The following is a 98,558-nucleotide window of genomic DNA, read 5'->3' on the forward strand; positions in this document are numbered from 1 at the left end:
GATGCCGTTGAGTGGCGATCTGCTGCATAGCTCAGTGTAGTTACGCTGAATAAAAAATTTTCTGTCAATAAGAGGAAATCAGTATGCTTTTCATTGTAAAATCAACCCATGACTACTCAACGTGTCAGGCGCATCATCCTACGAAAGCTGATCTGTATAAAGATACACTGGCAAATTTGGGTGACCACGGTGTCAAAGTTCACGGTCACTATTCAAATCGTCTTGAACACACCAACTTTATAGTATGTGAGGCTGATGCTTTCGAGCAATTGGACGCGGCCTTCGATGCAATCCTTGAGATGGGTAACTTCGAAGTCACTCCTGTTATGAAGCGTGGGTGATCAAACACTCAACTATCCCAAAGCACCAACTCACGGTGTTGTTCTAGATGATAACAGTGTAGTCATATTTCATGAAGGACAAACTAGGCGATGCGACTTTTACGAGACTACAGACTTTGTGGGATGCACTAACTGTCCGTCGTCAGGGTTTTTGGGACCAATGGCTGCCTAAACTAAGAGGGAGTTTGGCTCATCTGGTTGGTTTGATTATGCGGCGTGCGTCGGGATTTGATGGGCCACAGCCTGAACCGTGAGCGGTACGGCAAAGGTGGCGGGCTCGAGTTCAAGGCGGAGATGCTTCAGAGGATCGCATTTTGATGGGGCGCGTGCAGCAGGGAGTGGGCCCGCTCGATGGCGTCACTCTGTGACTGGATCTCCGCCAACTCCCGCTCTAGCCGCTCGAAGACTGGAATGAAGGTAGGGTCCTCGACGACCAGTTGCGCCACCCTACCCAAAGCCGTGACGATCCGCGCCTCCATGGCCACAGCCGCACAGATCGCTGGCGCGCGTCTGACGGGCTGTGGGCTATGAAGCGAGAGGTGTTGCAAGCAAAGGATCTCCGATCGCGCAAACGCGGTGTAAAAGGCGAAGTTGGGTGAAGCCGAAACGGCCTGTTGGGATGCATATTCATAGCACAGACACCCTGTCCCGATCTTGGAGAAACTCAGGCACGCATGTCGATAATTGTGGAAAACTTGTGGGGTCAGATCAGCTGAAAGCGGTTCCAAGGTGCCCTTGGTTTTGGGTTTCCAAAGGGAGCAACGCGTCCCTTGGTGGGGTTTTGAAAGGGGCGACGCCTCTTCACCGGAGCGGGATAACGTAAGTTATGCCGAGTAAGTTGTGTGATCAGGTTGTCCTCATGAAAGCAAAGCTCAGCTGTGTTATCCCCGCTAAGCAGTCGATCTAGCACGACCGTGATCTTCTTTTTGGTTGAATAATGCTTGCGGGTTGCATGCTTGATGTCTTTCTCACCATCCATTTTTCGGTGGTTGCGATGAGCCAGAAACACTCTCTTGGCAAATAAGGCTATTTGTATGCATCGGCCCTGACGTCAGACGCCCTAAATCGCATATTATTCTAGGTTTAAGCGCGGCTATCAAAGACTAATTCTGGTAACTGCGGTTGAGGCGCGGCTACATCCATACCGTGAACGTCTGCTGCAAACTCAGCAAAATCTGCAGGCATTGATGACATAATTTGCTTCCAACTTGCAGCCGGGTCATCCCCCTCAAGTGTAATGATCAGAAAATCACCTGCGGGCGACTGCTGTACAAAAGTTCTTTCATGCACACCTGCCGCTTCTCTGGAATTTGCGAACTCCTTTGTAAATTTCACCTGATCCATCATCGCTTGCCATTTTTCCATTTTGCCCGGCAAAATCGGCAAGCACATTGCTATTATTGGCATGAAATTATGTCTCCATTTTTATCAGCGTTCGACCGTTCAAGCAACCAAGCCTAAATAGAGCAGTGTGGTGCTTAAAAAACCGACTAACCAAGCTGCTGTTCTGAACCAAGAAATGTCCAAGGCATACAGCGCAACATATGCAATGCGGGCCAAAACGAATATCAGCATCAGGCTGTCGGTCGCAATGAGAGCACTTTCCGCAAGCTCAGTGAGCAAGACGGCTGGTGCTACTAAGGTGAGAGCAAGCAGAGAATTGTTAGTGGCTCGCTCCATTCGGCCGGCAAAACCAGTCAAAGTGAGACCTTCTCTGTTTCCCACAAGCGTCGATAGGCCAACTTGCTGCGCTGCCGCCAGCACTTGAATTAATATAACTGCAATCACAGTTAACCCATAAAATGCTAAGTATGACATACAACTGCCTTCCCTTGGCGAGATTAAACTGTGATTACACGATGCCCGAAATTTTCGTGATCGAGCGCATGTCAATTTCAAGGCCGTTTATCAGCTGTTGAAATTCAGGATTTTTTGCTAACGCGTCGTATGTCTTCTCGATCGCTGACATGTCAGGATAAGTTACGCCAAGCATGTAGGTTCCCAGGTCTGAGCCGGTCAGTGTTTGTCCTAGGCGCATGGTTTGTGCGCCTGATGACTTGAATACAGAGGCCGACCTGTTCATCAAATCTAACATGGTAGCCTCATCCATGGATCGGCGCTTTGCTCTCGTTAACATCAAGTATTGCGGTGTTGGCTCAAGTTTTGGATCAAAGTTAATTGACTTCCCCTGAAACACATTGCGAGCAAACGGTGCTACCGCATGTTTGTCGATCAAACGCGAGTATGCTGCAGATTTCGGAATCATGTTCATGACCTCCTCAAATCCACTCATTTCTTCGAAGAGCTGAACAAATAACAACGCTCCAGGATAACGACCTGACATGATGCTGCCATAGGTAACACGAGCCGCACCATTTTGCCGGCAGTCTTGGGCAAAGTGAGCCATATCTTCCAAAGCAGCGGATTTATTTGCTGCAGGACAAGTCGCTGCAGTGATCGCAATAAATGTAGGGTCTGACATAAGCCGGTCTCCGTTCCTGATAACGTTTGCTAAGGAGTAATATCGTTAGAGATTTTGACTTAGAGCCGACTGCGAAACTACTCTTTTAATGAAAGTAGTTTGAGGTTTAGTATGCTTGACGCAAGCGTGTTAGAACACGAGATGTGCCCCATAGGCCTGGCTGGATATTTACTTGGCGACAAGTGGGTTCCTGTAATTTTACGTGATATTGCATTATTTGATCGGCGTAGTTTTAATGAGATTTTAAAAAATAATCGTGAAGGTATTTCTTCAGCCACGCTAGCATCGCGCATTCAACACATGTTGGACCTGAACTTGTTGAAGTGCCAGAAATCAGAAAATCATTCACAGAAAAAACTTTATTTTCTTAGTGAAGCGGGCATCGCTTTTGTACCAATTCTGTTTCATCTTGCGAGCTGGACTGCAGAATATAGAAGCCCAAATCCTGAGATTGTTGAACTTACCAGGCCATTTTATTCAGGTCATGGAGGCTCACAAGCGAAGCTAATTGATCAACTTCGCAAGATACACGTGACACAAACAATTGAACCTACGCCTTGGTGGTGGCTTGATTGCGCTTGATGAATGTATGTGTGATTTAAGAATTATTCGGTTAGCTTAGATTCTGCATGCAAACAATGGAACAGTTTGCACGCAGTTTCCAAAAAGAATATTAAAATTACCGATCTAATAACATGGCCGAGGCGCCTTAGAGACGCCTCGCCTCTGATTTTATAGTAGTACTCAAGTGGAGTTTAAGGAAGCGGGGTCGCACCGGTTTCCATTCGGATAATTTTTCCGTCCTTGAGCATGCAAACCAGCATCACAGCTTCTTTAGTGTCGTCTGGATAAGACATGAAGTCATGCGAAACCAAAATTTCGTTATTCTCATATACACAACGAGACCCGTTCATCACAAATTTTGGGTTGTCCATCATACCGGCGGCCAACGGCACCCATTCAGTCTTTTTGAATTTATTACCAGACTTGTGGAAAATAATCTCTACGTCTTCGTGAAGAAGTTGAGAGTAGCCGTCCACATTCCGATCAACCATAGCTTTTGTAAGTTTTTGGTATAAGGACATACCTATTCTCCCCACATCCCAGCGAATTCGTACACAACTGCACGCTTACCCCCGACACACCAAGCATCGTGGTTGGGTGAAATGGCATAAGCGTCACCTGCAGAATATGTAGCTTCTGATCCATCGTCACAGACACAATGGATTGCGCCTTCAACGATTATTCCAGTATGTGTGGCTTGGCAGCTGGACGTTCCAACGATCGGCTTGATGTCTGTGGACCATTTCCAGTCTGGTGAGAGTGTCAGCTTCATAACACGTTGACCTAGCACGTTTACGGCCTCCATACGTGCATTCGGCATGTCTTTGGCTTCGTCTGCTTGTGATGCAAAGCTTTTTACTTCGATGGGCATAGCGATTTTCCTCTTTGGGTGTTAGTTTGATGTTGTGGCAATCCGAACCAGTACAAAACGCCTTAAAATCAGCGGATTGCCGGTTCGAAAATTCAGATGTTGCGTATGATGGCGTCAAACATCCTCAAAGTTTGAATATGTAAGATCGAGAGGCTCAGCCAGAATTGGGGCGAGAGCCTCTAACAAACCAGTTTCACCACGATACTTAAGATACGCTTGATGATCTTCTTTAGTATTCCACCGTTCATAAAGGTAAAGTGTACCTGCATCCTCGGATATTGAGGCCTCAATTAATTGGCACCCTTTGAAAGCGCGGGTCACTGCGAGGCCATCTGGTGAGCGAAGTATGCTCATCAAATTGCTGAGCTGCCCCTCATTACACGTGAATTTGGCTACTACACAAATCACTGTTTTTTCCATTTCATGTTGTTCCATTCATTTAGATTCCAAGCAAATTTACGTTGCGTTTGCCTTTCCAACTCAGTGGCTCGTTATCGCGTGAAAGACTGGTCACTCATCGGTGTAAGGACCGTTGTTTCCAAGATTGCGCCTGCCGCTGCTCGTTTGGATTTAAGCTCTTCGTGGCCTCCAAAAGCCTTCATCGCTTCAGGCGAGTCAAAATCGATAATTATGGTGAGCTTATTGTCATTGTCTTTCTCTGTTCCCGCAAAAACCAGTTTTGCGCCAAGAGCGTTCAGAGTTGTTTCATTTTCGTGAAACATCTCTTTCCATGGCTGGAAGCCACGTTCGAGATCTTGGGTAAGTTTTACCATCATGATGGGTGTTCCTTCGTTTCAAGGTACTGGAAATGCCATGTCCATTTTTGGACATGGCTAGTACTTAATGAGAGGTATGATCTCAGTCGGCTGCGACCACGTGGTACATTTGCTGACCTGTGGCCAGCATGCCTGTTACAGTCCCAATAAATCTCTGCCCGACATATGGTTCATATTTCCCTGTGCCAGCAGTGAGCGATCCCACGTACTCAAGTTGTGGTGTTATTTCGCCAAAATAAATGGCCAAGTCACCGTCTGGGTCCATCATGCTACAAACACCAACACCGCCAAACGGAGCGCCCTCAGTGGTCAGTGCGACTGATTGAGTACATTCAGCTGTAACGAGCGTTGGGAAGCCCTCTGGCGCTTCGGACCAATCCCACAAGTCAGTTGAGCTGTTGAGCATGATCGAGCCAGTTGTGCCTTGCATCATTCTAGAAGATGACGGTGCGTTCCCCAAACCTGCCATGTTCCAGATTTGAGAGTGACCATCAGCAAGAGCGATTGATGGGATTAAGACAATTGCTGCAGTTGCGATAAAATTTTTCACGAGCGTTTTTCCTGTGTGAGTGTTGAGTTGACGGATTGAGTACGCACATCAATCATCACTCAGAGGACTTAGAAAACTAGCAAACCTTTAAGACCAGTCTTACATTTGACTTGGTTTTTTTAGTTATGATCAAATATCAGTACGGTGCAGTTACATGGTATAATCTCATGACCACAATTATCCGTAAGAGTGTGCAATCAAGAGGGACCAACTATTGTCCAATATCAGCTTGCGCTGAAGTTTTGTCAGACCATTGGTCAGTGATTATTCTAAGAGACATTGCACTATGTGATCAGAGGACTTTTCGATCAATTAAAGCAAATAACAATGAAAATATTTCTAGTAGTATATTGGCAGCTCGTCTAAAGAGACTTTGCGATATCGAAATGTTGCACTTCAAAGACGATCCTGAGCACTTACAGCGAAAAATTTACTGTCTTACTTCCAAATCATTAGACCTAATTCCTATCTTGATAGATATGGCGGTCTGGGGTCTCACACATGCCTCGCCTTATGATGAGCAAAGTGCAATTCCATCACCTATGTACCGTCCTCAGTCTCCATACTCAAAAGACCTAGTGCACCGCTTGCGGTCTTCGCATTTAGACCCAGACGATTAGGGTTAATCATCTCGTAGGTTAGAGTATTAGTTAAGTTCGAACTGACTGCCTGCTCGGAAAGCACACTCTAACAGCTCAGTATCACACACCGTTAAATTACCACTATCCAGGGGCTCTTCCAATCAGCCTATTGCTGTATAATTGATGGTTTGATAGCTTCGTAACGTGGATGGTTGCTACACATTCTGCCACACCTGAGAACATTTTTGGTCGCGCTATCTCATTGATAAATAACAAATTTAGATGGTGGGCGGCTCTCTAACAAAGGACTGTCTCTCCGCCACTTACCCTTTTGAATTCTCTGACATGAGTATGAGCGATCTGCAGAAGTGGTCTGCTTCAATGGCTGAGTGTTCACGAGACACGTGGGCGCAGGGCTTGGCCTATACTGTTTCCGGGGCTTGGGGGGCTTTGGTGTCCTTCGGGGCAAGATGCTCTTCCAGCATGGACAGCCCTTTGGGCTTTTTCTCGCGATAGCGGATTATTTTCTTCAATTCAGGGTAGTAGCGCCAATCCCATGACGAATAGCTGCCGCCTTCGACGCGGGAGACAAGGCGCATCGCATAGCCGAAACGATCCTCGAACACGACCTGTACGATTGTCCCGCGGGGCAGTGGGCAACCCTTGCCATCATGCAAGATCCAAGGACCCCATTCTTCGCCACCTTCGCGTTGCCAAGACCGTCCCATAGGATTTCGCCCCCTTGCTTTCCATTCGACATACCCAAACCGATCATCACGATAGGTAAGCTACGCCATGTCGCAAGCCATCATGAAAGGACAATCGGGCGGGAGAATGGAAACAATCCCGAAGCACAGGTGGTAGATGCAGGGCTTAAGCAGGGGCGGTGATGCCCTTGCTCAAGCGTGCAAGGCAGGTTTGGGCCAAGCCCTGATTCATCAAGCCGGCATCCGCGACGATATAGAGGACCCCGCGCTCGGGCAGTGCAGAAAACAGAACCCGACGGCTCTGCAATGCGAGGTGGAAGCTCTCCACCGCGGTGCCATCATTGTCGGAAAAATGGCTATCATAGGTCTTGATCACTGCTTGAGCTAGGGCCGAGGCCGCCTTGGCTTCTTGTGTGCTGCCTTCCACAATCACGGGTTTTTCCGCATCCTGCGGGATAAGCCCCGCGGCAAGAACGCCGGTCATATCCTTGATCTGATTTGTGAGCGCGGTCACCGTCTGTGCCACAAGATCGGAGCAGGGTGCATCAGGCATGGCCTGCTTTTCGGTTGGTTCCGGTGTGCCGGGGGCAGGGTGGTTATCGGGCCTTTTTGACCTATGAAAAACCGCACCCCTTGAGGCCATCTCTGTTTTGGGTTCTGGCACGGCCTTCACAGATTTTAGCGCACGGATACTGTCCGAGATCTGTGATATCGATGATATCATCTCGGCCCCGCCGGTTTCGCTCCAGAGTGCTTCGCTCTTGGCAGATTGCAGCAGTTTTGAGGGCGCGCCATGGATTAAGACGTGATCATTGAAGAGATGTGACGTCTCATGAAACAGGCGCTCCCGCAGGCGGATCTGGTCGCTCTTGTTCCGCAGCTTATCGGCACGCGTCACGGCAAGGATCGCATTTTGGGGGCGCACCTCCTGCAAGTGTTCGAGAATGGTTTTCTCGGTCAGCCGCCATGCCTGAGATGCAATCGTGACCCAAACCAGAAGATCGCAGGATGCCACCAGCGCAATCTGCTCTGACGTCAATTCCTCGGCCTTTGTCATCGGAATTTCGACGAATTCAAAGCCAGATAAATGCTTATGATCAGACCACAAATACAGTTGCGTGGTCTCGTCAAATTGCACGCTATTTGCGCGACCGGAAAATTCGGTGCTGCTGCCATCGCTATAGTGGAATTGCCCACCAGATTCTGGGCGGTGACCCAAAACCACAATTGGACGGTTTGTTCTGCCGATATTGTCGGGCAGGATACGATCGCGCATCATCGCGTTGAGCACCGTGGACTTGCCCGAACTGACCTCGCCGCAAACCGCGATGCGGATCACGGGCTCTCCCGTTGGGTCCCTTGCCTCAGCTGGTTCGATATTTTGCATCAACACCGGATCGTTCCTTATGCGGCTTTGGCAGGGTAGGGGTGCTCGGCCCTTATGAGGCGGCTTTCCAATGCGGATAGGTTAAGAAGGCGGCGTTCGAGAACTTCCATCTTGCTTTGCAAACGGTGGCCAAGACTTGCGCAGCGGTCTGGATCACGCGCCAGGCTTTCCAGTTCCATCTGGTCTTGTTTGAGCACATGGGTCTGCTCAGCGATAAGATCATCAATCATGCGCTGCATGATCTGAATTCGTGACATGCCCGCGCCCGCGCGCTCGACCTGTGCCTCGTTGAAGGCTGCAAGTATCTTCTCGACCGAGGGGCGCAATTCGGCTGCTGCAATCGCGCGCAGCGCATTGATGGATTTTTCGCAATTCACACTTGGGTTCTTCCAGAACGCCCACCCCCGATCCGCAATCAATTCCACCTTTAAGGTGGATTTTGCCAAAGTCAGGGTCGAGGAAAAATCATCATAGGGAAGGTTATCCAACCCGATGTTTTCGGTGGGGTCCTCAAAGTGATCCTTGATGGCCTGACGGCATGCACTGATGCAATTTGACAGCGCGACATCGGTGCCCGCGCGTGATTTGCGGAAGAATTCCGTGATCTGCGCATCCATATTGGCCTGAAGCGGGCTTGTGTCGATTTCCAAGGCTTTGGGCGCCTTTCCCGAGACCTTGCTTCGGAAAAGTTGATCTACGAAGACAGGTTTTTGGTCCTGAACGAAGCCGTCGATCGTACTGATCAAGCTCTTTTCTAGGCTGGTCCAATAGCGTGCCACGATCTTTTCGATCTGGGTGTCTGCCAATTCGATCTGGTCTTCCAACTGTTTCTGGATGTCTCGGTATTGCGATATCTGCGCACCCAAATCCTTGACGGCTGCCTCTGCGACATCTGTGCGCAGACACTCCATCTGGGTTTGCAAACCGTCGCGCTCGCGGCGGCTGACAAAGAGCATGGCGGCAATTTCGGCGCGAATATCGCTCATCAATTGGGCCAGATGGCGCGATCCTACGCCATTATCGATCACGCCTGACAGGGTCGCTTTGACCTCATCAAGCCCCGAAGCCAGCATCAGGCGATCGAATTGATCTTCAGGAACATGCCCGTATTTGCCCTGAATATAGGCGGCCAATTCCTCGGTGTCGATTTCATCGCGTTCCTGCGCAGCTTCGTCATCATTGCGCATGACAAGATCGGCCATATAGGCGCTGCCTGATACGATCGAAAAATCGATTTCGGGAATGGCGGCCCGCAATCTGTGCTCGACATCTTCGATCACACGGGGGAGTTGGGTGGCATAATCATCCAACTCGTCAATTCGGTTGATGAAAATCATCACATCCTTGTCGTCCTGCTTGGCAAGAATACGGATCAAGGCGATGTCGACATCGGTCAAAGGTTGATGCGCTGACAGAACCACCACGAAGGAGTCCGACTTGTCGAGGCTACGACAGGTGAATTCATCGCGCACAAGGAACGGGTCATTCACGCCAGGTGTATCGGTGATGATCGTGGGCACCTGAAACTGGGGCATCTGCATATAGACATTGGCAACCTTGGTCAGTGCCGCATAGCGCCCGAGGCTTTCCCGCTCGAGGCCCTCATCCGAGCCGGGGCCTGCGCAGACATAGCGCTTGAGCAGGTCAGCCGAGAGAAAATCATAATCATGGGAACCGCCCAGAAGCGTGCGGTAGTATTTCCCGAGCCGCTTTTCGGCACGCGCGCGCATTTGTTCGGATTGCTCGCGTAGCAATTCGCTATCGAAACCCGGCAGGAGTTGTTCGGCCAATTGGCGGATCTTGGTCCCGCCATTGATAATTTCGTCCCAATCGCCTTCATCGAAGAATTCAAAACGCGCGCCCGAGGCAGGGTCTCCGGGCATATTTACGCGAATATTGGTCACCACCGATGTCCATGGATTTACATCGTTTGGCAGGAAATCATGCTGGTTCAAAAAGGCATTAAGAAAGGTCGATTTCCCCGCTTTGACCTGCCCGATAACAGCAATTTTCGCGGCCCATCCATCGAGCCTGTCACGCAGGCCCCGCACCGTCTCGCGCTGTTTGCGATCAACGATCTTGTCGAGCTGGTCCAGCGTCTGGCGCAGGTAGTCAAGTTCCTGCTTCTGATTGGGTGCAATCTTCATGACATGTTCCTATCCATCTTCATGGCCATCCGCGCACGCGCATTGCCAATCTTGGTCACGACATCACGCGGGACAGGCCGTGCCGTCGTGGTGTGATCCTGAGGTGTGGAGGTGGTGTTTTCCCGACGGAGATCGGGGTTAACAGGGTTTAAACACGCAGGCGTGGAGGCGGCCCCGGTCTTGGATTGTGCGGCGGCGAAATCAGATGCGATTGCGCTCTCGGCGCCTGTCAGGGGCAGGCCTTTGCTCAGGCGGGCGATATGATGCGAGATATCTGCGATATCCTCGTCATTGATCAAAGACGCCATCACGATATGGTCAAAGAACCTGCTTGCCTCACGGGTCACGCGCCGCTTCACGCGGTCCGCCGAATGCGCATCTGTCATGCGATCGGCATGGGTGATGATCATTGTTGCGCTCAACAGTCGTTCCGGCATGTCGGTCCAGACCGATTTCTCGCTCTGGCGCCAAGCTTGTGTGGCATTGGAACACCAAACAACTGTATCCGCGAAATCCAGCATCCGTTCCCAGCTTTCCGAGGGGATATTCGGGTCGGAATTGCCTGGCGTATCAATGATGTCGAAGTGGCGCAGGCAGGGAGCGGGGTGGGACAGCACGCAATAGCTGGTATCCTCCACGCGGACCTCCTGCAGATTGGCGGCAGGGCGTTCATTGCCCTCAAGATCAACCGCCACCAAACCCAACGCGCCCGATACCAGCCAGATCGGCGGCAGAGCGGTTGCAGTGACATTGGAGGGAAGAACCTCTTGGGCCAACAGACCGTTGATCAGCTTGGTCTTGCCCGAGCTGAATTCCCCCGCCACCATCACGCGTGGCTTGCGAGGGCGAACGGGCTGATGTTCCGTGATCGGGCTTTCTAGGTTGAACGGTTTCATGCGGACAACCTCTTGAGAGAATTCACCTGCGGCTCATCCGTGTCGTTGCCTGCACCTTTACTGCATAGCTGTTCCACAATCGCCTTGCAGAAGTCACCCTGTTGCTTTGTGAAGCCCTGCACCGCATCCCGTGTTCTGAGAACTGCGGGATCGAAAAAGCCGGTTATCAGGTCATCAATCAAAGGGGCCGTCTCGGCTATGATGATGCTTTTATAGCGTTTTTCAGCAGCGCGGCTTGTACCGAAACGCCAGAATTTGCGCCACCATGATCCTTGCAAGTCAAATGAGAGGGTGCGTGCAAGAACAGTGGGTGTGGTATGTTTCGGCTGTTCGGGAAACTCGACCGAACTGCTCTCATGGAAGACGCCGATGTCGTATTCCAGAATTTCCTGAATGCCGTCGAGCACCTGATCAAATCCGATCTCTCCCTCGCGGCGCAGTTTTGTGCAGGTCGACAAGAAGGCCGATTTCATCGCCATGCGCAGCCCCATTGGGTCATGTGTCCATGATCCGATCTCGCCAAAGGCGTCGATATGGGCCTGAAGCGCTTCCAGTGCTGATTGGGTAAAGCTGTGTTGTGCGCGCTCAAGCCGCGTTCTCATATCGGCGCGCAGCTGTTCTGCTTTCTGGTCGAACTCGGCCAGCACCCGCGCATTCAGATCGTCCAGCTTTGCCTGCAACGCGTCGATGCTTATTGCTGCCGAATTCAAGCTGCCCGCACGGTTCCCCGCGACCTTTTCGACGGTCTCGCTCATTTCGATCAGCATGCGTAGATCATTGTCGACATCATTGAACATTGCGCGCGCGGGTCCCTCGACCACGCGTTTTGCGATGGCGGCCAGCAAAGGATACACGCCCGAGGACGCCATTGCCGCACGTCCAAGCGTTTCGGCATCGTCCAAATTCGCGCCCTCATAGAGGCTGGCCAGCGATTTGCGGCTGGCGGGGGCCATAACCCCATCCCCGCGCAAGGCGCAATTTGCCCAATAGCCCGACCCGAAAATGATCTCGATCTCGTTGCTCAGGCCAATGCGGGACAGGGTTCGGTTAATGGATTTTCGGATGTTTTCTTGCTCGCCGGCGGGATCGGCCAATTCGTCGATGCGGTTCACGAAGATCACCACCTCACGCGCTTCCACTGCGCAGATGATCCGCAGCAGGGCGAGGTCCATTGTCGACAGCGCTTGATGCGCCGAGAGCACGACAACGCAGACGCGGCTGTCGCTGATCGCATTCAGGGTGATCTGTTCGCGCATCATGAAAGTGTCGTTAACACCTGGCGTGTCACGTAGGCACAGGCCTTTGGGCAGATGTGGGCGGTCAATATAGAGATCGGCCGATTTGGTCAGGTCGGCATAGACACCCTGTTGCGCTCCATCCTCTAGATCATCGGGATCACCATAGCAGATATAGCGATCAATGATGTCTTTCTCGATCGTCTCATAGCCATGGCTTGAGCCGATCAGCGTCTCGAATTCCGCACCAAGACGGGCCTCGGTTGTTTGGCGCATCTGGGTGACTTGCGACTTGACCTCTTCAACCTCATTCTCGAATCCTGCCCGCTGTGCCATTTCTCCCAAACGACCGCCTGTGGCGACCAAACGGTCCCATTCATGCTGGTCAAAGAAACGGAAAAGGGCGCGCGTATCTTGGGGGCGGTTGCGGCTATTTAGATGGAGCGCGGTGATCACCGAGGTCCATGGGTTCACATCGGATGGCAGCAGATCGGTTTCGCCGATCAGCGCGTTCAACAATGTGCTTTTGCCTGCCTTGATCTGGCCGATAACGCTGACCGAAGGCTCGAAGGACCGAATTTTGTCCAATACTTGTTCGATCGGCTCGTCGGCAAATTTCAGCGATGTTTCAGAAAAATCCTCGACCACAGCTTCAAGCTTGGTCAGGTGGTCCCATAACTCATTGAGCTTGTTGAAAACCTGGCGATGCTTCTCGTGGATGAGGTCGATCTGGGACATTGTCTAGCCTTGTATCTGGAAGGAGAGAGGGCTCCAGAAATGTGCAAATAAAAGGGGTGCGTGCGTCGTCATTGGTGGTCTGGGGCAGCGCGGCGCTGCGGGGGTGTCCCGTTGCGCCGCGCTGGTTTTCAAAGATCGGATTAGACCTTCAAAGTGCCTTCAATCTGCTTGGCTGCCAAACGCGCCATGCCGAGATTGGCTGTCTTACGATCAACTGCGAGGTACAGGAATACCGCGCTGTTGGCTTCCAATGGGCGGATCAGGTGATACTGGGTGCCAAGGGTGATCAGCATGTCTTCGATTTTATCATCGAGACCAAGTGCCTTCATTGCTGCGTTCTTTGCGCGGACAACTTCGGTGTTTGCAGCGCCGGCAGCTTCGGGGTCGAATTTTGCACCGGATTTTTCGCTGGCCAGCATAAGGCCCGAGTCGGAGTCGACCAAGCACGCGCCGATGAAGCCTGCTACGTTCTTGAGTTCAGAGATATCTGTGGACATGTTCTTGTTCCTATTTTCTGCGCTATCAGTGGTTTGATTTTGATTAGCTATGGGGTTGTTTCTGTGATGCTGTTTTGCTCAGACGATTTGTCTAAAATCGGACGCAAAAGCGAAAACTTCGCGATTATTTCGGAATAGTTTGAGGCGGAAATCGGATGGCTTTGCCATGTTTCGCGGCTGCGATGGCGCAAACCGCCTGTTTTTATTGGCTTGCAGGTCCTGCGACCTAAATGAGCGGATCATTGGCCAAGCTCTATTTCTCAGCGCGGCAGTTGGGATCCTGCGCTATGAAGATAATTTACGGGGACTCAGCAAAGAGCGCTTCTTAACGCGCCTGCAAGGCGCTGTTGTTCAACTTTGCGCGTCTCAAGCCGCAGTTAGCTGCAAGATTGGGCCAGATGCGGCTTTTGCATCGGCATGGTCATGGGTGACCAGCAAAGCAGGGATGTCGCGGTGGCGGATATGCTCGAAGGTGAAGGCGCGCAGGTCGTCGCGCAGAGCGGTATCAAGCTTTGAAAACGGCTCGTCCAGCAAGATGGCGCGTGGCTCCGAGAGCAGCATGCGCATCAAGGCGGCGCGCGCGAGTTGGCCGCCTGACAGCGTGGCGGGGTCGCGGTCATGCATGCCGGAAAGGCCCGCGCGCTCTAGGGCTGTCTCGACCTTTTCGCGCCGTGCTGCGCGCCCGCGCAAATTCGCCGTCAAACCAAAGGCAAGGTTATCGCCAACCGAGAGATGCGGGAACAAGCCTGCATCTTGGAACATCACCCCGATCCGCCGTGCTTCAGGCGGCAGGGGGGCAAGGTCGCGCCCGTACAGCCAAATCCCGCCTGCTTGGGTAAACCCGTTTGAGAGATGCCCGCCAATCGCATCCAGCAAGCTGGATTTGCCAATGCCTGATGGCCCCATGACACTCACTACCTCACCGCGTTGAACGGTCAGGCTCAGCGGTTCGAACAGGGGCTCTGCGCCCTTGGGGGTGAGGGTCAGCGCGCGAAGCTCCAAACTCATGGCCTGTCTCCTGATTGCAGCGCCCGCCTGTTGCGATACAGGATCGCGGGCAGCAGAAAGGCCGCAGCATAAGCGGCGAAGGGCAGCCCTGCTTGCAAGCTGGCATAGACCCCCGTCACCCGTCTATCCGAGGCGGAGGAGAGGGTCACGGCCTCTGTGGTTAATGTTGCGATCCGTCCCGCGCCCATGAAAAGCGTGGGCAGATATTGCGCCACCGAGACAGCCACGCCGATGGCGGCCGCCGTGAGGATCGGGGTGAGCAATACGGGCAGTTTCACAAAGACCAACCGCCGCCATGGCCCCGCACCCAAAGCTGCCGCCGAGCGCAGCAATTTTGGGTCCAGCGCGCGCCAAGGGTCGGAGAGCGCAATCATCACATAGGGAAAGACGAAAAGGGTCTGCGCCCAGATCACCGCTGCATAGCCGCCCGTCAGGCCCATTTGCAGGAACAAGATGTTGAGCCCGAACAAAAAGCCGATCTGTGGCACCAGTAGGGGAAGATAGATCAAGACCTCACGCGCAAGCGCCCGCCCGCGCCCCCGCCTGTCCTCGGCCTCCAGCCACGCCACCGCCAAAAGCAGCGATAGGCTTGTTGTTCCAAAGGCCAAGATCAGGGTGTTCCAAAGCGCATCTGCCCATCCCGAGGCAGGGCTTGCCCATGCCGTCAGCGACCAGCTTTGCGGCAAAAGCATCGGCCAGCTCCAGCGCCATGCCAGCGACCAGATCAGCAGCGCCAACATCGCCAAACCGCCCAAGACGAATAAAAGGCCCGAGAAGAGACCTGCCATCCAGAATAGCGGCTGCAGTGATAGCCCGCGCGCGCCACGGCGCAGCCACCAGCGCCCGATGAGGCGTGCAGCACGCTCGCATCCCCAAAGCAGGGCAAAGGCCCCCGCGACGAGGGCCGCCTGCACCAAAGCACCGGCCGATGCGGGCAGGAGCATGGTGATATCGGGCGAGGAAAACAGCCGCAGCAACAAGACCGCGAGGGTCGGCGGATGCGATGGCCCCAGAATAAGCGCCATATCCACAACCGAAAGCGAATAGGCCAGCACCACCATCACAGGCAGGCGGATCAGCGGCCAGATTTGCGGGGTGATCACCTTGAGCCAGACCATGCCGCGCCCATAGCCAAGCGATTGGCCAAGGGCCAGATGCTGGCGTACCGGCAATTGGCTGGGTGCTGCATAGATCACCAGAAGCAAGAAGGGCAGTTCCTTGACCATCAAGCCAAGGATCAGCGCGATCCCTGCGGGATCATTCACTGTGGCGATCATGGGCGGGCGGTCCCAGCCCGTCACAATGGAGAGCGCCCGCGCGATCCAGCCTGAGGGGGCCAGCAGAAAGGCCAAACCAATCGCCATGGCAGCATGGGGGGCAGCCAGAAAGGGCGTGAGCAAACGCCCTCGGGCGCGGGCCGAAAGGCGCCCATACATCGCAGCCGTCAACCCGATCGCCAGAATGAAGGAAAGAAGCGTTGCAACCAATCCTGTGAACAGGCTCAGCCGCAGCGCAGTACCAAAGCCGGGCGTGGCCGCCAATTGCGCGAAAGGCGCGAGCGAGAAGCTCTCAGACCCGATAGAGGGCAGGATCGACACACCCGCGCGGGCCGTTTGCCACAGCCCCGCCGCAATGGGGAGCAATAGCCCCCCGATCACCGTGATCAGCACAATCGCGCTGAGGGGGGCTGCCTTTGCGCGGCCTGCGCTCACGGGGTGTAGCGCCTTGCCCATTCTTCGGTCAGGCGGGTCATCCAGCTGGCATGCGGCTCAGGCAGGGTGGGGCCAAGATCGTCCAGCCGTGGCAGGGCAGGCGCGCTTGGCAAAGCCTCAAAAGCGGCTTGGGCCTGCGCATCAAGGCGGGCAGGGTCCAGCACCGAGAAGGAGCCGAGCACCTCGATATTTTGCATGCGGGCCTGCACTTCGGGCTCGAGCAGGAAGTTTGCCACAACCTGCGCACCCGCCGCATTTGCCGCGTTATAGGGAATGGCAACAAAGCTGATATTCCCGATCGTGCCGCCTTCGGGAACAAAAACGCGGGCGCTCTCTGGCAAAAGCCCTTGCGCAATCGAGGCCGCGGTTGAGGCAGGATCAAAGGACATGGCGATATCGATCTCGCCATCATTGAGCATTTGCTGCTGCACGCTTTCATTTTCGGGGAAGGCCGTGCCCTCGCGCCACATATTGGGGCGAAGCGCGTCATACCATGCCCAAAGCGGCGCGGTTTGCGCCTCAAACGCGGCATCGGTCACGGGGCTCAAAAGGGCTGTGGGATCGGGTGCCAGTTCCACCAAGGCCTGTTTCAGGAAGGTGGCCCCCATGAAATTTGTGACCTGCGGATGGGTGAAACGGCCGGGATTGGCCTCGGCCCATGTGACGAAATCGGCCATGCTGCGCGGCGGGGTGTCGATGCGCGCACTGTCATAGGAGAAGACGAATTTGGCCAGACGCCACGGGCTTTCCATTCCCTCGACAGGCACGGTGAAATCCAGCGTTGCAGGCGCGCCTTGTGAAAAATCCACGAATTGAGCATTCGGCAAGGTCTCGGCAAAGGGACCAAAAAGGAGGTCTTGCTCCTTCATCGCAAGGAAATTCGGCCCGTTGATCCAGATCATATCGACCGATCCGCCCTCATCGCGCCCTGCAGCGCGCTCGGAGATCACCCGCGTCACGGCCTCGGCCGTGTCGCTGAGGCGGACATGCTCGATGGCAACGCCATAACGCTCCTCGGTCTGGCTGCCGACCCATGTGATAAAGGCATTGGTCCGCTCATCCCCGCCCCATGCATTCCAATAGACGGTTTGCCCACGCGCGCTGTCGAGCACGTCTTGCCAATCGGCCAATGCGGGGGTGCAAATCAGGCTGCCAAGCAGCGTTGCTATCAGTCTCAGGCGCATTTGAAGTCCTTGATAATCAAAGGGATCACTTATCGGGTTTGGGTCAATAGATCGCTTTATAGGCTGTGATAATTTTTGTGACGAGACGAAACATGGCCTGTCGGTATACATTTGCGTGATCCGTCGCGGCAGCACCCCGTGCATGGGCGTTGAAAAACGGTGCTGCATTGCGAGGCGATCTGTGCTTTGTCACAGGCCAACCCTGCCAAAAGCGGCCCAAATATCAGCGAAAAAGCGAAGACAAATGCCCCAAAACCCTGATCAAAACGCCAAGCTTTCGGAATTCGGGCAAACCCCTGATGGCGCGCCCGTGCAGCGCGTGACGCTGTCCAATGGTCAATTGCAGCTCAAACTGATCACATGGGGTGCCTCCATTCAGGACCTGCGGCTTGACGGGGTGGATCATCCCTTGGTGCTGGGAAGCGATAGTTTCGCGCCTTATCTGGGATCAATGCGTTATTTCGGGGCGATTGTGGGGCGGGTTGCCAACCGCATTGGCGGGGCTTCAACCACGCTTGAGGGGCGCAAGCTGTCACTTGATGCCAATGAAAAGGGTATCACGACCTTGCATGGCGGTACGGAAGGGGCAGGGTGCCAGAACTGGGTGCTGGCGGGGTATGATGATACATCTGCGCGGTTCACGCTATTGATGCCTGATGGGCATATGGGCTTTCCGGGCAATCTGCAGGTCATGGCGGAATACCGTTTGAACGGCATGGCGATTGAGGTGGAGATCACGGCCAGCAGTGACGCCACCACTTTGTGCAATTTCGCGCAACATACCTATTGGATGCTGGATGGCCAGCCCGATATGTCGGCGCATAAATTGCAGATTAACGCCGATAGCTATCTACCTGTTGATGAATCACAAATCCCGCTTGGCGCGCCTGTTGCGGTTGAGGGCACAGGCTTTGATTTCCGTGAGGCGCATCCCGTGATGGGACGCGCGCAGATCGATCATAATTTCTGCCTGAATACGGGCGATGCCCCGATGCATGAGGCGTGCAGGCTTTCGGTCGACGGGCTGGAACTGGTGGTGGAAACCAATGAGCCGGGCCTACAAATTTACGACGCCGCAGGGCATGACACAGGGCCTGATATCGGGCTGGCAGGCGCGCCTTACGGGGCCTTTTCGGGCCTTGCGATCGAGCCGCAACGCTGGCCTGATGCGCCCAATCAGCCTGATTACCCGTCGGTGGTTTTGCGCGCGGGCGAGACTTATCGCCAAATCTCGCGCTTCGGGTTCAACCGTATCTAAGGGTCGAGAGTAGCAAAATGAGCGGTCAAAACCCCCATAGCCTGCGCGAGCGGCGCGAGAATAACCTTGAACTGGCAATCGGCCGCGAGGTTCATATCCAGCGCAAACGCCAGCGCCTGACCGTTCACGAATTATCCGAGAAAACGGGTATTTCCGCAGGTATGCTCTCAAAAATCGAGAATGGCGCGACCTCGCCGTCGCTGACCACATTACAAAGCCTTGCCAATGCTTTGGGGGTGCCGTTGGTGTCATTGCTCAGCGCCTATGACGAGCCGCGCGGAGTAACCCATGTGAAGGCGGGTGAAGGTGTGGAGGTTCAGCGTTCAGGCACACGGGCGGGGCATAATTACAGGCTTTTGGGGCATATCGGCTCCAACAATAGCGGTGTGGTGGTGGAGCCTTACCTGATCACCTTGACCGAGGATTCAGATGTTTTCCCCGCCTTCCAGCATGAGGGGATCGAGACGATCTATATGCTGGAAGGGGTGGTGGACTATCGCCATGGCGACCAATTATTCACGCTGGAGGCGGGCGATTGCCTCTATTTTGATGCAGATGCGATCCATGGGCCAGAGGGGCTGACCAAGCTGCCGATCCGCTATCTCGCAGTGATCAGCTATCCGCAAACCTCCTGATTTCCGCCCGCGATTGCCGCTTTTTTGTGCATCTGCCTTGTGGTTGCGCGGTGGAATATGATTATTCCTGTAAAGAACTAATCTTTCCCTGTAGGAATTTCTTCAAGGGCCGGGTCACATGTGACTTTGGCGATTTACCATGGAGAAGAGAATGTGCGGAATTGTCGGTTTATTCCTGAAAACGGATAGGCTTCGCCCGCAGCTTGGCGATCTGATGACGGATATGCTGATCACGATGACAGATCGCGGCCCCGATAGTGCGGGGCTGGCGATTTATAGTGATAGTGCGGCCTATAAACTAACGGTTCAAAGCGATGCGCCCGATCTAGTTTTCCCGCAACTGGCCGATTGGCTTGGCAAAAATGCCAAAGGGGCCAGCCTGCGCGCGCTCAGCACCCATGCCGTAATCTCCACCCCTATGGAACTTGCCGAAAGCTTGCCGCAAGAGATGCAGGCCGCCTTTCCTGTCCTGCGGATCATGAGCGGCGGGGCCTCGATGGAGGTCTATAAAGAGGTGGGACTGCCACGCGATGTAGCCAGCCGTTTCGGGCTGCGCGAGATGGCGGGCACCCATGGCATCGGCCATACCCGCATGGCGACTGAGAGCGCGGTGACTACCGATGGCGCGCATCCGTTTTCAACGGGGGATGATCAATGCCTTGTCCATAATGGCTCGCTCTCGAACCATAATGCGTTGCGCCGCAAACTGGCGCGCGAAGACGTGACCGTATCCAGCCAGAATGACAGCGAAGTGGCTGCCGCCTATCTGACATGGAAAATGCGCGAAGGGGCCAATCTGGGCGAGGCGCTGGAGATGGGGCTGAAGGACCTTGACGGGTTCTACACCTTTGTTGTGGGCACCAAGACGGGGTTCGGCGTTTTGCGTGACCCGATTGCCTGCAAACCCGCCGTTCTGGCCGAGACCGAGGATTACGTGGCCTTTGGCAGCGAATACCGCGCCCTTGTCGGCCTGCCCGAGATCGATACCGCCCGCGTCTGGGAGCCTGAACCCGCCACCGTCTATTTCTGGGAGCGTTGATCCATGCAAAGCTTTGATCTCGAAACCACCGAATTGCGCGCGCTTAATGCCGCTTTGCAAAGCCAGCGCGAGCAGACCAATGAAACCGTTTGGGAAGTCCTCAACCCCAAGGGCGCGCATGCGATTGCCGTGGGGCTGGATGCCCCGATTGAGGTCACCGTCAAAGGCCCCACGGGGTATTATTGCGCGGGCATGAACAAGCAGGCGCAGATCCATGTCAAAGGCTCGGTCGGGCCGGGTGTAGCGGAAAACATGATGTCAGGCACCGTGATCGTCGAGGGGGATGCCAGCCAATATGCAGGCGCCACCGCGCATGGCGGTTTGCTGGTGATCAAGGGCAATGCCTCCTCGCGCTGCGGGATTTCGATGAAGGGCATTGATATCGTCGTGCATGGCAATATCGGCCATATGTCGGCCTTCATGGCGCAAAAGGGCAATTTGGTTGTCTTGGGCGATGCGGGCGATGCCTTGGGCGACTCGATCTATGAAGCGCGGCTTTTTGTGCGCGGCTCGGTCAAATCACTGGGCGCGGATTGTATCGAAAAAGAGATGCGCCCCGAACATATCGCCTTGCTTGAGGATTTGCTGGAGCGCGCAGGCGCGGATGCCAAACCCGAAGAGTTCAAGCGCTACGGCTCGGCCCGCCAGCTTTACCATTTCAACATCGACAATGCGTCGGCTTATTGAGGGCTTTGACATGAGCGATAAACCCAATTCCCAATCCGTGCCCCAAACCCTGCCGCGTCAATCCTCGACCTTCAGCAATGACATCAATTCCGAGATCCGTCGTGCGGCGGCCACGGGCATTTATGACATCAGGGGTGGCGGCGCGAAGCGCAAGGTGCCCCATTTCGATGATCTGCTATTCTTGGGCGCGTCCATGTCGCGCTATCCGTTGGAGGGGTATCGCGAGAAATGCGAGACCAAGGTCACGCTTGGAACCCGTTTTGCCAAAAAGCCGATTGAGCTGGATATTCCGATCACCATTGCGGGGATGAGCTTTGGCTCACTCTCGGGACCTGCCAAGGAAGCTCTGGGGCGCGGGGCCTCTGAGGCCGGCACCTCGACCACCACAGGCGATGGCGGCATGACCGAGGAAGAACGCAGCCATTCCTCCAAGCTGGTCTATCAATATCTGCCCTCGCGTTACGGGATGAACCCCGATGACCTGCGCCGCGCCGATGCGATCGAGATCGTTGTGGGCCAAGGCGCAAAACCGGGCGGTGGCGGGATGCTTTTGGGCCAGAAGATCACTGAAAGGGTTGCGGGCATGCGCGATTTGCCTGTGGGCATTGATCAACGCTCGGCCTGTCGCCACCCTGACTGGACGGGGCCTGATGATCTTGAGATCAAAATTCTGGAACTGCGCGAGATCACGGGTTGGGAAAAGCCGATCTATATCAAGATCGGTGGCGCGCGTCCCTATTATGACACGGCCTTGGCGGTCAAAGCGGGCGCGGATGTTGTGGTTTTGGATGGCATGCAGGGCGGAACGGCAGCCACGCAGGATGTCTTTATTGAGCATGTGGGCCAGCCGACCTTGGCCTGTATCCGCCCCGCCGTGCAGGCTTTGCAGGATCTTGGCATGCACCGCGAGGTGCAATTGGTCGTCTCGGGCGGGGTCCGCTCGGGCGCGGATGTGGCCAAGGCCTTGGCGCTTGGGGCGGATGCGGTCTCGATCGGGACAGCGGCCTTGATCGCCCTTGGCGATAATGACCCGAAATGGGAGGCCGACTATAATGCGCTCGGCACCACCGCAGGGGCCTATGATGATTGGCATGAGGGGCGCGACCCCGCCGGCATCACCACGCAAGACCCTGACTTGATGAAGCGCCTAGATCCCATCGCGGCGGGGCGTCGTTTGCGAAATTACCTCTCGGTGCTAACCTTGGAGGCGCAAACCATCGCGCGCGCGTGCGGGCATAACCATGTGCTCAATCTCGAACCCGAAGATCTCTGCGCGCTGACCATTGAAGCCGCCGCCATGGCGGGCGTGCCGCTGGCAGGCACCAATTGGATACCGGGGCAGGGCGGGATCTAGCGCCAAGCCCCTGATAAAGTTTGAAGAAAATACTTGGATGAAAGGGAATATGATGACAACAGACCTAGCAGCCTTCGCCGCCGAGAAGGGCGTCAAATATTTCATGATCTCTTTCACCGATCTTTTTGGCGGGCAAAGGGCCAAGCTGGTGCCTGCACAAGCGATTGCGGATATGCAGGAAGAAGGCGCGGGCTTTGCGGGCTTTGCCACATGGCTCGATATGACGCCTGCCCATCCCGATATGCTGGCCGTGCCTGACCCCGCCACCGTGATCCAACTGCCTTGGAAGCCCGAGGTTGCATGGGTTGCCGCCAATTGTGTGATGGAGGGCGAGGATGTTGAGCAAGCCCCGCGCAATGTCTTGCGCACACTGGTGGCCGAGGCCGCCAAGGAAGGGTTGCGCGTCAAAACAGGGATCGAGGCCGAGTTCTTCTTGCTGACACCTGAGGGGGATCAAATCTCGGACCCGTTCGATACGGCGGAAAAGCCCTGCTATGACCAACAGGCTGTGATGCGCCGTTATGACGTGATTGCAGAGGTTTGCGACTATATGCTCGAGCTGGGTTGGGGGCCTTATCAAAACGATCATGAGGACGCCAATGGCCAATTCGAGATGAATTGGGATTTTGCCGATGCGCTTGTGACCGCTGATCGGCATTCCTTCTTCAAATTCATGGTCAAATCCGTGGCCGAGAAACACGGGCTGCGCGCCACCTTCATGCCCAAACCCATCGAAGGGCTGACGGGCAATGGCTGCCATGCGCATGTCTCGGTCTGGGATATGGCGGGCGAGAGCAACGCCTTTGCCGATGACAGCAAGGAACTTGGCCTCTCGGATCAGGGCAAAAGCTTTCTGGGCGGGATCATGAAACACGCCTCGGCGCTGGCCGCGATCACCAATCCGACGGTGAACAGCTATAAACGCATTAATGCACCGCGCACCGTGTCAGGCGCGACTTGGGCCCCCAATACAGTGACGTGGACGGGCAACAATCGCACCCATATGGTTCGCGTACCGGGCCCTGGACGGTTTGAGCTGCGTCTGCCTGATGGTGCGACCAACCCCTATCTGCTGCAAGCGGTGATTATCGCCGCGGGTCTGTCTGGTATCCGCTCCAAGGCCGATCCTGGTCCGCGCCATGACATCGATATGTATGCCGAGGGCCATCTGGTCAAAGACGCCCCCCGTCTGCCGCTCAATCTGCTGGATGCGATCCGCGAGTTTGATGCCGATGAAGGCCTGAAGGCGATGTTGGGCGAGAGCTTCTGTGTTTCCTATATGAAAATGAAAATGCAGGAATGGCACTCATATGCCTCGCATTTCTCCAAATGGGAGCGTGACAACACGCTGGATATCTAGGACAAAACACAGTCCTTTGAGTAGTCGAGACCAAATTCCATGACCAATTTCGCCCTGACCGTGACCTGTGCCTCCAAGCGCGGGATCGTTGCCTCCATTGCCAATTATCTGGCCGATCACGGCTGCAATATCGCCGATAGCTCGCAATTTGATGATCAGGAGACGGGCAATTTCTTCATGCGCGTCAGCTTTGCCAGTGAAAAGGGTCTGGGGCTTGATGCGTTGCAAGAAGGCTTTGCCAAAACGGCCGATGAATTCGGGATGGAATATGCCTTCCATGACGAGGCCGAGAAGATGAAGGTCGTGATCATGGTCTCGCGCTTTGGCCATTGCCTTAATGATCTGCTTTATCGCTGGCGCATCGGGGCTTTGCCGATTGATATCGTTGCCGTGATCTCGAACCATCTGGATTACCAAAAGGTCGTGGTGAACCATGATATCCCCTTCCATTGCATCAAGGTGACGAAGGAAAACAAGCCTGTCGCCGAGGCGCAGATCATGCAGGTGGTCGAGGATACGGGGGCGGAGTTGATCGTTCTGGCGCGCTATATGCAGATCCTGTCCGATGAGATGTGCCAGAAAATGTCAGGCCGTATCATCAATATCCACCATTCCTTTCTGCCCAGTTTCAAAGGCGCAAACCCTTATAAGCAAGCCTATGAGCGCGGGGTGAAACTGATCGGGGCGACCTCGCATTATGTGACGGCTGATCTGGATGAAGGCCCGATCATCGAGCAAGACACCGTGCGCGTGACGCATGCGCAATCCTCCTCGGATTATGTCAGCCTTGGCCGCGATGTCGAAGCACAGGTGCTGGCCCGCGCGATCCATGCCCATATCCATCGCCGCGTCTTTATCAATGGCAATAAAACGGTGGTTTTCCCTGCCTCGCCAGGCTCTTACGCCTCGGAGCGGATGGGGTAGGCCGCGCCCTCGCGGCAGGCTTCACATTTTCGGTTGGGATAGGAAACGTTATGCAGTATAACGGTTCTCAACGTGAACAAAATGTCGAGGCATGTCCTTATGGTTGATTTCGCATCCGTCAAAGCCATTGATTTTCATACACATGCGGAAGAGCCCTGCAATCAGTGCCGCGATGACGGTTATAATGAATTTCAGGAAGGCATGGCGGCCTATTTCAAGAACCCCGCAGGGGCCGAGGGCATGCTGCCCACGGTGGAACAGACCGCCGCCTATTACCGTGAGCGCAATATCGCAGCCGTGATCTTCCCCGTTGATGCCGAGCGTGAGACAGGGTTCAAACGCTATTCCAACGAAGAGGTCGCGGGAATTTGCGCCGATAACGATGATATCCTGATCCCCTTTGCCTCGATCGACCCCCATAAGGGCAAGGCGGGTGCGCGTGAGGTGCGCCGTTTGGTGCGTGAGTTCGGCGTGCGTGGCTTCAAATTTCACCCGACCATGCAGGGCTTTTTCCCCAATGATCGCGAGGCGGCCTATACCGTCTATGAAGCCATCGCCGAGGAAGGCGCGATTGCGCTGTTCCATACGGGGCAGACAGGCGTGGGCTCGGGCATGCGCGGGGGTATGGGGATGCGGTTGAAATATTCCAACCCGATGCATCTTGATGATGTTGCGGTGGATTTCCCCGATATGCCGATTGTTCTGGCGCATCCCTCCTTCCCATGGACGGAAGAGGGGCTGGCGGTGGCGCAGCATAAGCCCAATGTCTATTTCGACATGTCGGGCTGGTCGCCGAAATACTTCCCCGAGATTTTCATCAAATATGCCAATTCGATCCTGAAGAAAAAGATGCTTTTTGGGTCGGATTGGCCTGCGATCACGCCTGATCGCTGGCTGGCCGATTTCGCCGATGCGCCGTTCAAGGATGAGGTGCGACCGCTGATCTTGAAGGAAAACGCGCTGCGGATCTTGGGCGAGGCGGGCTGAGAGACCTTTTGTAAGCGCGCTGACGCGGCCCTGATTAGGGGCGCGTCAGCCTTGTTCTAAACGAGCTATTCCGCCGCGTTGCGCTTGGGCAGAACCCAATCGGGGCGGATGAAATGGCAGGTATAGCCATTCGGGATGCGCTCCAAATAATCCTGATGCTCAGGCTCGGCCTCCCAAAAATCGCCAACGGGGTCCAATTCAGTCACCACTTTACCAGGCCACAGGCCTGAGGCATCGACATCGGCGATCGTGTCGAGCGCAACCTCCCGCTGCTCAGGCGTCACATAATAGATCGCCGAGCGATAGGAGGGGCCACGATCATTGCCTTGGCGGTTCGGGGTGCTTGGGTCATGGATCTGGAAGAAAAACTCCAGCAATTGGCGATAGCTGATCACCTCGGGGTCGAAATTGATCTCGATCCCTTCGGCATGGCTGCCATGGTTGCGATAGGTGGCATTTGGCACATCGCCGCCCGTATAGCCGACACGGGTGCTGGCCACTCCGGGCATGCGGCGGATCAATTGCTGCATCCCCCAGAAACATCCCCCCGCCAAAACAGCGCGTTGCAAGCTCATGTTACATCCTCCACTTGTCCAAGATAGGCCCCATAGCCCTCGGCCTCCATATCATCTCGATGAATGAAGCGCAGCGAGGCCGAATTGATGCAATAGCGCAAACCGCCCTTATCGCGCGGGCCATCGGTAAAGACATGGCCCAAATGGCTGTCACCGTGATGCGAGCGTACTTCCACGCGCACCATGCCATGGGTCAGGTCCCGATGCTCGGTCACATGGGCAGGCTCAATCGGTTTGGTGAAACTGGGCCAGCCGCAGCCGGATTCGAATTTATCCGCCGAGGCAAAAAGCGGCTCGCCCGAGACGACATCCACGTAAATGCCAGGCTCCTTATGGGCGTTATATTCGCCCGTGAAGGGACGCTCGGTGCCGCTTTCCTGTGTGACATAGAACTGCTCGGGCGTCAGGGCCGCGACAATATCGGGTGATTTCTCATATCTGGGCATTTTGGCTCCTTCCTCGGTCATGAGGGTAAGATGGAGCTGCACTAGGGTGTTTTCCAGAGCTTTCGGAGGCGCGCGCCCCAAGATGCAAAAAAGCCCTGCAAAACAAGGCTTTTCATCAATCACAAAAAAGGGAGAGCTGTTTCAGCCGCCCCAAGTGCGCACAGGGCCACAATCCATATGGACGAAATTGGAGCCCGAATAGCGCCCGACACCGCCTGCTTCGCAAGCAGCTGCCGCACGTGCGACTTGGCTGACCGAGCGCGAGCTCAGTCGCAGATCAGCCGCTTCGCCCTGCATATGCCGCGAATTGCGCGCAACGCCACGGGAATTGGCGCGCAGCATCGCATTGGTCGCGGGCGAACGATAGCCCGAGAGCAATGTATAGGGCTCATTCGTTTCCAGAAGGTTATGCGCTGCTGCCATCACGTCGATGGTGCGGGTATCGATCTGATGCACTTCGTCACGGCGCCAGTCGCGCATGAAGAAATTGATCTCTTCAAGGGCAGGGCGGATGTAATCGCCATCGATCCAATAGATCATGTCGATGTTTTCGCCTGTGCGGCCGTTATACATCGCGAGTTTGCGGATATCGCCTGCGCCACGCAACAAGCCGAATGCATTGGCAGCCACGGGGGCGGCTGCAACGGTTGACGCTGCAAAAGCGCCAAGTAAAGCGCGGCGGGAAATTACTGGTTTGGTCATTTAGTCTACTGCCCCGTCATCTGACACGTGCTGTGTTTCTCGTTTTTACTCATAAAGGCGCTGCATAGACGCCGGCACAACCTAAACCCCAGATGTGGAGTTAATGACACATTATGAAATAATTCGAAAGTGTTACTTCCACTTTGAGCAATTTGCAGCCCCAATTTAGGCAGGATTTTGCCGATTGAAGATCGATTCGATATCATCGCGTTTCGGGTCCTCGATTTGGTTCACTTAAAAAATTCGTGTATCTGCGGTAAAAAACTCGTAGAGCCACAAGATATAGGGCAAGGATCGGGCCAACTCGGAGGCTGATGATATCTCGCTGATTTGGTTGGAAGAAAATGAATCGTCAGGGGTGATGAGCAGAAAATGAACAGATTACAGGTATATTCCGCTCTTTTTGGTGCTGGTTTGACACTTGGTTTGGGCGGCGGCCTCGCCACACCCGCTCTGGCTGAGGCTGATTTCGCGGCGGCCTTCTCGGCCGAGCGGCAGGCCATCGCCGAGATGTCGGCCCAGAATGACGCGCTGGCAAGCTTTTACCGAGATCGTGATTTCGCGCCCCTCTGGACAGGTGAGGGCGAGGCCTTTACCGCGCGCCGCTTTGCGCTGATGGAGGCGCTTGAGCAGGCGGGCAATCACGGCCTTCCCACTGGCGAATATGATGCCAATGAATTGCGCGCAGCCTTTGGCAATGCCGCCAGCGCCTATCAGCGCGGTCAGGCCGAGGCTTTGGCCACGCGGATGTTCCTTGATTATGCCGAAGACATCAATTCGGGCATTCTTGAGCCAAGCGAATTGGCCGCCGATATCCATAAGGAACTGCCCCGCCGCCCGCATGCGGACGTGCTGGCCGCGTTCCTTGAGGCAGATAATCCGCGCGAATTCATGCGCTCTTTGCCGCCCACCCATCCCGATTATGGCCGCCTCCAGCGCGAGATGTTCAGCCTTGAAGAAGTGATCCTTGGAGACGGCTGGGGGCCAAGCATTTCGGCCTCACGTCTTGAACCGGGCGATACGGGGGATGCTTTAATTGCACTTCGTAACCGTTTGATTTCAATGGGGTATCTTGAGAGATCTGCAGCCGCATCTTATGACGCCAGCATTCAGGAAGCTGTGCAGTCTTTCCAGACGGATCATGGCCTGACACCTGATGGTATCGCGGGCGAGGCCACCATCGCCGAGATCAACATCGCACCCGAGGAACGGCTTGAGCAGGTCATCTTGTCGATGGAACGCCAGCGCTGGATGAATCTGGATCGTGGCGAACGCCATATTCTGGTGAATATCCCCGATTTCCACGCTTGGGTGGTGGATAACGAAGTGCCCACATTCGAGACCCGCGTCGTGGTGGGCCATCGTGACAGCGACCGCCACACGCCTGAGTTCTCGGATGTGATGGAGCATATGGTCATCAACCCAAGCTGGTATGTGCCCCGCTCGATCACGGTTGGGGAATATCTGCCGCAAATGCAGGCCAATCCCGCAGCGGTCGGGCATCTTCAATTGTTGCGTGGGGGCCGTGTTGTCAGCCGCGATGGCATTGATTTCAGCCAATATACCACCCGCAACTTCCCCTTTGATCTGCGCCAGCCCCCCTCGCAGCGCAATGCGCTTGGTCTGGTGAAATTCATGTTCCCGAACCAGTGGAATATCTATCTGCATGATACACCTGCCCGCGATCTTTTCTCGCGTGAGGTGCGGGCCTATTCGCATGGCTGTGTGCGTGTTCATCGCCCCGAGGAGCTGGCCTATCACCTTCTGGCGCCCCAGCAGGACGACCCCGAGGGGTTTTACCAGCGCATCTTGCGCTCGGGTAATGAGACGACCGTTCAGCTTGAAACGGACATTCCCGTGCATCTGGTCTATTGGACAGCCTTCGTTACACCAGACGGGCGGGCCAATTTCCGCCGCGACGTCTATGGCCGAAATGCGCTTTTATGGCGGGCCATGGAAGATGCAGGGGTTTCCGTCCGCGCGGTCTCAAGCTAAACCCTTAGCCGCAACCATAGCAGCGGCAAAGGCTTGAACATGGGCCATAGAATTAGCGATATCGCATCGGCACTCGATGCCGAAGCCGTCGGTGATATTTCCATCGAAGTGGACGGCGCGGCCGAGCCTGCATCCGCAGGGCCAGAACATCTAGCCTTGGCGATGTCTCCGAAATTCGCAGAAGGGCTGGCGGCGGGCAATGCGCGCGCCGCGATGATTGCCGACGGGATGGATTGGCAGGCGCTCGGGCTTAAGGGCGCGATTGTCGTCAAACGCCCGCGCTTTGCGATGTCGGGCCTGACGCAGGCCTTGGATGCAGGGCCCATCATCCATGACGGTATTCACCCAACAGCCGTGATCGAGGCAGGGGCCCAGATCGGCGAAGGGGCCGCGATTGGGCCGTTTGTCGTCATCGGGCAGGGCGTGCGCATTGGGGAAAATGCGCGCATCGCCTCGCATAGCAGCATCGCGGAAGGGGCCGAGATTGGCGAAGATGCCCTGATCCTGTCAGGTGTGCGCATCGGCGCGAGGGTGCGGATCGGGGATCGGGTGATCATCCAGCCTGGTGCGGTGATCGGCGGCGACGGATTTTCCTTTGTCACGCCCGAGAAAAGTCAGGTCGAGGCCGCGCGTGAAAGCCTTGGCAAGGAAGATGCCGCTGTTGCCCCGCAAAGCTGGACGCGTATCCATTCGCTCGGCACTGTGGTGATCGGGGATGATGTGGAGATCGGTGCCAATGCCGCGATTGATCGTGGCACCGTGGCGAATACCGAAATCGGCTCGGGCACCAAAATCGATAATCTTGTGCATATCGGCCATAATTGCCGCATCGGGCGGGATTGTCTGCTTTGTGGGCAGGTCGGATTTGCGGGCTCGGCCGTGCTGGGGGATCGTGTGGTTCTGGGCGGGCAATGCGGTGTTTCGGATAATATCGAGATCGGATCGGATGTTGTGGCAGCAGGGGCCACCAAGATATATTCCAATCTTGGACCTGGCCGTATGGTCATGGGCAGCCCCGCTGTCAAAATAGAGACACATATCGAGATGTATAAGGCGCTCAGACGGCTTCCGCGTTTGGCCAAAACAGTAGCAGCCTTGCAAAAAGCCGTTTCGAAATCAGATGAGTGATCTTATCTGAGCAATAAGGGAAATGACCGGAGAAGAGCGTCATGACGAAGAGCGTCGCAGACAGGATTATCGCCATTATCGCCGAGCAGGCAGTGCTTGACCCAGAACATGTGAAAATGGAGTCGAGCTTGGAAGATCTGGGGATCGACTCGCTCGGCCTCGTGGAATCGATCTTCGCCATCGAGGAAGCCTTTGATATCTCGGTGCCTTTCAACGCCAATGAGCCTGAGGCCAGCGAATTCGATATCTCCTCGGTGGCCTCGATCGTGGCGGCCGTGCAAGGGCTGGTGGCCGAGCAAACCGCATGAAACGCGTCGTTATTACGGGTCAGGGCACAATCAATGCGCTTGGCCATGATGTGCCCTCCACCCTGCGCGCGATGCGCGAAGGGGCCTGCGGGATCACCCAATTGGAGCTGCGCGATGTCGAGCGGCTGACCGTTCGGATCGGCGCGCAGGTCAAGGGTTATGACCCTGACGCCCTGTTCAACCGCCAGCAAATCGCCCTCTATGACCGCTTCACCCAATTCACCCTGATCGCCGCCCGCCAAGCCATGCAGAGCGCAGGGCTCGGTGCAGTCAGCGAAGGCTCGGCCCGTGCGGGTGTGGTGCTTGGCACTGCGGGCGGCGGCGTGAATACGTGGGATGAGAATTACCGCTCGGTCTATGAAGAGGGGAAGAACCGCGTCCATCCTTTCGTGGTGCCCAAGCTGATGAACAATGCCGCCGCAAGCCATGTGGCGATTGAATATAACCTACAGGGCCCAGGATTTTCCGTGGCAACGGCCTGTGCCTCGTCAAACCATGCGATGGGATTGGCGTTCCAGCTGATCCGAGGCGGGGGCTGTGATGTGATGGTCACGGGCGGCTCGGAGGCGATGCTGTCTTTTGGCGGGGTGAAGGCGTGGGAAGGCCTGCGGGTCATGTCTAAGGATGCCTGCCGTCCCTTCAGCGCCAATCGCAATGGCATGGTGCAGGGCGAGGGGGCTGCGGTTTTCGTCTTCGAGGAATATGAGCATGCCCGTGCGCGCGGGGCCGATATTCTGGCCGAAGTCGTGGGCTTTGCGATGACCTCTGATGCCAGTGATATCGTGATGCCCTCGAAACAGGGGGCGGGGCGTGCTATTTCAGGTGCACTTGAGGATGCGGGGCTAAACCCATCAGATATTGGATATATCAACGCACATGGCACGGGCACTGTGGCCAATGACAAAGTTGAAAGCGGCGCTGTGGCGGATGTATTTGGCCATCATGCCAATGATCTGATGATGTCCTCGACCAAATCCATGCATGGCCATCTGATCGGCGGCACAGGCGCGGTGGAGCTTCTGGCCTGTATCATGGCGCTCAAGGACGGGGTGATTGCCCCCACCATCGGCTATCAGGAACCTGATCCGGAATGTGCTTTGGATGTGGTGCCCAATGAAGCGCGCGAGGCCAAGGTCACGGCCTGTCTGACCAATGCATTTGCCTTTGGCGGCTTCAACGCGGTTTTGGCCCTGCGCAAAGCGCCTTGAACCCGCCCCTGTAACACGCGGCCCCTATATTAAAAGGGCCGCCGTTGATTTCGCTTATTGTGCGGCTGCAGGGCTTCGCGCCTCAAGCGCTGCGAAACCCGCTGTGAAGCCCGACAAGGAGGCCTCAAGCACAACCTCTTGGTCGGGGGCTGGCAAAGGCACGATGGTTACATTCGCGACACCGCCATTGCGGAAGGCGGATAGATCATCCTCGGTCAGGCCAAGGCGCACGAAACACCCGATCTGCTGGCAAAAGCCGAAAGGAAAGCGGGTTTGATTGCTCTCATCAATCGCCAATCGCAAGCCCGGAGTCAGCAGAGTGTCGAGCGGGGTGATGATCGTGGCGCCTGCCACAACGGGATCATCATCTGCCACATCAAAGACGTTGAATTCGGCCACGGCATTGCCTTCGGCATCGGTGAGAAGCTGATAGAGTTGGCACGGCTCGAACTCGCCTTCTTCCACTGTGATGCAGCGGATTTCCCAATCCCCATGGGTTTCGGCCACATAGGTCGAGCCAAGGGCAGGCTCCACGGGTTCGCCCAAGGGCAGTGTCTCGGACGCAGTCGGGGTGTCCTCGGACGCCTCTTGTGCGAGTGCAGGAAGCGCGAGGCATCCAAGAAGAAGTGCTGGAAATAGGCGCAATGCAAAATTCATCTGTCGCGGTCCTTGCCTTTGATCAAATTATCTTTGCCCGTGGCTAGCATGGTGCAGGCGCCATGTCAGGGCAAAAAGCACTGCCATGAATAACAGCTCTGTGTGAATGGGCCAAGTTTCGCCGATCTATTCAAGGCTTGGGGAAGGGCGCGGCAGCGGTGCTCCAGAAACAGAAAAGGGCCCGAAATTCGAGACCCTTTCCGCAGTTTTTTTAACTCCCCGTCGGACTGGCCGACTTTATGGACCGAACGCTATGATAGGTTAACGTATTGGTCAACAGGGGAATTCATCTCTCTGATCACATTTTTTGATGTCAAAAAAAACCGCGCCCTTTTGAAGGGGCGCGGCCAGTCAACAGGGAGGAAGTCCATGCCACCCCGAGGGAAACAGGGGGCATGTGCAAACCACGCTAGCGTAAAGTGGTTAAGAATGTATGTTGGCACGAAGTCAGGATTGTTGCGGGGGCATAACACCTATGAGTGAGAGCATTTTTATTGGCGGCGGCGGCACGGATTACGCCGAGCCACAATCGCTTTTGATGAAATACGCAAACCGTCACGGGTTGATTGCGGGGGCAACGGGCACGGGTAAAACGGTTACCCTGCAAATCCTCGCTGAAAGTTTCTCGGCAGCGGGCGTTCCTGTGTTTCTCTCGGATGTGAAGGGTGATTTGTCGGGGCTGGCGGCCTCGGGCACGGCCGATTTCAAACTGCATGAGGCCTTTACCAGCCGCGCGCAGACAATCGCTTTTGATGAATATGCCTATCGCGCCTTTCCCGTCACGTTCTGGGATCTTTACGGCCAGCAGGGCCATCCCGTGCGCACCACCGTTTCCGAGATGGGGCCTTTGCTGATCTCGCGGATGCTGGAGCTGTCCGAGGCGCAAGAGGGAATTCTGAACATCGCCTTCCGCGTCTCGGATGAGGAAGGTTTGGCGCTTCTGGATTTGAAGGATTTGCAATCGCTTCTGGTTTGGGTGGGCGAGAATCGCGACACGCTTGGCCTGCGCTATGGCAATATCGCGACCTCTTCGATTGGTGCGATCCAGCGGCGTTTGCTGGTTCTGGAAGAGCAGGGCGGCGAGAACCTCTTTGGTGAGCCTGCCCTTGATCTGGCCGATATCATGCTGGCCGATCCTGAAGGTTTCGGGCGGATCAATATTCTGGCGGCTGATAAATTAATGAATTCGCCACGTCTTTACGCGACCTTCCTGCTTTGGCTGCTTTCCGAGCTGTTCGAGACCCTGCCCGAGGTCGGCGACCCCGATAAGCCCAAGCTGGTTTTCTTCTTTGATGAGGCGCATCTGTTGTTTGATGACGCGCCCAAAGCGCTGGTCAATAAGGTCGAGCAGGTGGCACGCCTGATCCGCTCCAAAGGGGTTGGGGTCTATTTCATCACCCAAAACCCCGCCGATGTGCCCGAGGATATTCTGGGCCAGCTTGGTAATCGTGTGCAGCATGCGCTGCGCGCCTTTACGGCCAAGGATCAGCGCGAATTGCGCCAAGCGGCGGAAAATTACCGCGCCAACCCTGATTTCGACACCGAAGATGCGATCCGCGAAGTGGGTGTTGGTGAAGCCGTGACATCCATGCTGGAGAGAAAAGGTATTCCAGGCGTGGTACAGCGCACATTGATCCGCCCGCCATCCTCGCAATTGGGCCCGCTGGCTCCTGCGACCCGTGCCGCCCTGATGGGGATGTCGCCCTTGGCGGGGAAATATTAGGCCGAGATCGACCGTGAAAGCGCGTTTGAGATTTTGACCAGCCGCGCACAGGAGGCCGCGCGCGAGGCCGAGGAAGTCGAGCGTCTGGAAGAACAGGCCAAAGCCGATGCGGCGCGCGCCAAGCAAGAGGAGCGCGAGTTCAATTCTGGCCGGCGGTATAGTGGCGGTTCATCCAGTGGATCATCGAGATCCAGCCGGTCGCGCTCCTCGCGATCGGATTCGGTTGGAACGGCTTTTGCCAAGAGTTTTGCGCGCCAATTGGGCACCCGCTCGGGGCAGGCCTTGGTGCGAGGCGTTTTGGGCAGTTTGTTCCGCGGCAGATAAAGCGTGGGGAGCAGCGGGGCTTTGCCCCCGCCGCCCAAGGGCGGCTCCCCCAAAGTATTTGCCAAGCAAAGAGGCGCGCATAACAGGCTTGTGAGCGGGCCTGCGGCCTTGCGTCCCTGTTTCCTCTATTGGAAACTTTCTCAAGCAGGCCTAAGGTTTACCCCATGATAGTAGAACTCGGACATTTCGCCCTGATCTTGGCCTTTGCTGTGGCCGTTTTTCAGATGATCGTGCCCCTGATTGGGGCGCATAAAGGCTGGGGAGGGTGGATGGCTGTGGCCTCGCCCGCGGCCAGCGTGCAATTCGCCCTGACCGCGGCAAGTTTTGCAGCGCTCACCTATGCGTTTGTGACCTCGGATTTCTCGTTGAATCTGGTGGTTGCGAATTCGCACACCGATAAGCCGCTGATCTACAAGATCACGGGCGTTTGGGGCAATCATGAGGGATCGCTACTGCTTTGGGTGTTGATCCTGACGCTATTTGGGGCCTGTGCCGCTTGGTTCGGGGGCAATCTGCCGCCAAGCTTGCGCGCGCGGGTGCTGGCGGTGCAATCCTCAGTGGCGGTGGCGTTTTTTGCCTTTATCCTGTGGACCTCCAACCCGTTCACGCGCTTGGCGGTGCCGCCCTTCAACGGGCAGGATCTGAACCCACTCTTGCAGGACCCGGGCCTCGCCTTTCATCCGCCGTTTTTGTATTTGGGCTATGTCGGGCTTTCGATGGCGTTTTCCTTTGCGGTCGCGGCCCTGATCGAGGGGCATGTTGATGCCGCTTGGGGGCGTTGGGTGCGGCCTTGGACCTTGGCGGCTTGGGTGTTTTTGACCATCGGGATCGGGCTTGGCTCATGGTGGGCCTATTACGAGCTTGGCTGGGGCGGTTTCTGGTTCTGGGATCCTGTCGAGAACGCCTCCTTCATGCCTTGGCTTTTGGGCGCGGCCTTGTTGCATTCGGCCATTGTGGTCGAGAAGCGGGAAGCGTTGAAAAGCTGGACGATCCTTTTGGCGATCCTTGCCTTTGGCTTTTCCCTGATCGGTACATTCATCGTGCGTTCGGGCGTTTTGACCAGCGTGCATGCTTTTGCCAATGACCCCGAACGCGGGGTGTTCATTTTGATGATCCTATGTGTGTTCATGGGCGGTGCATTGGCGTTGTTTGCCGCGCGCGCCACGGCGATGGAGGCCAAAGGCGTCTTTTCGATGGTCAGCCGTGAAAGCGGGCTGGTGCTCAATAACCTGTTGTTGGCGGTCTCGACCTTTGTGGTCTTTATTGGGACGATCTGGCCCTTGGTGGCCGAGATGTTCTTTGACCGCACGCTGTCTGTAGGCCCACCTTTCTTCAATGCGGCTTTCACGCCCTTTGTTCTGGCGCTGGCGATTGCCATGCCGATTGGGGCGATGCTGTCATGGAAGCGGGCCAAGATCGGCCGCACCATGAATGGTTTGATCGGGGCAGGTGCCTTGGCGGTGGCGTCAGGGCTGTTGGCCTATGCCGTTTTCACGGGCGATAGTGCCATCGGGCCGATTGGCATTGCGCTGTCGGTTTGGCTGGTGGCAGGCGCCATGGTTGATCTGTGGTCGCGCACGGGGCGCGGGGCTGTGAGCAACCGTTTGGCACGCCTGACACGGTTGCCGCGCGCCGATTGGGGCAAGAGCGTGGCCCATGCAGGTGTGGGCGTAACCATGTTCGGTGTGGTTTGTCTGGTGACCTACCAGCAGGAAGATATCCGCGTGGCGCAGATTGGCGAGGCCTATGAGGTGGGCGCCTATACAATCGTGCTGGAGGATGTCGAGCGGGTGCAAGGCCCGAATTACATCTCGACCATGGGCCATGTGCGGGTGATGCAAGAGGGGGAAACGGTTGCCATGCTTGACCCCGAAAAGCGCATCTATCCCGTGGCGGGCATGCCCACGACCGAGGCCGGCATTGATGGCGGCTTTACCCGCGATGTCTATGTCACGCTTGGCGATCCTCAGGATAATGGGGGATGGGCCGTTCGGGTTTGGATCAAGCCCTTTGCCAATTGGATTTGGGGCGGCACGATCATCATGGCGCTTGGTGGATTGTTGAGCCTGACCGACCGCCGTTACCGCGTGGCGGCAGGGGCTGCGAAAGAACGGGGTGGCGCAACGCCCCCGCCATCTGGTGGGCAAGCGGGAGTGCCTGCGGAATGATGCGTGCTTTGGCCCTTATGCTCGCGCTTGCTTTGGGCGCGGGCTTGCCCGCACCGGTTTGGGCGGTTCAGCCTGATGAGGTGATGGAGGACCCCGAGCTTGAGGCGCGGGCACGCGATATCTCGACCTTGCTGCGCTGTGTGGTCTGCCGCAATGAATCGATTGACGAATCCAATGCCGAAGTGGCCCGTGATTTGCGCCTTTACGTGCGCGAATTGATCCTTGGGGGGAATTCCAACGAGGAAGTGCTTGGCGAAGTTGTGGACCGTTATGGCGAATATGTGCTGATGCGCCCGCCCATGACGGGCAGCACCATCGCGCTTTGGGCAGCGGGGCCGATATTGCTTTTGGTGGGGCTTGGACTGGCCTTTGGCTATGTCAGGCGCCGCTCGACCGCGCAGGCCATTGGCGAGCAGGCTTTGAGCGCCGAGGAAGAGGCGCGATTGCGTGATCTTCTGGGAGATGAGGGCTCCGCGCCGAAATCCTGAGATGTGACGCGGCGTTTCCGCTTTTCTGAACCGATCAGTTTGGTATGCTCCTTTCCAAGCCCTTTGGAAGGAGCATCTGATGCAATATGAAACGATCACGCTTGAAGAGGCGGAGGGCCTTGCAGTCCTCACCTTGAACCGCCCCGATGTGATGAATGCGCTGAACACGCAGATGCGTGCCGAGATCACCCATGCGGTTGGCAATGCGGGGAAAACGGCGCGGGCTGTGGTGATCACGGGTGCAGGCAGGGCGTTTTGTTCGGGCCAAGATTTGGGGGATCGCGCGAGTGTGGCGAACCTCAATCTCGAGCGGACCTTGCGGGATGAATATATTCCGATGCTGATGGCGGTTGTGGAATGCCCTGTGCCTGTGATTGCGGCTGTGAATGGCACAGCGGCAGGGGCGGGGGCCAATCTGGCTTTGATCTGTGATGTGGTGATTGCCTCGCAATCTGCGAGTTTCATTCAGGCCTTTACGCGGATCGGGCTTATTCCCGATGCAGGCGGCAGCTATGTGCTGCCCCGCAAGATCGGGATGGCCAAGGCGATGGGGGCAGCTCTCTTTGCGGATAAGATCAGCGCCGATCAGGCCAGCGAATTGGGAATGATCTTTGAAGCTGTGCCCGATGACGGGTTCGAGGCGCATTGGCGCGGACGGGCCGAGTATCTGGCCAATGGTCCGACCGAGGCTTTCAAGCGCGTGAAGCAGGTGATGCAGGCTTCATGGGGGAACAGCTTGGAAGAGCAATTGATGCTTGAGGGACAATTGCAGGGGCAATGCGGGAATACGCGGGATTTCAAGGAAGGGGTTTTGGCCTTTTTGGAGAAACGTCCCGCCACCTTCGAAGGGCGCTAGAGCGCGCGCTGTTCAGGCCGCCTCCGGCGGAAGTATTTTTAAAGCAAAGATGTGAAAAAGGGGCGGTGATGATCCGCCCCTTTTGCTGTGTTGTGATGATGTGGTGGAGGCCTAGCGCTCGGGGATCAGGCCGCGCGGGCTGAAGCGCAGCACCAGCAGCAGGATCAGGCCCATGGTCATCAGGCGCATATAGGCGGCCGAGTCGATCAGATGCTCGCGCAGGGCATTGCCTTCGCTCATGCCAGCCGTGATGCCTTGCATCAGCATCAGGCCAAGTGGTTCGACCTGAATCCAGAGCCAGTAGATCAGGAAGCCGCCCAAAACAGCGCCCCAATTATTGCCCGAGCCACCCACAATCACCATCACCCAGATCAGGAAGGTGAAGCGCAGGGGCTGATAGGTGCCAGGCACCAATTGGCCATCAAGCGTGGTCATCATCGCGCCCGCAAGGCCGCAGACGGCGGAGCCGAGGACGAAGATTTGCAGATGGCGGGCTTTGACATTCTTGCCCATGGCGGAGGCCGAAACCTCATTATCACGGATCGCGCGCATCATGCGGCCCCATGGTGAGTTCAGCGCCTTCTCGGTGAGCCAGATCAGCGTCAGCAGAACCACAATGAACAGCGAGGCATAGCAGAGTTTGACGAAGATGGAGGAGAAGGTCACGGGATCGGCCCCGATGCGGGTGGCAAGGCTGAGGAACCATTCGGCTTGCTGCAGGTCTACTTCATAGGGGACGGGGCGGGGCACGCCTGTGACGTTTTTCACGCCGCGCGCCAGCCAATCCTCGTTTTTCATCACGGAAATGATGATCTCGGCGATGCCCAATGTGGCGATGGCCAGATAATCGGAGCGCAGGCCAAGCGCTGTTTTGCCGATGATCCAAGCCGCCCCCGCCGCGAAAAGACCGCCCACGGGCCATGCAAGGATGACAGGCAGGCCAAGCCCGCCGATATTGCCTGTCAGGGCGGGGTCAATCGCCTCAACCACGGCGACACCGCCATCAAACACCGCGCGGAAGATGAAAAAGCCCGCGACAAGGATCGTGGTGACGGCCAGACCCCTGAGTTTCCCTTTGGGCAGTTTCGACCAGACAAGGATCGCCCCCAGAATGGTGGCCGCGCCAAGGATCAGGGCGAGAAGAATGCGCAAAGCACCATCCGTGCCCCATGCGCCTTCAACAGGGTCCATCGCGACCAGCACCCCTGCCAGACCGCCCAAGGCCACAAAGCCCATGACGCCGACATTGAACAGGCCCGCATAGCCCCATTGCATATTCACGCCCAAGGCCATGATGCAGGAGATCAGACCCATATTGAAAATGCTCAACATCGTGTTCCAGGATTGCAGGAAGCCTGTGCCGAGATAAAGCGCGATCACCAAGCCGAATAATGCGAGGTGTTTCGGTTCCATGGATTTCATCATACCGATTTCCCTTTCATGATCCCCGTTGGCTTGAACAGGAGCACGATCAATAGAATGCCGAAGCTGACGGCGAATTTGTAATCTGTAGAGAGCAATTGCAGCAGTCCGTCCGGCGACCAATCCTCAGGCCCGAGATAGCCCACAACCTTGCGGAAGGCATAGGTGATGCTGATCTCGGAGAAAGCGATCAGGAAGCCGCCCAAAATCGCGCCGAGCGGGTTGCCGAGGCCGCCCACAATGGCCGCTGCAAAGATTGGCAGCAGCAATTGGAAATAGGTGAAAGGCTTGAAGCTTTTATCGAGGCCATAGAGCACGCCCGCCGTTGTCGCCAAAGCCGCCACGATCAGCCAAGTCACCAGAACCACACGTTCGGGGTTGATGCCTGACAAAAGGGCAAGATCTTCATTGTCGGAAAAGGCGCGCATGGATTTGCCCGTGCGGGTCTTGTTGAGAAACCAGAACAACAGCGCCACGGCGATCACCGCGATCACGATGGTCAGGCCTTGGCTGGTGCGAAAGGCGAGACCCTCATCAAGGCCTGTCATCTCGCGGAAATTGCGGGCTGAGATGATGAAGCGTTCGCCATCGGCAAAGCGTTGGTCATCTACGCCAATGATAAAGCGCACAATGCCGTTCATTACGAACATTACACCAAGCGATGCGATCACGAAAATCACAGGTTTGGCCTTTTGCTGGCGGTAGAATTTATAGACCAGTTTATCTGTGCCGATCACCAAAAGCCCCGTGGCCAGAATGCCGATTGGCAAGGCCAGAAGCGCCGTGGGAAGCGGCCCGAGCGAGACCCCCATGCCCTGCAACCACCATGTCACAAGGATGGTGGCCATCGCACCAAAGGCCATCGTATCGCCATGGGCGAAATTGGAGAAACGCAGGATGCCATAGATCAGCGTGACCCCGAGCGCGCCAAGCGCAAGCTGCGCGCCATAGGCGGTGGCGGGGATGATTACAAAGTTCAGGAGCGCCACAACGGCGTTGAGAATATCCATCGGTCAGCTTTCTCGACAATCGGACGGGCGAAAGGATGTAAGGGGAAGGCAGAGGCTGTTTTGCATCACAGGGCCTCACATGTGCCAAAATAGGTGACGGCCATGGTGCCCTCATCGAAGATATGCGCGCTCATCAGCGCCGATCCGTCAGAATGGATCGTGATCATCGCGGAGGGGCCATGCGCGCCGGAACTGGCATAGGCGGCGGGAATGGCTTCGGGTTGTGACAGGCGGATGATCGGCGTGTCGCCCACCATGGAGGAGAGAAACAATTGCCCCTCATGGTCGGCGGCCAGAATTTCCACCTCATAACCGCTCTGCGAACAGGTTTCCGAGACCACGCATTCCACGGTAAATTCGCAGGCCCAAGGCTCGGCCAGTGCGGGGCTGGCCAGAAGCAGGGCAAGGGGGAGGGTGCGGATCATGACGCGCCTAGCCCCCGAGAAAGCTTTTGCGAACTTCCGGGTCGGCCAGAAGCTCTTTGCCAGTGCCCGTAAAGGCATTACGGCCTTGCACCAAAACATAGCCTTTATCTGCAATTTCAAGCGCTTGGCGGGCATTTTGTTCCACCATCAGGATCGGAATACCCGTGCGGCTGACCTCAATGATACGGTCAAACAGCTCATCCATCACAATCGGCGAGACGCCCGCTGTCGGTTCATCCAGCATCAAGACCTTGGGTTTGGTCATCAGTGCACGCCCCACGGCCACTTGCTGGCGCTGACCGCCCGAAAGCTCGCCTGCGGCTTGGCGGCGTTTTTCCTTCAGGATCGGGAAGAGCGTGTAAATCTGATCCATTGTATCGCGGAAATCATCGCGGCGGATGAATGCGCCCATCTCAAGGTTTTCCTCGACGGTCATGGAACCGAAGATATTGTTGGTCTGGGGCACAAAGCCCATGCCCTTGGCCACACGGTCCTGCGGGGAGAGATGGGTGATGTCTTCGCCATCCAGCATCACATGACCCTTGCGCAGGTTCAGCATGCCGAAAACGGCCTTCATGCCAGTGGATTTGCCCGCGCCATTGGGGCCCACGATCACAGCGATCTGGCCGGGATCAACGGCAATGGTGCAGTCATGCAGGATATCGGCGCCCTTGCCATAGCCGCCTGTCATCTCACTGCCGATAAGGAAAGGTTGTTCGCCGCTCATGCCTCGATTTTATCCTTGTTTTTCAGACCTGTGCCCAGATAGGCCTCGATCACGTCCTCATTGGCCTTGATCTGGTCAAGCGTGCCTTCGGCCAGCACCTTACCTTCCGCCATCACGATGACGGGGTCGCAGAGGCGGCCGATGAAATCCATATCATGCTCGATCACGCAGAAGGTATAGCCGCGCTCTTTGTTGAGGCGGATGATGGCATCGGCGATCGTGTTGAGAAGGGTGCGGTTCACGCCAGCGCCCACCTCATCAAGAAAGACGATCTTGGCATCCACCATCATGGTGCGGCCCAGTTCCAGCAGCTTTTTCTGACCGCCCGATATGGCCCCTGCAGGGTGGTCGGCCAGATGCTCGACGGTCAGGAATTCCAGCACCTCATCGGCCTTGGCGCGCAGGGCGCGTTCCTGATCGGCGATGCGTTTGCGCCCGAACCATGTGTTCCAGAGCGTTTCACCGATCTGGTCGGCGGGCACCATCATCAGGTTCTCGCGGCAGGACATGGAGGAAAATTCATGCGCGATCTGGAAGGTGCGCAGCAGGCCCTTGCCGAATAATTCATGCGGTTTGAGGCCCGTGATATTCTCGCCATCCATCCAGACCTCGCCGAATGTGGGTTCAAGAACACCAGCTATCACATTGAAAAGCGTTGTTTTTCCAGCACCATTGGGGCCGACAAGCCCTGTGATAGAGCCAGTTTCAATCCTCAGGCTTGCGCCATCAACGGCATGAAAGCCGCCGAAATGTTTGTGAAGGTCTTTGACCTCGATCATGGGGAGCGTTCCATCTTTGAAAAGCGGCTTTCCAAATGCCTGTCACAGGTTTTGAGAAAACCGATTTGGATGTGTCGAATGAAAACTGCGGTCAGAGGCGCGCGGGGCCTTTATAAAGAGCAGCCCGACCATGGGCCGGACTGCTCGGAACTTATCTCAGGTCGGATTAACGGAACTGAGCGGTCGCGATTTCGCCATCGACGATTTCAATCTCGCGATATGCGCCCGCCGATTCACCTGGTCCGATCAGCTCAACAGCCGAGGCACCGATGTAATCTACATCTTCGCCAGCCGCGATAAGCTCAAGCGCCATGCCCAACTGACCAGGCAGGATCGGTGTGCCAGGTGCGTTTGCGACATCCATGATGTGACCCGCATAATCGCCAGGAGCAGTAGAGCCCGCCGCCTGCATGGCCAGCATGATCAGGGCTGCTGCGTCATAGGCTTCCTTGGAGAAAGGCGATGTGCCGTCGATGCCAGCAGCTTCGGCCATACCTTCATAGACAGACGCGCCTTCGCTATCGGTGCCGGGGTGCTGGCCGAAGGATCCGTTGATATCGGAGCCGAAATTATCGGTCAGGGCTTGGCTGATCATGCCGTCAGGGAAGACGAATGTATCGAAAGCACCTGTGTCGAGCGCGGCCTGGATGATACCCGCACCGCCTTGATCAACATAGCCCGCAACAACGAGAGCTTCACCACCGGCGGATGCCAGCGAGCCAACTTCTGCGGAGTAGTCAGCGCGGCCATCTTCATGCGCTGCAACGAGGGTGACAGTGCCGCCTGCCGCTTCGAATGCTGCTGCGAAGGCGTCAGCAAGGCCAAGGCCATAGTCGTTATTGGTGTAGGTCACGGCAACTTCGTTGATGCCACGATCCATGATCACTTCGGTCATCACAACACCCTGACGTGCGTCAGAAGGGGCTGTGCGGAAGAACAGGCCGTTGTCTTCAACAGTCGACAGAGCAGGCGACGTCGCGGAAGGCGATACCATGACCATGCCGTTTGGAACGGCAACATTGGACAGGATCGCTGTTGTCACGCCCGAACAATCGGCGCCAACGATGCCGCTTACGCCATCAGCGGTGATCAGACGCTCGGCAGCAGCCGTCGCGGCAGCTGCGTCGATACAGGTGGAGTCCGCACGAACGGAGGTCACGGCAGTTCCATCAAGCAGGTTGCCGCTTTCGGTGACTTCGGCCATCGCCAATTCAGCGCCACCCGCCATTGCGGGGGCCAGCGATTCAATCGGGCCAGTGAAGCCGACGATAACGCCGAGCGAAACAGAGTTGCTATGACCATCGGCAAGCGCGCCGCCTGTCATTGCAAGGGATGCGGCCGAAGCCAGCAGAATCTTTTTCATGGTAAACCTCGTGTTGGACAAGTGTTGTTTTATGGGGGGAGACGTTAATCTCAGCGTCATTGCTTGGAAAGAGGAAAGAGCGCCGCAAGGTCGTTTCGACGGGTTCCGCTTAAAATGCGGCCCTCTTGCGGGATAATTTCCTGCCAGCAGCGGCCATACCTGCCCATATTTCCGCCTCAAGCAGATCACGCCTCAGATCACAGTCACATTTGACCACTTCACAAGGCGATCGGGGCTGTGCGTTCGGCCTGCCTTCGGCTTGGCCTGCAAAGCCCCGAAAAAGCGCCCCTTACGTTAGGCCAAGGCGGCTTCCAGCCTGAGCCTGCCGATCCGCTCGACCTGACGACAGGCCGTGTCGAATTCGAGGCCGGTCTCGTTCTCCAGACGGGTCTGGAAGGCCGCCAAGATCGACGCTTTATCATGGTCGCGCACGGCGATGATAAAGGGAAAGCCATGTTTGGCGACATAGGCGCTGTTCAGGCTTGTGAAGGCCTCGCGCTCGGCATCTGTCAGGGCATCAAGCCCTGCACTGGCCTGCTCGGCGCTGCTCTCCTCGGTCAGGCGCTTGGCTGCGGCCAGTTTGCCTGCCAGATCGGGATGGGCGCGCAAGACGCCAAGCCTCTCATCATGGCTGGCGGTGCGAAACGCACGGGCCAAGGCGTTGGACAGGCCCGCCGCGCGGTCATGGGCGGGGCCAAGCTCAAGATCGAAGGCGCGTTCGGCGATCCATGGGGAATGCTCATAGATGCCGCCAAAAGCTGCAACGAACTCATTCCGCGACATTTGCGAGGGGCGGGTGACAGCCTTAGGGGCAGGGTGGGTGGCAGCCCAATGCGTGGCAATATCAATGCGCCGCGCAAACCAGACATCCGCATGGCCGCACGCATAATCAAGGAAACGCTTGAGCGCCGCGGCCCGCCCCGGGCGTCCGATCAAACGGCAATGCAGCCCGATGGACATCATCTTGGGCCGCCCCTCCTGACCCTCGGCATAAAGGGTATCAAAGGCATCTTTGAGATAGCTTTCAAACTGATCGCCCGCATTAAACCCCTGCGGCGTGGCAAAGCGCATATCATTGGCATCCAATGTATACGGGATCATCAATTGATCGCGCCCGTTGATCTGGCGCCAATAGGGCAGATCATCGGCGTAATCATCGCTGATATAGTCGAACTGCCCTGTCTCCGCGGCCAGATCGACCGTATTCATTGAACAGCGTCCCGTGTACCAGCCCCGCGGCGGCTGGCCCACAACCTCGTTATGCAGGCGGATGGCTTCTGCGATTTGGGCGCGCTCTTCCTCGGGGGGCATATCTTTATGCTCCACCCATTTCAGACCATGCGAGGCGATTTCCCAATCGGCGGCCAGTATCGCTTCGACCTGTTCGGGGTTGCGCGCCAAGGCGCTGGCCACGCCATAAACGGTGACGGGAATATCCATTTGCGTGAACATGCGGTGCAACCGCCAAAACCCCGCCCGCGCCCCGTATTCATAGATCGATTCCATATTCCAATGGCGCTGATCGGGCCAAGCCGCAGCCCCCACGATCTCGGACAGGAAGGCCTCAGAGGCGGCATCGCCATGCAGAATGTTGTTTTCGCCGCCTTCTTCGTAATTCAATACGATCTGCACGGCGATCTTGGCACCTTTGGGCCAAGCCGCATCAGGCACATCCGCACCATAGCCACTCATATCGCGGGGATATCTCTGCACTGTCCGCCCTCCGTTTTATTCGTTAGATACAGGATAAAGCGCGCTTCGCTTTCAAAAAAGATCAGAAACTGCCTCAAAGCTCTTGGGGTTTGTGCTTGGCCAGTTTTCGCCCGAAAAACGGGCATTGCCTAGAGAGAGAGGTCCTTGATGCCCGGATTTTTGACAACGCATGTGTTGGACACGGCACGCGGCTGCCCCGCCGAGGGGTTGCGTATTGAACTCTACCGCATTGACGGCGAGGCTCGGGTGATGATGGCGCGTAAAACGACCAATGCAGATGGCCGCACCGATGGTGCGATCCTGCCCGAGGGCGAGTTTGCCACGGGCGAATATGAATTGGTGTTTCATGCGGGCGATTATCTGCGCGCCACAGGGCAGGACGGGGCGGCACCCTTGTTCCTCGATACCGTTCCGATCCGCTTCGGGATGTCGGCGCAGGATCACTACCATGTGCCGCTTCTTCTTTCACCTTATGGCTATTCCACCTATCGGGGCAGTTAATGGATACCACGATTCTTCTTCATTGGGCCGAGTTTGCGGTGCGCTGGCTGCATGTGATCACCGCCATCGCGTGGATCGGCTCCAGCTTCTATTTCATTGCGCTTGATCTTGGCCTCAAACGCGATGCGGCTCTGGCCTCGGGCGCGGATGGTGAGGAATGGCAGGTTCATGGCGGCGGGTTCTACCATGTGCAGAAATACATGGTCGCCCCCGCAGCAATGCCCGAGCATCTGACTTGGTTCAAATGGGAAAGCTATGCCACATGGCTGTCGGGCGTGGCGCTGCTGGCGCTGGTCTATTGGGTCGGGGCCGAGCTGTTCCTGATCGATTATAATGTCATGGAATTAGAGGTTTGGCAGGCGATCTTGATCTCAGCCCTTTCACTAGTGATTGGCTGGGTGATCTATGATCTGTTGTGCAAATCCCCCCTTGGCGAGAACCCGACCGTCTTGATGCTGCTGTTGTTCGTGCTGCTGGTGGTGATGGCATGGGGCTATACCCAAATCTTCACGGGCCGCGCGGCGCTGCTGCATCTGGGCGCGTTTACCGCTACGATCATGACCGCCAATGTCGCCATGATCATTATGCCCAATCAGCGCATTGTGGTGGCGGACCTGAAGGCAGGGCGCATCCCCGATGCCAAATACGGCAAGATCGCCAAGCTGCGCTCCACCCATAACAATTACCTGACCTTGCCTGTCATCTTCCTGATGCTGTCGAACCATTACCCGCTGGCCTTCGCGAGCGCCTATAACTGGCTAATCGCAAGCCTTGTCTTCCTGATGGGGGTCACGATCCGGCATTTCTTCAACACGATGCATGCGCGCAAAGGCATGTTGTGGTGGACATGGGGCGTCACCGCGTTGATTTTCGCGGTGATTGTCTGGCTCTCCAGCCTGCCGCTAATGCGCGATGACGGGATGGAGCAAGCCGCCCTCAGCCCTGCGGCCACCCGCTTTGCCGCCCATGACAGCTTTCCCAATGTGGCCAATGTCGTGCTTGGCAATTGCTCCATGTGTCATGCGCAGGAGGTGTTCTGGCCCGGACTGGCGGCGGCCCCACGCGGCGTGATGCTCGACACGGATGGACGGATTGCGCAGCAGGCCCGCGCCATCTACCTTCAAGCAGGCGTCACCCATGCCATGCCACCGGGCAGCAGCAGTTTCATCGCGGAGGAGGACCGCGCATTGATCCGGCGCTGGTACCGTGAGGTCACAGGCGGCGCGCTTTAACACCTAAGGGAGAGACACCAGATGCCAGCACCGAAAAACCACCTCAAGGCCGCGCTTGGCGCAGGGCAGATGCAGCGGGGGCTGTGGATGAATATGTGCTCCGAGGTGAGTGCCGAGATCGCAGGCAAAGCAGGGTTTGACTGGTGCCTTCTGGATCATGAACATGGCCCCTATGACCCGCAATTGATGCGCCGCCAATTGATCGCGCTGGAAGGCACGCCCGCTCAAGCCGTGGCGCGGGTCCCTTCCAATGAGGCATGGATCCTCAAACAGGTGCTTGATCTGGGGGTGCAATCGGTCTTGGTGCCCATGGTCGACACCGCCGAAGAGGCCGAGGCCGTGGTGCGCGCCTGCCTCTATCCGCCTGCAGGCATTCGCGGCATGGGGGTGACCAGCACACGCGCCGCTGATTTCGGCGGCTATTCCGATTACCCCGCCACTGCCAATGCGCAGATTTGCGTGATGGTGCAGGCAGAATCGGCCCGCGCGCTTGAAAACCTCGAGGCGATCTGCGCCACCGATGGGGTGGATTGCGTCTTTATCGGCCCCGCCGATCTGGCCGCCGATATGGGCTATACCCATGACTTGGGCAATAAGGTGGTGATGGATGCGATTGATGATGCGATCACGCGCATCGTGGCCTCGGGCAAAGCAGCAGGGATCATCACGCTCGATCCTGAAAAGCAAAGCCATTACGCCAAGCTCGGCGTGACCTTTCTGGGCATGAATGTCGAAACCAGCGTCTATGCCGATGGCGTGCGCGCGATTGCCAAGCGGAGCTTGTGAGCGCCCCGATGATCCTAGTTGATGCCGATGCCTGTCCCGTCAAGGATGAGATCTATGCCGCCGCTTACCGCCATAAAATGCCCGTGCGCTTGGTGGCCAATCAATATCTGCGCCATCCCGAGCATCCGCTGATCACAATGCAAATGGTGGATGACGGCTTTGATGCTGCCGATGATGCGATTGCCGAGATGGCGGGGCAGGGCGTGCTGGTCGTGACCGCCGATATCCTGCTGGCCGAGCGTTGTGTGAAAGCGGGCGCCTTGGTGCTCAGCCATAAGGGCGTGCCCTTCACGGCCAATTCCATCGGCGGCGCGGTCGCCACCCGCGCGATCATGGCTGATTTGCGCGCAGGCCTCGATATGCAGGGCATTGGCGGCTCCAAACCCTTTTCCAAATCCGATCGCTCGGCTTTCTCCAATGCGCTCGAGACGACATTGCGCAAACTTTGAGATTGGGACTGCTATTTGAGGGCTGCGTGGCATCGGTGCTTCCCTTTGCGCCAAGGGTGCGTTATGCGCCATCTCTTGGAAACAGGATCGTGTCATGAGCTTCACTCTCGCCATTATCGGGCGCCCCAATGTCGGCAAATCCACGCTGTTCAATCGGCTTGTGGGCAAGCGCCTTGCGCTGGTGGATGACCAGCCGGGCGTCACGCGGGATTTGCGCGAAGGGGCGGCACGGCTGGGGCATCTGAAATTCACCGTTGTGGATACTGCCGGCCTCGAAGAGGCAACCGATGACAGCCTTCAAGGCCGCATGCGCCGTCTGACCGAGCGCGCGGTGGATATGGCCGATGCCTGTCTGTTCGTGATTGATGCGCGAATGGGCGTCACCCCCACCGATCAACTCTTTGCCGATCTGCTGCGCAAACGCGGCACCAATGTCATTCTGGCCGCCAATAAGGCCGAAGGCCGCGCGGGCGAGGCGGGTCTTTATGAGGCCTTCAGCCTCGGCCTTGGCGAGCCGCTCGCGCTGTCTGCCGAGCATGGCGAAGGGATGAGCGAATTGCTCACCCTCCTCGAACCCATGGTCGATGCGGCGGCTGAAACAGTTGAAGAGGCCGAAACCGAGATTGATGTCGATGAAGAGGGGACGGGTGAGGATCGTCTCATAACCATCAAGAAACCCTTGCAAATTGCCATTGTAGGCCGCCCCAATGCAGGCAAATCCACCCTGATCAACCAGATCATCGGTGAGGATCGTTTGCTCACAGGCCCCGAGGCAGGCATCACACGGGATTCGATCTCGGTGCCCTTTGTCTGGGATGAGGTGCCAATGCGCATCTTTGACACGGCTGGCATGCGCAAACGCGCCAAAGTGCAGGAAAAGCTGGAAAAGCTTTCGGTCTCGGACGGGCTGCGCGCGGTGAAATTCGCCGAAGTCGTTGTGGTCTTGCTCGATGCCGCGATCCCCTTTGAATCGCAGGATTTGCGCATCGCCGATCTGGCCGAACGTGAGGGCCGCGCGGTGGTGATCGCGGTCAATAAATGGGATATCGAGGAAGATAAGCAGGAGAAGCTGAAAAAGCTGCGCCATAGCTTTGAAAAACTCCTGCCCCAGCTCAAAGGCGCGCCGATGATCACGGTCTCGGCCAAAACCGGCAAAGGTCTTGATCGCCTTCATGCCGCGATCATGCGCGCGCAATCTGTCTGGAACCGCCGCGTGCCGACCGCCACGCTGAACCGCTGGCTTGGTGCCATGCTCGAGGCGCATCCGCCCCCCGCACCAGGCGGTATCCGGATCAAGCTGCGCTATATGACCCAAGTCAAATCCCGCCCGCCGGGATTTGTGGTGATGTGTTCGCATCCCGAAAAACTGCCCGAGAGCTATTCGCGCTATCTGGTCAATGGGTTGCGCCTTGATTTCGATATGCCGGGCACACCGATCCGCCTCTATATGCGCAGTCAGGCGGATAAGAACCCCTATAAGGACCGCAAGAAATCGGTCCCCTCGCGCCTGTCAAAACATGTGCGCAAAGGCGAGACGAAAAAGGGAGGCTAAACGCTCCCCTGCTTCATCTTTGCTTTGTAAAATACTTCGGGGTCAGGGCCGCATAAGCGGCCCGCAGGGGCAGAGCCCCTGTCCCGCTCAGGCTTTAGGCATTGGCTTCGCGAATTTTCTCGGCCGCGTCTTTGTCATAGGCCACACCGTTTTCCTCAAACAGCGTGTCCAGCTCGCCCGAAAGCGTCATCTCGGTGATGATATCACAACCGCCCACAAATTCGCCCTTCACATAAAGCTGCGGGATGGTCGGCCAATCCGAGAAATCCTTGATGCCTTGGCGAATATCTTCATCGGCCAGCACATTCACATCGGCAAATTCGATGCCCATGTAATTCAACACCCCTGCAACACGGCTGGAAAAGCCACATTGCGGCATGGATTTGGTGCCTTTCATGAATAGCACCACATCATTCTCGGTGATCGTCTGCTTGATCCTAGTCTCAGCGCTCATCTTGGACGTTCCTTATTCTGGTGCCTTGGTGGTCAGGGCAAGCGCATGCAATTCGCCCGCACTCCCATCCATTTTGCCTTTAAGCGCGGCATAGACCGCGCGTTGTTGCTGGACGCGGTTCATACCACGAAAGCTTTCATCAATGACTTGGGCCGCAAAATGCGCACCGTCATCGCCTTGCACGGTGATGGCGGCCTCGGGAAAGCTCTCCCTGATCAAATCCTCGATGATTTCTGCCGTTATGGCCATGGCGTCGGTATCCCTGATTATCTGTCCCACAGAATGTAGAGCGGGCATGCCCCTCCCGCAAGGGAAGGGCGCGAATTGCTATGCATCAAAATTGGCAGCGAAACTGGAGGTATAAAGCGCCACTAGCGCGTCAAGTTCCGCCTCCGAGCTGCCGATCTTGACGCTGCTGCCGGTGAATTTACCCACGCTTGCCAAGGTCACACCCGCTTTGCCCGCCTCAACCATCAAGGCTTCGGCCTTGTCAAAGGAACAGGCGATCAGATAGCGCGCCTGATCTTCGCCAAACAGGGTCGCGGCATCGGCAGGCTCCAGCACCACGCCTACACCTGCGGCCTCGGCCATCTCGAAGGCCGCCAAAGCCAGACCGCCATCAGACAGATCGGTACAGGCCGAGATCAGCGCACGATTGTCGCGGATAAATTCGCCATTGCGCCGCTCGGCCTCAAGATCGACATGGGGCGCATCTCCGTCTTCACGGTTGAACACTTCGGCCAGCAAGGCCGATTGCCCCAGATGGCCTGTCGTTTCACCCACCAAAATAGCGAAATGGCCGTCCCGAGCGGTGCCGCCGATCAGATCATCGACATGGGCCAGCAGCCCGACCGCGCCGATGGTCGGTGTGGGCAGGATGCCCGTGCCATCGGTCTCGTTATAAAGCGAGACATTGCCCGATACGATCGGCATATCCAGCGCCTCGCAGGCCGCGCCGATCCCTTTGATCGCGCCCACAAACTGGCCCATGATCTCGGGCTTTTCGGGATTGCCGAAATTCAGGTTATCGGTGCTGGCCAAAGGCGTGGCCCCAAGCGCGCAAAGGTTGCGGTAGGCCTCGGCCACGGCTTGCTTGCCGCCTTCAAAGGGGTTGGCCTTCACATATCGCGGCGTCACATCCGAGGTGAAAGCCAGCGCTTTATCGGTGCCATGCACACGGATCACGCCCGCACCCAAACCAGGAGTGCGGAGCGAATCCGCCATCACTTGCGTGTCATATTGTTCCCAAACCCACGCCCGCGAGCAGTAATTGGGCGAGGCCACCAAGGATTTCAGCGCATCAATCGGGTCAATCTCGGGCACGAAATCCAGCGGGTCTGCGGCGGGTGTTTCCACCCATGGGCGGTCATATTCAGGGGCCGAGGAGGCCAGTTTCGACAAAGGCAGATCAGCCATCACGTCATTGCCATGCAGGATCAGGAAGCGGTCTTCGGCAATCGTCTCGCCGACAATCGCGAAATCAAGGTCCCATTTCTCGAAGACTGCGCGCGCCTCGGCCTCAAGCTCGGGGTTGAGCACCATCAACATGCGCTCTTGGCTCTCCGAGAGCATCATTTCATAGGCACTCATCTCGGTTTCGCGTTGTGGCACGTAATCCAAGGTCAACTTGATACCCAAACCGCCCTTATCGCCCATCTCCACCGCCGAACAGGTCAGGCCAGCGGCCCCCATATCCTGAATGGAAATCACAGCGCCCGTGGCCATCAATTCCAGACAGGCCTCCATCAGGCGTTTTTCGGTGAAAGGGTCGCCAACCTGCACGGTGGGGCGTTTATCTTCAATCGTGTCGTCAAATTCAGCCGAGGCCATGGTCGCCCCGCCCACACCGTCACGCCCTGTTTTGGCACCCAGATAAACGACAGGCATCCCCACGCCCGAGGCGGCGGAGTAAAAAATCTTATCCGTATCGGCCAGACCCGCAGCAAAGGCGTTTACGAGGCAATTGCCATTATAGGCGGGGTGGAAACGCACCTCGCCGCCCACGGTCGGCACGCCGAAGCAATTGCCATAGCCGCCAACGCCTGCAACCACGCCGTGCACCAACTGGCGGGTCTTGGGGTGGTCGGGTTCCCCGAAGGACAGCGCATTCATCGCAGCCACTGGGCGCGCGCCCATGGTAAAGACATCGCGCAAAATGCCGCCCACACCAGTCGCGGCCCCCTGATAAGGCTCGATATAGGAGGGGTGATTGTGGCTTTCCATTTTGAAAACAACGGCTTGGCCATCGCCAATATCCACGATCCCCGCATTCTCACCTGGTCCGCAGATCACTTGCGGGCCTGTGGTCGGCAGCGTACGCAGCCATTTCTTCGAGGATTTATAGGAGCAATGCTCATTCCACATGGCCGAAAAAATTCCAAGCTCGGTAAAGCTCGGCTCACGTCCGATGATCTCAAGAACGCGCTCGTATTCGTCGGGGCTTAGCCCGTGGGCGGCGATCAATTCGGGTGTAATTGCGGGCTCATGCATCAGGCGGCTTTCCCATTTGGTCTGTTTGAGCCTGTCTTTAAAACAGTGCGGCCCGAGGGGGAAGGGCTAGAGCATGCGTTGAAAGCAGATACTGGTGGGGTGGTCATAGCCAGCATGGGCCACTCTCGCGGTCTCGGTAAAGCCAAGGCGGGTGAAACAGGCGTGGTTCTCGGTCAACTCGATGCGGGTTTGCAGCGCAAGCGCGCTCAGGCCCAAATCACGCGCCAGCTTTTCCGCCGCTTCGATCAAAGCGCGCGCGGTACCTTGGCCGCGCAACTCCTGCGCCACAGCCAGCTTGCCCAGATAGAGCGTTTGGTTTTGCTGCACTGCAAAAAGACAGGCCTTTGGCGCGCCTGTTTTGTCTCTGAAAAGAATGAGGTTTTCGGCCTGAGCTTTGGCGCGCAGATCGGCTTGGGTCATCTTGTCAAGCGAGGAGGGCGGATCAATGCGGCCCTCCATAAAAGCAAAGCAGGAGTGCAAGAGCGCCAGCAGCGCTGCGAAATCATCAAAATCTTGTGGGTTGGTCTCTATCATCTTGAACATCTTGTAGAGGCCAAGCGGATAAAAATCCAAAAAAAAAGGCCGAGACGAATCTCGGCCGAAGTCCAACAGGGAGGTAGTAATCAAAGCAACTGCATGCTCATGATCACTGGAGATTAAATAATCAGCAGTTTGCGAACGATCAAGACAAAACCCGTTTCAATGCCGCAATGCGGCTATGCGTGTGGCGCATAGCCCACAGGCTAGGACGGCGTATTTATTTCCAAATCGCGCATTTTTCTGCGGTGGCTCATAATTTCCTCGCTCACGAAATCACGGAACGCCTCGACCCGTTTTGATTGGCGCAGCTCCTCAGGATAGGCAAGGAAAACGGGCACATCGCTCGATTCCACTTGTGGCAGGACGCGGACCAGATCGGGGAAATCCTCGACCAGATATTCAGGCAAAACCCCGATACCAAGATCATGGATCACAGCTTGGAGCACGCCAAAGTAATTATTCACCGTCAACACGCTGCCCACATCATGCGACATCAACTCCCGCACCAAAAGCGCGCCCGAACTGACTTGGGCGGATGTCGCATTCTGGCTGACAATCCTATGATTTCCCAATTCATCCAGTGACATAGGCGTGCCTGTCTTCTCCAGATAGGCGGGGGATGCGTAGAGGCGCATATGGATATTCATCAGGCGTTTGCGGATCAGATCGGCCTGACTGGGTTCTTTCATGCGGATGGCAACATCAGCCTCGCGCATTGGCAAATCCAATACCCGCTCTTCCAGCATCAGATCGATTTTCAGATTGGGATATTTCTCATAGAGCTTGGCCAGACGCGGCGCCAACCAGATCGAGCCGAAGCCGATTGTGGTGGTTACCCTGAGATCGCCAAAGACTTCCTCTTCGCTGTCGCGAATGCGCGCCGAGGCGGCATCAAGGCGTTTGGACATGTGGCGGGTCGCTTCAAAAAGCAATTCGCCCTGTTCGGTCAGAATCAGGCCGCGCGCATGGCGATGAAAGAGATTTGTGTTGAAATCTTCCTCCAGCGCGCGGATTTGGCGGCTGACAGCGGATTGGCTGAGATGGAGCACCTCACCCGCATGGGTCAGGCTGCCCGCATCCGCGACCGCATGAAATACTCGCAATCTGTCCCAGTCCATAACGCCCTCCGTTGGGTCGTCGTTACCTCCTTATCAACGGCGGTTCAAAGCCATTGATAAACAGAAACCGAAAATTGTGTATTATGACGCCGCGTTGCCGCGTCTTTAGGCGCTTTTAAGGTCAGCATTTTTGACCTATGCTTTCGATAACGAATCCCGTTCCGGTATGGAGGTGCCTCATGGGTGTTCAACAGGTCTCGCTAGATGACCGTTTCGATCTCGAGAAATCCCCCGTGCTTTTGAATGGCACTCAGGCGCTGGTGCGTTTGATGTTGCAGCAGAAATGGCGTGATGCACAGGCAGGGTTGAACACAGCAGGCTATGTTACGGGCTATCGCGGATCGCCGCTTGGCGCGGTTGATATGCAGATGGCACGGGCAAAACGACAGCTGGAGGCGTCAGACATATTGTTCCAGCCTGGCCTGAACGAAGATCTGGCCGCAACAGCGCTTTGGGGAAGCCAGCAGGCGGAATTGCGCGGTGAGGGCAAATTCGACGGTGTTTTCGGGCTTTGGTATGGCAAAGGGCCGGGGGTGGACCGCTCGGGCGATGCGATGCGGCATGTCAATATGGCGGGCACCTCGCGCAATGGCGGTGTGCTGATGGCCATGGGCGATGATCATACTGGCGAAAGCTCGACAACCTGCCACCAATCCGATTGGGCGCTTGTCGATGCCCATATGCCCGTTCTCAGCCCTGCAGGCGTTCAGGAAATCCTTGACTACGGGCATTACGGCTTTGCTTTGAGCCGTTATGCAGGTGTCTGGGTGGGCCTCAAGACAATGAAAGACACGGTCGAGGCGACCAGTGTGGTGGATGGAAGACCTGATCGGTTGTCGTTCAGGGTCCCGCAGGATTTCGAGATGCCTGAGGGTGGGCTGAATATCCGCCTTGGCGATCATTGGGTGCCACAGGAAGAACGTCTCTTGGCGTATAAGCGCTTCGCTGCCGAGGCGTTTTCCCATGCCAATGGCATTGATAAGCGCGTTTTGGGCAAAGCAGGCGCAAAGATCGGCTTTGTTGCGGCGGGCAAGAACTGGCTTGATCTGGTACATGCGTTGGAATTGCTGGGGATCACAGGCGATGAGGCCGCGCGGCTTGGCATCACCACTTATAAGGTCGGCCAGACATGGCCCATGGATATGCGCGGGCTGCATGATTGGGCCGAGGGGCTGGATCTGATCGTCTGCGTTGAAGAAAAGCGCAAATTGATCGAGGTGCAGGTCAAGGAAGCTATTTTTGATGATCGTCGCGGGCGGCGGGTTTATGGCGCGCGCAAAGGCACCAATGGGGCCGAGCTTTTCCCCAGCCATTACGCGCTGGACCCGAATGATATTGCGTTGAAACTGGGCGAAATCCTCAAGGAAGAGGGGCGCTGCACGGACCGCATTCAAGCAGGCATGGACAGCGTGACAGAGGCCATGCGCGCCGATAACGCCCCTGATCTGGCGCAGCGCACGGCGTGGTTCTGCTCGGGCTGCCCGCATAACAGCTCCACCAAAGTGCCGGACGGCTCGCGGGCGGGCGCAGGGATCGGCTGCCATGTGATGGCGCTCTGGATGGATCGCAACACTGAAGGCTATACCCATATGGGCGCGGAAGGCACCAATTGGGTGGGTGAGGCACCATTCTCGACCCGCGATCACGTGTTCCAGAATTTGGGTGAGGGCACCTATAACCATTCAGGCATTCTGGCGATCCGAGCGGCTTTGGCCGCAGGCACCAATATCACCTATAAAATTCTTTATAATGATGCGGTTGCCATGACAGGTGGCCAGAATAACGAGGGCGATCTAAAGCCAAGCCAGATCGCGCATGAACTCAAGGCGATGGGGGTGGCCCATATCGCTATCGTCTATGATCCCAAGGAAGATATCGACTGGAGCGCCTTTCCAAGGGGCATCCCGCGCTATGAGCGCGATGATCTGGCTAAGGTGCAAGATCAGATGAAGGTGAAAAAGGGGGTCTCGGCGATCCTCTATATCCAGACCTGCGCCGCCGAGAAGCGCCGCCGCCGCAAACGGGGCAGCTTTCCCGATATCGATAAGCGGGTCTTTATCAATACCGATATTTGCGAGGGCTGCGGCGATTGCGGGGTGCAATCCAATTGCGTCTCGATTGTTCCGGTGCAAACGGAACTGGGCCGCAAACGCGCGATTGATCAATCCAGTTGCAACAAGGATTTCTCCTGCGTGAAAGGGTTTTGCCCCAGCTTTGTGACGGTGCAGGGCGCGAAAATTCGCAAAAATGCCACCGCCGAGGTCGATATTGGCGATTTGCCCGATCCCGTCCTGCCCGAAATCACCCATACCCATAACGTGGTGATCACTGGGGTGGGCGGCACAGGCGTGGTCACAATCGGCGCCGTGATGGCGCAGGCCGCCCAGATTGATGGCATGGGGGCGGGCATGATCGAGATGGCGGGGCTGGCCCAAAAGGGCGGCGCTGTCGCGATCCATCTGCGGCTGGCCAAACACCCCTCGGATATCAGCGCGATCCGCGTGGCCACAGGCGAGGCGGATACGATCATCGGCGGCGATCTGGTGGTTACAGGCGGGGCAAAAACGCTCGGGCTGATGCGGACAGGCAAAACGGCCGCGGCTGTGAATACGCATGAGATCATCACGGGCCAGTTCACCCTTGATATCGAATTCCGCATCCCCGCTGAGGACCTGAAACTGGCCCTTCAGGCACGTTTACGAGATCGTTTGGCCATGTTTGATGCTACGGAACTGGCGGCCAAATTATTGGGGGATTCGATCTATTCCAATATGATGGTCTTTGGCGCGGCGTGGCAGATGGGGCAGGTGCCTTTGAGCCATGAAGCGATCCATCAGGCTATTGCGCTAAATGGCGCGGCTGTGGACCGCAACAAGGCGGCCTTTGAATATGGCAGATGGGCCGTGTTAAACGCCACAGCAGCCGAGGCGATCTGCGCGCCGCAAACACCCCAAGCGCCCGCCAGCCTTGACGACAAGATCGCGTTTCGCGCCGCGCATTTGGTGAAATACCAAAACGAGAAACTGGCCGCGCGCTACCGCGATCTGGTGGAGAGCGTGCCCGAGCCGCGATTGAAAGAGGCTATCGCCAAAGGCTACCATAAGCTCTTGGCATATAAGGATGAATTTGAGGTCGCGCGCTTGCATCTGGAGACGGAAGCCAAAGCGCGCAAGGTATTTGAAGGGGATTTGCGCCTGAGCTATCACCTCGCACCGCCGATGCTGAGCGGGACAGATAGCCAAGGCCGCCCGAAAAAGCGTGAATTCGGCGCTTGGATTGCCAAAGCCTATCCATTGCTTGCGAAGATGAAGCCTTTGCGGGGCAGCGTTTTGAACCCCTTTGGTCATACGCATGAGCGCCGGATGGAACGCGCGCTGATCGCGCAATATGAAGCGGATATGGAACAGGTGCTGGCACAGGTCACGCCCGAGACGCTGGAGATCGCGGTGGAGCTGGCGGAACTGCCTTTGAGCATTCGGGGATTTGGCCCTGTGAAACAGGCCAATGCCGAGAAAGCCGCGATCAGACGGGCCGAGCTATGGGAGGCCTTTCAGGCAGGTGGCGCGCCGCTTCGTCATGCCGCTGAATGATGGCTGATTTCGGAATAAGTATTTTTAAAGCAAAGATATAGAGCGCGGTCTTAATCTGGTTGGATCAGCCCCAAGCCGCGCAGATAGATGCCGATGCCCGCCTCGAGCAGGTCTTCGGGTGGGAAAGGCGAATTGCCGCCTTCGCGTCCGCGGGCGAAAAGCTCGACCACGCCATGGCTCATGGCCCAGATATGGGCCGAGAACATGGAAGCGGGCGGGCGGCGCCCCTCGGGCAGTTGTTGCGAGAGCGCTTCGGCGGCTTCTTCCAGCACTGCGCGGGAGCGTTTGGAGGCCGCGGCCAGATCAGGCGTGCGGTTTTGCGATAGCCCGCTTTCAAACATCGCCATGTAATGGCCAGGATATTTGCGGGCAAAGGCGAGATAGGCGCGGCCTGTGGCCTCAAACGCCTCCAGAGCCGATGGCTGGCCCTTATTGAAGGCATGGGTCATGAGATCGGCGAAAATCTCATGGCCTTGAATGGCGGCCTCGGCGATCAGATCTTCGCGGCCCTCAAAATGGCGATAGACGGCGGCGGGGGTGACCCCTGCATTTTTGGCAGCCTCCGACAGGGTAAAGCCTGCAGGGCCTTTTTGGGTGATCAGCACAAGGGCTGCATCGACCAAGGCCTGCTTGAGATTGCCGTGATGATAGCCGCGCTTAGGCATCTTGGCCCGCTGTCCACATTGCAGGATCGCCGCAAATGCTTGGATCGGCTTGGCCCACCACCTTGTCATCGCGCCCGTCATAGGCGTGGCGGGACAGGATGGTGCGGATCACGGCCAGCCTTGCGCGGCGCTTGTCATCGGCGCGGATCACCGTCCATGGGGCCGCCTCGCTATGGGAGCGGGTCAGCGTGTCTTGGATCGCATCGGAATAGGCATCCCATCTCTTGAGGCCTTCCACATCGATCCAGCTGAGTTTCCATTGTTTGAGCGGGTCTTGTTCGCGGTCAAGGAAGCGGCGCAATTGCTCGGCGCGGCCGACATTGAGCCAGATTTTCGTCAGACTGATCCCGTCACCGGTGATGGTTTTCTCAAAGCTGGGAAGTTGGTCGAAAAAGCTGTTGCGCTGGTCTGGGGTGCAAAAATCGAACACATGCTCGACCACGCCGCGATTATACCACGAGCGGTCAAAGAGGCGGATTTCACCCCCCGCAGGCAAATGCTGGATATAGCGCTGGAAATACCATTGTGTGGCCTCGCGCTCTGAGGGTTTGGACAGCGCCACAACCCCTGCCACGCGCGGGTTGAGGTTTTGGCGCACCCGCGAGATCGCGCCGCCTTTGCCAGCCGCATCGCGCCCCTCAAAGACCACAGCCACCCTTTGACCCGTGTCGCGCACCCATGCATGGAATTTGACCAATTCGATCTGCAGGGCTGCCAGATCATCCTCGTAGTCATCGCGGTCCATGCGGCTGTCATAGGGATAGGAGGGGTCGAGAACGCTGTCTTTCTTGGCGGTCTCGATGGCTTTTCGCACAGATTTCGGGGCGTCTTGATCGAAGAATTTACTGATCGCGCCGTCAAATGGGAGGCTCATGATCTCGCCTTGCTGTCGTTTAAATGTTTCGCCTTTTAACACTAAGCATCCCAAGGGCCTAGTTCAATCCAGCGCGCGCGGCGGTGCGGTCGATGGCGTCGATCACTGCAGGCATGGCAGTGTGATGGGGCATATGGCCAGCGCCGTCCAATATGGTCAAATTCGCGTCTTGGATCTGGCGCGAGAGCGGTTCGGAATGGATAGAGAGCGGTACGGTGGTATCGGCACTGCCATGGATGATTTCAACGGGTTGGGTGATATCCCCATAGCGGGGCTGTTGCGCAAGGATGCCGTCCAGAAGGGCTGCGCGTTGCAGAGCATTGGCGCGCATCGCGGGGCGGCGCAGGGTGAGGCCCGCGCCGATATAGTCGTGATAGCCCTCAGGCGGGGTTTCGGGCAGGAAGACCTCGTCAATCGTGTTATCCACCACGCGGGGCGGCACGAAAGCGGTCAGAAGGGGGATGACAAAGCGTTGCCCCCACCAGCTCGATAGCACCGTGTAATAGGTGCCAAGCCCCGTGCTCCAAGGATTGGAGGCGGCCGAGACCAGCGTGAGGCCTGCCAAATGCTCAGGTGCATGTACGGCCCAAGCCAGCGCGACCGAGCCGCCATAGGATTGGCCCAGAACCAGCGGGCGATCCGCGCCCAATCGGGCGGCGGCGCGTTGTAAAAGCAGCGCTTGGTCGCGCAATGCGGCATCCGAGCCATCCAGCGGGTCGGAATAGCCAAGGCCTGGGCGGTCAAAAATGATCACGCGGTAGCGATCCGAGAGGGCATCGCGCATGCGGAAGGTAAACTCGCGGGTATTGCCCGATGCGCCATGGATCAACACCAGATCAGGGCCGCTGCCCGCCATCACATAATGGATGCGCTGGCCGTCAATCTCGAGGAATTCGCCCTCAGGCGGGTAGGCGGCCTCGGCGCGGGCCTCATTTCGGGCGGCGCGCCACTGGGTCAGCGCCGTCAGCAGGAGCAAGAGCGCGAGAGACGTATAGATCACTGTCCTCACCCGTCCTTGCGCCAATCGGTGCTGGATTGACCGATCTGCGAGATGTCATAGGGCGTGGTTTGATAAATCTCGGAGAGCCAATTGCCATAAAGCAGATGCGCATGGCCGCGCCAGCGGTTCAGCGGCTTTTGCTGCGGATCATCCTCGGGGAAGTAATTGAGAGGCATTTGAATATCCTTGCCCTCAACTTGGGTATTGGCCAGATCGCGCTGGAACTCCTCATTCAAGGTGCCGCTGTCATATTCGAAATGGTTGAACACATAGAGCGCGCGATGCGCGGGGTCTTCGACCAAAGCAGGGCCGACCTCATTGGAATGCAGCAGGATGGGCAGGCCCGCGGCCTCAATCTCATCTTTGCGCATCTCGGTCCAGCGGCTGACAGGCATGATCATATCGTCAGAAAAACCTCTGAGATAAGGGCTTTCCGGCAGGAAGTTCATGTGGCGGTAGCAGCCGAACAGCTTGTGATCCAACACATGTTTTTTGACCTTGTGGAAATGATGGATCATCGCCATCCCGCCCCAGCAAACGCCAAAGGTGGAATGCACATTGGTCTGGGTCCAGTCGAATACCTCGCTGAGTTCCTGCCAATAGGTGACATCCTCAAAGGGCAGATGCTCGATCGGAGCGCCTGTGATGATCAATCCGTCAAATTTCTCGTCCTTTACCTCGCTGAAGGGGCGGTAAAACTCCTCCATATGCTCGGCGGCGGTGTTCTTTGTCTCATGCTCGGACATGCGGATGAGGGAAAATTCCACCTGCAAAGGCGTGGCCCCGATCAGACGCGCGAATTGCGTCTCGGTCTGGATTTTCTTGGGCATCAGGTTCAATAACCCGATCCTGAGCGGCCTGATATCCTGCTTGTCAGCCGCGCTGCGGCCCATAACCATCACGCCTTCGCGCTGTAGCACGGAAAAGGCGGGCAGGGTGGAGGGCAGGCGAATAGGCATGGGCTCAAAGGTCCGGAAATAATGGGAACTGGTATTTAGGGCTGATGCGGGGCTGTCTCAAGGGCGTGGCCGATCAATGCGATGACATCTTTGGCATCGCTCACACGGGCCACATCATCAGCAGACACCGTGATACCCCAATGCTTGGCCATAGCGGCATAAAGCGGCGTACGCGCCTTCAGCGCGGCCGCATAGGTGTAGCGCACAAAAGCATCGGGATCGACGCTGTCAGGGGCGGCGCCCGTCTCCGCAAGATAGGCATGCCATTGCGTCAGCAGGAAATCAGGTCGGTAATACATAGGCTTAGGCGCTTTATCAAAACGGCGGACCAGCTCTTCGGTATGGTCTTCGCTGCCCTTGATCCAGATCATCAGCGTATTGGCCGAGAGGATTTTAAGAACCTCATCCTCGCTATTCTCAGGCTCAACCATTTCACAGATTGACCCGCCCGTGTCGCAGACAAAATTCGGATAACCATAGAGATCACGGGCGCGCCCGATGAAGGACGGCGTGTCCAGAAGGGCATTCATCTCGGCGCGGCGATGCAGCCCTTGGCGGCGGGTATATTCCTCAAAAGGCAGGCCACCCTTGGCGGGATCGCCAGGCTTGCCCAGAAAACTGGAGAGGGGGGCGAGATTGTCAAAGGTGATATTGGAGCCGATATAGATCGAGTCTGAGCGCAGCAGCTCTCGCAAAAACGGCACCTGCATCGCCTGTAGCTTGAGGTTGTCGGCAATATGCTCGTCCATATAGGCGGTGCCGATGCGGTAATCGATGGAGTAATGGAACCAATCCCCTTTGGCGCGCAGCAGGCTTGCCAAATGGGTTTTTCCAAGGCCCGACATGCCGAAGAAAAGCACATGCTTTTCGGGCGCGCTTTGCCAGTCATTTGCGTTTTGGTAGATTAGGGTCATGCATTGGGTCCACAAGCTTTGTGGCGCAGGATTACCCCGCTGAGCCACCGAGTTCACGTAGAAACTTGGGGCAGATGCGAAAAACCCCCGCGCTTGTGGCGCGAGGGTCTAAATTTTCAGCCCAGATGACAGCTTAGAACTGATACCCGAAGCGGATGCCGACGGCTGTCGCGCTATTGCCGGTAAAGGAGCTGGTCATTGGCCCTGTGGTGCTCAGGATGGTTTGCGCATCGCCAATTTCGATCCGGCGGATACCTGCGGATACAGAATAATTGTCGCGCGAATATTCCGCGCCAAGCGCGAAAGAGCGGCGACCATCTGTTGGCCCGAGATTGCCCTTGAAGCCACCTGTCGCCGCTTCATAATCAACCGAGGCCGAAAGCGACCAATTCTCGTTCAAACGATGCCCGACACCAAGTGTGTAGGTGTAAACATCATCGGTGTAATTGACCAAGGCCCCCGCAGGATAGCGATTTGGCCTGATCTGGAACCCGTCCCAACCCGTCCAACGCACCGAACCGAATACAAGCGTGTTTTCGGAAACACCGCTTTGCATCTCCAGCAAAAGCGATTCAGGCATTGTCACGTTGAACGCGCTCGAACTTGTGGCGACCGCCCCAGAGGCCGTGCCAGCCGCTCCCACACCTTCTGCGCCAGACATTCCAACTTCGATCTCGCTGAAATAGGTCAGGGCAACACGCAGAGCGATATCAGGTCGTTCATAAGCGACACCAACCATATGGCCCAATTCATAGTCGCTATCTCCTGTCAGGCGATAGGCGAAAGTGGGCGTGCTGACATATACCCCAGTATCCACGGCCAATGCGTTCAAACCCGCATAGGCCGAGAAGCCATTGTCGAATTCATAGCGCAGCGCGGCTGTCAGCAGTTTGGTGCTGAGGGCTGCCGTGGAATTCGCAAAGGGGTAGGTTGATGGGCCGTAATTTACATTCGAGCCGTAAGGTTCGCTCGAGATCAGGGCAAAGGACAGCGCCTCCGTGATATCCTGCCGAAAGCTCAGCCGTGCAACGCTGTAGCTGTCGGACATATTGCCCGAGTTCCGTCCTGCGAAAAGACCATTGACCCCAACGCCCGAAACCTCAGGGCTGACATTTGAATAAGACAGCTCAACATAAGTGCCTTCTTCAAACAGCATGGATGTTGTAAGTGGATCTCGGTCAAGCCCGCCCGCCTGAGCCGCAACACTCGTCGCAAAAACTGCCGCTGTCGCGGCTGCGAAATTTTTCATGGAAGTCCTCCCCAGACTGTTCCAAGGCCCCAATTATGTATAAAAACGCGCCTTTTTAAAAGCGCTGTGATGGCCGTTTTGGCACCAAAGACAAACTAAGGTAAGTTTTCAATTCTTCCGTGGCGTCAAGCTGCCCTAAGGTAAGTTTTCCCAATTTCGTGAGGGATGGAGCCATTTTAAGCGCACCTGCGTGGCCCGAAAGCGACAATCGTTCCCAGTCACGCCGCTTTCACGCTCACGTTTGGCTTTTTGTTGCTGGCAAGGATATTGATGTAATTTGCCCCGAAAATCAGCACGGCACCGAACAAAACGGGCCATTCCAACGCCTCGCCATAAAGGATCACGCCGATCAGGGCGATCACGGGCAAGCGCACGAAATCAATCGGCATCACGATGCTGGCAGGCGCCAGCGACAAGGCCTTGGTCAGACAAAAATGCGCCGTCAGCCCTGCAAAACCGATCAGAACCAGCCAAGGCAGTGTCACCAGCGAAGGGGCCGCCATCTCGCCATCATATAGGCTGCATATCAGGCCAAAGCCCAATTGCATTGTGGTCAGATAGAACAGGATACAGGTGATCGTCTCGCTTCGGGTCAGGCGCTTGGTGAAAATGGCTGTCGCGGCAAAGCAAAGCGCTGCCAAAGCGGCGGTGATCATGCCGGGCGATAACTCCACCCCCCATGGCCGCACGACAATCAAAATCCCTACAAAGCCCAAAAGACCCGCAAGGATTTTCACGGCTGTCAAACGCTCCCCCAAAAACAGCGCCGCCAAGACCACCACCCAAAGCGGCGAGGTGAATTCCAGCGCAAATACTTGCGCCAATGGAATAACGGTGATGGCGAAAAACCACAGGTTCTGGCCGCCGAAATGGAAGATATTGCGGAAGAAATGCAAATGCAGATTGCGGCGCTTCACCTGTCCAAGCGTGCCCGCGACGCGCCCGATGATCAGCACGGCCAGCACACCCACAACCGAGCGATAGGTCATGATCTCGAAGGTATCGAGTTCAAAAGACACGGCCCGCCCCGCAACCGCCATGGTCGAGAAGGACACGATCGCGCCGATCATCCAAATTGCCGCTCGTCCTGGCCTGATTTCCGTCTCGTCCAAAATCAATCCCGTCCATTATGCCACTGGCCGAGCATGAACCGCCCCCCAAGCCACGGCAAGAGGCACGCTTTTTAACGCCGCGTCCATCTTTGCTTCAAAAATACTTATGCAACGCTAGAGGCCCTGCAGCTTCGCCTTGTTCCAAAGCGCATCCATCTCGGCCAGATCGCTTTGATCAGGGCGCTTGCCTGCCTTGTCCAATTCCGTCTCGATAAAGGCGAAACGGCGGACAAATTTGGCATTGGCCGCCCGCAAAGCGGTTTCGGGATCCACCTTCAAATGGCGCGCCAGATTGGCCATCACGAACAGCAAATCCCCCATTTCCTCGGCAATCTTGTCTTGCGGCAACTCATCACGGGCCTGCGCCAATTCACCCGCTTCCTCGGCGATCTTGTCGATCACCATTCCGATATCGGGCCAATCAAACCCGACCCGCGCCGCGCGTTTCTGGAGTTTTTCGGCCCGCATCAAGGCAGGCAGGCCAAGCGCCACATCATCCAGCACGCCCGAGCGCGCCTTGGCCGCGCGTTCCTTGGCCTTCATCACTTCCCAATCGCGGGTCTGGTCTTCGGCAGATTTATCGCGGGTCTCATCGCCGAACACATGCGGATGCCGCGAGACCATTTTGTCAGAGATATCGCGCAACACATCGTCAAAGCTGAACAATCCAGCCTCGCTGGCCATTTGACCGTGATAGACAGATTGCAGCAATAAATCTCCCAACTCGCCGCGCAACTCATCCCATGCCTTGCGCTCGATCGCATCGGCCACCTCATAGGCTTCCTCGACCGTATAGGGCGCGATGGTCTCGAAATTCTGCTCGATATCCCAAGGACAGCCCGTTTCAGGATCACGCAAGCGCCGCATGATCTCCAAAAGCCGTGGCATGCCACCTTTGGGGTCATGGATCAGGGCATCATCTGGCATGGTATCGGGCATGGCGCGGGACTCCTTCTCGTTAAAACGGCTCGGCGCGTTGATAGCTGCGCATCCCGTACAGCAGCGGGCGGCCTTCGCCGCTTTGCGCGGCCTCTACAGCGCCAAGGCACATGTAATGCGTGCCGATCCGCTCGGCCGAGATCAAGCGGCAATCAAACCCTGCCAAGGCTTCCGCAAAAACGGGCGCGCCTGTGACCAGTTTTTGCGGCGTGACCGCATTGAATTTATCGCCACCGGGGGCAGGGGCGCGGCTTGAGAAAATATCGGAAATCTCGCTTTGCTCTTGCGCCAGAATATTAATGCAAAATGCCTTGTTTTCCAACAATAACGGGGCCGCACTGGCGCTTGCATTGACGCAGACCAGCATCGTGGGCGCACTCCCATCTGCCGAGACCGAGGTCATCGCCGAAACCGTCACACCACCGCGCCCTGCAGGGCCATCGGTGGTGACCACACAGACTGATGAAACCGCACGGCTCATCGCATCCAGAAACTCTTCGCGCAAAACCTTTTGCGTATCCTGCTCAGCCATCTGTCCCGCCTTTTGCCTCTGAGGATCGACATAGACCGATTTCATAATAGTCTCCAGTTCCGCTTGTCTTTTTTCGCAAGTCTTGATCTGCTTATCGCGGGTTCACGCAGGAGGGTGCTATGGCGCTGGAAGATGCAAAATCGCAGGTAGATCAGGCTTTTACGCGCGATCAGCTTAAAGGCCTGTCCTTTGAGAATGCATTTGGCGGGGCCACAAGTTTTTTGCGCCGTCTCTATACCAAGGATTTATCGGGCGTGGATGTGGCGATCACGGGCATCCCCTTTGATCAAGCGGTGACCAACCGTGCCGGCACTCGGGCGGGGCCACGCGCGATCCGTGCAGCCTCCAGCTTGCAACCTTTCGACCCGCCCTATGGCTGGGATGGCTATTCCCCGCTTGAGGCGCTGGCCATTGCCGATTACGGGGATATGGCCTTTGATTATGCGCATGTGCCCGATGTGCCTGCGCGGATCGAGGCTCATATCTCAACTATACTTGAGGCGGGTGCGGCTGCAATCACGCTTGGCGGCGATCATTCGATCACGCTGCCGATTTTGCGCGCCCATGCCAAGGCCTATGGGCCTGTCGCGCTGATCCAATTTGACGCCCATACCGATACTTGGCCCGATGATGATGCCAGCCGCGTAGATCACGGCACATTTTGCTACACAGCCGTGAAAGAAGGGCTGATTGATGTCGCGCGTTCGGTCCATATCGGCATTCGCACCGTGGTCGAGGATAATCTGGGCATCGAAGTGATTGATGCACGCACTGTTCATGAGGAGGGCCCCTCTTTCGTCGCTTCCCGTATCCGCGAGATTGTGGGCGAACATCCCGCCTATCTCAGCTTTGATATCGACTGTCTCGACCCCGCCTTTGCGCCTGGCACGGGCACGCCCGTTTGGGGCGGCCTCAGCTCGGCACAATCGGCCATGATCCTGCGCGATCTTGCAGGGATCAATCTGGTGGGCGGCGATATCGTCGAGGTCTCGCCCCCTTATGATCATAGCGATATCACGGCAGTGGCTGCCGCCCATGTCGGCATGGAATTGCTGTGTCTTTGGGGTTGGCCCCGCCGCTAGCCACGAGGCGATATGGCACTGGCAAGAATCGTGCAGGCCACGTATTTAAAACGCCACGCGAACAACCAAGAGCCCAAAGCAGAATGGCCCGAAAGCTGAAAACCCTAGAGCGGCAGATTGCGCGCGATATTTCCTATGCCTCATCGGCGGCCAGCAAGGGCGGGCGCGCGGTGATCCGTGCGCTGGAAAACAGCACGGGCCGCTATGGTCTGATCCGCATGGCGCGCGGCTATGATGCCGAGGTGCGGCAGGGCCGTGATTTTTGGGATGTGATGGCCGAGCGCTATGGTTTGACCCTCGATGTCATTGGTGGCAGCCTCGACAATATTCCGAAAACGGGCCCTGTGATCACCATCGCAAACCATCCCTACGGCATTCTGGATGGGTTGATGATGGGGCATATCCTGTCGCGCACCCGCGGCGATTTCCGCATTCTGGCCAATCACGTCTTCCGCAAAGCTGAAGATCTTGATCGCGTGGTTTTGCCGATCTCTTTCGATGAAACCCGTGAGGCGGTGGCCCAGAATATCGAAACCCGCAAAGCCTCGCTGCGCTATCTGGCCGATGGCGGCGCGATTGGCGTGTTTCCGGGCGGCACTGTTTCGACCTCGGCCAAACCCTTTGGCCGCCCGATGGACCCGTATTGGCGCGGCTTTACTGCGCGGATGATTGCGAAATCTGACGCGGCAGTGGTGCCTATCTTCTTTGACGGGCATAATTCGCGCCTGTTCCAATTGATGAGCCATCTGCACACTAATCTTCGGATGGGGCTTCTGATCAAGGAGTTCCGCTCCAAGATCAACGCGCCCGTGCGCGTCGTGATCGGCAAACCGATTCCACGAGAGGACTTGGCGCCTTTCGGCTCGGATACGCGCGCAATGATGGATTTCCTGCGCGAACGCACCTACAGTCTAAGCCCGAGGCCCATTGACGCCAAATTGGTGGGGTTCGAGTTTGATGAAAGACAAAAAGAAGGGCGAGGCTGATGGCCGTCGGTATTTTCGATTCAGGGCTTGGCGGGCTGACCGTTCAAGATGCAATTACCAAGCAGATGCCTGATCTGCCCTATGTGTATTTCGGCGATAACGCGCATACGCCTTACGGGGTGCGCGATGCCGATGATATCTTTGATCTGACCACCTCGGGTGTGCAGCATTTGTTTGATCAAGGCTGTGATCTGGTGATTTTGGCCTGCAATACCGCCTCGGCGGCGGCTTTGCGCAAGATGCAGGAAAGCTGGATCCCCAAGGATAAACGCGTGCTCGGCGTGTTCGTGCCCCTGATCGAGGCAATGACCGAGCGGCAATGGGGCGATAATTCCCCACCGCGTGAGGTGGCCGTGAATAATGTGGCGCTGTTTGCCACGCCTGCCACAGTATCATCGCGCGCCTTTCAGCGGGAATTAGCCTTTCGCGCCATAGGGGTAGATGTCGAAGCTCAACCTTGTGGCGGCGTGGTCGATGCCATTGAGATGGGCGATATGATCTTGGCCGAGGCCTTGGTGCGCAGCCATGTCGAGGCGCTTTTGCGCCGTATGCCCAAGCCTGAAGCCGCAATTCTGGGCTGCACCCATTACCCGCTGGTCGAGGATGTGTTCCGCGATGCGCTCGGGCCTGATGTGGCCGTTTATTCGCAACCCAGCCTCGTGGCAGCCAGCCTTGAGGATTATCTGGCGCGCCATCCTGAAATGTTGGGTGCGGGCACGCAGAGCATGTATCTGACCACGGGCGACCCAAAAAAGGTCTCCAGCAAAGCAACCCAGTTCCTGCGCCGCGAGATCGCGTTCCAGAAAGCCTGATCCTGCGACGCTTTGGTGCGCCCTCTGGACATCGGGGCGGCAATACCAATCTATAGGCGCAAGGGAAAAGTATTGAGTTGAGGGAGGAGACCCATGCGGGGGCTCAAAAAACAAAGACGTGTCCAGATCATCATGTTGATCACGGTCTGCCTGATCGGTGCGACCGCTTTGATCGGTTATGGGTTCCGTGACGGGATCAACTTTTTTCTGCCGCCCAGTGATGTGGCGCAGAACCCACCCTCGGCTGATCAGGTTTTCCGCATTGGGGGCTTGGTCGAGGAAGGCAGCTTGACGCGCGGGCAGGGCGAAACGATCTCCTTTGCCGTGACCGATGGCGGGGCCAGCATTCCTGTGCTTTATACGGGCGTTTTGCCTGATTTGTTTGGCGAAGGGGAAGGCATGGTTGGCACGGGCCGTCTTGTGGATGGCGTGTTCCAAGCCACCGAGATTTTGGCCCGCCATGATGAGACCTATATGCCCGAAGAGGTGATCGATGCACTGGAAGCCCAAGGCGTCTACCGCCCCGAGGCAGGGGCCGATAGCTGAGGCGCTCGCACCGCTGACACGCGCCGTTTAACGGTTTCTTCATCCCTTTATGGTCATCTGCCCTCCACCAATCACCGAGCATGGAGGGGCGAACCCATGCTTGTGGTTCGTAGAATTGCAGAAGAAATCGTGGCGCGCGAAGGCGGCTATGTGAATGACCCCGATGATCCGGGCGGGGCGACGAATTTCGGGGTCACCATCCACACCATGCGCCGCTTGGGGCTTGATCTGGATGAAGACGGCGATGTTGATGCCCAAGATGTGCGCCTGCTGACCCGTGAACAGGCCATCGAGATTTTCATTGATCATTACTATACCCGCCCCGCAATCGGGCTTTTGCCGCAGGCGCTTCAGCCATCGGTCTTCGACATGTATGTCAATGCAGGCGCGCAAGCCGTGCGGATTTTGCAGCGGCTCTTGCGCGATATGGGGCTTGAGATCGCGGTTGATGGTGTGATCGGCCCGCAGACAAGCGGCGCGGCGCAAGCGGCCTATAACGCGGCCCCTGATCATCTTGTGGATGCCTATGGCATCGCAAGGCGCAATTTCTATTACCGATTGGCCGATCGACGGCCTGCCTCGCGCAAATATGCCCGCAGGCGCGATGGCGGAAAGGGTGGCTGGATCACACGGGCAGAGGAATTCATCTCAGAAAAATACCATCTGAGCGAGGCAGATCATCAAAGAAGGATTGCAGCATGGGCCTGATCGATAGGGTAACGGGGGCTTCCGCCCTTGGAGAGGCCGCAGAGGGCCTGAGCGAGGTTTTCGTGGCCAATGCAACCCGCGAGATGGAGTTGCAGGGCGAATTGGCGCAAGCCACTTTGCAGGCCGCCTCAGAGGAGTTTCGTCATGCGGGCAGCACATGGTTTGATCGGGGCGTGAACGGGCTCAACCGTTTGCCGCGCCCTTTGCTGGCCCTTGGCACGCTTGGCCTTTTTGCCCATGCGATGATTGATCCGCTGGCCTTTGCGGAAAGGATGCGCGGCCTGCAAGAGGTGCCCGAGCCGCTTTGGTGGTTGCTTGGCGCTGTGGTCAGCTTCTACTTCGGCGCGCGTGAATTGCATTATGCCCGCAGCCCCGCCCCCCAAAGGCGCAGACGCGGCCTGTTCAGACGCCGCCGCGCCGAGGCCGTGGAGCAACAGGACAACCCCGCATTATCGGCATGGCAGCGTTTGCGCGGGCAGGGTCGGGATTAGCCGCGCATTCGTTCGGCATTGGCATCAAACAAGGCCGTGCGCTGCGGGGTGAGGGCGCGTTTCTCGCCCAAAATCTCCAAAGCCCAAGGCCCGTCCCGATCCGCGACCTCTTTGGGCACATAGCCCATGGCCATGGATTTCCCCGCATAATGCGCAAACCCGCCTGAGGTCACCCAACCGACTACATCATCCTCCAGCCAGATCGGTTCATCCCCGATCACATCGGCATCCTTTGCATCCAGAACAAAGCTGATCAAACGTAGCGCACCGCCCGAAGATCGCTCCTCAAGCGCGCCAGACTTGCCAATGAAATCAACAGGTTTGGAGTAGGAAATAAAGCGCGACAGCCCTGCCTCAAGCGGGCCATAGACAGGGCGGAATTCACGGCCCCAACCGCCGAAATTCTTCTCCAACCGCATCGCATTGAGCGCACGCAACCCGAAAGGTGTCACTCCCAAATCAGCGCCTTCCGCCAGAATACGCTCGAATATCTGGCGCTGGAATTCAGGCCGCATCCATATCTCATAACCCAAATCCGCCGTGAAACTGACCCGCCCGACAATCGCAGGCGCCATGCCGATATCCATGCGCCGTGCCGCCATAAAGGGCAGCGCTGCTTTGGAGACATCCTCGCCCGTCAGACGCTGCAACAACTCGCGCGCTTTGGGCCCTGCGATGGACAGGCCACACAGCCCCAGCCCGATCACCTCAAGACTGACCGATCCGTCTTGCGGCATGTGCTGTTCAAACCAGCGGGCATAAAACACCTCCGCCATGCCTGATCCAAAGAGGTAATACTCCCCCTCAGACAAACAGGCGACGGTCAGATCGCCCTGCAATTTGCCATCTTCCTTAAGCATCGGTGCCAAGGCCATGCGGCCTGCCTTGGGCAAGCGGCAGGCAAGGACATGGTCCAGGAATGCCTCGGCCCCGCTGCCTGTAACACGGAATTTCGAAAAGCCCGAGATATCCATAACACCCACCGCCTCACGGCAGGCGCGCACCTCATTGGCGACATGGTTGAAATCGGTCGAGCGGCGCCAGCTGAATTCATCCCGCGTGCCATCGGGCGAGAACCATAGCGGCGTTTCAAGCCCCCAATTATCGCCCATCTGCGCCCCAAGCGCCAACATGCGGTCGTAGATCGGCGTGGTTTTATGGGGGCGGGCGGCCTGCAATTCCTCATTCGGGAATTTGATCGAAAAGCGCCGCGCGTAGTTTTCCTGCACTTTCGGGTTGGTATAGCTCAGCGTGGCCCAATCCCCATAGCGCGCGACATCCATCGCCCAGACATCAAAACCCGGATCGCCTTGGGTGATCCAATTGGCCAGCGCCAGCCCCACACCACCGCCTTGGCTGAACCCCGCCATAACCGCGCAGGCCGACCACATCCCGGGCAAGCCACGGATCGGGCCGATCAGCGGGTTTCCATCGGGTGCAAAGGTGAAGGGGCCATTGATAATCTGCTTGATGCCTGCATTGGCGAAGGCGGGAAAATGCTCGAACCCGATCTCGAGCGAGGGGGCAATGCGGTCAATATCGGGTTGCAGCAATTCATGGCCGAATTCCCAAGGGGTTTGCCTATCGGACCATGGCACGCAGGCTTTCTCATAGGTGCCCATAAGCATCCCGCCGCGTTCTTGGCGCAGGTATAACTCGCCATCGAAATCCACGGCATGGACAACTTCCTTGCCCGTTTTCTGATTTATTTCAGCGACTTCGGGCATATCTTCGGTCAGAAGATACATATGTTCCATCGCCAGAACAGGCAGTTCCAGCCCGACCATGCGGCCGACTTCACGCGCCCAAAGCCCGCCCGCATTCACCACATGTTCGCAAGCCACATCGCCTTTGTTGGTGGAGATAATCCAGCCGCCATCGCGGGCGCGGGTGATACCTTCCACCTTTGTATGGGTCATGTAAGTCGCGCCCAATTTCTTGGCGGATTTCGCATAGGCATAGGTGACGCCCGAGGGGTCAAGATGCCCGTCCACCACCGTGCGCAGCGCGCCTACGAATTGGGACGGGTCCAGCAGTGGCATCAACTCATGGGCCTGATCAGGCGTGATGACCTCGGTCTCGATCCCTAGATATTGGCCCTTGGCAGCTATGCTTTTCAGCCAGTCGAACCGCGCCTGCGTCGAGGCCAACATCACCCCGCCCGTCATATGATGGCCCGTGGCTTGGCCCGAAAGCTCCTCAATCTCGCGATAAAGCTCGATCGTGTATTTCTGCAATTTCGCGACACTCGGGTCGCCATTGATCGTGTGACAGCCACCCGCCGCATGCCATGTGGAGCCCGAGGTCAATTCCGAGCGCTCGACCAGCAGGCTGTCGGTCCATCCTGCTTTGGCCAGATGATAAAGAACCGAGCATCCAACAACGCCCCCTCCGACAACAACCACACGCGCTTGGCTTTGCATTCACATCTCCCTCATGCCCTGTCGGCCCCTGTGCCAGATCAGATTAGGCGGGACAGAGGCGCAGATGGGTGTCCGTTTTCGACGGATCACACAGCAGAAATGACGCAGATGGGATAGTTGCTTGGGGGCTTACACGCGGAGATAGGTTTCTATCGCTTTGAAATAGGTTTTTCACTGGAAGCGCAGGAGAGTTTTAACACAGGCCAATCTGGTCTGGGCGGCTTTCGCCCAGATCATGAAACACACCCGCCATCAGTCCAAGCGCTTGGCGCATCAGGGGGGCGGGCAGATGTTCGTCAGGTGCGTGCTGACTGCATCCCGGATAGGAATGGGGCACCCAGATTGCGGGCAGGTTCAGGATATCGGTGAACACATCATTGGGCAGTGACCCGCCAAGCGAGGGCAAAACCACAGGCGCCTCGCCGCAGGTTTTCGCGATGGAGGCGCTGACAAATTGCGCGAAAGGATGCTCTGTCGGGGTTTGGCTGGCGGCAAAGCTCGGCCCCTCAGGCGTGATCTGGACATGCTCAAAGCCATGCGCATCCAGATGCCTGCGCAGCGCAGGCTCGATTTGCGCCATATCCACGCCTTTGACAAAGCGCAGTTGCAGCCATGCATGAGCCTCGGGCGGGATGGCATTGACGGGGCGCTCGGGTGTTCCGCAGGTAAAGGCCAGAATTTCTGCCGCGACCCAAGCATGGACCCTTTCGGCAGGGGTCAAATCAGGCTCGCCCCACCACTCATCCACCTCACCCGCAACAGGAGTGATGCCCGTCAGCGCGCGGCGTGCGGCCTCAGGGAGGGCCTCAGGCTTCCAGCCTTTGATCTTGAGATGGCCCCGCGCATCGATGATGCAGGCAATCGCATTGGCCAGCTCGACCCCTGGATTGGCGATGGCCCCGCCGAAATTGCCCGAATGCCTGCCGCCCTTGCGGCGGATGATCGAGAGTTTGAAACTTGCCCCCCCGCGTGCACCAAGAAAAATCGTGGGGGCAGAGGCCTCCTGCCTAGGGCCATCCGAGGCAAGGAAAAGATCAGCCTTGAGCCGCGCCCCCTCGCGGCGGGCCAGATCATGCAATCCCGGCGAGCCTGCTTCTTCCCCCATCTCAAGCAGCAGTTTGACATTAAAGCCAAGCGCGCCTTTCACTTTCAAAACGGATGATAACGCATTGATATTGATCAGATGTTGGCCTTTGTTATCCGCAATTCCGCGCCCATACCACACCCCGTCTTCCTTGCTGAGAACATGCGGGTCACGCCCCTTGGCCCACGCGCCCTGCATTGCAGGCACGGTATCACCATGGCCATAGGTCAGGATGGTGGGCAGGCCGGCGTCCTCAATCCGCTCGGCGAAGAGGAAGGGCAGATCGCAACCCTCAACCGCCAACCTTGTGCAGGAAAACCCCATCTCAGTCAGACGCGGTTCCCAATACTCCAGATATCGCAGCAGGCTTGGCGCGGCATCGGGTTGGGTGGAATCCGTGGGAATAGCGATCAGCGCGGCCAGATCGGCCTCGAATGTTCCGTCATCAAAGCGGGCTTGGGCCTGTGTTATCGCGGCGTCACGGGTCATTGCGCGCTCATGCGGCCAGATCGATCCAGACGGGCACATGGTCCGAGGGTTTGTCGCGCCCACGGATTTCCTTGTCGATCCGCACATCGCAGAGCAGATCGGCGGCTTGCGGGCTGAGCAACAAGTGATCAATGCGGATGCCGTCATTCTTGTTCCAAGCGCCTGCCTGATAATCCCAGAAGGAGTAATGATCAGGCCCCAGCACACGGGCGCGGAACGCCTCGGTCAGGCCAAGGTTCAACAGCCTGCGAAACGCTGCGCGCGATTGGGGCAGGGCGAGCGCGTCCTGCTGCCAGACCTGCGGGCGGGCGGCGTCTTCATCTTGGGGGATCACGTTGTAATCGCCTGCAAAAACCACGGGCATCTCGGTGGCCAGAAGCTCTTTGGCGCGCTCTTCCATGCGGGCCATCCATGCCAGCTTGTAATCATATTTGGGGCCCGGTGTCGGGTTGCCATTGGGCAGATAGAGGCCACAGACACGGATCGCCTGCTCGCCCATCACGGTGGCCTCGATCCAGCGGGCTTGCTCGTCTTCCGCATCGCCAGGAAGGCCGCGGGTGACATCCTCCAAGGGCAATTTCGACAGGATCGCCACGCCGTTGAAGCTTTTCTGGCCATGGGTTTCGACATTGTAGCCGCGATCCTCAAAGACCTCGCGGGGGAAATTTTCATCGATGGATTTGATTTCCTGAAGAAGGGCGACATCGGGCTGCGCCTCATCCAGCCAAGCGGGCAGGGCGTCGATGCGGGCTTTGATCCCGTTGATATTAAATGTGGCGATTTTCATGACGGACCCCGATTATGCAGCTTGTCCCTACATATCGCTTGGGGCGCGCAGCAAGGCAAGCTTAAGCGGTAGCATCCACGCGCGATGGCTCGGCCAACCACGCGCGGGCTTGAGTTTCTTCATCGGGGTTGAACCCTTTGATCACCAAATTCGGGATCAGCGCGCTTTCGAGTTGGGCCATAAATTTGTAGAACGGCCAATCGCTGAGCAGCGCAACCTTCTCGATTTTCCGCAGCAAGCCCATCATCTGGCCGAAATGGCGCAGCTCAACCCCGATGGCGCCAAGCGTCGGCCATTCAACCCCGCCAGCACGCATCAAGAGATTGCCATGCTCCATGCCCTCCATATCCTTGACGAGCATGTCCAGAGCGACCTCCATGGTCACGGCATCAATGGTGCCATGGGCCTCGATCACCAAAAGTTCAGGGGCCTCAAGCGTGCTGGTAAAGACGGGGTTCGTCATGGTCATTCCTCCGATTGCTGGAGAAATCTTGCCCCAGCAACGGCCGCGCCGCCATGATCCACATCAAACAAGGCTACATCGAAAAGGAGGTGCCGCAGCCGCAGGATGAAGTTGCATTGGGGTTGTCGATCACGAAACGTGCGCCGATCAGCTCTTCCGAGAAATCGATCACGGCATTGGCCAGAAATGGCAGTGAGACCGCATCAACCACCACCTTTTGACCCGCGCCCTCAATCACCAGATCATCGGGGGCGGCCTCATCCAGTTTGATCTCGTATTGAAAGCCGGAACAGCCCCCGCCTTCAACCGCAACGCGCAAGGCTTGCGCCTGTTCTGCATCCTCATTGATCTCGGCCAGACGCGCAAAGGCGCGTTCGGTGACTTTCGGGGGCAGGGTCAGGGTCAGCGTCATGGGGTTTATCCAAAGCCAGTGTCGCAATTGTCATCTCTCTCATATATGGAAGCATAAACGCTCCGACAAGGACAGAGGGAAAGCATATGCGCGCTGTTTATGCCTGCGATCCAAGCCAAAGCCGCGGCAGATTGGTGCCTGAGGAGGAAAGCGCCTTCCGCTCCTGTTTCCAGCGGGATCGTGACAGGATCATCCACGCTTCGGCCTTTCGGCGGCTCAAGCATAAAACCCAAGTTTTTGTGGAACATGAGGGCGATTATTACCGTACCCGCCTGACCCATTCGATCGAAGTGGCACAAGTGGCGCGCACGATTTCGGGCGCGCTTGGCCTGAATGCGGAGCTGACCGAGGCCGTGGCGCTGGCCCATGATCTGGGGCACACACCTTTCGGCCATACGGGCGAGGATGCGCTCTCGGATTTGATGGCGCCTTATGGCGGGTTTGATCATAACGCGCAGGCCATTCGGATCGTCACCGCACTCGAGCGGCATTACGCCGAGTTTGACGGTCTCAACCTCACTTGGGAAACGCTTGAAGGCATCGCCAAACATAATGGCCCTGTCGCGGACCCCGTGCCTTGGGCGCTGGCGCAATATAGCACGGTCCATGATCTGGAACTCTCCACTCATGCCAGCGCCGAGGCGCAGGTGGCAGCCCTTGCCGATGATGTCGCCTATAACCACCATGATCTGCATGACGGGTTGCGGGCCGAGTTGTTCTCGACCGATGAGCTGATCGAATTGCCGATCCTGCGGGAGTGTTTCGGTGCCGTTGATCGCAAATATCCCGGTCTGAATTATTACCGCCGCCGCCATGAGGCGCTGCGCCGTTTCTTCGGGGTGCTGGTCGAGGATGTGATTGCCTATGCACAAACCGCACTGGCCGAGATCGATCCGCAAAATGTCGGGGATATTCGCGCCGCTGGTCGCCCTGTGATCCAGTTCTCGGATGCGGTGTTCCAAGACCTCAAGCAAATCCGCAGCTTTTTGTTTACGCGCATGTATCGCGCGCCTTCGGTGATCGAGATGCGCCGTGAGGTGACGCAAGTTGTCACGGAATTATTCCCGTTCTTTATGGAAAACCCCGAAAACCTGCCCAAGCAATGGCGCAAGGATGTGGCCGAGGTGACCTCGCAAACGGAACTGGCGCGGATCGTATCGGATTACATCGCGGGCATGACGGATCGCTTTGCGCTGCAAAGCCATGCCGAATTTTTGGGGGGCGCGGCTGGGGGATACGGGGCGCGAGATGGGCAAATATCGCGCGCATGATTGACCTTCGCGCGCGCCATGCTACACCCCGTCAGATCAGTTCAAGGACCCAACTAACATGACGCTTTTCGCCGATATCCGTTCCCTCGTGATCCAATGCCTTGATGCAATGGCCGCTGAGGGCAGCCTGCCCGCAGGCCTCGACTATGCCAATGTGGCGGTCGAGCCGCCGCGCGATGCAGCCCATGGCGATATGGCGACCAATGCCGCGATGGTGCTGGCCAAGCCCGCAGGCCTCAAGCCGCGCGATATCGCGGAAGCCTTAGCGCCCAAGCTGATGGAAGACGCGCGTATCGACAGCGCCGAGGTCGCAGGCCCCGGCTTTTTGAACCTGCGCCTGTCGGCCCAGACATGGCGCAATGTGGTGGTGGATGTGCTGACCCATGGTGCAGATTTCGGCCGCTCTGATATGGGGCAGGGCAAATCGGTGAATGTGGAATATGTCAGCGCGAATCCGACAGGGCCTTTGCATGTGGGCCATACCCGTGGTGCCGTGTTTGGCGATGCGTTGGCCAGCCTTCTGGATTTCGCGGGCCATAAGGTCACGCGGGAATATTACATCAATGATGGTGGCGCGCAGGTCGATGTCCTCGCGCGCTCGGTCTATCTGCGCTATCTTGAGGCCCATGGCCAAGAGGTGGCCTTTGCCGATGGCACATATCCCGGCGATTACCTGATCGGGGTGGGCGCGGCACTTAAGGACAAGGTGGGCGATGCCTATATCGACCAGCCCGAGGATGTCTGGCTGCAAGAGGTGCGTGAGTTTTCAACCGATGCAATGATGGAACTGATCCGCGAGGATCTGGCCCTGCTCGGCGTGAAGATGGACAAGTTTTTCTCCGAAAAATCGCTCTATGGTACAGGGTTGATTGAGGCGGCGATCAAGGATCTCGACGGCAAGGGATTGATCTATCGCGGCGTGCTGGAGCCGCCCAAAGGCAAAACCCCCGAAGATTGGGAACCGCGCGAGCAGACCTTGTTCAAATCCACCGAATATGGCGATGATGTTGACCGTCCGATCCAGAAATCAGATGGGGCATGGACCTATTTCGCGCCCGATATCGCCTATCATTTTGATAAGGTTTCCAGAGGCTTCGATGAACTTATTGATGTCTTTGGGGCTGATCATGGCGGCTATGTCAAACGGATGAAGGCGGCTGTTGCGGCATTGTCGGAAGGCCGTGTGCCGCTGGATGTGAAACTTACCCAATTGGTGCGGCTTTTCAAAGGGGGCGAGCCGTTCAAAATGTCCAAACGGGCGGGCACATTCGTGATGCTGCGCGATGTGGTCGATGAGGTCGGCGCGGATGTCACCCGTTTCATCATGCTGACCCGCAAGAATGACGCGCCTTTGGATTTCGACCTCGACAAGGTCATGGAGCAATCCAAGGATAACCCTGTTTTCTATGTCCAATACGCCCATGCCCGTATTCATTCGGTGCTGCGCAAGGCCGATGAGGCAGGGATGGGCAGCACAGGGCTGCCTGATGATCTGTCACAACTGGCCGATCCTGCGGAATTTGCCCTGATCGCGAAACTGGCGGAATGGCCCCGTATGGTCGAGATTGCAGCGCAATCTCATGAGCCGCATCGGATTGCCTTCTATCTCTATGATTTAGCATCAGAATTTCACGCATTGTGGAATAAGGGCAATGGCGAGCCACATCTGCGCTTCTTCCAAGAGGGTGACACGAGCGCAACATCTGCAAAACTTAGCCTGATCCGTGCCGTAGCCGTTGTTATTTCCAACGGTCTTGGTATTCTAGGGGTCAAGCCGGTTGAAAAAATGTGAGGCATAAGCCTCCGCGACGCCGGTTTCGAGCAGGACTATAGACATCACGGATGGATGCACCACGCAGAGGGTGCACGTTTGTGATTGGAGGCAGGCATGGCAGTATACGAGAATTATTCTCCTTATGACGATGGCGTCAGCTATTCGGATGCTCCGCAGGTGGACCCACCTCAGGCGGAACCCGCAAGGGTGACCTTGGCGTTGAATTGGGCGGGCGCAGCGGTATCGCTGTCGCTGGTTGTGGGGCTGTCGGTTTGGGCATGGCAATTGACGATGCGCGATGTCTCGGGCGTGCCCGTGATCCGCGCTTTGGAAGGCCCGATGCGCATTGCCCCCGAAGATCCGGGCGGATCGCAGGCCGAGCATCAAGGTCTGGCCGTGAACCGCATCGCAGCAGGCGAGGAAGCCGCCCCCGCAGCCGAGCGGATCGTTTTGGCCCCTGCACCTGTTGAACTTGCAGAGCTTGATTTCGTCTCGGCCAGCACGCCTGAGGCGAGCGAGGCCGAAGTTTTGCCAACCCCTGATGCGGCCTCGGCCGCAACCTTGGAATTATTCGAAGCGCTGGAAGAGGGCGTTTTGGAAGCCGAAACCGAACAGGCCGCCCCCGCCACAGGGCTGACCCGTTCGCCCCGTCCGACTGTGCGCCCTGCCGATCGTCGTGTCGCGGCTATTAGCACCGCAAATGACGCCGACCCCGTTGAAACGGCGGCCTTGTCGGATGAGCTGGACCCCACTGGCCTGCCTGAAGGCACACGGCTGGTGCAGCTTGGCGCCTTTGACGATCTTGAGACCGCCCGCGCAGAATGGACGCGGCTCAGCGGGGCGTTCCCTGATTTCTTCAATGGCCGCCCCCGCGTTGTGCAAAGCGCCGTTTCGGGTGGTCGGGAATTTATTCGTCTGCGCGCAGCAGGGTTTGACGACCTCTCGGATGCGCGCCGCTTTTGCACCGCCCTTCTGGCGGAAGGCACGGCCTGTATTCCTGTGACGGTGCGCTAGGCGTGGCGGGCATATCCGCCACGATTCTTGGCTGCGTAGGGCCGCGACTGAGCGAGGGCGAGGCCGAATTCTTTGCCCAAGCGCAGCCTTGGGGCTTTATCCTTTTTGCCCGAAATATCGAAACACCTGAACAGGTTCGCCGCCTAACATCTGATCTGCGCGCGGCCCTTGGGCGCGATGCGCCGATCCTGATTGATCAGGAAGGCGGGCGGGTACAGCGCCTGCGCGCCCCGCATTGGCGTGAATGGCGCCCTGCTTTGGATGAGGTCATGGTACTGAGCGCAGATCAGGCCGCGCGCGCCCTCTATCTGCGCGGTGCCCTGATCGGGGCGGAGTTGCGTGCGATTGGCATTGATACAAATTGCGCGCCTTTGGCCGATGTTGCCCGTGATGAAACCCATCCCGTGCTGCTCAACCGTCTTTACGGGCGTAACCCCGAAAGCGTAGCCCGCAATGCGCGCGCCATGGCAAAGGGCTTGCTGGCCGCAGGGGTGTTGCCCGTTCTCAAACATCTTCCAGGCTATGGCTTGGGGCAGGTGGATAGCCACGCGGAATTGCCGCGTGTCTCTGCCAGCCGCGCCGAGCTGGAGGCCATTGATTTCGCCGCCTTCAAACCCTTGGCCGACCTGCCTTTGGGGATGAGCGCGCATATCGTTTATGACGCGATTGAGGATGGCCTGCCTGCCACCATGTCGAAAACCCTGATGGATCTGGTGCGCAGCGAGATCGGCTTCAAAGGGTTGATGATGACCGATGACCTCTCGATGGGGGCCTTGCCGGGACCTATTGGCGAGCGCGCGGCGCGCTCGATTGCGGCGGGCTGTGATCTGATTTTGCATTGCAACGGAGACCGCGCCGAGATGGAGGCGGTTGTTGCAAACTCGGGCGCGCTTGAGGGCGCGGCCCTTGCACAGGCCGAGGCGGCGCTGGCCTTGCGCCACGCCCCTGTGGCGCTTGACATTTCCGCCCTTCAGGCCGAGTTTGAGGCGCTTCACAGCAAGGCTCCTTGATGTCCGATCCGACCGCGCCCGCCAATGACAATCCGCCCGTGGATGGGGCCGAGTGGGACTCGGTCGCTGAACGGCGTGCGGCCGAGGCGCTGATCGTCGATGTGGACGGGTTTGAAGGCCCTTTGGACCTGCTTCTGACGCTCTCGCGCACCCAGAAGGTGGATTTGCGCAAAATCTCGGTCCTCAAACTGGCCGAGCAATATCTGGTTTTCGTCGAGGAAGCGCGCAAGCTGCGCATCGAGCTGGCCGCTGATTACCTTGTAATGGCCGCATGGCTGGCCTTTTTGAAATCCCGCCTTTTGCTGCCCCCCGATCCCACCGATGAAGGACCATCGGGCGAGGAAATGGCCGCCCATCTGGCCTTTCAACTGGAACGTCTGGCCGCCATGCGCGAATGCGCGGCGCGGTTGATGGGGCGCGACAGGATCGGGCGGGAACGCTTTGTGCGCGGCCTGCCTGAAGGGGTCACCGCCACCAAGAAAATCGTCTATTCCGCGACCTTGCTGGACCTGATGCAAGGCTATGCGCGGATCAAGACCAAGGAAGAGTTCCGCCCCTTCGTGATGGACCGTGACAGCGTCTTTACCATGGAGGAAGCGCTGGAGCGGATGCGCGGGCTGATCGGATATGCGGGCAATTGGACCGATATTTCCTCCTATATCCCCTCAGGCTGGGAGGCGGACCCGAAGAAACGGCGCTCGGCCACGGCGTCAACTTTTGCGGCGGCTTTGGAATTGGCCAAGGCCGGCAAGGTGGAGCTGCGCCAATCCGAGACCTTTGCCCCGATTGAATTGAAGCGGAAAGACGAGTGAAGCCATGACCGCAGAGACAGAAAACCAAGCCACGCAAGCCCCTTCAGAACCCGATGAAAAGCCCGCAGGCCCGAGCGACAGTCTGTTTCAGGCCCCGCCTATGGGTGAGCAGGAACGCATGGTCGAGGCGTTGCTCTTTGCCAGTGCCGAGCCGATGACCCTGCGCGAGATGGAAAAGCGCATGCCACATGGCTGTGACCCTGCCGAGGCCGTGCAATATCTGCGTCGCCGCTATGAGGGGCGGGGGGTGAATGTCGCGCGTGTGGGCGATGCATGGGCGATCCGCACGGCGGGTGATTTGGGCTATCTCATGAGCCGCGAGACGGTCGAGACCCGCAAACTCAGCCGCGCCGCGATCGAGACCTTGGCGATCATCGCCTATCACCAGCCCGTCACCCGCGCCGAAATCGAGGAAATCCGTGGCGTTTCGGTCAGCCGTGGCACGATTGATCAATTGATGGAAATGGAATGGATCCGCTTTGGTCGGCGCAAAATGACGCCTGGCCGCCCTGTGACCTATACGGTCACACAATCCTTCCTTGACCATTTCGGCTTGGAAAGCGCCCGCGATTTGCCTGGCTTGAAGGAATTGCGCGAAGCGGGCCTGTTGGAAAGCCGCCCGCCAAGCAGCCTTGTTCCCGTGGCCAGCAGCGAGGATAGCGACCCTGATGAAGACGCGCTGCCCTTTGATGAGGACGAGGGCGAGGACACGGATGATATGTTCGAATAGGCTCGGCTCGAAAAAGCCATAATTTCTGCTATACTGCGCAAAATAACAATTTGAGCAGAGGTAATATGGAACGTCTTATTGCAATGATCCTGCGCCGCTTCATGGGCCAGATCATCAATCGCGGCATCAATGCGGGCTTCAATAGGGTCTCGAATAGGGGCGGGAACGCCTCTGAGGGCCAGCCGCCTGCCAATACCCCGCAATCCGCTCGAGAAACACAGCAGCGCATGCGCCAAGTGGGCCGCCTTGCCGGACGCCTAAGACGATTTTAATCGTTTTACGTCAGCCGACAACACGCTGAAAATACATATTTTTAAATGAAACGGGGCGCCGAATGGGCGCCCCGTTTTGTATTGAGAGATACCGCTGATTAGCAGCTGTAATACATCTTGTATTCAACTGGGTGCGGTGTGTGCTCGAATTCGTAGACTTCTTCCCACTTAAGGGCAGCATAGCCTTCGATCTGGCTCTTGGTGAACACGTCGCCTTTGAGCAGGAACTCGTGGTCTTTTTCCAGCTCGTCCAGCGCTTCACGCAGCGAGGCGCAAACGGTTGGGATCTCTGCCAGCTCTTCTGGGGGCAGATCGTAGAGATCTTTGTCCGAAGGCTCACCAGGGTGGATCTTGTTCTGGATGCCGTCAAGGCCAGCCATAAGCAGGGCTGCGAAGCACAGATAGGGGTTTGCCGCTGGATCGGGGAAGCGGGCTTCCACACGTTTTGCCTTGGGCGACTCTGTCCATGGGATACGAACACAACCCGAACGGTTACGAGCCGAATAAGCGCGCAGAACGGGGGCCTCGAAGCCCGGGATCAGACGCTTATAGGAGTTGGTCGAGGGGTTCGTGAAGGCGTTCAGCGCTTTCGCGTGCTTCAAGATACCACCGATGAAATACAGCGCTTCATCCGAGAGATCGGCATATTTGTCGCCAGCAAAGAGCGGCTTGCCGTCTTTCCAGATCGACATGTTGCAGTGCATGCCTGTGCCGTTATCGCCAGAGATTGGCTTGGGCATGAAGGTCGCGGATTTGCCATAGGCATGGGCGACATTGTGGATGATGTATTTGTATTTCTGCAGCTCGTCGGCCTGTTTTGTCAGGCTGCCGAAGATCAAGCCAAGCTCGTGCTGGCAAGACGCCACTTCGTGGTGATGCTTGTCGACCTTCATGCCGATGCGCTTCATGGTGGAGAGCATTTCCGAGCGCAGGTCTTGTGCGGCATCGGTTGGGTTCACAGGGAAGTAACCGCCCTTGATACCCGGACGATGGCCCATATTGCCCATCTCGTATTCGGTATCAGAGTTCCAGGCGGCGTCCTGAGCATCAACCTCATAAGAGACTTTGTTCATGGAGACCGCAAAACGGACATCGTCAAAGAGGAAGAATTCTGCTTCTGGGCCGAAATAGGCCACATCGCCGATACCCGAGGATTTGAGATAGGCCTCAGCCTTCTCGGCAGTGCCGCGTGGGTCACGATCATAGGCTTCGCCCGTGTCAGGCTCGACCACCGAGCAATGCACGCAGAGCGTTTTCTCGGCATAGAATGGGTCAACATAGACGCTGTCAGTATCGGGCATCAATTTCATGTCCGACGCTTCAATGCCTTTCCAGCCAGCGATGGAGGACCCATCGAACATGAAGCCTTCATCGAGGAAGTCTTCATCTACCTGATCAGACATCACAGTGACGTGCTGAAGTTTGCCGCGCGGATCAGTGAAACGGATATCTACATATTCGATATCTTCGTCTTTGATCATTTTGAGAACGGTATCTTTGCTCATCGTGACCTTCCCTTAAGGTTTTGTTGAAGTCGGGGCGGGGAGCCCCTTTTGAAAAATGAAATCCAGCCAAAAGCTGGGATCAGAGGGCGTCTTCCCCAGATTCGCCCGTCCGGATGCGGATCGCTTGCTCAACTGGCGAGACAAAGATTTTGCCATCGCCAATTTTGTCGGTCTTGGCCGCGTCAATGATCGCCGCTACAGCGCCATCGACCAGGTCATCCGACAAAACCACTTCGATTTTCACCTTTGGCAAGAAATCGACCACATATTCGGCGCCACGATAGAGTTCTGTGTGACCCTTCTGACGGCCGAAACCTTTTACTTCAGTGACGCTAAGCCCCTGAATTCCGATCTCTTGGAGGGCTTCTTTGACCTCGTCGAGCTTGAACGGTTTGATAATCGCCTCGATTTTTTTCATGTGGGCCTCCTCGTATACGAGCGCTTTTGTTACCTTGTGGGTGAGACCACTTCTGATTTGCGGCGACAATGCGATACGGCCAAACAAGCATTCCAGCCCGAGGGCTTTTCGAGCGTGCGGCTAAAAAATAATCGCAACGCACAAAAAATAGACGCTTTGAAAACTATGGGGCTGGGAGGCGAACATGAAAAAGGCCACCACAAAGAATGGCGGCCTTTTCAGGAGGAGCGGGAGGGTCTTGGGCCCTAGAACGCTCCGGCGACAGCTTCTACATGCGGGGCAGCGGCGCAAAGCTCTAGCCCGCCTGCATAAATGATCTGATCTTTGTCGAAATGCAGCGCAATCATATGGCTCGGGCGCGTATGGCCATCGGCCCATTTGATAAACTCGCCATCGACAAGCTGTTCTGCCTCAAGCTCGGCTTGGGGTTTGCCGTAAAGCGCCTGCGCACGCCAGTCGCGGATCAAAACGCGTTGCTGGGGAAGAAGGATGACATCTTCCTCGGGCTTGCCGCCAAGCGCATCCTTGCCGACATGCACCAAGCGCAAACTGCGCGGCACGGCGCGGCGGATCACAGCGCGCACGGTTTGGGCACCACCATTGCGGGTGATCACGCGGTCACCGGGATAGATCGCCTCAACGGGCAGGGCGCCATCCAGCGTCAGCACAGTAGTGCCAAGCGGAAGCGCTGCATCAAGTTTGGTTTGGGGATTGGACTCAACGGGTGAACTGCCGGCAAATTGCCGGGTGTCTAGATGTGTCATTGCTGCTCCTGCACTCAAATGCGGGCATTCTTTGATGCCTCGCCTTTTTATTGGCTTGATCGTGCCACATTCGCGCAGGGAAATCAAAAGATATTAACCCGTCTATCTTTGGTGTGGTTTTTTGGTCAGGGCGCGGGGTGAATTTACTCTCGCATCCTGAATTCAGCTCTGCTAAGAGCCGCCTCGTTGCGGGTGTGGCGGAATTGGTAGACGCACCAGATTTAGGTTCTGGCGCCGCAAGGCGTGGGGGTTCAAGTCCCTTCACCCGCACCATCCTTTCTTGAATATTCGGTCGAAGTGGCGTCCCCCCTTGTTTTCGGGGTTGAACGCCCCCTTGCCCCCCTCTAGTAAGGCGCAAATTCCGTCCTGGGGCCGCTGTCTGCGGTCTCGTTTCGAACGCGAGGAAGATTATGAACGTCACCGAGACTCTGAACGAAGGCCTCAAGCGCGCCTATGAAATCACAATCACCGGCGCCGAGCTTGAAGCCAAGGTGAACGAGAAGCTTGCCGAGGCACAGCCCGGTATTGAAATGAAGGGCTTCCGTAAGGGTAAAGTCCCGATGCCATTGCTGAAAAAGCAGTTTGGCCCCCGTGTCATGGGTGAAGCGATGCAGGAAGCCGTTGACGGCGCGATGCAGAACCATCTGGAGACCAGCGGCGACCGTCCTGCGATGCAGCCTGAGGTCAAAATGACCAATGAAGACTGGAAAGAAGGCGATGATGTCGTTGTTTCCATGTCCTATGAATGCCTGCCCGAAATCCCCGATGTGGATTACAAAAAGCTCAAGCTCGAGCGTTTGGTCGTGCCTGCTGATGAAAAAGACGTCGAAGATGCGTTGAACAACCTCGCGGCCAGCTCGCAGAACTTCGAGACCAAGAAGGGCAAAGCGGCGGATGGCGATCAGGTTGTGTTTGATTTCCTTGGTAAAGTGGATGGCGAGGCCTTTGAAGGCGGCGCGGCAGAAGATTACCCGCTGGTTCTGGGCTCCAATGCATTCATCCCCGGCTTTGAAGAGCAGCTGGTTGGCGTGAAAGCCGGCGAAGAGAAGAATGTCGAAGTGTCCTTCCCTGAGGAATACGGCGCCGAGCATCTCGCGGGCAAAGCGGCCGTGTTCGAATGCAAGGTCAAGGAAGTCAAAAAGGCAGTTCCTGCCGAGTTGGACGATGAATTGGCCAAGAAATACGGCGCAGAAGACCTCGCCGCGCTGAAAGGCCAGATCGAAGAGCGTTTGGGCGCTGAATATAAGGGCGCGGCCCGTCAGGTTCTCAAGCGCGCCTTGCTTGATCAGCTGGACAAAGCGGTTGAGTTTGAACTGCCGCCAAGCCTTGTTGACGCCGAAGCCAGCCAGATCGCGCATCAGCTGTGGCATGAAGAAAACCCCGAAGTGCAGGGCCATGATCACGGTACCATCGAAGCAACCGATGAGCATAACACCCTCGCATCGCGCCGCGTAAAGCTTGGCCTGTTGCTGGCAGAGCTGGGACAAAAGAACGACGTTCAGGTCTCGGATGCCGAAATGACCCAAGCGATCATGAACCAAGCCCGCCAATACCCCGGGCAGGAGCGTGAATTCTTCGAATTTATCCAGAAGAACCAAGCCGCACAGCAGCAGCTTCGCGCGCCTTTGTTCGAGGATAAGGTTGTCGATTACATCTTCGAGCAAGCGGATGTGAAAGAGAAAGAGACAACCAAAGCCAAGCTTGAAAAAGCGGTTGAAGAGCTGAGCGAAGAGTAACTTCGCCCCATATCTCTGTGATATTACTGAATTTAGGTCGCCTCGAAAGGGGCGGCCTTTTTCTTTGGTTTCAAATTGGTCTCTAAAGAAGTTTTCTCTGGCCCGAACTAGCGGCGCGTCCTAGGCTTATTGAGACTAGCAACCATCACATGGAGCCCAAAATGATCCGTCTCTTTCTGACCAGTTTCGCGATGGTCTGCGCCATGAGCGTGGCCGCAATGGCCTGCCCGTCGGCACAAGCCGCAGGGGCGAGTTACAGCTTTACGGGGCAAGATCTCTATGCGCCCAAGACATTCGGTGTGCAGGCCTCGGGGCAGTTTTCATTGGCAAATTGCGGTTTGGGCAATGTGGGAAGCGGATATTTCAACGCGGCACCCAGCTATACCCTCGATCTGACGGGGATGCAGGACTACCAATTGGTGCTGGATGTCGACAGCCAATGCGATTCAGCGCTTCTTGTTCTGGGGGCGGATAACCAGTGGTATTTCGATGATGATTCAAACGGCAATCTTGATCCGATGATCACGCTTGGCTCGGCTGCGCAAACCAATGGGCGGGTGAATGTCTGGGTCGGAACCTTTGGCGGCAGCAGTTGCGGCGGGTCACTCAACCTTGAAACCTTCTACGCCCAAGCGCCCGCGCCACAACAATCAGGCACATGCCCGACCTTCCAGCAGGAAGGGTTGATCCTGAATTATTCGGGCCAGCAGCTTTATGCACCACAAACGCTTTCGGTTTCGGCCACAGGGGGCACATCGCTGGATGGGTGCAATGGCATGGGTGTTGACGCTTGGGGCTATGCCTCCACCTCGCCGCAATACACGCTCTATCTTTCTGGTATGCAGGATTACGATCTGGAAATTCAGGTCGAGGCGCAATGCGACAGCGTTTTGCTGGTCAATACCGCCGATGGCCAATGGCATTTCGATGATGATTCCAACGGCAACCTGAACCCGATGATGCGCCTGTCTGGCTTGGGAGCCTTGGAAGGGCGCGTTGATGTCTGGGTTGGGTCCTATGGCGGGGTCAATTGCCCCGCATCGGTAGAGTTCGAGACATGGCTGGCAAGCTCCGGCGCGGCGACCCCTGCGCCAAGCGGGGGCGGCAATTGCCCGAGCTTTGCCTATACTGGCGCGACCTTCTCGCTGACGGGGGACGATCTCTACAGCCGCGACAGCTTCCAGAGCCAAGCCTTGGGCGGGGCGGATGTGAATGGCTGCGGTCTTCCAGGGTTCGGCTATGCCAGCCAAGCCCCGCAATATTCCTTCTACCTCTCGGGGATGGATGCCTATCGTCTGGAGATGATCGTGAATTCATCTTGCGACACGACCCTGTTGGTGAATACCGCAGATGGCCAGTGGTTCTATGATGATGACAGCGCGGGCAATCTGAACCCGCTTCTCAATCTGCGCGGTGGCAACCTGTTGAACGGGCGCGTGGATGTCTGGCTTGGCTCCTATAGCGGGGCGGCATGCCCTGCGACCCTGTCCTTGGAGACATGGAACAACTAGACTGCCAAAATGTATCGAAAGTTAAAGGATGACTCACTTTAGGGTCATTCTGCCTTCTCTTTAGGTTCGAAAGTCATAAGCCACGCGCGATCCGAACAAGGGGCGCATCGGGCAAATCCAGCACAATCAGCAACGCTCCGTCATGGTCGATGGCCACATCGCGGACACGACCGATCCCTTCCAGAAGACGCTCTTCACCCGCCACGCTGTCCCCGTTGATATCGAGCCGCACCAAGGCTGAGGCGACCAGACCCGAGGCCAGAATATCACCCGACCATTCTGGAAACATCGCCCCGTCATAAAACACCATCCCACCCGGAGCGATCACAGGGTCCCAATAATAGCGCGGCTCGGTAAAATCGGGGGCGTGGCGGGCCGCGCCTGTGCCAATGGCGCTGCCATTGTAATTCACGCCATAGCTGACAATGGGCCAGCCGTAATTCGCCCCCGCTTCGATGATGTTCAACTCATCCCCGCCTGCGGGGCCATGCTCGATCGTCCAGAGACGGCCATCCGCGGCAAGGGCTGCCCCTTGGATATTGCGATGCCCGTAGGAATAGATGCGGGCCTCAGGCGTTTGGCCCGTTTCCTCCACGCGGATCACCTTGCCATAGGTGGTGCTGAGGTCTTGCGCCAAGACACATTCCCCACGTGAGGAATGCTCGCCCGTTGTGATGAAGACCGCGCCCGCGCCATCAGCCACGATACGGCTGCCATAATGCATCGGCGTGGAGGAGGGCGGATTGCCGATAAATATATCGCGCAGCCCGCTGAGGCTTGAGGCATCCGCACTCAGAACCGCGCGGGCGGCGGCGGTGGTGGAGCGGCCATTTCCCATGGGTTTGGAATAGGTCAGGTAGATCACGCGGCTTTGCGCGAAATCAGGCGCGATTTCCACATCGAGCAGCCCGCCTTGGCGGCGTGCAAAGACATCAGGCGTGCCGCTGATCGGGTCCGAGAGCACGCCTTCGCGGCTGACATGGCGCAGCGCGCCCGAGCGCTCGGTCACCAGATAGCCTTCGTCATCAGGCAAAACGGTCACGGCCCAAGGGTGTTCCAGCCCCTCGGCCACAATGCTTTGGCTGAGCGCGAAATCGCTCGTTTGGGCCGGTGCCTCGGTCTGTGCGGCGAAAGCGGGGGTGAGATCAGGTTGATTGGGCGCGCCATCGGGAACGGGGGCGGTTTGCGCAGCCCCCATGCCGAGAGGCACACAAAATAGGGCGGTTAAGCAGATGAGGGAGGGCAGGCGGCGCATGAAAAGACCTTCCGATAGGGGACGTACTTTTCAATCTATATAGCGCAAAAAAAGAACCGCGCCCCGAAAGGCGCGGTTCACGATCTGGTTATGAGGACCAGCCTATAACGGCGCGGCCCTCAAAAGATCAGGCTTCTTCGTCGCTCTCATCGGCCGCAGGGGCCTCAGGCGCGTCGCCATCTTCGTCGTCATTCTGGGCTGCACCGATATCGTCGAACAGCTCGGCGATTTCGAATTCAGCAGCCGCTTCTTCTTCAGCAGCCAATTCTTGGATCGACTTGCCAGCTGCCTGCAGTTCCGCTTCTTCGGGCGAACGTGCAACGTTCATCACGATATCAACGGTGACTTCGGCGTGCAGATGCACATGCACGGAATGCAAACCCAAATCCTTGATAGGACGGGCCAATGCGACCTGCTTGCGATCTACGGTGAACCCACCTGCGGTTGCGGCTTCGGCGGCGTCACGGGTGGTGACGGAGCCGTAGAGCGCGCCCGAGTCGGAAGCGGAGCGGATCACGATGAATTGCTGGCCTGCCAACTTTTCTGCGAAGGCTTCTGCTTCTTTCTTGGTCTCGAGGCTTTGTGCTTCCAGCTGAGCTTTTTGCGCCTCGAAGGCCTTGAGGTTGGATTCATTGGCACGGAGGGCTTTTTTCTTGGGCAACAAGAAATTGCGTGCGTAACCGTCTTTGACGGACACGACATCGCCCATTTGGCCGAGCTTGGCTACACGTTCGAGAAGGATCACTTCCATGGGTCGGTCTCCTTACTTTACTGCGTAGGGCAGGAGGGCCAGGAACCGTGCGCGTTTGATGGCTTTTGCCAATTGACGCTGGTTCTTGGCACCGACTGCGGTGATACGGGACGGAACGATCTTGCCACGCTCAGAGATGTAGCGCTGCAAAAGACGGGTGTCTTTGTAATCGATCTTGGGTGCGCCTTCGCCGTCGAACGGGTCGGACTTGCGGCGGCGGAAAAACGGTTTAGCGGCCATGTTCTATATCCTTCCCTGATTAACGGCGCTCGCGGCGTTCGCCACGGTCGCTGCGTTCGTCACGTTTTTGCATTTGTACGGAGGGCAGTTCCTCATGCGCGTCGACCTTGATGGTCAGCACACGCATCACGTCTTCATGCAGACGCATCAGGCGCTCCATTTCCTGCACGGCGCCAGCAGGCGAGTCGGTGCGGATATAGGCGTAATGGCCCTTGCGGTTCTTGTTGATTTTATAGGCCATCGTTTTGACGCCCCAATATTCGAAATCAACGACTTCGCCACCATTGTCCTTCAGGACGGTGCCGAAATGTTCGATCAGGCCTTCGGCCTGCGCGTTGGACAAATCCTGACGCGCGATCATCACATGCTCATAAAGCGGCATGCCATCTCCAGTTCTGTTACAAGCGTGTTTCAAAGACCGACCCACTTCCGCCCTCGGTCACGAGGGACAACGCCGATGAAAAAAGTCTTGGCGGAAGATTGGGGCGTTATACAGATGTCTGCGCGTGGCGCAAGACAAGCTTTGCGTATATTTTATTTGGCTTTTGGGGCTGCACGCGCGCGTCAAAACCAAACTTGGAATTGCGAAGCGCGAAGCCATAGGGTAGCCCCTGTGCCAAGTTTTGAAAAACAGCCGATACCAAGAGAGGGGCCATTCCATGAGCAGAGCCTTTATATTTCCCGGTCAAGGGGCGCAAACCATCGGGATGGGCCGCGATCTGGCCGAGAATTATCCTGCAGCGCGCGCCGTATTCGAAGAGGTCGACGAGGCTTTGGGGGAAAAGCTCTCGGATCTGATCTGGGAAGGCGAGGCCGAGGAGCTGACGCTGACGCGCAATGCACAGCCTGCGCTGATGGCCACGTCGATGGCCGCAATGGCCGCGCTGAACGCCGAAGGGATCAGCGTGGAAAGCCATGCCGATTATGTGGCGGGCCATTCGCTTGGTGAATATGCAGCGCTTTGTGCGGCAGGATCTTTCACTTTGGCCGATACCGCGCGGCTGCTGCGCATTCGTGGCGATGCGATGCAAAAGGCCGTCCCGCAGGGCGAGGGCGCGATGGCCGCGCTTTTGGGCTTGGATTTCGCGCAAGCCATGGACGTGGCGCAGGAGGCCGCCGAGGGCCAGATTTGCACAGCCGCCAATGATAATGACCCCGCCCAAGTCGTGATCTCGGGCGCGCGGGAGGCTATTTTGCGCGCAGTGGATATCGCCAAGGCAAAAGGGGCCAAGCGCGCATTGCTTCTGCCCGTCTCGGCACCGTTTCATTGCGCCTTGATGGAGCCCGCCGCGACCGCCATGGCGCAAGCCTTGGCCGAGGTTGAGGTGAAAGACCCTGTCGTGCCTTTGGTCGGCAATGTCAGCGCGCGGCCGGAAAGTGCCGCGGCCGATATCCGTGCCAATCTGATCGAACAGGTCACAGGCCGCGTGCGCTGGCGCGAAAGCGTGATGTGGATGGCCGAGCGCGGTGTTGTGGATTTCTGGGAAATCGGCGCGGGCAAGGCCTTGTCGGGCATGGTCAAACGCATCGACCGCTCGGTCGAGACGCGGGCCATTGGCACAGCGGATGATATCAAAGCGGTCATGGACGCGTTGAATGGCTAAACGCCTTGGAATGATTGCCGCAATTGTGCTGGCTGTGAGTGCGGGGGGCTATGGCCTGATCCGCTTTGCGGGCGCAGGCGCGACAGTGTTCCAGCTTGAAGGCGCGGTTTTGCATGTCTCAGGGCCAATCAGCGGCGCGGCGTCGGACAGATTACAGCGCTTTCTGGAAGAAAATGACGAGATCACGCTGGTCTCGCTTGGGGATATTCCAGGCGCTGATGATGTGGGTTGGGCGGCTGGCATGGGGCGGGTGATCCGCGCCTCAGGCGTTGATACTCAAGCGGCAGGCCCGATCGTGAATGATGCAATCCTGATCTATCTGGGCGGCGTGGAGCGCCGTGTGACGGATGCGGGAACCTTCGTTTTTCAAAGCGATGCGCTGCAACAAACCACAGGCATTGCCGTGGATCAAAGCCCTGCCGCACAATCTGATCGGGAGCGGCTGGTCACGACCATATTGGGCAGCCCAGATTTCGCGGCCTTCATGGCCGAGATGCGCGCCAGCACAGACTTCTATATTCTGACCGAAGACGATATCGCGGCTTTCGGTCTGCAAACCGAGATAAATTGAACTCAGGGGAGAGGCGATCATGTTTGATCTGACAGGAAAAAACGCGCTGGTGACAGGCGCATCGGGCGGCATTGGTGCCGATATCGCGAAAATGCTGCATGCATCGGGCGCAAGCGTGGGCCTGTCGGGCACGCGGGTCGAGCCTTTGGAAGCGCTGGCGGCGGAATTGGGCGAGCGCGCCCATGTGCTGCCCTGCAACCTGAGCGATGCCGAGGCGGTTGAGGCGCTGCCCAAAGCGGCAATCGCTGCGATGGGGTCGGTTGATATTCTGGTCAATAATGCAGGCATCACCCGCGATAACCTGTTCATGCGCATGTCGGATGAGGAATGGGCGCAAGTGCTGGAGGTCAATCTGACCTCGACCATGCGGCTGTGCCGTGGCGTGCTGCGCGGCATGATGAAGGCGCGTTGGGGCCGGATCATCAATATCAGCTCGGTCGTGGGCGCAACAGGCAATCCGGGGCAGGGCAATTACGCGGCCTCCAAGGCGGGGATGGTCGGCATGTCGAAATCACTGGCCTATGAAGTGGCCAGCCGCGGGATCACCGTGAATTGCGTGGCCCCAGGCTTCATCGAGACCGCGATGACCGATAAGCTCAATGAGGAGCAAAAGGGCAAAATCCTGACGCAAATTCCCGCAGGTCGCATGGGCACACCAGCCGAGATCGCAGGCGCTGTGGCTTACCTCTCGTCGAATGAGGCCGGCTATATGACGGGTGCGACCCTGCATGTGAATGGCGGAATGGCGATGCTCTGACGGCCATAATTGGCGAAAGGGTGACGTAATGGCATTGCCTTCCAGAGCAAGTATGCTATAGGCGGCCCAGATTTGCCGGTGAGCGTGTTGCTCTTCGGCCCGTCTGTTCGAGATTGTGCAATAAAGCCTTTCAAAAACAGGCATTTGAGCGGCCGGAATGGCAGTTTGTAACAGTGCAGGGAACAACTTGCACCGAAACGGATGAGGAAAGACTATGAGCGACATCGCAGATCGTGTGAAGAAAATCGTCGTCGAGCACCTGAGTGTAGACGCAGACAAAGTTGCCGAGAACGCATCGTTTATCGATGATCTTGGCGCAGACTCGCTGGATACAGTTGAGCTGGTTATGGCGTTCGAAGAAGAATTCGGCATCGAAATCCCCGATGACGCCGCCGAGACGATCCAGACTTTTGGCGATGCGGTGAAATTCATCACAGAAGCCCAGTAATCCTTTCGGATTACGAGCAAAATTTAGGCGGTGCCCCCTGCGGGCGCCGCTTTTTCTTTTTAAAGCACCGCCAATTCAAGCTGAGCCCAAAGCGCTGCCTGAAATCTGCGATTTCAAGCTGCTAAGGGGCGCTTTCTTGTTCAAGTTACCCATAAAGCGCTTTATATCGGGCAATCATGTGCCGAGGCTTGGGTTGTGGGGATTGCCCCCGACAAGGCGCTCGGGGTATCACATCGCGAATTGCGCTTAAGAATGAGGGGCCGTGACATGCGTCGAGTAGTGGTAACAGGGCTTGGTCTGGTAACGCCTTTGGCGACCGGAGTGGAAGAAACCTGGTCTCGGATTTTGGACGGACAATCGGGTGCAGGCCCGATCACACGCTTTGACACGACTGGGTTTGGCACCAGCTATGCCTGCGAAGTCAAACGCGGCGATGGCAGTGATGGTACCTTCAACCCAGATGACTGGATGGAGCCCAAGGAACAGCGCAAGGTTGATGAATTCATCCTTTACGGCGTGGCGGCTGCGGATCAGGCGATTAAGGATTCGGGCTGGATGCCAACCGATCGCGATGCGCAGGAACGCACAGGCATTTTGATTGGCGCGGGGATTGGCGGATTGAACTCCATCGCCGAGACAGCCGTAACGCTGAGAGATAAGGGCCCGCGCCGCGTGTCGCCTTTCTTTGTTCCGGGCGCTTTGATCAACCTGATCTCGGGCCAAGTTTCGATCAAATACGGCTTCCGTGGCCCCAACCATGCGGTTGTGACGGCCTGTTCAACGGGTGCACATGCCATTGGCGATGCCGCGCGTCTGATCCAATGGGGAGATGCAGATGTGATGGTTGCAGGCGGCGCGGAAAGCCCGATCTGCCCTATCGGCATTGCGGGCTTTAATGCGTGTAAGGCGCTGTCTACCAAGCGCGGTGATGATCCGCAGGCGGCCAGCCGTCCTTGGGATGCCGATAGTGACGGCTTTGTCATGGGCGAGGGTGCAGGCGTGGTCGTGTTGGAAGAATACGAACATGCCGTGGCGCGCGGCGCGACGATCTATGGTGAAATTCTAGGCTATGGCCTCTCGGGCGATGCGCATCACATCACAGCGCCGCCCCCCGATCATGAAGGGGCCGAACGCGCAATGCGCGCGGCCTTGAAGCGGGCAGGGCTGGAGCCGAAGGATGTTGATTACGTCAACGCCCATGGCACATCCACCATGGCCGATACCATCGAATTGGGCGCGGTTGAGCGGTTGATGGGCGATCATGCGAAGGATTTGCTGATGTCCTCGACCAAATCGGCGACAGGGCATTTGCTGGGAGCGGCAGGCGCGATTGAGGCGATCTTCTCGATCCTTGCAATCCGCGACCAGATCGCACCGCCCACGATCAATCTTGATAATCCTGCCGCCGAGACCCAGATCAATCTCTGTGCTAATAAGGCCGTAAAGGGTGAGATCAATATCGTGCAATCGAACTCCTTCGGATTTGGCGGCACGAATGCCTGTCTGATCATGGGGAAAGTCTGACTTTATGTGGAAAAGCGTCGCCGCGAATGGAATGAGCTTTCTGATCGTTGTGCTGGTCGGATTCGCGGGTCTGGTTGGCTGGGGGCAAAGCGAGTTTCGCGGTCAAGGCCCGCTTGATCAGGCCATTTTCTTCGAAGTGCCACGCGGTGCCACATTGCGGCAGGTCTCAAGTGCACTTGAGGAGGAGGGTGCGCTCTCCTCGCCTTTGGTGTTCAGGCTTGGGGCGGATTACGCGGGCTATGCCTCGGAGCTGCGTTTTGGCAATTACGAGATACCCGCGGGTGCCTCGATGGAAGATATCCTTGAGATTGTAACCTCGGGTGGGGCATCGACCTTCCGCTACACGGCGACCTTTGTTCTGCGCAATACCGGAACGGGTGAAATCCGCCTGCGGGAACGCGTGCCTGGAACGGGTGAAATCGTTGATTTGGCGACATTTTCCTATGATGCCGAAGTGCCTGAGATTTACCGCGAGTTGACCAATGGCGACACGTCCGTGGTCTACCGTGTGTCGGTGCCTGAGGGGCTGACCAGCTGGCAGATTGTGGAAGGCCTCAATCAGGCTGAGTTCTTGTCGGGTGAGGTGGCCTCGGTCCCTGCGGAAGGGATGCTGGCGCCTGATACCTATGAAGTACAGCGCGGGGCCGCGCGCACAGAATTGCTGGCGCGGATGCTGTCGGCACAGAGTGAAATTCTGGCCAATGCATGGGAAAACCGCGTGGATGGCCTGCCGTTGAACAGCCCTGAGGAGGCGTTGATCCTTGCTTCGATCATCGAAAAGGAAACCAGCGTTCCCGATGAGCGGCGTCAGGTGGCCAGCGTCTTTGTGAACCGTTTGAACCGTGGCATGCGGCTGCAAACCGACCCGACGGTGATTTACGGCGTGACCGAGGGGCGCGGCATTCTGGATCGTGGCATTCGCCAATCCGAGCTGCGCGATGAGAACCCGTGGAACACCTATGTGATCGACGGGCTGCCGATCACACCGATTGCCAATCCAGGACGGGCCGCAATTGAGGCCGCCCTCGACCCCGATGGAAGCCCCTATATCTTCTTTGTGGCCGATGGCACGGGCGGGCATGCCTTTGCCGAGACATTGGATGAGCATAACCGCAATGTGGCCGCATGGCGCCGCATTGAGGCCGAGCGCGAAAACCAATTGGGCCTGAGCGATAGGTAAGCAAATGGTTAATGCGCACGCCGCGTGTTAACCATTTGAAAACTAAAAACCTTTTGACATTGCGAGCGGTCTGTGGCATCACTTGTGACATGCTGGAAGACATGGGTTTGAGCAGCCCCACATGAGTGGTCCAATTTGAAAGTTAGTGCATGATCGGCCTTTGGTCCATCGGGATGATGGCTTCGGGCGCTGGTGGGCGGTAGCCCAATGCACTGTGTGGTCGCTTGGTGTTGTA

99 protein-coding genes, 1 tRNA gene and 1 pseudogene are annotated in these 98,558 nt (G+C 57.1%); 47 read left to right on the forward strand and 54 right to left on the reverse strand.

Annotated features, from left to right (window positions below; genetic code table 11):
• Nucleotides 1-83: 83 nt before the first annotated feature.
• Complete coding sequence (locus tag ACTYEO_RS12870; protein ID WP_449324152.1) at nt 84-341, forward strand: DUF3303 domain-containing protein; 258 nt, start codon at nt 84-86, stop codon at nt 339-341.
• 1,083 nt (nt 342-1,424) lie between these two features.
• Here ACTYEO_RS12870 and ACTYEO_RS12875 read toward each other — a convergent pair.
• From ACTYEO_RS12875 to ACTYEO_RS12885, 3 genes are read right to left on the reverse strand one after another with little or no spacing between them, the layout of a single operon-like run.
• Nucleotides 1,425-1,748: a hypothetical protein gene (locus tag ACTYEO_RS12875; protein ID WP_449324153.1), complete on the reverse strand. Its 324-nt coding sequence runs from the start codon at nt 1,746-1,748 to the stop codon at nt 1,425-1,427.
• 36 nt (nt 1,749-1,784) lie between these two features.
• Nucleotides 1,785-2,159, reverse strand: coding sequence for an MAPEG family protein (locus tag ACTYEO_RS12880; protein ID WP_449324154.1), 375 nt, complete (start codon nt 2,157-2,159; stop codon nt 1,785-1,787).
• Between the two features lie 34 nt (nt 2,160-2,193).
• Nucleotides 2,194-2,823 carry a DUF6854 domain-containing protein gene (locus ACTYEO_RS12885; RefSeq protein ID WP_449324155.1) on the reverse strand — a complete coding sequence of 210 codons (630 nt, stop codon included), beginning with the start codon at nt 2,821-2,823 and terminating at the stop codon, nt 2,194-2,196.
• Between the two features lie 111 nt (nt 2,824-2,934).
• Between ACTYEO_RS12885 and ACTYEO_RS12890 the strand changes: the two genes are divergently transcribed.
• Nucleotides 2,935-3,405 (forward strand): winged helix-turn-helix transcriptional regulator, encoded by a 471-nt coding sequence (locus ACTYEO_RS12890; protein ID WP_449324156.1) that lies wholly within the window; start codon nt 2,935-2,937, stop codon nt 3,403-3,405.
• Nucleotides 3,406-3,578: 173 nt separating this feature from the next.
• On the opposite strand, the gene ACTYEO_RS12895 is transcribed toward ACTYEO_RS12890, so the two are convergent.
• The 5 genes from ACTYEO_RS12895 to ACTYEO_RS12915 form a co-directional block, all read right to left on the reverse strand.
• Nucleotides 3,579-3,908, reverse strand: coding sequence for a nuclear transport factor 2 family protein (locus tag ACTYEO_RS12895; RefSeq protein ID WP_449324157.1), 330 nt, complete (start codon nt 3,906-3,908; stop codon nt 3,579-3,581).
• A gap of 2 nt (nt 3,909-3,910) precedes the next feature.
• Nucleotides 3,911-4,258 (reverse strand): cupin domain-containing protein, encoded by a 348-nt coding sequence (locus tag ACTYEO_RS12900; protein WP_449324158.1) that lies wholly within the window; start codon nt 4,256-4,258, stop codon nt 3,911-3,913.
• A gap of 114 nt (nt 4,259-4,372) precedes the next feature.
• Entirely contained in the window at nt 4,373-4,693 is a 321-nt protein-coding gene (locus tag ACTYEO_RS12905) for a putative quinol monooxygenase (RefSeq protein ID WP_449324159.1), read from the reverse strand.
• A 56-nt stretch (nt 4,694-4,749) separates the two neighbouring features.
• On the reverse strand, nt 4,750-5,034 hold the full coding sequence (locus ACTYEO_RS12910; protein WP_449324160.1) for a hypothetical protein: 285 nt from the start codon (nt 5,032-5,034) through the stop codon (nt 4,750-4,752).
• An 82-nt stretch (nt 5,035-5,116) separates the two neighbouring features.
• A complete protein-coding gene (locus tag ACTYEO_RS12915; RefSeq protein WP_449324161.1) occupies nt 5,117-5,584 on the reverse strand; it encodes a hypothetical protein in 468 nt (155 codons plus the stop codon).
• Nucleotides 5,585-5,751: 167 nt separating this feature from the next.
• On the opposite strand from ACTYEO_RS12915, the gene ACTYEO_RS12920 reads away from it, so the two are divergent.
• Nucleotides 5,752-6,204: a winged helix-turn-helix transcriptional regulator gene (locus ACTYEO_RS12920; protein ID WP_449324162.1), complete on the forward strand. Its 453-nt coding sequence runs from the start codon at nt 5,752-5,754 to the stop codon at nt 6,202-6,204.
• Nucleotides 6,205-6,587: 383 nt separating this feature from the next.
• Here ACTYEO_RS12920 and ACTYEO_RS12925 read toward each other — a convergent pair whose 3' ends face one another.
• From ACTYEO_RS12925 to ACTYEO_RS12965, 9 genes are all read right to left on the reverse strand, one after another.
• Nucleotides 6,588-6,893: a hypothetical protein gene (locus ACTYEO_RS12925; RefSeq protein WP_449324163.1), complete on the reverse strand. Its 306-nt coding sequence runs from the start codon at nt 6,891-6,893 to the stop codon at nt 6,588-6,590.
• A 145-nt stretch (nt 6,894-7,038) separates the two neighbouring features.
• Nucleotides 7,039-8,211 (reverse strand): dynamin family protein, encoded by a 1,173-nt coding sequence (locus ACTYEO_RS12930; protein WP_449324164.1) that lies wholly within the window; start codon nt 8,209-8,211, stop codon nt 7,039-7,041.
• Between the two features lie 65 nt (nt 8,212-8,276).
• A complete protein-coding gene (locus ACTYEO_RS12935; protein WP_449324165.1) occupies nt 8,277-10,406 on the reverse strand; it encodes a dynamin family protein in 2,130 nt (709 codons plus the stop codon).
• Nucleotides 10,403-11,302, reverse strand: coding sequence for a dynamin family protein (locus ACTYEO_RS12940; RefSeq protein WP_449324166.1), 900 nt, complete (start codon nt 11,300-11,302; stop codon nt 10,403-10,405). Before ACTYEO_RS12940 ends, ACTYEO_RS12935 begins: the two co-directional genes overlap by 4 nt.
• Entirely contained in the window at nt 11,299-13,275 is a 1,977-nt protein-coding gene (locus ACTYEO_RS12945; RefSeq protein ID WP_449324167.1) for a dynamin family protein, read from the reverse strand. The genes ACTYEO_RS12940 and ACTYEO_RS12945 overlap by 4 nt, the downstream gene beginning before the upstream one ends.
• Before the next feature lie 140 nt (nt 13,276-13,415).
• Nucleotides 13,416-13,772, reverse strand: a complete 357-nt coding sequence (locus tag ACTYEO_RS12950; protein WP_449324168.1) for a roadblock/LC7 domain-containing protein — start codon at nt 13,770-13,772, stop codon at nt 13,416-13,418.
• A 366-nt stretch (nt 13,773-14,138) separates the two neighbouring features.
• On the reverse strand, nt 14,139-14,780 hold the full coding sequence (locus ACTYEO_RS12955; RefSeq protein ID WP_449324169.1) for an ATP-binding cassette domain-containing protein: 642 nt from the start codon (nt 14,778-14,780) through the stop codon (nt 14,139-14,141).
• Entirely contained in the window at nt 14,777-16,513 is a 1,737-nt protein-coding gene (locus ACTYEO_RS12960; protein WP_449324170.1) for an ABC transporter permease, read from the reverse strand. Before ACTYEO_RS12960 ends, ACTYEO_RS12955 begins: the two co-directional genes overlap by 4 nt.
• Entirely contained in the window at nt 16,489-17,676 is a 1,188-nt protein-coding gene (locus ACTYEO_RS12965; protein ID WP_449324171.1) for an ABC transporter substrate-binding protein, read from the reverse strand. The genes ACTYEO_RS12960 and ACTYEO_RS12965 overlap by 25 nt, the downstream gene beginning before the upstream one ends.
• A 244-nt stretch (nt 17,677-17,920) precedes the next feature.
• Here ACTYEO_RS12965 and ACTYEO_RS12970 point away from each other — a divergent pair, with 244 nt between their 5' ends.
• The 8 genes from ACTYEO_RS12970 to ACTYEO_RS13005 all read left to right on the forward strand — a co-directional run bounded on the left by ACTYEO_RS12970 (nt 17,921) and on the right by ACTYEO_RS13005 (nt 25,920).
• Nucleotides 17,921-18,934, forward strand: a complete 1,014-nt coding sequence (locus ACTYEO_RS12970) for an aldose epimerase family protein (protein WP_449324172.1) — start codon at nt 17,921-17,923, stop codon at nt 18,932-18,934.
• A 17-nt stretch (nt 18,935-18,951) separates the two neighbouring features.
• Nucleotides 18,952-19,569, forward strand: coding sequence for a helix-turn-helix domain-containing protein (locus ACTYEO_RS12975; protein WP_449324173.1), 618 nt, complete (start codon nt 18,952-18,954; stop codon nt 19,567-19,569).
• A 151-nt stretch (nt 19,570-19,720) separates the two neighbouring features.
• The gene (locus ACTYEO_RS12980; protein WP_449324174.1) at nt 19,721-20,608 is read left to right on the forward strand and encodes a class II glutamine amidotransferase; all 888 of its coding nucleotides are present in this window, start codon (nt 19,721-19,723) and stop codon (nt 20,606-20,608) included.
• Nucleotides 20,609-20,611: 3 nt separating this feature from the next.
• The gene (locus ACTYEO_RS12985) at nt 20,612-21,295 is read left to right on the forward strand and encodes a GltB/FmdC/FwdC-like GXGXG domain-containing protein (RefSeq protein ID WP_449324175.1); all 684 of its coding nucleotides are present in this window, start codon (nt 20,612-20,614) and stop codon (nt 21,293-21,295) included.
• Between the two features lie 10 nt (nt 21,296-21,305).
• A complete protein-coding gene (locus ACTYEO_RS12990; RefSeq protein ID WP_449324176.1) occupies nt 21,306-22,649 on the forward strand; it encodes an FMN-binding glutamate synthase family protein in 1,344 nt (447 codons plus the stop codon).
• Nucleotides 22,650-22,701: 52 nt separating this feature from the next.
• A complete protein-coding gene (gene glnT, locus ACTYEO_RS12995; protein ID WP_449324247.1) occupies nt 22,702-24,009 on the forward strand; it encodes a type III glutamate--ammonia ligase in 1,308 nt (435 codons plus the stop codon).
• Between the two features lie 39 nt (nt 24,010-24,048).
• On the forward strand, nt 24,049-24,933 hold the full coding sequence (gene purU, locus ACTYEO_RS13000) for a formyltetrahydrofolate deformylase (RefSeq protein WP_449324177.1): 885 nt from the start codon (nt 24,049-24,051) through the stop codon (nt 24,931-24,933).
• A gap of 99 nt (nt 24,934-25,032) precedes the next feature.
• Nucleotides 25,033-25,920, forward strand: coding sequence for an amidohydrolase family protein (locus ACTYEO_RS13005; protein ID WP_449324178.1), 888 nt, complete (start codon nt 25,033-25,035; stop codon nt 25,918-25,920).
• A gap of 65 nt (nt 25,921-25,985) precedes the next feature.
• On the opposite strand, the gene msrA is transcribed toward ACTYEO_RS13005, so the two are convergent.
• From msrA to ACTYEO_RS13020, 3 genes are all read right to left on the reverse strand, one after another.
• Complete coding sequence (msrA, locus tag ACTYEO_RS13010; protein WP_449324179.1) at nt 25,986-26,495, reverse strand: peptide-methionine (S)-S-oxide reductase MsrA; 510 nt, start codon at nt 26,493-26,495, stop codon at nt 25,986-25,988.
• On the reverse strand, nt 26,492-26,941 hold the full coding sequence (gene msrB, locus ACTYEO_RS13015; RefSeq protein WP_449324180.1) for a peptide-methionine (R)-S-oxide reductase MsrB: 450 nt from the start codon (nt 26,939-26,941) through the stop codon (nt 26,492-26,494). The genes msrA and msrB overlap by 4 nt, the downstream gene beginning before the upstream one ends.
• A 141-nt stretch (nt 26,942-27,082) precedes the next feature.
• Entirely contained in the window at nt 27,083-27,643 is a 561-nt protein-coding gene (locus ACTYEO_RS13020; RefSeq protein ID WP_449324181.1) for a YcbK family protein, read from the reverse strand.
• A 372-nt stretch (nt 27,644-28,015) separates the two neighbouring features.
• Here ACTYEO_RS13020 and ACTYEO_RS13025 point away from each other — a divergent pair, with 372 nt between their 5' ends.
• Genes ACTYEO_RS13025 through ACTYEO_RS13040 form a run of 4 tightly spaced genes read left to right on the forward strand, consistent with a single transcriptional unit; the run spans nt 28,016 to nt 32,282 of the window.
• Complete coding sequence (locus tag ACTYEO_RS13025) at nt 28,016-29,638, forward strand: L,D-transpeptidase family protein (RefSeq protein ID WP_449324182.1); 1,623 nt, start codon at nt 28,016-28,018, stop codon at nt 29,636-29,638.
• 39 nt (nt 29,639-29,677) lie between these two features.
• Entirely contained in the window at nt 29,678-30,766 is a 1,089-nt protein-coding gene (gene lpxD, locus ACTYEO_RS13030) for a UDP-3-O-(3-hydroxymyristoyl)glucosamine N-acyltransferase (RefSeq protein WP_449324183.1), read from the forward strand.
• Nucleotides 30,767-30,807: 41 nt separating this feature from the next.
• Nucleotides 30,808-31,074 carry an acyl carrier protein gene (locus ACTYEO_RS13035; protein ID WP_449324184.1) on the forward strand — a complete coding sequence of 89 codons (267 nt, stop codon included), beginning with the start codon at nt 30,808-30,810 and terminating at the stop codon, nt 31,072-31,074.
• The gene (locus ACTYEO_RS13040; RefSeq protein WP_449324185.1) at nt 31,071-32,282 is read left to right on the forward strand and encodes a beta-ketoacyl-[acyl-carrier-protein] synthase family protein; all 1,212 of its coding nucleotides are present in this window, start codon (nt 31,071-31,073) and stop codon (nt 32,280-32,282) included. Before ACTYEO_RS13035 ends, ACTYEO_RS13040 begins: the two co-directional genes overlap by 4 nt.
• A gap of 54 nt (nt 32,283-32,336) precedes the next feature.
• Here ACTYEO_RS13040 and ACTYEO_RS13045 read toward each other — a convergent pair whose 3' ends face one another.
• Nucleotides 32,337-32,939, reverse strand: a complete 603-nt coding sequence (locus ACTYEO_RS13045) for an invasion associated locus B family protein (protein ID WP_449324186.1) — start codon at nt 32,937-32,939, stop codon at nt 32,337-32,339.
• Between the two features lie 475 nt (nt 32,940-33,414).
• On the opposite strand from ACTYEO_RS13045, the pseudogene ACTYEO_RS13050 reads away from it, so the two are divergent.
• From ACTYEO_RS13050 to ACTYEO_RS13065, 4 genes and pseudogenes are all read left to right on the forward strand, one after another.
• Nucleotides 33,415-34,986: pseudogene (locus ACTYEO_RS13050) on the forward strand (helicase HerA-like domain-containing protein).
• 164 nt (nt 34,987-35,150) lie between these two features.
• Nucleotides 35,151-37,154 carry a heme lyase CcmF/NrfE family subunit gene (locus ACTYEO_RS13055; RefSeq protein WP_449324187.1) on the forward strand — a complete coding sequence of 668 codons (2,004 nt, stop codon included), beginning with the start codon at nt 35,151-35,153 and terminating at the stop codon, nt 37,152-37,154.
• A complete protein-coding gene (locus tag ACTYEO_RS13060; RefSeq protein WP_449324248.1) occupies nt 37,154-37,642 on the forward strand; it encodes a cytochrome c-type biogenesis protein in 489 nt (162 codons plus the stop codon). Before ACTYEO_RS13055 ends, ACTYEO_RS13060 begins: the two co-directional genes overlap by 1 nt.
• A 79-nt stretch (nt 37,643-37,721) precedes the next feature.
• Entirely contained in the window at nt 37,722-38,498 is a 777-nt protein-coding gene (locus tag ACTYEO_RS13065) for an enoyl-CoA hydratase-related protein (RefSeq protein ID WP_449324188.1), read from the forward strand.
• A gap of 111 nt (nt 38,499-38,609) precedes the next feature.
• Here the strand turns inward: ACTYEO_RS13065 and ACTYEO_RS13070 are convergent, their stop codons facing one another.
• The 7 genes from ACTYEO_RS13070 to puuE form a co-directional block, all read right to left on the reverse strand.
• A complete protein-coding gene (locus ACTYEO_RS13070) occupies nt 38,610-39,923 on the reverse strand; it encodes a branched-chain amino acid ABC transporter permease (protein WP_449324189.1) in 1,314 nt (437 codons plus the stop codon).
• Entirely contained in the window at nt 39,920-40,930 is a 1,011-nt protein-coding gene (locus ACTYEO_RS13075) for a branched-chain amino acid ABC transporter permease (protein ID WP_449324190.1), read from the reverse strand. The genes ACTYEO_RS13070 and ACTYEO_RS13075 overlap by 4 nt, the downstream gene beginning before the upstream one ends.
• Before the next feature lie 65 nt (nt 40,931-40,995).
• Nucleotides 40,996-41,355 (reverse strand): hypothetical protein, encoded by a 360-nt coding sequence (locus ACTYEO_RS13080; protein WP_449324191.1) that lies wholly within the window; start codon nt 41,353-41,355, stop codon nt 40,996-40,998.
• A gap of 7 nt (nt 41,356-41,362) precedes the next feature.
• Complete coding sequence (locus ACTYEO_RS13085) at nt 41,363-42,082, reverse strand: ABC transporter ATP-binding protein (protein ID WP_449324192.1); 720 nt, start codon at nt 42,080-42,082, stop codon at nt 41,363-41,365.
• Nucleotides 42,079-42,861 carry an ABC transporter ATP-binding protein gene (locus ACTYEO_RS13090; RefSeq protein WP_449324193.1) on the reverse strand — a complete coding sequence of 261 codons (783 nt, stop codon included), beginning with the start codon at nt 42,859-42,861 and terminating at the stop codon, nt 42,079-42,081. The genes ACTYEO_RS13085 and ACTYEO_RS13090 overlap by 4 nt, the downstream gene beginning before the upstream one ends.
• 166 nt (nt 42,862-43,027) lie before the next feature.
• The gene (locus ACTYEO_RS13095; protein WP_449324194.1) at nt 43,028-44,224 is read right to left on the reverse strand and encodes an ABC transporter substrate-binding protein; all 1,197 of its coding nucleotides are present in this window, start codon (nt 44,222-44,224) and stop codon (nt 43,028-43,030) included.
• A 294-nt stretch (nt 44,225-44,518) separates the two neighbouring features.
• A complete protein-coding gene (gene puuE, locus ACTYEO_RS13100) occupies nt 44,519-45,937 on the reverse strand; it encodes an allantoinase PuuE (protein WP_449324195.1) in 1,419 nt (472 codons plus the stop codon).
• A 147-nt stretch (nt 45,938-46,084) separates the two neighbouring features.
• Here puuE and uraH point away from each other — a divergent pair, with 147 nt between their 5' ends.
• The 5 genes from uraH to der all read left to right on the forward strand — a co-directional run bounded on the left by uraH (nt 46,085) and on the right by der (nt 50,457).
• Nucleotides 46,085-46,438 (forward strand): hydroxyisourate hydrolase, encoded by a 354-nt coding sequence (gene uraH / locus ACTYEO_RS13105; RefSeq protein WP_449324196.1) that lies wholly within the window; start codon nt 46,085-46,087, stop codon nt 46,436-46,438.
• Entirely contained in the window at nt 46,438-47,670 is a 1,233-nt protein-coding gene (locus tag ACTYEO_RS13110) for a urate hydroxylase PuuD (protein ID WP_449324197.1), read from the forward strand. Before uraH ends, ACTYEO_RS13110 begins: the two co-directional genes overlap by 1 nt.
• A gap of 21 nt (nt 47,671-47,691) precedes the next feature.
• Nucleotides 47,692-48,456: an HpcH/HpaI aldolase family protein gene (locus ACTYEO_RS13115; RefSeq protein ID WP_449324198.1), complete on the forward strand. Its 765-nt coding sequence runs from the start codon at nt 47,692-47,694 to the stop codon at nt 48,454-48,456.
• 8 nt (nt 48,457-48,464) lie between these two features.
• A complete protein-coding gene (locus ACTYEO_RS13120) occupies nt 48,465-48,905 on the forward strand; it encodes a YaiI/YqxD family protein (protein ID WP_449324199.1) in 441 nt (146 codons plus the stop codon).
• A 94-nt stretch (nt 48,906-48,999) separates the two neighbouring features.
• Nucleotides 49,000-50,457 carry a ribosome biogenesis GTPase Der gene (gene der / locus ACTYEO_RS13125; RefSeq protein WP_449324200.1) on the forward strand — a complete coding sequence of 486 codons (1,458 nt, stop codon included), beginning with the start codon at nt 49,000-49,002 and terminating at the stop codon, nt 50,455-50,457.
• A 94-nt stretch (nt 50,458-50,551) separates the two neighbouring features.
• Here der and grxD read toward each other — a convergent pair whose 3' ends face one another.
• From grxD to ACTYEO_RS13150, 5 genes are all read right to left on the reverse strand, one after another.
• Nucleotides 50,552-50,911: a Grx4 family monothiol glutaredoxin gene (grxD, locus tag ACTYEO_RS13130; protein WP_449324201.1), complete on the reverse strand. Its 360-nt coding sequence runs from the start codon at nt 50,909-50,911 to the stop codon at nt 50,552-50,554.
• A gap of 12 nt (nt 50,912-50,923) precedes the next feature.
• Nucleotides 50,924-51,160: a BolA/IbaG family iron-sulfur metabolism protein gene (locus ACTYEO_RS13135; RefSeq protein WP_449324202.1), complete on the reverse strand. Its 237-nt coding sequence runs from the start codon at nt 51,158-51,160 to the stop codon at nt 50,924-50,926.
• 78 nt (nt 51,161-51,238) lie between these two features.
• Nucleotides 51,239-53,401, reverse strand: a complete 2,163-nt coding sequence (gene purL / locus ACTYEO_RS13140) for a phosphoribosylformylglycinamidine synthase subunit PurL (RefSeq protein WP_449324203.1) — start codon at nt 53,399-53,401, stop codon at nt 51,239-51,241.
• A gap of 66 nt (nt 53,402-53,467) precedes the next feature.
• Entirely contained in the window at nt 53,468-53,935 is a 468-nt protein-coding gene (locus ACTYEO_RS13145; RefSeq protein ID WP_449324204.1) for a GNAT family N-acetyltransferase, read from the reverse strand.
• A 209-nt stretch (nt 53,936-54,144) separates the two neighbouring features.
• Nucleotides 54,145-55,059 carry a LysR family transcriptional regulator gene (locus ACTYEO_RS13150; RefSeq protein ID WP_449324205.1) on the reverse strand — a complete coding sequence of 305 codons (915 nt, stop codon included), beginning with the start codon at nt 55,057-55,059 and terminating at the stop codon, nt 54,145-54,147.
• A 179-nt stretch (nt 55,060-55,238) separates the two neighbouring features.
• Here ACTYEO_RS13150 and ACTYEO_RS13155 point away from each other — a divergent pair, with 179 nt between their 5' ends.
• Nucleotides 55,239-58,649 (forward strand): indolepyruvate ferredoxin oxidoreductase family protein, encoded by a 3,411-nt coding sequence (locus ACTYEO_RS13155; protein ID WP_449324206.1) that lies wholly within the window; start codon nt 55,239-55,241, stop codon nt 58,647-58,649.
• Nucleotides 58,650-58,699: 50 nt separating this feature from the next.
• On the opposite strand, the gene ACTYEO_RS13160 is transcribed toward ACTYEO_RS13155, so the two are convergent.
• The 9 genes from ACTYEO_RS13160 to ACTYEO_RS13200 form a co-directional block, all read right to left on the reverse strand.
• The gene (locus ACTYEO_RS13160) at nt 58,700-59,314 is read right to left on the reverse strand and encodes a TetR/AcrR family transcriptional regulator (RefSeq protein ID WP_449324207.1); all 615 of its coding nucleotides are present in this window, start codon (nt 59,312-59,314) and stop codon (nt 58,700-58,702) included.
• A complete protein-coding gene (gene ppk2, locus ACTYEO_RS13165) occupies nt 59,307-60,188 on the reverse strand; it encodes a polyphosphate kinase 2 (protein ID WP_449324208.1) in 882 nt (293 codons plus the stop codon). Before ppk2 ends, ACTYEO_RS13160 begins: the two co-directional genes overlap by 8 nt.
• Nucleotides 60,189-60,246: 58 nt before the next feature.
• Nucleotides 60,247-61,188 carry an alpha/beta fold hydrolase gene (locus ACTYEO_RS13170; RefSeq protein ID WP_449324209.1) on the reverse strand — a complete coding sequence of 314 codons (942 nt, stop codon included), beginning with the start codon at nt 61,186-61,188 and terminating at the stop codon, nt 60,247-60,249.
• A gap of 5 nt (nt 61,189-61,193) precedes the next feature.
• On the reverse strand, nt 61,194-62,147 hold the full coding sequence (locus tag ACTYEO_RS13175) for a homoserine O-succinyltransferase (protein WP_449324210.1): 954 nt from the start codon (nt 62,145-62,147) through the stop codon (nt 61,194-61,196).
• 35 nt (nt 62,148-62,182) lie between these two features.
• Nucleotides 62,183-63,061: an ATPase gene (locus ACTYEO_RS13180; protein ID WP_449324211.1), complete on the reverse strand. Its 879-nt coding sequence runs from the start codon at nt 63,059-63,061 to the stop codon at nt 62,183-62,185.
• 133 nt (nt 63,062-63,194) lie between these two features.
• Nucleotides 63,195-64,310 carry an outer membrane protein transport protein gene (locus ACTYEO_RS13185; RefSeq protein WP_449324212.1) on the reverse strand — a complete coding sequence of 372 codons (1,116 nt, stop codon included), beginning with the start codon at nt 64,308-64,310 and terminating at the stop codon, nt 63,195-63,197.
• Between the two features lie 218 nt (nt 64,311-64,528).
• Nucleotides 64,529-65,380 (reverse strand): DMT family transporter, encoded by an 852-nt coding sequence (locus ACTYEO_RS13190; RefSeq protein ID WP_449324213.1) that lies wholly within the window; start codon nt 65,378-65,380, stop codon nt 64,529-64,531.
• 156 nt (nt 65,381-65,536) lie between these two features.
• Nucleotides 65,537-66,349 carry a nucleoside triphosphate pyrophosphohydrolase gene (mazG, locus tag ACTYEO_RS13195; protein WP_449324249.1) on the reverse strand — a complete coding sequence of 271 codons (813 nt, stop codon included), beginning with the start codon at nt 66,347-66,349 and terminating at the stop codon, nt 65,537-65,539.
• A 31-nt stretch (nt 66,350-66,380) separates the two neighbouring features.
• Nucleotides 66,381-66,893 (reverse strand): flavin reductase family protein, encoded by a 513-nt coding sequence (locus tag ACTYEO_RS13200; RefSeq protein ID WP_449324214.1) that lies wholly within the window; start codon nt 66,891-66,893, stop codon nt 66,381-66,383.
• A 119-nt stretch (nt 66,894-67,012) separates the two neighbouring features.
• Here ACTYEO_RS13200 and speB point away from each other — a divergent pair, with 119 nt between their 5' ends.
• The 6 genes from speB to ACTYEO_RS13230 all read left to right on the forward strand — a co-directional run bounded on the left by speB (nt 67,013) and on the right by ACTYEO_RS13230 (nt 71,518).
• The gene (gene speB, locus ACTYEO_RS13205; protein ID WP_449324215.1) at nt 67,013-67,975 is read left to right on the forward strand and encodes an agmatinase; all 963 of its coding nucleotides are present in this window, start codon (nt 67,013-67,015) and stop codon (nt 67,973-67,975) included.
• 83 nt (nt 67,976-68,058) lie between these two features.
• The gene (locus ACTYEO_RS13210; RefSeq protein WP_449324216.1) at nt 68,059-68,961 is read left to right on the forward strand and encodes a lysophospholipid acyltransferase family protein; all 903 of its coding nucleotides are present in this window, start codon (nt 68,059-68,061) and stop codon (nt 68,959-68,961) included.
• Entirely contained in the window at nt 68,961-69,773 is an 813-nt protein-coding gene (locus ACTYEO_RS13215; protein ID WP_449324217.1) for a glutamate racemase, read from the forward strand. Before ACTYEO_RS13210 ends, ACTYEO_RS13215 begins: the two co-directional genes overlap by 1 nt.
• A gap of 93 nt (nt 69,774-69,866) precedes the next feature.
• Nucleotides 69,867-70,319, forward strand: coding sequence for a cytochrome c maturation protein CcmE (gene ccmE, locus ACTYEO_RS13220; RefSeq protein ID WP_449324218.1), 453 nt, complete (start codon nt 69,867-69,869; stop codon nt 70,317-70,319).
• A gap of 96 nt (nt 70,320-70,415) precedes the next feature.
• Nucleotides 70,416-71,027: a holin-associated N-acetylmuramidase gene (locus ACTYEO_RS13225; RefSeq protein WP_449324219.1), complete on the forward strand. Its 612-nt coding sequence runs from the start codon at nt 70,416-70,418 to the stop codon at nt 71,025-71,027.
• Complete coding sequence (locus ACTYEO_RS13230; protein WP_449324220.1) at nt 71,018-71,518, forward strand: holin family protein; 501 nt, start codon at nt 71,018-71,020, stop codon at nt 71,516-71,518. The genes ACTYEO_RS13225 and ACTYEO_RS13230 overlap by 10 nt, the downstream gene beginning before the upstream one ends.
• Here the strand turns inward: ACTYEO_RS13230 and ACTYEO_RS13235 are convergent.
• The 5 genes from ACTYEO_RS13235 to ACTYEO_RS13255 form a co-directional block, all read right to left on the reverse strand.
• Nucleotides 71,515-73,941, reverse strand: coding sequence for a GcvT family protein (locus tag ACTYEO_RS13235; RefSeq protein WP_449324221.1), 2,427 nt, complete (start codon nt 73,939-73,941; stop codon nt 71,515-71,517). The two genes, ACTYEO_RS13230 and ACTYEO_RS13235, sit on opposite strands and share 4 nt — an antisense overlap.
• A gap of 193 nt (nt 73,942-74,134) precedes the next feature.
• Nucleotides 74,135-75,514 carry a M20 family metallopeptidase gene (locus ACTYEO_RS13240; protein WP_449324222.1) on the reverse strand — a complete coding sequence of 460 codons (1,380 nt, stop codon included), beginning with the start codon at nt 75,512-75,514 and terminating at the stop codon, nt 74,135-74,137.
• A gap of 7 nt (nt 75,515-75,521) precedes the next feature.
• Complete coding sequence (xth, locus tag ACTYEO_RS13245; RefSeq protein WP_449324223.1) at nt 75,522-76,301, reverse strand: exodeoxyribonuclease III; 780 nt, start codon at nt 76,299-76,301, stop codon at nt 75,522-75,524.
• A 61-nt stretch (nt 76,302-76,362) separates the two neighbouring features.
• Complete coding sequence (locus tag ACTYEO_RS13250; protein WP_449324224.1) at nt 76,363-76,764, reverse strand: STAS/SEC14 domain-containing protein; 402 nt, start codon at nt 76,762-76,764, stop codon at nt 76,363-76,365.
• Nucleotides 76,765-76,837: 73 nt separating this feature from the next.
• Nucleotides 76,838-77,164 carry a HesB/IscA family protein gene (locus ACTYEO_RS13255; protein WP_449324250.1) on the reverse strand — a complete coding sequence of 109 codons (327 nt, stop codon included), beginning with the start codon at nt 77,162-77,164 and terminating at the stop codon, nt 76,838-76,840.
• A 98-nt stretch (nt 77,165-77,262) separates the two neighbouring features.
• Here ACTYEO_RS13255 and ACTYEO_RS13260 point away from each other — a divergent pair, with 98 nt between their 5' ends.
• From ACTYEO_RS13260 to ACTYEO_RS13290, 7 genes are all read left to right on the forward strand, one after another.
• Complete coding sequence (locus tag ACTYEO_RS13260; protein ID WP_449324225.1) at nt 77,263-78,447, forward strand: deoxyguanosinetriphosphate triphosphohydrolase; 1,185 nt, start codon at nt 77,263-77,265, stop codon at nt 78,445-78,447.
• 58 nt (nt 78,448-78,505) lie between these two features.
• Complete coding sequence (argS, locus tag ACTYEO_RS13265; RefSeq protein WP_449324226.1) at nt 78,506-80,239, forward strand: arginine--tRNA ligase; 1,734 nt, start codon at nt 78,506-78,508, stop codon at nt 80,237-80,239.
• A gap of 96 nt (nt 80,240-80,335) precedes the next feature.
• Entirely contained in the window at nt 80,336-81,235 is a 900-nt protein-coding gene (locus tag ACTYEO_RS13270) for an SPOR domain-containing protein (RefSeq protein WP_449324227.1), read from the forward strand.
• A 2-nt stretch (nt 81,236-81,237) separates the two neighbouring features.
• Entirely contained in the window at nt 81,238-82,245 is a 1,008-nt protein-coding gene (locus ACTYEO_RS13275; RefSeq protein WP_449324228.1) for a glycoside hydrolase family 3 N-terminal domain-containing protein, read from the forward strand.
• Nucleotides 82,245-83,057 (forward strand): segregation and condensation protein A, encoded by an 813-nt coding sequence (locus ACTYEO_RS13280; protein ID WP_449324229.1) that lies wholly within the window; start codon nt 82,245-82,247, stop codon nt 83,055-83,057. The genes ACTYEO_RS13275 and ACTYEO_RS13280 overlap by 1 nt, the downstream gene beginning before the upstream one ends.
• 4 nt (nt 83,058-83,061) lie before the next feature.
• On the forward strand, nt 83,062-83,787 hold the full coding sequence (gene scpB, locus ACTYEO_RS13285) for an SMC-Scp complex subunit ScpB (RefSeq protein ID WP_449324230.1): 726 nt from the start codon (nt 83,062-83,064) through the stop codon (nt 83,785-83,787).
• A 65-nt stretch (nt 83,788-83,852) separates the two neighbouring features.
• On the forward strand, nt 83,853-84,059 hold the full coding sequence (locus tag ACTYEO_RS13290; protein ID WP_449324231.1) for a hypothetical protein: 207 nt from the start codon (nt 83,853-83,855) through the stop codon (nt 84,057-84,059).
• A gap of 98 nt (nt 84,060-84,157) precedes the next feature.
• Here ACTYEO_RS13290 and glnA read toward each other — a convergent pair whose 3' ends face one another.
• The 3 genes from glnA to ACTYEO_RS13305 form a co-directional block, all read right to left on the reverse strand.
• Complete coding sequence (glnA, locus tag ACTYEO_RS13295; protein ID WP_449324232.1) at nt 84,158-85,564, reverse strand: type I glutamate--ammonia ligase; 1,407 nt, start codon at nt 85,562-85,564, stop codon at nt 84,158-84,160.
• A gap of 79 nt (nt 85,565-85,643) precedes the next feature.
• Nucleotides 85,644-85,982, reverse strand: coding sequence for a P-II family nitrogen regulator (locus ACTYEO_RS13300; RefSeq protein WP_449324233.1), 339 nt, complete (start codon nt 85,980-85,982; stop codon nt 85,644-85,646).
• Nucleotides 85,983-86,227: 245 nt separating this feature from the next.
• Nucleotides 86,228-86,746, reverse strand: coding sequence for a Hint domain-containing protein (locus ACTYEO_RS13305; protein ID WP_449324234.1), 519 nt, complete (start codon nt 86,744-86,746; stop codon nt 86,228-86,230).
• Between the two features lie 188 nt (nt 86,747-86,934).
• Here ACTYEO_RS13305 and ACTYEO_RS13310 point away from each other — a divergent pair.
• The 3 genes from ACTYEO_RS13310 (at nt 86,935) to ACTYEO_RS13320 (ending at nt 89,993) form a co-directional block, all read left to right on the forward strand.
• Nucleotides 86,935-87,019 (forward strand) — tRNA-Leu (locus tag ACTYEO_RS13310).
• 137 nt (nt 87,020-87,156) lie between these two features.
• Nucleotides 87,157-88,482, forward strand: a complete 1,326-nt coding sequence (gene tig / locus ACTYEO_RS13315) for a trigger factor (protein WP_449324235.1) — start codon at nt 87,157-87,159, stop codon at nt 88,480-88,482.
• A 161-nt stretch (nt 88,483-88,643) separates the two neighbouring features.
• Nucleotides 88,644-89,993 carry a hypothetical protein gene (locus ACTYEO_RS13320; protein WP_449324236.1) on the forward strand — a complete coding sequence of 450 codons (1,350 nt, stop codon included), beginning with the start codon at nt 88,644-88,646 and terminating at the stop codon, nt 89,991-89,993.
• 73 nt (nt 89,994-90,066) lie between these two features.
• Here ACTYEO_RS13320 and ACTYEO_RS13325 read toward each other — a convergent pair whose 3' ends face one another.
• The 4 genes from ACTYEO_RS13325 to rpsF all read right to left on the reverse strand — a co-directional run bounded on the left by ACTYEO_RS13325 (nt 90,067) and on the right by rpsF (nt 92,621).
• On the reverse strand, nt 90,067-91,191 hold the full coding sequence (locus tag ACTYEO_RS13325; protein ID WP_449324237.1) for a PQQ-dependent sugar dehydrogenase: 1,125 nt from the start codon (nt 91,189-91,191) through the stop codon (nt 90,067-90,069).
• A 184-nt stretch (nt 91,192-91,375) separates the two neighbouring features.
• Nucleotides 91,376-91,999, reverse strand: coding sequence for a 50S ribosomal protein L9 (rplI, locus tag ACTYEO_RS13330; protein ID WP_449324238.1), 624 nt, complete (start codon nt 91,997-91,999; stop codon nt 91,376-91,378).
• 12 nt (nt 92,000-92,011) lie between these two features.
• Nucleotides 92,012-92,239, reverse strand: coding sequence for a 30S ribosomal protein S18 (gene rpsR, locus ACTYEO_RS13335; protein ID WP_449324239.1), 228 nt, complete (start codon nt 92,237-92,239; stop codon nt 92,012-92,014).
• A gap of 19 nt (nt 92,240-92,258) precedes the next feature.
• Nucleotides 92,259-92,621: a 30S ribosomal protein S6 gene (rpsF, locus tag ACTYEO_RS13340; RefSeq protein WP_449324240.1), complete on the reverse strand. Its 363-nt coding sequence runs from the start codon at nt 92,619-92,621 to the stop codon at nt 92,259-92,261.
• 277 nt (nt 92,622-92,898) lie between these two features.
• Here rpsF and fabD point away from each other — a divergent pair, with 277 nt between their 5' ends.
• From fabD to mltG, 6 genes are all read left to right on the forward strand, one after another.
• Nucleotides 92,899-93,843: an ACP S-malonyltransferase gene (gene fabD, locus ACTYEO_RS13345; RefSeq protein WP_449324241.1), complete on the forward strand. Its 945-nt coding sequence runs from the start codon at nt 92,899-92,901 to the stop codon at nt 93,841-93,843.
• Nucleotides 93,836-94,414, forward strand: a complete 579-nt coding sequence (locus ACTYEO_RS13350) for a hypothetical protein (protein WP_449324242.1) — start codon at nt 93,836-93,838, stop codon at nt 94,412-94,414. The genes fabD and ACTYEO_RS13350 overlap by 8 nt, the downstream gene beginning before the upstream one ends.
• Nucleotides 94,415-94,433: 19 nt before the next feature.
• Nucleotides 94,434-95,171 carry a 3-oxoacyl-ACP reductase FabG gene (fabG, locus tag ACTYEO_RS13355; RefSeq protein WP_449324243.1) on the forward strand — a complete coding sequence of 246 codons (738 nt, stop codon included), beginning with the start codon at nt 94,434-94,436 and terminating at the stop codon, nt 95,169-95,171.
• Between the two features lie 214 nt (nt 95,172-95,385).
• The gene (locus ACTYEO_RS13360) at nt 95,386-95,619 is read left to right on the forward strand and encodes an acyl carrier protein (protein WP_449324244.1); all 234 of its coding nucleotides are present in this window, start codon (nt 95,386-95,388) and stop codon (nt 95,617-95,619) included.
• Nucleotides 95,620-95,886: 267 nt separating this feature from the next.
• Nucleotides 95,887-97,143 (forward strand): beta-ketoacyl-ACP synthase II, encoded by a 1,257-nt coding sequence (fabF, locus tag ACTYEO_RS13365; RefSeq protein WP_449324245.1) that lies wholly within the window; start codon nt 95,887-95,889, stop codon nt 97,141-97,143.
• Nucleotides 97,144-97,147: 4 nt separating this feature from the next.
• The gene (gene mltG, locus ACTYEO_RS13370; RefSeq protein WP_449324246.1) at nt 97,148-98,323 is read left to right on the forward strand and encodes an endolytic transglycosylase MltG; all 1,176 of its coding nucleotides are present in this window, start codon (nt 97,148-97,150) and stop codon (nt 98,321-98,323) included.
• Nucleotides 98,324-98,558 lie beyond the last annotated feature (235 nt).

It is taken from the genome of Rhodophyticola sp. SM2404, from assembly GCF_053570515.1.

Bases quoted from the DNA above. Each gene is read 5' to 3' on its own strand.
- ACTYEO_RS12870 (WP_449324152.1), top strand. From the start codon at position 84: ATGCTTTTCATTGTAAAATCAACCCATGACTACTCAACGTGTCAGGCG.
- ACTYEO_RS12875 (WP_449324153.1), bottom strand. From the start codon at position 1,748: ATGCCAATAATAGCAATGTGCTTGCCGATTTTGCCGGGCAAAATGGAA.
- ACTYEO_RS12880 (WP_449324154.1), bottom strand. From the start codon at position 2,159: ATGTCATACTTAGCATTTTATGGGTTAACTGTGATTGCAGTTATATTA.
- ACTYEO_RS12885 (WP_449324155.1), bottom strand. From the start codon at position 2,823: ATGTCAGACCCTACATTTATTGCGATCACTGCAGCGACTTGTCCTGCA.
- ACTYEO_RS12890 (WP_449324156.1), top strand. From the start codon at position 2,935: ATGCTTGACGCAAGCGTGTTAGAACACGAGATGTGCCCCATAGGCCTG.
- ACTYEO_RS12895 (WP_449324157.1), bottom strand. From the start codon at position 3,908: ATGTCCTTATACCAAAAACTTACAAAAGCTATGGTTGATCGGAATGTG.
- ACTYEO_RS12900 (WP_449324158.1), bottom strand. From the start codon at position 4,258: ATGCCCATCGAAGTAAAAAGCTTTGCATCACAAGCAGACGAAGCCAAA.
- ACTYEO_RS12905 (WP_449324159.1), bottom strand. From the start codon at position 4,693: ATGGAACAACATGAAATGGAAAAAACAGTGATTTGTGTAGTAGCCAAA.
- ACTYEO_RS12910 (WP_449324160.1), bottom strand. From the start codon at position 5,034: ATGATGGTAAAACTTACCCAAGATCTCGAACGTGGCTTCCAGCCATGG.
- ACTYEO_RS12920 (WP_449324162.1), top strand. From the start codon at position 5,752: ATGACCACAATTATCCGTAAGAGTGTGCAATCAAGAGGGACCAACTAT.
- ACTYEO_RS12925 (WP_449324163.1), bottom strand. From the start codon at position 6,893: ATGGGACGGTCTTGGCAACGCGAAGGTGGCGAAGAATGGGGTCCTTGG.
- ACTYEO_RS12935 (WP_449324165.1), bottom strand. From the start codon at position 10,406: ATGAAGATTGCACCCAATCAGAAGCAGGAACTTGACTACCTGCGCCAG.
- ACTYEO_RS12940 (WP_449324166.1), bottom strand. From the start codon at position 11,302: ATGAAACCGTTCAACCTAGAAAGCCCGATCACGGAACATCAGCCCGTT.
- ACTYEO_RS12945 (WP_449324167.1), bottom strand. From the start codon at position 13,275: ATGTCCCAGATCGACCTCATCCACGAGAAGCATCGCCAGGTTTTCAAC.
- ACTYEO_RS12950 (WP_449324168.1), bottom strand. From the start codon at position 13,772: ATGTCCACAGATATCTCTGAACTCAAGAACGTAGCAGGCTTCATCGGC.
- ACTYEO_RS12955 (WP_449324169.1), bottom strand. From the start codon at position 14,780: ATGAGTTTGGAGCTTCGCGCGCTGACCCTCACCCCCAAGGGCGCAGAG.
- ACTYEO_RS12960 (WP_449324170.1), bottom strand. From the start codon at position 16,513: ATGGGCAAGGCGCTACACCCCGTGAGCGCAGGCCGCGCAAAGGCAGCC.
- ACTYEO_RS12965 (WP_449324171.1), bottom strand. From the start codon at position 17,676: ATGCGCCTGAGACTGATAGCAACGCTGCTTGGCAGCCTGATTTGCACC.
- ACTYEO_RS12970 (WP_449324172.1), top strand. From the start codon at position 17,921: ATGCCCCAAAACCCTGATCAAAACGCCAAGCTTTCGGAATTCGGGCAA.
- ACTYEO_RS12975 (WP_449324173.1), top strand. From the start codon at position 18,952: ATGAGCGGTCAAAACCCCCATAGCCTGCGCGAGCGGCGCGAGAATAAC.
- ACTYEO_RS12980 (WP_449324174.1), top strand. From the start codon at position 19,721: ATGTGCGGAATTGTCGGTTTATTCCTGAAAACGGATAGGCTTCGCCCG.
- ACTYEO_RS12985 (WP_449324175.1), top strand. From the start codon at position 20,612: ATGCAAAGCTTTGATCTCGAAACCACCGAATTGCGCGCGCTTAATGCC.
- ACTYEO_RS12990 (WP_449324176.1), top strand. From the start codon at position 21,306: ATGAGCGATAAACCCAATTCCCAATCCGTGCCCCAAACCCTGCCGCGT.
- glnT (WP_449324247.1), top strand. From the start codon at position 22,702: ATGACAACAGACCTAGCAGCCTTCGCCGCCGAGAAGGGCGTCAAATAT.
- purU (WP_449324177.1), top strand. From the start codon at position 24,049: ATGACCAATTTCGCCCTGACCGTGACCTGTGCCTCCAAGCGCGGGATC.
- ACTYEO_RS13005 (WP_449324178.1), top strand. From the start codon at position 25,033: ATGGTTGATTTCGCATCCGTCAAAGCCATTGATTTTCATACACATGCG.
- msrA (WP_449324179.1), bottom strand. From the start codon at position 26,495: ATGAGCTTGCAACGCGCTGTTTTGGCGGGGGGATGTTTCTGGGGGATG.
- msrB (WP_449324180.1), bottom strand. From the start codon at position 26,941: ATGCCCAGATATGAGAAATCACCCGATATTGTCGCGGCCCTGACGCCC.
- ACTYEO_RS13020 (WP_449324181.1), bottom strand. From the start codon at position 27,643: ATGACCAAACCAGTAATTTCCCGCCGCGCTTTACTTGGCGCTTTTGCA.
- ACTYEO_RS13025 (WP_449324182.1), top strand. From the start codon at position 28,016: ATGAACAGATTACAGGTATATTCCGCTCTTTTTGGTGCTGGTTTGACA.
- lpxD (WP_449324183.1), top strand. From the start codon at position 29,678: ATGGGCCATAGAATTAGCGATATCGCATCGGCACTCGATGCCGAAGCC.
- ACTYEO_RS13035 (WP_449324184.1), top strand. From the start codon at position 30,808: ATGACGAAGAGCGTCGCAGACAGGATTATCGCCATTATCGCCGAGCAG.
- ACTYEO_RS13040 (WP_449324185.1), top strand. From the start codon at position 31,071: ATGAAACGCGTCGTTATTACGGGTCAGGGCACAATCAATGCGCTTGGC.
- ACTYEO_RS13045 (WP_449324186.1), bottom strand. From the start codon at position 32,939: ATGAATTTTGCATTGCGCCTATTTCCAGCACTTCTTCTTGGATGCCTC.
- ACTYEO_RS13055 (WP_449324187.1), top strand. From the start codon at position 35,151: ATGATAGTAGAACTCGGACATTTCGCCCTGATCTTGGCCTTTGCTGTG.
- ACTYEO_RS13060 (WP_449324248.1), top strand. From the start codon at position 37,154: ATGCGTGCTTTGGCCCTTATGCTCGCGCTTGCTTTGGGCGCGGGCTTG.
- ACTYEO_RS13065 (WP_449324188.1), top strand. From the start codon at position 37,722: ATGCAATATGAAACGATCACGCTTGAAGAGGCGGAGGGCCTTGCAGTC.
- ACTYEO_RS13070 (WP_449324189.1), bottom strand. From the start codon at position 39,923: ATGATGAAATCCATGGAACCGAAACACCTCGCATTATTCGGCTTGGTG.
- ACTYEO_RS13075 (WP_449324190.1), bottom strand. From the start codon at position 40,930: ATGGATATTCTCAACGCCGTTGTGGCGCTCCTGAACTTTGTAATCATC.
- ACTYEO_RS13080 (WP_449324191.1), bottom strand. From the start codon at position 41,355: ATGATCCGCACCCTCCCCCTTGCCCTGCTTCTGGCCAGCCCCGCACTG.
- ACTYEO_RS13085 (WP_449324192.1), bottom strand. From the start codon at position 42,082: ATGAGCGGCGAACAACCTTTCCTTATCGGCAGTGAGATGACAGGCGGC.
- ACTYEO_RS13090 (WP_449324193.1), bottom strand. From the start codon at position 42,861: ATGATCGAGGTCAAAGACCTTCACAAACATTTCGGCGGCTTTCATGCC.
- ACTYEO_RS13095 (WP_449324194.1), bottom strand. From the start codon at position 44,224: ATGAAAAAGATTCTGCTGGCTTCGGCCGCATCCCTTGCAATGACAGGC.
- uraH (WP_449324196.1), top strand. From the start codon at position 46,085: ATGCCCGGATTTTTGACAACGCATGTGTTGGACACGGCACGCGGCTGC.
- ACTYEO_RS13110 (WP_449324197.1), top strand. From the start codon at position 46,438: ATGGATACCACGATTCTTCTTCATTGGGCCGAGTTTGCGGTGCGCTGG.
- ACTYEO_RS13115 (WP_449324198.1), top strand. From the start codon at position 47,692: ATGCCAGCACCGAAAAACCACCTCAAGGCCGCGCTTGGCGCAGGGCAG.
- ACTYEO_RS13120 (WP_449324199.1), top strand. From the start codon at position 48,465: ATGATCCTAGTTGATGCCGATGCCTGTCCCGTCAAGGATGAGATCTAT.
- der (WP_449324200.1), top strand. From the start codon at position 49,000: ATGAGCTTCACTCTCGCCATTATCGGGCGCCCCAATGTCGGCAAATCC.
- grxD (WP_449324201.1), bottom strand. From the start codon at position 50,911: ATGAGCGCTGAGACTAGGATCAAGCAGACGATCACCGAGAATGATGTG.
- ACTYEO_RS13135 (WP_449324202.1), bottom strand. From the start codon at position 51,160: ATGGCCATAACGGCAGAAATCATCGAGGATTTGATCAGGGAGAGCTTT.
- purL (WP_449324203.1), bottom strand. From the start codon at position 53,401: ATGCATGAGCCCGCAATTACACCCGAATTGATCGCCGCCCACGGGCTA.
- ACTYEO_RS13145 (WP_449324204.1), bottom strand. From the start codon at position 53,935: ATGATAGAGACCAACCCACAAGATTTTGATGATTTCGCAGCGCTGCTG.
- ACTYEO_RS13150 (WP_449324205.1), bottom strand. From the start codon at position 55,059: ATGGACTGGGACAGATTGCGAGTATTTCATGCGGTCGCGGATGCGGGC.
- ACTYEO_RS13155 (WP_449324206.1), top strand. From the start codon at position 55,239: ATGGGTGTTCAACAGGTCTCGCTAGATGACCGTTTCGATCTCGAGAAA.
- ACTYEO_RS13160 (WP_449324207.1), bottom strand. From the start codon at position 59,314: ATGCCTAAGCGCGGCTATCATCACGGCAATCTCAAGCAGGCCTTGGTC.
- ppk2 (WP_449324208.1), bottom strand. From the start codon at position 60,188: ATGAGCCTCCCATTTGACGGCGCGATCAGTAAATTCTTCGATCAAGAC.
- ACTYEO_RS13175 (WP_449324210.1), bottom strand. From the start codon at position 62,147: ATGCCTATTCGCCTGCCCTCCACCCTGCCCGCCTTTTCCGTGCTACAG.
- ACTYEO_RS13180 (WP_449324211.1), bottom strand. From the start codon at position 63,061: ATGACCCTAATCTACCAAAACGCAAATGACTGGCAAAGCGCGCCCGAA.
- ACTYEO_RS13185 (WP_449324212.1), bottom strand. From the start codon at position 64,310: ATGAAAAATTTCGCAGCCGCGACAGCGGCAGTTTTTGCGACGAGTGTT.
- ACTYEO_RS13190 (WP_449324213.1), bottom strand. From the start codon at position 65,380: ATGATCGGCGCGATCGTGTCCTTCTCGACCATGGCGGTTGCGGGGCGG.
- mazG (WP_449324249.1), bottom strand. From the start codon at position 66,349: ATGCCAGATGATGCCCTGATCCATGACCCCAAAGGTGGCATGCCACGG.
- ACTYEO_RS13200 (WP_449324214.1), bottom strand. From the start codon at position 66,893: ATGGCTGAGCAGGATACGCAAAAGGTTTTGCGCGAAGAGTTTCTGGAT.
- speB (WP_449324215.1), top strand. From the start codon at position 67,013: ATGGCGCTGGAAGATGCAAAATCGCAGGTAGATCAGGCTTTTACGCGC.
- ACTYEO_RS13210 (WP_449324216.1), top strand. From the start codon at position 68,059: ATGGCCCGAAAGCTGAAAACCCTAGAGCGGCAGATTGCGCGCGATATT.
- ACTYEO_RS13215 (WP_449324217.1), top strand. From the start codon at position 68,961: ATGGCCGTCGGTATTTTCGATTCAGGGCTTGGCGGGCTGACCGTTCAA.
- ccmE (WP_449324218.1), top strand. From the start codon at position 69,867: ATGCGGGGGCTCAAAAAACAAAGACGTGTCCAGATCATCATGTTGATC.
- ACTYEO_RS13225 (WP_449324219.1), top strand. From the start codon at position 70,416: ATGCTTGTGGTTCGTAGAATTGCAGAAGAAATCGTGGCGCGCGAAGGC.
- ACTYEO_RS13230 (WP_449324220.1), top strand. From the start codon at position 71,018: ATGGGCCTGATCGATAGGGTAACGGGGGCTTCCGCCCTTGGAGAGGCC.
- ACTYEO_RS13235 (WP_449324221.1), bottom strand. From the start codon at position 73,941: ATGCAAAGCCAAGCGCGTGTGGTTGTTGTCGGAGGGGGCGTTGTTGGA.
- ACTYEO_RS13240 (WP_449324222.1), bottom strand. From the start codon at position 75,514: ATGACCCGTGACGCCGCGATAACACAGGCCCAAGCCCGCTTTGATGAC.
- xth (WP_449324223.1), bottom strand. From the start codon at position 76,301: ATGAAAATCGCCACATTTAATATCAACGGGATCAAAGCCCGCATCGAC.
- ACTYEO_RS13250 (WP_449324224.1), bottom strand. From the start codon at position 76,764: ATGACGAACCCCGTCTTTACCAGCACGCTTGAGGCCCCTGAACTTTTG.
- ACTYEO_RS13260 (WP_449324225.1), top strand. From the start codon at position 77,263: ATGCGCGCTGTTTATGCCTGCGATCCAAGCCAAAGCCGCGGCAGATTG.
- argS (WP_449324226.1), top strand. From the start codon at position 78,506: ATGACGCTTTTCGCCGATATCCGTTCCCTCGTGATCCAATGCCTTGAT.
- ACTYEO_RS13270 (WP_449324227.1), top strand. From the start codon at position 80,336: ATGGCAGTATACGAGAATTATTCTCCTTATGACGATGGCGTCAGCTAT.
- ACTYEO_RS13280 (WP_449324229.1), top strand. From the start codon at position 82,245: ATGTCCGATCCGACCGCGCCCGCCAATGACAATCCGCCCGTGGATGGG.
- scpB (WP_449324230.1), top strand. From the start codon at position 83,062: ATGACCGCAGAGACAGAAAACCAAGCCACGCAAGCCCCTTCAGAACCC.
- ACTYEO_RS13290 (WP_449324231.1), top strand. From the start codon at position 83,853: ATGGAACGTCTTATTGCAATGATCCTGCGCCGCTTCATGGGCCAGATC.
- glnA (WP_449324232.1), bottom strand. From the start codon at position 85,564: ATGAGCAAAGATACCGTTCTCAAAATGATCAAAGACGAAGATATCGAA.
- ACTYEO_RS13300 (WP_449324233.1), bottom strand. From the start codon at position 85,982: ATGAAAAAAATCGAGGCGATTATCAAACCGTTCAAGCTCGACGAGGTC.
- ACTYEO_RS13305 (WP_449324234.1), bottom strand. From the start codon at position 86,746: ATGACACATCTAGACACCCGGCAATTTGCCGGCAGTTCACCCGTTGAG.
- tig (WP_449324235.1), top strand. From the start codon at position 87,157: ATGAACGTCACCGAGACTCTGAACGAAGGCCTCAAGCGCGCCTATGAA.
- ACTYEO_RS13320 (WP_449324236.1), top strand. From the start codon at position 88,644: ATGATCCGTCTCTTTCTGACCAGTTTCGCGATGGTCTGCGCCATGAGC.
- ACTYEO_RS13325 (WP_449324237.1), bottom strand. From the start codon at position 91,191: ATGGGGGCTGCGCAAACCGCCCCCGTTCCCGATGGCGCGCCCAATCAA.
- rplI (WP_449324238.1), bottom strand. From the start codon at position 91,999: ATGGAAGTGATCCTTCTCGAACGTGTAGCCAAGCTCGGCCAAATGGGC.
- rpsR (WP_449324239.1), bottom strand. From the start codon at position 92,239: ATGGCCGCTAAACCGTTTTTCCGCCGCCGCAAGTCCGACCCGTTCGAC.
- rpsF (WP_449324240.1), bottom strand. From the start codon at position 92,621: ATGCCGCTTTATGAGCATGTGATGATCGCGCGTCAGGATTTGTCCAAC.
- fabD (WP_449324241.1), top strand. From the start codon at position 92,899: ATGAGCAGAGCCTTTATATTTCCCGGTCAAGGGGCGCAAACCATCGGG.
- ACTYEO_RS13350 (WP_449324242.1), top strand. From the start codon at position 93,836: ATGGCTAAACGCCTTGGAATGATTGCCGCAATTGTGCTGGCTGTGAGT.
- fabG (WP_449324243.1), top strand. From the start codon at position 94,434: ATGTTTGATCTGACAGGAAAAAACGCGCTGGTGACAGGCGCATCGGGC.
- ACTYEO_RS13360 (WP_449324244.1), top strand. From the start codon at position 95,386: ATGAGCGACATCGCAGATCGTGTGAAGAAAATCGTCGTCGAGCACCTG.
- fabF (WP_449324245.1), top strand. From the start codon at position 95,887: ATGCGTCGAGTAGTGGTAACAGGGCTTGGTCTGGTAACGCCTTTGGCG.
- mltG (WP_449324246.1), top strand. From the start codon at position 97,148: ATGTGGAAAAGCGTCGCCGCGAATGGAATGAGCTTTCTGATCGTTGTG.